108 protein-coding genes, 3 tRNA genes and 1 riboswitch (2 of these 112 only partly in view) are annotated in these 112,443 nt (G+C 57.7%); of the genes, 59 read left to right on the plus strand and 52 right to left on the minus strand.

Features of this window, described 5'->3' with window-relative positions:
• The 4 genes from rpoN to lptC form a co-directional block, all read right to left on the minus strand.
• Nucleotides 1-553, minus strand: partial view of an RNA polymerase factor sigma-54 gene (gene rpoN / locus ASD54_RS13825; protein WP_062555177.1) — the beginning only. The gene continues 1,001 nt to the left of window position 1, outside the view; 553 of the gene's 1,554 nt are visible here — the first part of the coding sequence; the start codon lies at nucleotides 551-553; its stop codon lies off the left edge, out of view.
• Between the two features lie 152 nt (nucleotides 554-705).
• A complete protein-coding gene (gene lptB / locus ASD54_RS13830) occupies nucleotides 706-1,497 on the minus strand; it encodes an LPS export ABC transporter ATP-binding protein (protein ID WP_062555178.1) in 792 nt (263 codons plus the stop codon).
• A gap of 16 nt (nucleotides 1,498-1,513) precedes the next feature.
• On the minus strand, nucleotides 1,514-2,092 hold the full coding sequence (locus ASD54_RS13835; RefSeq protein WP_062555179.1) for an LptA/OstA family protein: 579 nt from the start codon (nucleotides 2,090-2,092) through the stop codon (nucleotides 1,514-1,516).
• The gene (gene lptC / locus ASD54_RS13840) at nucleotides 2,089-2,772 is read right to left on the minus strand and encodes an LPS export ABC transporter periplasmic protein LptC (protein ID WP_062555180.1); all 684 of its coding nucleotides are present in this window, start codon (nucleotides 2,770-2,772) and stop codon (nucleotides 2,089-2,091) included. Before lptC ends, ASD54_RS13835 begins: the two co-directional genes overlap by 4 nt.
• 193 nt (nucleotides 2,773-2,965) lie before the next feature.
• Here lptC and sppA point away from each other — a divergent pair, with 193 nt between their 5' ends.
• From sppA to ASD54_RS13855, 3 genes are all read left to right on the plus strand, one after another.
• Nucleotides 2,966-3,910: a signal peptide peptidase SppA gene (sppA, locus tag ASD54_RS13845; protein ID WP_062555181.1), complete on the plus strand. Its 945-nt coding sequence runs from the start codon at nucleotides 2,966-2,968 to the stop codon at nucleotides 3,908-3,910.
• A 27-nt stretch (nucleotides 3,911-3,937) separates the two neighbouring features.
• On the plus strand, nucleotides 3,938-4,243 hold the full coding sequence (locus ASD54_RS13850) for an integration host factor subunit beta (protein ID WP_062555182.1): 306 nt from the start codon (nucleotides 3,938-3,940) through the stop codon (nucleotides 4,241-4,243).
• 167 nt (nucleotides 4,244-4,410) lie between these two features.
• Nucleotides 4,411-4,755, plus strand: coding sequence for a hypothetical protein (locus tag ASD54_RS13855; RefSeq protein ID WP_062555183.1), 345 nt, complete (start codon nucleotides 4,411-4,413; stop codon nucleotides 4,753-4,755).
• Between the two features lie 4 nt (nucleotides 4,756-4,759).
• Here ASD54_RS13855 and ASD54_RS13860 read toward each other — a convergent pair whose 3' ends face one another.
• The gene (locus tag ASD54_RS13860) at nucleotides 4,760-5,218 is read right to left on the minus strand and encodes a carbon monoxide dehydrogenase subunit G (RefSeq protein WP_062555184.1); all 459 of its coding nucleotides are present in this window, start codon (nucleotides 5,216-5,218) and stop codon (nucleotides 4,760-4,762) included.
• 218 nt (nucleotides 5,219-5,436) lie between these two features.
• On the opposite strand from ASD54_RS13860, the gene ASD54_RS13865 reads away from it, so the two are divergent.
• From ASD54_RS13865 to ASD54_RS13885, 5 genes are all read left to right on the plus strand, one after another.
• On the plus strand, nucleotides 5,437-6,486 hold the full coding sequence (locus tag ASD54_RS13865) for a class I SAM-dependent methyltransferase (protein WP_082547229.1): 1,050 nt from the start codon (nucleotides 5,437-5,439) through the stop codon (nucleotides 6,484-6,486).
• On the plus strand, nucleotides 6,483-7,340 hold the full coding sequence (locus tag ASD54_RS13870) for an RNA methyltransferase (RefSeq protein ID WP_062555186.1): 858 nt from the start codon (nucleotides 6,483-6,485) through the stop codon (nucleotides 7,338-7,340). The genes ASD54_RS13865 and ASD54_RS13870 overlap by 4 nt, the downstream gene beginning before the upstream one ends.
• The gene (gene lspA / locus ASD54_RS13875; protein WP_062555187.1) at nucleotides 7,337-7,837 is read left to right on the plus strand and encodes a signal peptidase II; all 501 of its coding nucleotides are present in this window, start codon (nucleotides 7,337-7,339) and stop codon (nucleotides 7,835-7,837) included. The genes ASD54_RS13870 and lspA overlap by 4 nt, the downstream gene beginning before the upstream one ends.
• 60 nt (nucleotides 7,838-7,897) lie before the next feature.
• The gene (locus tag ASD54_RS13880; RefSeq protein WP_062555188.1) at nucleotides 7,898-9,895 is read left to right on the plus strand and encodes an ATP-binding protein; all 1,998 of its coding nucleotides are present in this window, start codon (nucleotides 7,898-7,900) and stop codon (nucleotides 9,893-9,895) included.
• 177 nt (nucleotides 9,896-10,072) lie between these two features.
• The gene (locus ASD54_RS13885; RefSeq protein ID WP_244484763.1) at nucleotides 10,073-10,900 is read left to right on the plus strand and encodes a GNAT family N-acetyltransferase; all 828 of its coding nucleotides are present in this window, start codon (nucleotides 10,073-10,075) and stop codon (nucleotides 10,898-10,900) included.
• A gap of 57 nt (nucleotides 10,901-10,957) precedes the next feature.
• Here the strand turns inward: ASD54_RS13885 and ASD54_RS13890 are convergent, their stop codons facing one another.
• The gene (locus ASD54_RS13890) at nucleotides 10,958-13,258 is read right to left on the minus strand and encodes an NADP-dependent malic enzyme (protein WP_062555190.1); all 2,301 of its coding nucleotides are present in this window, start codon (nucleotides 13,256-13,258) and stop codon (nucleotides 10,958-10,960) included.
• A 112-nt stretch (nucleotides 13,259-13,370) separates the two neighbouring features.
• Here ASD54_RS13890 and mutS point away from each other — a divergent pair, with 112 nt between their 5' ends.
• The 4 genes from mutS to murJ all read left to right on the plus strand — a co-directional run bounded on the left by mutS (nucleotide 13,371) and on the right by murJ (nucleotide 21,790).
• Entirely contained in the window at nucleotides 13,371-16,097 is a 2,727-nt protein-coding gene (gene mutS, locus ASD54_RS13895) for a DNA mismatch repair protein MutS (protein WP_062555191.1), read from the plus strand.
• Nucleotides 16,098-16,171: 74 nt separating this feature from the next.
• The gene (locus ASD54_RS13900) at nucleotides 16,172-17,188 is read left to right on the plus strand and encodes an AraC family transcriptional regulator (RefSeq protein WP_082547210.1); all 1,017 of its coding nucleotides are present in this window, start codon (nucleotides 16,172-16,174) and stop codon (nucleotides 17,186-17,188) included.
• 169 nt (nucleotides 17,189-17,357) lie between these two features.
• Nucleotides 17,358-20,198, plus strand: coding sequence for a [protein-PII] uridylyltransferase (locus tag ASD54_RS13905; protein ID WP_062555193.1), 2,841 nt, complete (start codon nucleotides 17,358-17,360; stop codon nucleotides 20,196-20,198).
• Nucleotides 20,195-21,790: a murein biosynthesis integral membrane protein MurJ gene (murJ, locus tag ASD54_RS13910; RefSeq protein WP_062555194.1), complete on the plus strand. Its 1,596-nt coding sequence runs from the start codon at nucleotides 20,195-20,197 to the stop codon at nucleotides 21,788-21,790. Before ASD54_RS13905 ends, murJ begins: the two co-directional genes overlap by 4 nt.
• Here murJ and ASD54_RS13915 read toward each other — a convergent pair.
• The gene (locus ASD54_RS13915; protein WP_062555195.1) at nucleotides 21,781-22,215 is read right to left on the minus strand and encodes a DUF882 domain-containing protein; all 435 of its coding nucleotides are present in this window, start codon (nucleotides 22,213-22,215) and stop codon (nucleotides 21,781-21,783) included. The genes murJ and ASD54_RS13915 overlap by 10 nt on opposite strands.
• Before the next feature lie 372 nt (nucleotides 22,216-22,587).
• Here ASD54_RS13915 and trpS point away from each other — a divergent pair, with 372 nt between their 5' ends.
• The 15 genes from trpS (at nucleotide 22,588) to trmB (ending at nucleotide 36,028) form a co-directional block, all read left to right on the plus strand.
• A complete protein-coding gene (gene trpS, locus ASD54_RS13920) occupies nucleotides 22,588-23,652 on the plus strand; it encodes a tryptophan--tRNA ligase (protein ID WP_062555474.1) in 1,065 nt (354 codons plus the stop codon).
• Between the two features lie 118 nt (nucleotides 23,653-23,770).
• Nucleotides 23,771-24,262 carry a universal stress protein gene (locus ASD54_RS13925; protein ID WP_062555196.1) on the plus strand — a complete coding sequence of 164 codons (492 nt, stop codon included), beginning with the start codon at nucleotides 23,771-23,773 and terminating at the stop codon, nucleotides 24,260-24,262.
• Between the two features lie 112 nt (nucleotides 24,263-24,374).
• A complete protein-coding gene (locus ASD54_RS13930; RefSeq protein WP_062555197.1) occupies nucleotides 24,375-24,941 on the plus strand; it encodes a NifU family protein in 567 nt (188 codons plus the stop codon).
• Nucleotides 24,942-24,947: 6 nt separating this feature from the next.
• Nucleotides 24,948-25,607 (plus strand): tRNA (adenosine(37)-N6)-threonylcarbamoyltransferase complex dimerization subunit type 1 TsaB, encoded by a 660-nt coding sequence (tsaB, locus tag ASD54_RS13935; RefSeq protein WP_062555198.1) that lies wholly within the window; start codon nucleotides 24,948-24,950, stop codon nucleotides 25,605-25,607.
• 9 nt (nucleotides 25,608-25,616) lie between these two features.
• Nucleotides 25,617-26,111, plus strand: a complete 495-nt coding sequence (locus tag ASD54_RS13940) for an N-acetyltransferase (protein ID WP_062555199.1) — start codon at nucleotides 25,617-25,619, stop codon at nucleotides 26,109-26,111.
• Nucleotides 26,112-26,150: 39 nt separating this feature from the next.
• Complete coding sequence (locus ASD54_RS13945; protein WP_062555200.1) at nucleotides 26,151-26,579, plus strand: Fur family transcriptional regulator; 429 nt, start codon at nucleotides 26,151-26,153, stop codon at nucleotides 26,577-26,579.
• The gene (locus ASD54_RS13950; protein WP_062555201.1) at nucleotides 26,576-27,370 is read left to right on the plus strand and encodes a 1-acyl-sn-glycerol-3-phosphate acyltransferase; all 795 of its coding nucleotides are present in this window, start codon (nucleotides 26,576-26,578) and stop codon (nucleotides 27,368-27,370) included. Before ASD54_RS13945 ends, ASD54_RS13950 begins: the two co-directional genes overlap by 4 nt.
• Before the next feature lie 44 nt (nucleotides 27,371-27,414).
• A complete protein-coding gene (gene miaB / locus ASD54_RS13955; RefSeq protein ID WP_062555202.1) occupies nucleotides 27,415-28,818 on the plus strand; it encodes a tRNA (N6-isopentenyl adenosine(37)-C2)-methylthiotransferase MiaB in 1,404 nt (467 codons plus the stop codon).
• Nucleotides 28,819-28,853: 35 nt separating this feature from the next.
• Nucleotides 28,854-29,912, plus strand: a complete 1,059-nt coding sequence (locus ASD54_RS13960; protein WP_062555203.1) for a PhoH family protein — start codon at nucleotides 28,854-28,856, stop codon at nucleotides 29,910-29,912.
• Nucleotides 29,913-29,926: 14 nt separating this feature from the next.
• Nucleotides 29,927-30,436, plus strand: a complete 510-nt coding sequence (gene ybeY / locus ASD54_RS13965) for an rRNA maturation RNase YbeY (RefSeq protein WP_062555204.1) — start codon at nucleotides 29,927-29,929, stop codon at nucleotides 30,434-30,436.
• A gap of 10 nt (nucleotides 30,437-30,446) precedes the next feature.
• Complete coding sequence (locus ASD54_RS13970) at nucleotides 30,447-31,610, plus strand: hemolysin family protein (protein ID WP_062555205.1); 1,164 nt, start codon at nucleotides 30,447-30,449, stop codon at nucleotides 31,608-31,610.
• A 100-nt stretch (nucleotides 31,611-31,710) separates the two neighbouring features.
• A complete protein-coding gene (gene lnt, locus ASD54_RS13975; RefSeq protein WP_062555206.1) occupies nucleotides 31,711-33,312 on the plus strand; it encodes an apolipoprotein N-acyltransferase in 1,602 nt (533 codons plus the stop codon).
• Nucleotides 33,313-33,459: 147 nt separating this feature from the next.
• Entirely contained in the window at nucleotides 33,460-33,879 is a 420-nt protein-coding gene (locus tag ASD54_RS13980; protein WP_062555207.1) for a helix-turn-helix domain-containing protein, read from the plus strand.
• Between the two features lie 191 nt (nucleotides 33,880-34,070).
• A complete protein-coding gene (metK, locus tag ASD54_RS13985; RefSeq protein ID WP_062555208.1) occupies nucleotides 34,071-35,309 on the plus strand; it encodes a methionine adenosyltransferase in 1,239 nt (412 codons plus the stop codon).
• Between the two features lie 11 nt (nucleotides 35,310-35,320).
• Entirely contained in the window at nucleotides 35,321-36,028 is a 708-nt protein-coding gene (trmB, locus tag ASD54_RS13990) for a tRNA (guanosine(46)-N7)-methyltransferase TrmB (protein ID WP_062555209.1), read from the plus strand.
• A gap of 193 nt (nucleotides 36,029-36,221) precedes the next feature.
• On the opposite strand, the gene ASD54_RS13995 is transcribed toward trmB, so the two are convergent.
• From ASD54_RS13995 to rmuC, 4 genes are all read right to left on the minus strand, one after another.
• Entirely contained in the window at nucleotides 36,222-36,479 is a 258-nt protein-coding gene (locus ASD54_RS13995) for a DUF1150 family protein (protein WP_062555210.1), read from the minus strand.
• Between the two features lie 43 nt (nucleotides 36,480-36,522).
• A complete protein-coding gene (locus tag ASD54_RS14000; protein ID WP_062555211.1) occupies nucleotides 36,523-36,951 on the minus strand; it encodes an Hsp20 family protein in 429 nt (142 codons plus the stop codon).
• A gap of 156 nt (nucleotides 36,952-37,107) precedes the next feature.
• Nucleotides 37,108-38,007 (minus strand): ribokinase, encoded by a 900-nt coding sequence (locus tag ASD54_RS14005; RefSeq protein WP_062555212.1) that lies wholly within the window; start codon nucleotides 38,005-38,007, stop codon nucleotides 37,108-37,110.
• A gap of 49 nt (nucleotides 38,008-38,056) precedes the next feature.
• Entirely contained in the window at nucleotides 38,057-39,244 is a 1,188-nt protein-coding gene (gene rmuC, locus ASD54_RS14010) for a DNA recombination protein RmuC (RefSeq protein ID WP_082547211.1), read from the minus strand.
• Between the two features lie 123 nt (nucleotides 39,245-39,367).
• Between rmuC and def the strand changes: the two genes are divergently transcribed.
• The 3 genes from def to truA are packed head-to-tail and all read left to right on the plus strand — an operon-like array spanning nucleotide 39,368 to nucleotide 41,615.
• Nucleotides 39,368-39,880 (plus strand): peptide deformylase, encoded by a 513-nt coding sequence (def, locus tag ASD54_RS14015; protein ID WP_062555214.1) that lies wholly within the window; start codon nucleotides 39,368-39,370, stop codon nucleotides 39,878-39,880.
• Nucleotides 39,881-39,930: 50 nt separating this feature from the next.
• Entirely contained in the window at nucleotides 39,931-40,866 is a 936-nt protein-coding gene (fmt, locus tag ASD54_RS14020) for a methionyl-tRNA formyltransferase (protein ID WP_062555215.1), read from the plus strand.
• On the plus strand, nucleotides 40,866-41,615 hold the full coding sequence (gene truA, locus ASD54_RS14025; RefSeq protein ID WP_062555216.1) for a tRNA pseudouridine(38-40) synthase TruA: 750 nt from the start codon (nucleotides 40,866-40,868) through the stop codon (nucleotides 41,613-41,615). Before fmt ends, truA begins: the two co-directional genes overlap by 1 nt.
• Here truA and ASD54_RS14030 read toward each other — a convergent pair.
• From ASD54_RS14030 to dapD, 4 genes are read right to left on the minus strand one after another with little or no spacing between them, the layout of a single operon-like run.
• Nucleotides 41,612-42,208, minus strand: coding sequence for a hypothetical protein (locus ASD54_RS14030; protein WP_062555217.1), 597 nt, complete (start codon nucleotides 42,206-42,208; stop codon nucleotides 41,612-41,614). The two genes, truA and ASD54_RS14030, sit on opposite strands and share 4 nt — an antisense overlap.
• A 28-nt stretch (nucleotides 42,209-42,236) precedes the next feature.
• Nucleotides 42,237-42,854 carry a hypothetical protein gene (locus tag ASD54_RS14035; protein ID WP_062555218.1) on the minus strand — a complete coding sequence of 206 codons (618 nt, stop codon included), beginning with the start codon at nucleotides 42,852-42,854 and terminating at the stop codon, nucleotides 42,237-42,239.
• On the minus strand, nucleotides 42,841-44,034 hold the full coding sequence (dapE, locus tag ASD54_RS14040; RefSeq protein WP_062555475.1) for a succinyl-diaminopimelate desuccinylase: 1,194 nt from the start codon (nucleotides 44,032-44,034) through the stop codon (nucleotides 42,841-42,843). Before dapE ends, ASD54_RS14035 begins: the two co-directional genes overlap by 14 nt.
• Nucleotides 44,035-44,061: 27 nt before the next feature.
• Nucleotides 44,062-44,931 (minus strand): 2,3,4,5-tetrahydropyridine-2,6-dicarboxylate N-succinyltransferase, encoded by an 870-nt coding sequence (gene dapD, locus ASD54_RS14045; protein ID WP_062555219.1) that lies wholly within the window; start codon nucleotides 44,929-44,931, stop codon nucleotides 44,062-44,064.
• Nucleotides 44,932-45,081: 150 nt separating this feature from the next.
• Here dapD and ASD54_RS14050 point away from each other — a divergent pair, with 150 nt between their 5' ends.
• On the plus strand, nucleotides 45,082-45,960 hold the full coding sequence (locus tag ASD54_RS14050; RefSeq protein ID WP_062555220.1) for an LOG family protein: 879 nt from the start codon (nucleotides 45,082-45,084) through the stop codon (nucleotides 45,958-45,960).
• Nucleotides 45,961-46,042: 82 nt separating this feature from the next.
• On the opposite strand, the gene ASD54_RS14055 is transcribed toward ASD54_RS14050, so the two are convergent.
• Nucleotides 46,043-46,753, minus strand: coding sequence for a hypothetical protein (locus tag ASD54_RS14055; protein ID WP_062555221.1), 711 nt, complete (start codon nucleotides 46,751-46,753; stop codon nucleotides 46,043-46,045).
• 123 nt (nucleotides 46,754-46,876) lie between these two features.
• Nucleotides 46,877-47,587, minus strand: coding sequence for a pyrimidine 5'-nucleotidase (locus ASD54_RS14060; protein WP_062555222.1), 711 nt, complete (start codon nucleotides 47,585-47,587; stop codon nucleotides 46,877-46,879).
• Nucleotides 47,588-47,686: 99 nt separating this feature from the next.
• Here ASD54_RS14060 and ASD54_RS14065 point away from each other — a divergent pair, with 99 nt between their 5' ends.
• Complete coding sequence (locus ASD54_RS14065; RefSeq protein ID WP_062555476.1) at nucleotides 47,687-48,589, plus strand: DMT family transporter; 903 nt, start codon at nucleotides 47,687-47,689, stop codon at nucleotides 48,587-48,589.
• A gap of 6 nt (nucleotides 48,590-48,595) precedes the next feature.
• On the opposite strand, the gene argB is transcribed toward ASD54_RS14065, so the two are convergent.
• Complete coding sequence (gene argB, locus ASD54_RS14070) at nucleotides 48,596-49,483, minus strand: acetylglutamate kinase (RefSeq protein ID WP_062555223.1); 888 nt, start codon at nucleotides 49,481-49,483, stop codon at nucleotides 48,596-48,598.
• 125 nt (nucleotides 49,484-49,608) lie between these two features.
• Here argB and ASD54_RS14075 point away from each other — a divergent pair, with 125 nt between their 5' ends.
• From ASD54_RS14075 to ASD54_RS14085, 3 genes are all read left to right on the plus strand, one after another.
• Nucleotides 49,609-50,151 (plus strand): sigma-70 family RNA polymerase sigma factor, encoded by a 543-nt coding sequence (locus ASD54_RS14075; protein WP_062555224.1) that lies wholly within the window; start codon nucleotides 49,609-49,611, stop codon nucleotides 50,149-50,151.
• A complete protein-coding gene (locus ASD54_RS14080; RefSeq protein WP_082547212.1) occupies nucleotides 50,148-50,879 on the plus strand; it encodes an anti-sigma factor in 732 nt (243 codons plus the stop codon). The genes ASD54_RS14075 and ASD54_RS14080 overlap by 4 nt, the downstream gene beginning before the upstream one ends.
• A gap of 132 nt (nucleotides 50,880-51,011) precedes the next feature.
• Complete coding sequence (locus ASD54_RS14085; protein ID WP_062555226.1) at nucleotides 51,012-51,572, plus strand: fasciclin domain-containing protein; 561 nt, start codon at nucleotides 51,012-51,014, stop codon at nucleotides 51,570-51,572.
• Between the two features lie 36 nt (nucleotides 51,573-51,608).
• On the opposite strand, the gene yihA is transcribed toward ASD54_RS14085, so the two are convergent.
• The 5 genes from yihA to rpmH form a co-directional block, all read right to left on the minus strand.
• The gene (gene yihA / locus ASD54_RS14090) at nucleotides 51,609-52,265 is read right to left on the minus strand and encodes a ribosome biogenesis GTP-binding protein YihA/YsxC (protein WP_062555227.1); all 657 of its coding nucleotides are present in this window, start codon (nucleotides 52,263-52,265) and stop codon (nucleotides 51,609-51,611) included.
• Between the two features lie 51 nt (nucleotides 52,266-52,316).
• Nucleotides 52,317-53,237, minus strand: a complete 921-nt coding sequence (locus ASD54_RS14095; RefSeq protein WP_244484757.1) for a DMT family transporter — start codon at nucleotides 53,235-53,237, stop codon at nucleotides 52,317-52,319.
• A 62-nt stretch (nucleotides 53,238-53,299) separates the two neighbouring features.
• Nucleotides 53,300-55,102 (minus strand): membrane protein insertase YidC, encoded by a 1,803-nt coding sequence (yidC, locus tag ASD54_RS14100; RefSeq protein WP_062555228.1) that lies wholly within the window; start codon nucleotides 55,100-55,102, stop codon nucleotides 53,300-53,302.
• Nucleotides 55,102-55,494 (minus strand): ribonuclease P protein component, encoded by a 393-nt coding sequence (gene rnpA / locus ASD54_RS14105; RefSeq protein WP_062555229.1) that lies wholly within the window; start codon nucleotides 55,492-55,494, stop codon nucleotides 55,102-55,104. Before rnpA ends, yidC begins: the two co-directional genes overlap by 1 nt.
• A gap of 28 nt (nucleotides 55,495-55,522) precedes the next feature.
• On the minus strand, nucleotides 55,523-55,657 hold the full coding sequence (gene rpmH / locus ASD54_RS14110) for a 50S ribosomal protein L34 (RefSeq protein WP_062555230.1): 135 nt from the start codon (nucleotides 55,655-55,657) through the stop codon (nucleotides 55,523-55,525).
• 350 nt (nucleotides 55,658-56,007) lie between these two features.
• Here rpmH and ASD54_RS14115 point away from each other — a divergent pair, with 350 nt between their 5' ends.
• From ASD54_RS14115 to ASD54_RS14125, 3 genes are all read left to right on the plus strand, one after another.
• Nucleotides 56,008-58,068 (plus strand): methyl-accepting chemotaxis protein, encoded by a 2,061-nt coding sequence (locus ASD54_RS14115; RefSeq protein ID WP_062555231.1) that lies wholly within the window; start codon nucleotides 56,008-56,010, stop codon nucleotides 58,066-58,068.
• Between the two features lie 205 nt (nucleotides 58,069-58,273).
• Nucleotides 58,274-59,704: a HAMP domain-containing sensor histidine kinase gene (locus ASD54_RS14120; RefSeq protein WP_244484764.1), complete on the plus strand. Its 1,431-nt coding sequence runs from the start codon at nucleotides 58,274-58,276 to the stop codon at nucleotides 59,702-59,704.
• Nucleotides 59,705-59,836: 132 nt separating this feature from the next.
• Nucleotides 59,837-59,913 (plus strand) — tRNA-Arg (locus tag ASD54_RS14125).
• A gap of 36 nt (nucleotides 59,914-59,949) precedes the next feature.
• On the opposite strand, the gene ASD54_RS14130 is transcribed toward ASD54_RS14125, so the two are convergent.
• The 9 genes from ASD54_RS14130 to ASD54_RS14170 form a co-directional block, all read right to left on the minus strand.
• Entirely contained in the window at nucleotides 59,950-60,363 is a 414-nt protein-coding gene (locus ASD54_RS14130; protein WP_156379222.1) for a curlin, read from the minus strand.
• A gap of 201 nt (nucleotides 60,364-60,564) precedes the next feature.
• Nucleotides 60,565-60,957: a curli-like amyloid fiber formation chaperone CsgH gene (gene csgH, locus ASD54_RS14135; RefSeq protein WP_062555233.1), complete on the minus strand. Its 393-nt coding sequence runs from the start codon at nucleotides 60,955-60,957 to the stop codon at nucleotides 60,565-60,567.
• 51 nt (nucleotides 60,958-61,008) lie between these two features.
• Nucleotides 61,009-61,440: a curlin gene (locus tag ASD54_RS14140; RefSeq protein ID WP_062555234.1), complete on the minus strand. Its 432-nt coding sequence runs from the start codon at nucleotides 61,438-61,440 to the stop codon at nucleotides 61,009-61,011.
• 111 nt (nucleotides 61,441-61,551) lie between these two features.
• Complete coding sequence (locus ASD54_RS14145; protein WP_062555235.1) at nucleotides 61,552-62,061, minus strand: flavin reductase; 510 nt, start codon at nucleotides 62,059-62,061, stop codon at nucleotides 61,552-61,554.
• 93 nt (nucleotides 62,062-62,154) lie between these two features.
• Nucleotides 62,155-62,928 carry a pyrimidine utilization protein D gene (rutD, locus tag ASD54_RS14150; protein ID WP_062555236.1) on the minus strand — a complete coding sequence of 258 codons (774 nt, stop codon included), beginning with the start codon at nucleotides 62,926-62,928 and terminating at the stop codon, nucleotides 62,155-62,157.
• A gap of 68 nt (nucleotides 62,929-62,996) precedes the next feature.
• The gene (gene rutC, locus ASD54_RS14155) at nucleotides 62,997-63,386 is read right to left on the minus strand and encodes a pyrimidine utilization protein C (protein ID WP_062555237.1); all 390 of its coding nucleotides are present in this window, start codon (nucleotides 63,384-63,386) and stop codon (nucleotides 62,997-62,999) included.
• Nucleotides 63,387-63,410: 24 nt separating this feature from the next.
• A complete protein-coding gene (rutB, locus tag ASD54_RS14160) occupies nucleotides 63,411-64,157 on the minus strand; it encodes a pyrimidine utilization protein B (protein ID WP_062555238.1) in 747 nt (248 codons plus the stop codon).
• The gene (gene rutA / locus ASD54_RS14165) at nucleotides 64,154-65,245 is read right to left on the minus strand and encodes a pyrimidine utilization protein A (protein ID WP_062555239.1); all 1,092 of its coding nucleotides are present in this window, start codon (nucleotides 65,243-65,245) and stop codon (nucleotides 64,154-64,156) included. The genes rutB and rutA overlap by 4 nt, the downstream gene beginning before the upstream one ends.
• A gap of 245 nt (nucleotides 65,246-65,490) precedes the next feature.
• Nucleotides 65,491-66,213: a Crp/Fnr family transcriptional regulator gene (locus tag ASD54_RS14170; protein ID WP_062555479.1), complete on the minus strand. Its 723-nt coding sequence runs from the start codon at nucleotides 66,211-66,213 to the stop codon at nucleotides 65,491-65,493.
• 105 nt (nucleotides 66,214-66,318) lie between these two features.
• Between ASD54_RS14170 and hemN the strand changes: the two genes are divergently transcribed.
• The gene (gene hemN, locus ASD54_RS14175; RefSeq protein WP_062555480.1) at nucleotides 66,319-67,668 is read left to right on the plus strand and encodes an oxygen-independent coproporphyrinogen III oxidase; all 1,350 of its coding nucleotides are present in this window, start codon (nucleotides 66,319-66,321) and stop codon (nucleotides 67,666-67,668) included.
• Here hemN and cysQ read toward each other — a convergent pair.
• The gene (cysQ, locus tag ASD54_RS14180) at nucleotides 67,654-68,481 is read right to left on the minus strand and encodes a 3'(2'),5'-bisphosphate nucleotidase CysQ (RefSeq protein ID WP_062555240.1); all 828 of its coding nucleotides are present in this window, start codon (nucleotides 68,479-68,481) and stop codon (nucleotides 67,654-67,656) included. The two genes, hemN and cysQ, sit on opposite strands and share 15 nt — an antisense overlap.
• 154 nt (nucleotides 68,482-68,635) lie before the next feature.
• Here cysQ and ASD54_RS14185 point away from each other — a divergent pair, with 154 nt between their 5' ends.
• Complete coding sequence (locus ASD54_RS14185) at nucleotides 68,636-69,676, plus strand: proline racemase family protein (protein ID WP_062555241.1); 1,041 nt, start codon at nucleotides 68,636-68,638, stop codon at nucleotides 69,674-69,676.
• A 3-nt stretch (nucleotides 69,677-69,679) separates the two neighbouring features.
• On the opposite strand, the gene ASD54_RS14190 is transcribed toward ASD54_RS14185, so the two are convergent.
• Entirely contained in the window at nucleotides 69,680-70,609 is a 930-nt protein-coding gene (locus ASD54_RS14190) for a tetratricopeptide repeat protein (protein ID WP_062555242.1), read from the minus strand.
• A gap of 214 nt (nucleotides 70,610-70,823) precedes the next feature.
• On the opposite strand from ASD54_RS14190, the gene pyrC reads away from it, so the two are divergent.
• The 4 genes from pyrC (at nucleotide 70,824) to ASD54_RS14210 (ending at nucleotide 74,997) form a co-directional block, all read left to right on the plus strand.
• Nucleotides 70,824-71,873, plus strand: coding sequence for a dihydroorotase (pyrC, locus tag ASD54_RS14195; protein WP_062555243.1), 1,050 nt, complete (start codon nucleotides 70,824-70,826; stop codon nucleotides 71,871-71,873).
• Between the two features lie 94 nt (nucleotides 71,874-71,967).
• A complete protein-coding gene (locus ASD54_RS14200) occupies nucleotides 71,968-73,143 on the plus strand; it encodes a GGDEF domain-containing protein (RefSeq protein ID WP_062555481.1) in 1,176 nt (391 codons plus the stop codon).
• 116 nt (nucleotides 73,144-73,259) lie between these two features.
• Nucleotides 73,260-73,964, plus strand: coding sequence for an orotate phosphoribosyltransferase (locus ASD54_RS14205; RefSeq protein ID WP_062555244.1), 705 nt, complete (start codon nucleotides 73,260-73,262; stop codon nucleotides 73,962-73,964).
• Between the two features lie 106 nt (nucleotides 73,965-74,070).
• On the plus strand, nucleotides 74,071-74,997 hold the full coding sequence (locus tag ASD54_RS14210) for a carbohydrate kinase (RefSeq protein WP_062555245.1): 927 nt from the start codon (nucleotides 74,071-74,073) through the stop codon (nucleotides 74,995-74,997).
• A gap of 76 nt (nucleotides 74,998-75,073) precedes the next feature.
• Here the strand turns inward: ASD54_RS14210 and pgi are convergent, their stop codons facing one another.
• The 3 genes from pgi to ASD54_RS14225 form a co-directional block, all read right to left on the minus strand.
• The gene (gene pgi / locus ASD54_RS14215; protein WP_062555246.1) at nucleotides 75,074-76,690 is read right to left on the minus strand and encodes a glucose-6-phosphate isomerase; all 1,617 of its coding nucleotides are present in this window, start codon (nucleotides 76,688-76,690) and stop codon (nucleotides 75,074-75,076) included.
• Between the two features lie 84 nt (nucleotides 76,691-76,774).
• Nucleotides 76,775-77,923: an alpha/beta hydrolase gene (locus ASD54_RS14220; protein ID WP_244484765.1), complete on the minus strand. Its 1,149-nt coding sequence runs from the start codon at nucleotides 77,921-77,923 to the stop codon at nucleotides 76,775-76,777.
• A gap of 214 nt (nucleotides 77,924-78,137) precedes the next feature.
• Entirely contained in the window at nucleotides 78,138-79,832 is a 1,695-nt protein-coding gene (locus ASD54_RS14225) for a long-chain fatty acid--CoA ligase (RefSeq protein WP_062555482.1), read from the minus strand.
• A 230-nt stretch (nucleotides 79,833-80,062) separates the two neighbouring features.
• Here ASD54_RS14225 and ASD54_RS14230 point away from each other — a divergent pair, with 230 nt between their 5' ends.
• Nucleotides 80,063-80,455, plus strand: a complete 393-nt coding sequence (locus ASD54_RS14230) for a PRC-barrel domain-containing protein (protein WP_062555248.1) — start codon at nucleotides 80,063-80,065, stop codon at nucleotides 80,453-80,455.
• A 9-nt stretch (nucleotides 80,456-80,464) separates the two neighbouring features.
• Here ASD54_RS14230 and ASD54_RS14235 read toward each other — a convergent pair whose 3' ends face one another.
• From ASD54_RS14235 to ASD54_RS14265, 7 genes are all read right to left on the minus strand, one after another.
• On the minus strand, nucleotides 80,465-80,956 hold the full coding sequence (locus tag ASD54_RS14235) for a cyclic nucleotide-binding domain-containing protein (RefSeq protein ID WP_062555249.1): 492 nt from the start codon (nucleotides 80,954-80,956) through the stop codon (nucleotides 80,465-80,467).
• A gap of 36 nt (nucleotides 80,957-80,992) precedes the next feature.
• Nucleotides 80,993-83,707, minus strand: coding sequence for an ABC transporter transmembrane domain-containing protein (locus tag ASD54_RS14240; RefSeq protein WP_062555250.1), 2,715 nt, complete (start codon nucleotides 83,705-83,707; stop codon nucleotides 80,993-80,995).
• Nucleotides 83,708-83,852: 145 nt separating this feature from the next.
• Complete coding sequence (locus ASD54_RS14245) at nucleotides 83,853-85,199, minus strand: adenylate/guanylate cyclase domain-containing protein (protein ID WP_062555251.1); 1,347 nt, start codon at nucleotides 85,197-85,199, stop codon at nucleotides 83,853-83,855.
• 223 nt (nucleotides 85,200-85,422) lie between these two features.
• The gene (locus ASD54_RS14250; RefSeq protein WP_062555252.1) at nucleotides 85,423-86,586 is read right to left on the minus strand and encodes a DUF3095 domain-containing protein; all 1,164 of its coding nucleotides are present in this window, start codon (nucleotides 86,584-86,586) and stop codon (nucleotides 85,423-85,425) included.
• A gap of 52 nt (nucleotides 86,587-86,638) precedes the next feature.
• The gene (locus ASD54_RS14255; RefSeq protein ID WP_062555253.1) at nucleotides 86,639-88,360 is read right to left on the minus strand and encodes an adenylate/guanylate cyclase domain-containing protein; all 1,722 of its coding nucleotides are present in this window, start codon (nucleotides 88,358-88,360) and stop codon (nucleotides 86,639-86,641) included.
• A 131-nt stretch (nucleotides 88,361-88,491) separates the two neighbouring features.
• Nucleotides 88,492-89,322, minus strand: a complete 831-nt coding sequence (locus tag ASD54_RS14260) for an MBL fold metallo-hydrolase (protein WP_062555254.1) — start codon at nucleotides 89,320-89,322, stop codon at nucleotides 88,492-88,494.
• Nucleotides 89,323-89,545: 223 nt separating this feature from the next.
• Nucleotides 89,546-89,621, minus strand: a tRNA-Thr gene (locus ASD54_RS14265).
• A 217-nt stretch (nucleotides 89,622-89,838) separates the two neighbouring features.
• On the opposite strand from ASD54_RS14265, the gene ASD54_RS14270 reads away from it, so the two are divergent.
• The gene (locus ASD54_RS14270; RefSeq protein WP_062555255.1) at nucleotides 89,839-91,032 is read left to right on the plus strand and encodes a hypothetical protein; all 1,194 of its coding nucleotides are present in this window, start codon (nucleotides 89,839-89,841) and stop codon (nucleotides 91,030-91,032) included.
• 12 nt (nucleotides 91,033-91,044) lie between these two features.
• Here the strand turns inward: ASD54_RS14270 and ppk2 are convergent, their stop codons facing one another.
• Nucleotides 91,045-91,923 carry a polyphosphate kinase 2 gene (gene ppk2, locus ASD54_RS14275; protein WP_062555256.1) on the minus strand — a complete coding sequence of 293 codons (879 nt, stop codon included), beginning with the start codon at nucleotides 91,921-91,923 and terminating at the stop codon, nucleotides 91,045-91,047.
• A gap of 163 nt (nucleotides 91,924-92,086) precedes the next feature.
• Between ppk2 and phoR the strand changes: the two genes are divergently transcribed.
• The 7 genes from phoR to phoB all read left to right on the plus strand — a co-directional run bounded on the left by phoR (nucleotide 92,087) and on the right by phoB (nucleotide 99,889).
• Nucleotides 92,087-93,355 (plus strand): phosphate regulon sensor histidine kinase PhoR, encoded by a 1,269-nt coding sequence (phoR, locus tag ASD54_RS14280; RefSeq protein ID WP_244484758.1) that lies wholly within the window; start codon nucleotides 92,087-92,089, stop codon nucleotides 93,353-93,355.
• A gap of 205 nt (nucleotides 93,356-93,560) precedes the next feature.
• Entirely contained in the window at nucleotides 93,561-94,595 is a 1,035-nt protein-coding gene (locus ASD54_RS14285; protein ID WP_062555257.1) for a substrate-binding domain-containing protein, read from the plus strand.
• A gap of 196 nt (nucleotides 94,596-94,791) precedes the next feature.
• Entirely contained in the window at nucleotides 94,792-96,276 is a 1,485-nt protein-coding gene (pstC, locus tag ASD54_RS14290; RefSeq protein WP_062555258.1) for a phosphate ABC transporter permease subunit PstC, read from the plus strand.
• Entirely contained in the window at nucleotides 96,273-97,592 is a 1,320-nt protein-coding gene (pstA, locus tag ASD54_RS14295) for a phosphate ABC transporter permease PstA (RefSeq protein ID WP_062555259.1), read from the plus strand. Before pstC ends, pstA begins: the two co-directional genes overlap by 4 nt.
• A gap of 16 nt (nucleotides 97,593-97,608) precedes the next feature.
• Nucleotides 97,609-98,424, plus strand: a complete 816-nt coding sequence (pstB, locus tag ASD54_RS14300) for a phosphate ABC transporter ATP-binding protein PstB (protein ID WP_062555260.1) — start codon at nucleotides 97,609-97,611, stop codon at nucleotides 98,422-98,424.
• Nucleotides 98,425-98,474: 50 nt separating this feature from the next.
• Nucleotides 98,475-99,185 carry a phosphate signaling complex protein PhoU gene (gene phoU, locus ASD54_RS14305; protein ID WP_062555261.1) on the plus strand — a complete coding sequence of 237 codons (711 nt, stop codon included), beginning with the start codon at nucleotides 98,475-98,477 and terminating at the stop codon, nucleotides 99,183-99,185.
• A gap of 20 nt (nucleotides 99,186-99,205) precedes the next feature.
• Entirely contained in the window at nucleotides 99,206-99,889 is a 684-nt protein-coding gene (phoB, locus tag ASD54_RS14310; RefSeq protein WP_062555262.1) for a phosphate regulon transcriptional regulator PhoB, read from the plus strand.
• Between the two features lie 121 nt (nucleotides 99,890-100,010).
• On the opposite strand, the gene ASD54_RS14315 is transcribed toward phoB, so the two are convergent.
• Nucleotides 100,011-100,574 carry a GcrA family cell cycle regulator gene (locus ASD54_RS14315; RefSeq protein ID WP_062555263.1) on the minus strand — a complete coding sequence of 188 codons (564 nt, stop codon included), beginning with the start codon at nucleotides 100,572-100,574 and terminating at the stop codon, nucleotides 100,011-100,013.
• Between the two features lie 417 nt (nucleotides 100,575-100,991).
• Between ASD54_RS14315 and ASD54_RS14320 the strand changes: the two genes are divergently transcribed.
• From ASD54_RS14320 to ASD54_RS14330, 3 genes are all read left to right on the plus strand, one after another.
• Nucleotides 100,992-102,188 carry an aspartate aminotransferase family protein gene (locus ASD54_RS14320; RefSeq protein ID WP_062555264.1) on the plus strand — a complete coding sequence of 399 codons (1,197 nt, stop codon included), beginning with the start codon at nucleotides 100,992-100,994 and terminating at the stop codon, nucleotides 102,186-102,188.
• Between the two features lie 59 nt (nucleotides 102,189-102,247).
• Nucleotides 102,248-103,159 (plus strand): ornithine carbamoyltransferase, encoded by a 912-nt coding sequence (gene argF / locus ASD54_RS14325; RefSeq protein ID WP_062555484.1) that lies wholly within the window; start codon nucleotides 102,248-102,250, stop codon nucleotides 103,157-103,159.
• Nucleotides 103,160-103,378: 219 nt separating this feature from the next.
• Nucleotides 103,379-104,371: an Hsp33 family molecular chaperone gene (locus ASD54_RS14330; protein WP_062555265.1), complete on the plus strand. Its 993-nt coding sequence runs from the start codon at nucleotides 103,379-103,381 to the stop codon at nucleotides 104,369-104,371.
• Nucleotides 104,372-104,419: 48 nt separating this feature from the next.
• On the opposite strand, the gene apaG is transcribed toward ASD54_RS14330, so the two are convergent.
• The gene (apaG, locus tag ASD54_RS14335; protein ID WP_062555266.1) at nucleotides 104,420-104,812 is read right to left on the minus strand and encodes a Co2+/Mg2+ efflux protein ApaG; all 393 of its coding nucleotides are present in this window, start codon (nucleotides 104,810-104,812) and stop codon (nucleotides 104,420-104,422) included.
• 214 nt (nucleotides 104,813-105,026) lie between these two features.
• Entirely contained in the window at nucleotides 105,027-106,211 is a 1,185-nt protein-coding gene (locus ASD54_RS14340) for an O-succinylhomoserine sulfhydrylase (RefSeq protein ID WP_062555267.1), read from the minus strand.
• 42 nt (nucleotides 106,212-106,253) lie between these two features.
• Nucleotides 106,254-106,331: riboswitch (SAM riboswitch) on the minus strand.
• Nucleotides 106,332-106,404: 73 nt separating this feature from the next.
• Here ASD54_RS14340 and ASD54_RS14345 point away from each other — a divergent pair.
• Nucleotides 106,405-107,499, plus strand: a complete 1,095-nt coding sequence (locus tag ASD54_RS14345; RefSeq protein ID WP_062555268.1) for a 2'-deoxycytidine 5'-triphosphate deaminase — start codon at nucleotides 106,405-106,407, stop codon at nucleotides 107,497-107,499.
• Between the two features lie 87 nt (nucleotides 107,500-107,586).
• A tRNA-Gly gene (locus tag ASD54_RS14350) sits at nucleotides 107,587-107,660 on the plus strand.
• A 16-nt stretch (nucleotides 107,661-107,676) separates the two neighbouring features.
• Here the strand turns inward: ASD54_RS14350 and ASD54_RS14355 are convergent.
• Nucleotides 107,677-109,509: a glycosyltransferase family 2 protein gene (locus ASD54_RS14355; protein WP_062555269.1), complete on the minus strand. Its 1,833-nt coding sequence runs from the start codon at nucleotides 109,507-109,509 to the stop codon at nucleotides 107,677-107,679.
• A 156-nt stretch (nucleotides 109,510-109,665) separates the two neighbouring features.
• On the opposite strand from ASD54_RS14355, the gene ASD54_RS14360 reads away from it, so the two are divergent.
• A complete protein-coding gene (locus tag ASD54_RS14360; RefSeq protein WP_156379223.1) occupies nucleotides 109,666-110,544 on the plus strand; it encodes a transporter substrate-binding domain-containing protein in 879 nt (292 codons plus the stop codon).
• A 29-nt stretch (nucleotides 110,545-110,573) separates the two neighbouring features.
• Here ASD54_RS14360 and ASD54_RS14365 read toward each other — a convergent pair whose 3' ends face one another.
• From ASD54_RS14365 to ASD54_RS14375, 3 genes are all read right to left on the minus strand, one after another.
• Nucleotides 110,574-111,323 (minus strand): helix-turn-helix transcriptional regulator, encoded by a 750-nt coding sequence (locus ASD54_RS14365; RefSeq protein ID WP_082547214.1) that lies wholly within the window; start codon nucleotides 111,321-111,323, stop codon nucleotides 110,574-110,576.
• A gap of 287 nt (nucleotides 111,324-111,610) precedes the next feature.
• Complete coding sequence (locus ASD54_RS14370; RefSeq protein WP_062555486.1) at nucleotides 111,611-112,258, minus strand: response regulator transcription factor; 648 nt, start codon at nucleotides 112,256-112,258, stop codon at nucleotides 111,611-111,613.
• 113 nt (nucleotides 112,259-112,371) lie between these two features.
• Nucleotides 112,372-112,443, minus strand: partial view of a hypothetical protein gene (locus tag ASD54_RS14375; protein ID WP_062555271.1) — the 3' portion only. 333 nt of this gene lie beyond the right edge of the window; the window shows 72 of its 405 coding nt (coding positions 334-405); the start codon falls outside the window, past its right edge; it ends in the stop codon at nucleotides 112,372-112,374.

Consider the following 112,443-nt stretch of genomic DNA (forward strand, 5'->3'; position numbering starts at 1 on the left):
TCTCATCGAGAAGGTCTGTCAAGTGCTGCGCGATGAGCCGGTCTCTTTCCTGATGCAGCAGAAAGGGGATTTGCTGGGAGAGATGGTCTCGCAGGGAAACAGTGCCTGCAACAAAATCCTCCAGATCATATCCCTCGCCAGCCTCACCGCCGGGCATGGACTTCCATTGCCCCATCAGTTCAGGTGCATCCGGCCGACGCTCGGCTACATCATCAGGAAATACATTTTCGAAATTCGCGTCGAGGCGCTCGTTGAGCTGTCCATGATCGTTCGAACCGGAATCGAACCAGTCCGCATCTCCATCGCTGGAGGTGGAGTGCCCGCTATCTTCGTTGGCACTTGTCTCTGGTGCCTCGAAACTCTCGAAGCTGTCATTGCTTGCTTCTCCATCAGATGGAGAGAATTCGAGCAGGGGATTCTTTTCGACTTCCTGCGCAATGAAATGGTTGAGCTCAAGGTGTGTCATCTGAAGCAGCTGGATGGACTGCATCAGTTGCGGTGTCATGACCAGAGATTGAGCTTGGCGCAGCAACAGGCTGGTAGATAAAGCCATAACGGACGCTGAACTCCCTACAAAACCTCTCCGATCACCCAATTGCATGGAAATTGGGAGACGATGAGACCAACTGGCCCAAAAATTGCTTTTTTAGGAGGTTTGGTCAAGCATGGACGAGGCTTGAGGTAAAGATTCTCGTCAGCTTGCTGTCAGAGATGGAATTTGTCGCCAAGATAAAGGCGTCGAACATCCGCATTGTTGACGATATCGTCCGCCCGTCCATGCGTCAAAACTTCACCGGCATGGATAATGTAGGCCCGGTCGATGAGACCCAGCGTTTCACGGACATTGTGGTCCGTGATCAAAACGCCGATACCACGCGCCGTCAGGTGCCGCACAAGATTCTGGATATCGGACACGGAAATCGGATCAACGCCGGCAAACGGTTCGTCCAGCAGCATGAAAGCCGGGTCTGTTGCCAGTGCACGGGCAATTTCAAGGCGCCGTCTCTCGCCACCAGAGAGTGCCACAGCCGGAGCCTTCCGCAATCGGCTGATGTGGAATTCCTCCAGCAGTTCGTCGAGCTTGCGCTCGCGCTTCTGCCGGTCGCGCTCGTGCACTTCAAGCACGGCGCGGATGTTTTCCTCGACTGTCAATCCGCGAAAGATCGATGCTTCCTGCGGCAGGTAGCCAACGCCCAAGCGAGCCCGGCGATACATTGGCATGCGGGTGACATCATTGCCGTTGATGGCGATCATGCCCTCGTCGACGCCGACGAGCCCGGTGATCATGTAGAAGCAGGTCGTCTTGCCCGCGCCATTCGGACCAAGAAGCCCGACCGCCTCACCACGTCGTACAATCAGTGAAACGCCGTTCACGACACGTCGCGTGTCATAGGTCTTCGACAGGCTATGCGCGATCAGCGTGCCTTCGTAGCGAACCTTGTCCTTCGGGTCAAAACCCTCGGACGCAGGCGCCTTGGAGCGGGAAAAGAGAGACATGGAGTAGGGGTGCGCCTTACTGTTGCGGCTTGGATTTGGGATCGAGAAGGATCTGGATCCGCTTGCCACAGTTATCGAGCTTGGCCTCACCGGAATCGACGCGCACCACGAGCTTGCACCCGGTCAACACGTTCGGGCCGTCCGTTAGCACAACCTGCTTGCCCGTAAGGGTCAGCATTTGTGAAGCCATGTCGTACTCGCCCTGATCGCCGGTTGCCGTCTGCTGGCCGGAGTTCAGTACAACTTTTCCGTCGATAAAGATCTTGTCGATATCCTGCTTGCCGGATGCGGCGCCTGAGCCACCCGAAGAGCCGCCCGCAGGATCACCTTTGTACTGGACGACCATTTTCATGGCCTTCATCGTCGTCGTGCCCTGCACGACTTCGACATTGCCGGTGAAATAGGCCTTCTTCTCATTGTCCTTGATTTCAAGCTGATCACTCTGGATCTGGATCGGCTTGTCATTGGACAGCTTCATGCCGTCCATCTGCTTGGAGGTGGACTGCGCTGAAGCAGTGCCGGTCAGGCCCGCAAGCGCGATGCCAGCGATCAGCCAGGAGGTAAGACGAAGAGAAGATGAACGGCAAGGTGTCATTGGGCCGGGCTCTGGTTGTCTTGTTGCTTGAGAGCGGAGCCCGTCAGGTTAACCTGGACCTGCCCCGTGAACGTGATTGTCTTGCCGTTATCCGATATCTTCATCGACTTCGCAACAATGGCGGCGTCGTTTGTTTTGATATTGACCGGGTCGGTCGATTCCATGAAGCCGCCGGGAATATCGAGCCGCGCTGATTGGAAATTCGCAGTGATGCCGTTGCTGAGGTTCACCTCGAAGGGAGCCGTCATATTCATCCGATCGGCCGAGCGATCGAAGACGCCAGCGGTCGCAACAACGCGCGCGATAACGTCGCCGCTCATCGGCATTGCCGCCTTCACGTTCTCCAGTGACAACATGTTCGGGTCGGTCACATCCTGAAGCGCTCTGGTGGCGGTCAAGGAATAGCTGATGCCCCTTTCGTTACGACCGGCGATCGCGGGGCTTTCCATGACGATCTTGCCGTTTTCGATGCGCGCGCTCTGAACGGTGAGATTCTCCGGCAGGTAGGACCGGATGAACGTGATTCCAATGAAGAGGGCGGAAATCGCCAGCGCAGCAACCGGCAGCAGGACACGCAGCCGCTTCACGCGACGCGAATGGGCCAAGGCAGCCTGGTAGGCGCCAGTGGCTGCTCCGTCGTTACGGGGAGCTTCGGGATTTGATGCAAGCTTTTGCAGCATGGAAACCTTTTGATACCGTGTCAGTCGGAGGTCGTACTCTGACGTACCGTCGGACCCACCACATCGTCTCCCAATATGGCTTTTATCCATCAAGAAACAATAACGTTCGACACAAATTCGTGTATTGAAGAATCTTATTCCGGCGAGGATGGCAAATAAGTCATCTACAGACGCCTTAATGAAGGGAACTCTAATGGATCAGTCGGCGATCGCGGACCGTCGTCAACTTCGACGCAAGCTTACTTTCTGGCGGATCGCTGCGGCTTTGCTGCTGGTAGCTATCGGTTTCTCGCTCTACAGCGTTGTTGGCGGAGAGGGATCGGCACGGCCGCATGTGGCGCGGGTCGAGATCGACGGTATGATCACCGATGATGACGAACTGATCGAAAGGCTCGAAACGATCCGCAAGAACGCCCAGGTCAAGGCCCTGGTTGTGTCAATCTCTTCACCTGGCGGCACCACTTTCGGCGGTGAACGGATCTTCAAGGCCATTCGTGCCGTCGCGGCCGAAAAGCCGGTTGTTTCCGACGTTCGTACCCTGGCCGCCTCGGCGGGCTACATGATCGCGTCCGCAGGCGATACCATCGTCGCGGGCGAGAGCTCCATTACCGGTTCGATCGGTGTCATCTTCCAGTATCCGCAGATCCAGAATCTTCTCGAAAAGCTTGGTGTGTCTCTTGAAGAGATCAAGTCTGCTCCCATGAAGGCTGAGCCATCGCCATTCCACGCTCCGCCGGAGGAGGCAAAGGCGATGATCAGAAGCATGATCATGGATAGCTATGACTGGTTCGTGGATCTGGTGGCAGACCGACGCAAGCTTCCAAGGGAGGAAGTTCTCAAGCTCGCCAACGGTGCCATCTTCACAGGGCGGCAGGCCTTGAAAGTAAAGCTCGTCGATACGCTTGGCGGCACCCCGGAAATTCGTGCCTACCTCGCCACGCGTGGCGTCTCCAAGGATCTGCCGATCATCGAATGGAAAGAGCGCAAGGAGGCCGGTTATCTGGGGCTCGGTGCTTTTGTGCCCTATATCGCGGCAGCCCTGGGCTTCGACCCGGATCTATCAAAAGCCCACAGCCTTCTCGGATCCAAGTTGTTCCTTGACGGTCTTGTTTCCGTTTGGCAGGTTGGCAAGGATTGAAAATTCAGAATATTTCAGGGGGAAGTCGTGATTAAATCCGAACTGGTGCAGATTGTTGCGGCCCGCAATCCGCATCTCTACCACCGTGATGTCGAGAATATCGTCAATGCCGTTCTGGATGAAATCACCGACGCCCTTGCCGCCGGAAACCGCGTCGAGCTTCGCGGCTTTGGTGCATTCTCCGTCAAGAATCGTCCGGCTCGCTCCGGACGCAACCCCCGCACCGGCGATACGGTTTTCGTAGAAGAAAAATGGGTGCCGTTTTTCAAGACTGGCAAAGAGCTGCGCGAACGCCTGAATCCTGATCTGGTGGACGAAGAAGACGAAGACTGAGTTGCCCCTGTCAGGGTTGGCCTGTCTTGAAACCAACCTTTTGAACACTAATCTCTGGTCTTGAAGAGGCGGTAGAGTTCGAACCGTCTCAACCCTCCTCGAGCAGGGTGTGAATTCACGTCATCAGGCAACAGCCCTGAGTCCAGGCACGTTATCGGGAGCATGTCATGAACCGAGTCCGCAAGATCGTCAGCCTCGTGATTTTTGTGCCGCTGGCCATCATGCTGATCGTGCTCTGCGTCGCCAATCGCGAGCCGGTAAGGCTGGCGCTGAACCCATTTCAGCCTTCCGACACGGTTCTCTCCGTGACCGGTCCGCTCTTTCTCATGCTCTTTCTGGCTTTGCTGGTAGGCATGTTGATCGGCGCTGTCGGTACATGGTTTGCACAAGGCAAGTACCGCAAGCAGGCCCGGCTGGAGGCGCGCGCCGCCATCGCCAGGGAAAAGCAGACAGGTTCTGCACCTGCGAAACCTTCAACAAACGCTGTCGCTTTGCCGGGCTCCAGAATGTAAGCAGTTACAGACTGGTTTCCGCAGGTGTCGTCAACACCGCGTTGAAGTCTGCAAAGAATTGCTGCGCCAGTTTCTGGGATGTCGACCCGATCAGGCGCGATCCCAGTTGAGCAAGCTTGCCGCCGACCTGTGCATCTGCCTTGTAGCGAAGGATCGTATCCGCACCGTCCTCTTCCAGCACAACATCGGCATGGCCTTTGGCAAACCCGGCGATTCCACCTTTGCCTTCACCGGAAATACGATAGCTCTCGGGCGCGTTGATGTCGGATAGCGTGACCTCGCCGTTGAAGCTGGCGGAAACAGGGCCAATCTTCAGTTTCACCGTCGCCGCCAGTTCGGTTGGTGATTTTTGCTCCAGGGTTTGGCAGCCGGGAATACACTGGCGGAGAATATCCGGATTGTTGAGAGCAGCCCACACAACGTCACGCGGTGCGGCAATACGTTCTTCTCCACTGATCTCCATCCGACCCTCCCAAGCCAGCATTCGACAAACTCATACTAGCTTGCTTTGTCGCAGAAGGGAAAGCGCTTTGCCAAGAGCAATGCCGATGCTATTTGCTGCGGAAACAGTTTGATCACAGCGGAAGACCTCTCTTGAACAAGAAACCGCAGCGGCCGGATCGGTCCACGCAAAAAAATACACAAGATCGCGGGCAAAAGCGAAGCCCGGGCGGGAAGCCTGTGGCCGCAGGATCGCTGGCACCGAAGTCGGCGAGGGCTGATCATCCGCAACGAAAGCCTCCGCGGGACAATGTGAAACCAGAAGGTGTTGCCGCTCCGGTGGCCGAAACGCGTCCGCTCATCAAGCGCAAAGGCGAATTGCCGCGGGAGCGCGTGCCGGTCATTCTGGAATCGACCGGGGCAGGCGATTTTTACCTCATCGATAGTGGAGCGAGCCTCAAGCTGGAACAATATGGCCCTTACCGGATCGTTCGACCGGAAGCGCAGGCGCTTTGGCAGCCTGGCCTGTCCGAGAGCGTGTGGGAGAATGTCGACGCCATCTTTACCGGGGATACCGACGAAGACGGCATGGGACGCTGGCGATTTCCAAAGGCGGCCCTTGGTGAAACATGGCCTATGTCTCTCCTGGATGTCGATTTTCTCGGCCGCTTCACGTCCTTCCGTCACGTCGGGGTCTTTCCGGAACAGATCGTTCACTGGTCCTGGGTCAAGGAGCAGGCGGAGAAGGCCGATCGCCCCATCAAGGTCTTGAACCTTTTCGGTTATACGGGTGTCGCTTCTCTGGTTGCCGCCGCTGCTGGTGCCGAAGTCACGCATGTCGATGCCTCGAAGAAGGCCATCGGATGGGCGCGGGAAAACCAGTCGCTTGCCCGGCTGGAACGTGCGCCGATACGCTGGATCTGCGAGGATGCCATGAAGTTCATTCTTCGTGAGGAGCGTCGCGGTAATCAATATGACATCATCCTCGCCGACCCGCCGAAATTCGGCCGTGGTCCCAATGGCGAGGTCTTTCACCTGTTCGAGCAACTGCCGCTGATGCTGGATGTCTGCCGCGAAATCCTGTCGCCGAAGGCAATCGGACTTGTGCTGACGGCCTATTCGATTCGTGCCAGTTTCTATTCCATCCATGAATTGATGCGCGAAACGATGCGCGGCGCAGGCGGCGCGGTGGAATCAGGCGAGCTTGTCATTCGCGAGGCGGGTCTTAATGGACGAGAACCGGCCCGGGCCTTGTCTACGTCCTTGTTTAGCCGGTGGGTGCGTCAATGAGTGATGAATATCGTAAGCCCGGCGCGCGGCGTGTCGGTCAGGTCAAGGAAGTCACCAGCCTGACCAACCCGATTGTCAAGGATATCAAGGGACTGACCTCCAAAAAGGAGCGCGAAGAAAGCGGTACTTTCCTTGCTGAAGGCCTCAAGCTGATCATTGATGCGGTCGAGCTGGGATGGGAAATCCGCACCCTGGTTTATGCGAAGGCTGCGAAGGGAAAACCGCTAGTCGAACAGGTCGCAGCCAGAACAGTTGCGCGCGGCGGTCTGGTTCTGGAGGTCAGCGAGAAAGTTCTGTCCAGCATTACGCGACGCGACAATCCGCAAATGGTCGTTGGCGTCTTCGAACAGCAGTGGAAAAACCTTGGTCATCTTTCGCTTGAAAAAGGGCAGACCTTTGTTGCGCTTGATCGTGTCCGCGATCCTGGCAATCTGGGGACCATCATTCGCACCGCCGATGCGGCCGGTGCATCTGGCGTAATCCTCGTCGGTGACTGCACGGATCCCTTCTCGCTGGAAACGGTCCGTGCCACGATGGGGTCTGTCTTTGCAATGCCGGTCTATCGCGCAAGTGCGGACGAGTTCGTGGGCTGGGCGAAACAGTCAGGTGGTCAGATCGTGGCCACTCACCTGGCAGGCTCTGTCGACTACCGCACCATCGATTATGCGAAAAAGCCGACAATTCTGTTGATGGGGAACGAGCAGAGCGGTCTTCCGGAACAGTTGGCTAAGGCAGCAGACCGGCTGGCGCGGATACCGCAGGCTGGACGAGCCGACAGTCTCAATCTTGCCGTTGCGACAGCGGTCATGCTGTACGAAGCGCGCCGAAACTTTCTGAGCCTGGAGGCACGATGACCGTAGCGGACCTGAAGCCAACCCTTTTCTCGCGTCCGGCACCGATCTTTGCCTTCATCGTTCTTGCAGTCCTGACAGACCAGATCATAAAGGTGGCCGTTGAAGCCTATCTGCCCTTGCAGCAGGCCGTGCACGTCATTCCTTATCTGGCTCTCTATCGCACCTACAATCTGGGTGTGGCGTTCTCGATGCTGGATCATCTCGATGGGTGGTTCATCGTCACCATGCGGCTTTGCATCGTCGCTTTCGTGATCTGGCTTTGGCGGCGAACACCAAGTGATCGATTTTTCGCCCATACCGGCTTTGCCTTGATCATTGCCGGCGCAATCGGGAACATTCTGGATCGTTTCATTTACGGCCATGTCATCGACTATATTCTGTTCTATACCGAAACATGGTCATTTGCGGTCTTCAATCTCGCAGACAGCTTCATTACAGTAGGGGCCGGTTGCGTGATCCTGGACGAGCTTTTGCATAGTCGCAAAAAGGCGAATTGAGCGGTTCGAGCCTCGTAATCGTAAATCTATCGGAAGTAATCGCGTGATAAGGTGCCGCCAATGCGCAACCTCGCCGACCTTCATGAGAGACTGCGATCGACCTTCAGCCGGGCAAAGCCGGCCGGGGAGGATGGCCTGTTTCTGCAGGTTGGGCAACCGAGCGATCATGATTTCGTAGACGCCGGTCCGCGCGCCTTCTTGGAAAGCCAGGAGCTTCTGTCCTCGCTGGCTGTCGTCCGCAGTATCGACGGTGTGGTGCTTGCAACGAACAGGACGTTCCTGAAGATCCTCGGCACCGAAGCGCCGGAAGATCGTACGCTTGAAGATCTGGGTCTGCCACTGTCCAATCAGCCTCTGACCTCCCCGCGCGACATCGAGATATCCATACAGCACGAAGTGCGTGTTTTAAGCTGGCAGGATGTGCTTGTCCGCGATTCCGTCAGCGGGGAATATCTTGTGTTCGGAACTGCGCGGGATGTGACGGAAGACCGCCGCCTTGAACACGCCCGCGAAGAGGCGCGTCTTCATGCCGAAGAAGCGAGCCGTGCAAAAAATCGGCAACTGGCGACTGTTGTTCACGAATTGCGCACGCCCCTGAATGGCATTCTCGGTATGAGCCATCTGCTCCAGCAGACGGGGCTCACTCCGGAACAGAGAAACTATATCGCTGGCATTTCCCAGGCCGGTTCTGCCCTTGCGCAACTGGTGGACGATCTTCTCGACTTTTCCACGATAGAGGCCGGTCGGTTTCGTTTGAACAGCCGAGCTGAAAATATCCGGCAGCTTCTGGAAAGCGTTGTCGAGATGCTTGCCCCACGCGCGCATCAGAAAGGTATTGAGCTGGGCGCAACCGTCGCCTTCGATGTGCCGAATCTCATGGATTTTGATCCGGCGCGTCTGCGGCAGGTCCTGTTCAATGTCATCGGTAACGCGGTCAAGTTCACGAAGTTCGGCGGCGTTCTCGTCCGTGTCCGCCTGAATGGCCGTGCAATGGTCATCACTGTAGCAGACACTGGCCCCGGCATGTCTGCCGAAGCACGCGAGAGAATTTTTGAGGAATTCGAGCAGGTGGGAACCGCAGCCGAGCGAAGCGGCGGCACCGGTCTCGGCCTGTCCATCTCATCGCGAATTCTGCGCGAATTCGGCGGCCGGTTGTCGGTTGAGAGCGAAGAGGGCGTCGGCACCACGTTCACGATCGAGCTACCCGCCATTTCGGCGGACATGAATTCTGGTGGCAATGATCGTATGTTGCTGCTTCGGTCATCGCACGTGCTACTTCTGGCGCCGGACGGCCCAGCAGCTCAGGCAATCATTTCGACCATAGAGACGCTTGGTGGTCGGTGCCGACATGCGGCATCTGCTGAAGAGGCAGAATGGGCAATCGCCAATCTCACGCGCAAGAACCTCGCCTTTACCGATATGATCGTCGATCATCGCGTGCCGGGTGTTGATCTGCTCGGCCCCGTTGCCCAGAAAATCCGGCGTATCCTTCTCGTTAGTCCGGAGGAACGCAGTAGCCAGCGCTGGGATGCTTACGATGCCTGGCTTATCCGTCCGTTGCGCGAGCAGTCGCTGGTCGATGTCCTTCGCGGCCGCCTTGGCGGCATGGCCGGACGAATGACCGCTGAAGTGGTGCCATCTGCAGAAGGCAAGCGTTTGGAGACCGGACTTTCCGTGCTGCTGGCGGAGGATGACCCGGTGTCCGCGATGATGGTAGGGGCAATCCTGCGCAAGGCAGGCTGCACCGTTCACCATGTCACAGATCTGGAAGGTCTGCGGCAGGCCGCTCTTGCGGACAGGCATACCGACCTCATTATCTCCGATCTGCATATGCCGGGTGGGGATCTTGCCGATGTTCTGCCCCTCATCAGGAAACGAGCATTATCCAATGGCGAATACGCGCCTGTTCTCGTGCTTTCTGGCGAGACGGATCCACTGATCCGTGAGCGCGTGATCGCGAGTGGCGCAAGTTGTGTTTTGCAAAAGCCGATAGACCCGCGGCGACTGCTCGCGGAAATCGATACCGTACTGCGACGTACCGGACGCAAGCCGACCTGAAATTGCCAACAGTCAATGCCACTCTCTGGTGTAGATGCTTCATCATATCTACAATTAGTGATGTCACTTTCCTGTCGCAGAAGGGTGCTTTATGGAGTTCGGGATTTGCTCCAGCTGCTGGAACGGGGAAATATGAGTATCGATCTGCTCAATCGTGAAGTCGCACCTGCAACGGTTATGAAGCCTGCAGCATCGCTGTTGCCTGCCGATGTGTTTGGCCGCATTGGGAGCATGGAAACACGGCTTGCGCGGAATTCTCAGGAAATCCAGGCGGCACAATCTATCCGCTACAGGGTCTTCGTCGAGGAAATGGGCGCAACCCTTTCTCCGGAAGCAATGGATCTCAAGCGTGATTTCGATATCTACGACGATTTTTGCGACCATCTTCTCGTCGTCGATACGGCCCTGACCGGCGAGCCGGAGGAGCAGATCGTTGGCACGTACCGCCTTCTGCGGCAGGAGGTAGCCCTTGCCAATGGCGGGTTCTATTCCGCGAGCGAATATGAGATCGCCCCGCTTCTCGCACGTCACCCGAGCAAGCAATTCATGGAACTTGGTCGCTCTTGCGTTTTGCCGCATTACCGCACCAAGCGTACAGTGGAACTTCTTTGGCAGGGCAATTGGGCCTACGCTCTGCGACACGGCATCCATGCGATGTTCGGCTGCGCATCCTTCCCCGGCACCAGCCCGGAAAGCCATGCATTGGCCCTGTCATTTCTGCATCATTCTGTTGGCGCCAAAGGTGAGTGGGCAGTGTCTGCCCGTGAAGAACTGTTCAACACCATGGATTTGATGCCGCAGGAAGCGATCAACGCCAAGCATGCGCTGATGTCCATGCCGCCCTTGATCAAGGGCTATCTGAGATTGGGTGCCATGGTCGGCAATGGCGCTGTTGTCGATCAGGCCTTCAACACGACGGATGTGCTGATCGTACTGCCGATCGAATCGATCTCCGGCCGCTATATCAATTACTATGGCGCTGACGCTGGCCGCTTCGGCGGCTGAACCATCTCCATTTGAGGTAAAAAGCCCGGCGGGAGCAACTCCGCCGGGCTTATTCTATCAGCTTCCCGCGTTATAAGCCGCGATGGCTGCCATGTTGACGATGTCGGCATCCTTCGCCCCCATGGACGTAATCTGCACCGATTTATCGAGACCGACCAGCAACGGACCAATCAGCGTCGAGCCGCCCAGTTCCTCCAGCATGCGTGTGGATATGGATGCCGAATGAATGGCTGGCATGACCAGAACGTTAGCGGTGCCGGATAGCCGGTTGAACGGATATTGCTCCATGCGGGCCGCGTTCAGTGCAACATCCGCAGCCATCTCGCCATCATACTCGAAATTGACACGCCGCTGATCAAGGATCGCAACAGCTTCGCGCACACGCTCGGAGCGTTCTCCGCGTGGCTGTCCGAAGGTGGAATAGGCAAGCATGGCCACGCGTGGCTCGTAACCCATGCGCCGTGCCAGACGAGCGGCCTCGCAGGCAATATCCGCGAGATCCTGTGCGCTTGGCATGTCGTGAACAGCGGTGTCGGCCACGAACACTGTTCGTCCGCGCGAGACCACGATCGACACGCCAATCACCTTATGACCCGGCTTCGGATCGATGCAGCGCCGAACATCGGAAAGGGCCGTCGCGTAGTTTCGCGTCGTTCCCGTCACCATCGCATCCGCATCACCGAGCGCCACCATGCAGGCTGCGAAGTGGTTGCGGTCGTTGTGGATCAGGCGCTGAACATCACGCTGCAGATAGCCTTCGCGCTGAAGGCGGGCGTAGAGATAATCGATATAGGCTTCCACGCGGTTGGAGATACGAGCGTTGACGATTTCGATACCGGGGCGGTCAAGCTCAATGCCGGCCCGCTCCGCCGTCGACCGGATCACATCGTCGCGGCCCAGCAGAATTGCGGTGCCGAGGCCCTGATTGATGAAGGAGACGGCGGCACGCATGACCTGTTCTTCTTCCGCTTCCGCGAAGACAACCCGTTTGGGGCTGCGACGCACCTGCGCGTAGATGTTCTGGGTCGTCGCGGCAATCGGGTCGCGGCGGGCCGAAAGCTCGCGGCCATAGGCATCGAGATCCTCGATCACGCGCCGTGCGGCACCGCTCTCGATTGCTGCCTTGGCAACGGCCACCGGAATGGCCGAGATGAGGCGCGGATCGAAGGGAACCGGAATGATGTATTGCGGCCCGAAGCGCGGACGAATGCCCTGATAGGCGGCGGCAACGTCGTCCGGCACGTCTTCGCGGGCAAGGTTTGCAAGCGCTTCCGCCGCCGCGATCTTCATCGCATCATTGATCTGGCGGGCGCGAACATCCAGCGCACCGCGGAAGATGTAAGGGAAGCCGAGGACGTTGTTGACCTGGTTCGGATAATCGGAACGCCCCGTCGCCATAATGGCGTCGTCGCGAATACGCGCCACCTCTTCCGGCGTGATTTCCGGATCCGGGTTTGCCATGGCGAAAATGATGGGCCGCTCCGCCATGGAACGGATCATTTCTTCGGTGAAGGCACCCTTCTGGGACAGACCGAAGACGACGTCTGCGCCTTTCATGGCTTCTTCCAGCGTGCGCCGGTCGGTTTTCACCGCATGCGCACTCTTCCATTGGTTCATGCCCTCGGTGCGACCCTGATAGATCACCCCCTTGGTATCGCAGAGAATAATGTTCTCCGGATTAAAGCCCATGGATTTGATGAGTTCGATACAGGCGATTGCCGCTGCACCCGCGCCGTTGCAGACAAGCTTCGTGTTCTTCAGGTCGCGCCCTGTCAGTTCCAGCGCGTTGATCAGGCCAGCGGCGGCGATGATGGCCGTGCCGTGCTGATCGTCGTGGAAAACCGGAATATCCATGAGTTCGCGCAGTCGGCTCTCGATGATGAAGCATTCCGGCGCCTTGATATCCTCAAGATTGATGCCGCCGAACGAGGGGCCGAGATAGCGAACGCAGTTGATGAACTCATCGACATTTTCCGTGTCGACTTCCAGGTCGATGGAATCGACATCGGCGAAGCGCTTGAAGAGAACGGATTTGCCCTCCATCACCGGCTTCGAGGCCAATGCACCCAGATTGCCAAGGCCGAGGATTGCCGTGCCGTTGGAGATGACGGCCACCATGTTGCCGCGCGTGGTATAGTCGTAGGCCGCTGCCGGATCGGCAGCGATGGCCTTGACGGGAACCGCGACGCCCGGCGAGTAGGCCAGGGACAGATCCCGCTGCGTCGCCATCGGCTTTGTCGGAACGATCTCGAGCTTGCCAGGGCGCCCTTCCAAGTGAAAATCAAGCGCTTCCTTTTCGGTCACGCTCGGGCGAGAGCGTTTCCCACCATTCTTGGGATGATTTTCCTTGGGCGCCATGTTTCCTCCAGCATCCTGTGGGCATCCGTTCTGTTTCGGATGCGCGATATTGTGTTCCCGGGGTCATAATCGATAGAGTTACGGATTAGCCTGCGCAACAAAAAATGGCTGGATGATCTTGCTTAGCTTTACCTCAGACGTGTTGAACACAGCGGAACTGGCCTCGCCCGAGAGCCGTGCTTCGGCAACGCCGATGATGGAACAGTATATCGAGATCAAGGCGAACAACCCGGATTCGCTGCTGTTTTACCGCATGGGCGATTTCTACGAGCTGTTTTTCGAAGACGCGGTCGAGGCATCCCGCGCGCTTGGAATTACCCTGACGAAGCGCGGCCAGCATCTGGGGCAGGATATCCCAATGTGTGGCGTGCCCATCCATGCAGCAGACGATTACCTGCAGAAGCTGATCTCTCTTGGATTTCGTGTCGCTGTCTGCGAGCAGGTGGAAGACCCGGCAGAGGCAAAAAAGCGAGGCTCGAAGTCTGTCGTCAAGCGCGATGTCGTGCGTCTGGTCACTCCCGGTACTTTGACCGAGGACAAGCTGCTTTCGCCTTCTGAATCCAATTATCTGATGGCGCTCGCCCGCATCAAGGGTGGTTCTGAGCCGCAACTGGCGCTTGCCTGGATCGACATTTCCACCGGCGTCTTCCGGCTGGCGGAAACGACGCAACTCAGGCTTCTGGCAGACATTTTGCGCATTGAACCGCGCGAATTGATCGTTGCCGATAGCGTATTCCACGATGAGGAACTGAAGCCGACCTTCGACGTGTTGGGAAGGGTCGCCGTGCCTCAACCAGCTATTCTCTTCGATAGCGCCTCGGCGGAAGGGCGCATTACGCGCTATTTCGGTGTCGGCACGCTGGATGGTTTCGGCGCATTTTCGCGGGCTGAACTCGCTGCTGCTGCCGCCGCTGTGGCCTATGTGGAGAAAACGCAGATTGCGGAGCGTCCGCCGCTCAACCCGCCCGAGCGGGAAAGCGGCGCGTCCACGCTGTTCATCGATCCCGCCACGCGCGCCAATCTGGAGCTCACCCGCACCTTGGCGGGAGACCGCGACGGTTCGCTTCTGAAAGCCATAGACCGCACGGTAACCGGCGGCGGTGCACGGCTTCTGGCGGAGCGTTTGATGTCGCCGCTGACCGACCCGGACGAGATCAACCGGCGCCTCGATAGCGTTGCTTTTTTGATCGATGAGCCATCCCTCTGTGGCGATCTTCGCACCTCGCTCAAGCATGTTCCGGACATGCCCCGTGCTTTGTCCCGCCTTGCGCTGGATCGTGGCGGACCGCGAGATCTGGGTGCTATCCGGCAAGGGCTGGCAGCAGCCCGCCAAGTTGCGGATTTTCTCGGGCGAGCATTGTTGCCGGAGGAGCTGTCTGCTGCATTGAAGGATCTTTCAGCACTTCCTCGCTTCGTCGAGGACGAGATGGATCGTGTTCTTGGCGACGACCTGCCGCTTCTGAAGCGTGACGGTGGGTTTGTGCGCGACGGTGCGCATGGTGAGCTGGATGAGGTGAGGGCGCTGCGCGACCAGTCGCGTCGCGTCATTGCGGGGCTGCAACTGCATTACGCAGAAGAAACCGGCATCAAGTCGCTGAAGATCAAGCACAACAATGTGCTGGGCTATTTCATTGAAGTCACGGCGGGCAATGCTGGACCGATGACCGATACGCCGGAAGCCAAGGCTCGTTTCATTCATCGTCAGACCATGGCCAATGCCATGCGGTTTACCACGACGGAATTGGCCGATCTGGAAAGCCGCATCGCCAATGCGGCCGATCGGGCGCTGACCATAGAGCTGGAAGCCTTCGACCGCCTGACGAGTATGGTGCTTGCCCACGCCGAAGTCATCAAGGCAGGTGCCCGCGCACTCTCGGTGATCGATGTCGCGGCAGCTCTTGGGCTGTTGGCCGAGGAATGGAATTATTGCAGGCCGGAGGTCGATGCTTCCCGTCAGTTCTGCATCGAAGGCGGGCGTCATCCGGTTGTGGAACAGGCTTTGCGCCGTCAGTCGTCCGGATCGTTCATCGCCAATGATTGCAATCTTTCGCCGCAGAAGGCGGGCGGCTTCGGTGCGCTCTGGTTGCTCACCGGACCGAACATGGGCGGCAAATCGACCTTCCTGCGCCAGAACGCTGTCATCGCCATTCTCGCACAGATGGGTTCGTTCGTTCCCGCCACCAAGGCTCAGATCGGTGTCGTGGACAGGCTGTTCTCTCGCGTCGGCGCGTCTGACGATCTGGCTCGCGGACGCTCCACCTTCATGGTGGAAATGGTGGAAACGGCTGCCATCCTCAATCAGGCAACCGATCGTTCGCTGGTTATTCTCGATGAGATCGGGCGCGGCACGGCCACGTTCGATGGTCTCTCCATCGCCTGGGCAGCGGTGGAACATCTACATGAGGCAAACCGCTGCCGCGGCCTGTTTGCGACGCATTTCCATGAGTTGACGGTGCTCTCGGAAAAGCTGAACCGCCTGTCCAATGCCACCATGAAGGTGAAGGAGTGGGATGGCGATGTCATCTTCCTGCACGAGGTGGGCCCGGGGGCAGCTGATCGCTCCTACGGGATCCAGGTGGCGAAACTCGCAGGCTTGCCGGATGCCGTGGTTGCCCGTGCCCGAGATGTCTTGAACAAGCTTGAGGATGCCGATCGCAAGAACCCGGCAAGCCAGTTGATCGATGATCTGCCGCTGTTTCAGGTGGCGGTGCGCAAGGAGCAGGAAAAGCGCGGTCCCTCAAAGGTGGAAGAAGCGTTGAAGGCCATCAACCCGGATGAGATGACACCGCGCGAGGCGCTGGATGCGCTTTATGCGCTGCGAAAACAGCTGGGAGCATGAAGCAGGTGCCGTGACGGCGGTTCGCAATTCATGATAAGGCCACCCCGGTTCAAAGAGATTGCCGAGGCGTTGCCGTGCTTTCCATTCCACTGCCATTCATCGTTGGATTGGTCTTTGCGCTCACGCTCTATCGAAATCTGAAAGGCGTCGAGACACCGGGTTCAAAGCGATACTTCACGGTCTTCCTGATCGCCTACGCCTTGCAAGGCATCATTATCGGCCTTCGTTTTGGTTACGGAGTAGGGTGGCTGCATCTGGTTCAGCCAGCCACCGCGGCTGCGATGCCGCCTCTTGCCTACCTTGCATTTCGTTCGCTGGCGGCGATCCGCTCGGAAAAACCGTGGCTGCACGTTCTGCCCTTTCTCGCCGTCGCAATGGCGGTCGCCTTTTTCCCGTTCCTGACCGACCTGCTGCTGATGACGACATTCATCGCCTACGGCGTCCTGCTTTATCGCTTCACCTATGATCATCCGGATGCGGTCGCGGAAACGCCTTTGCCTCGAATGCTACCAGCGCTCCGCGCTGCGCGGCTCTGTGCTGTGCTGCTGCTATTCTTTGGCCTGACGGATGCAGGTCTTGCGGCCTTCACCTTTGTTTACGGAAACGAAGCGGTGCCTGCCGTTGTAACGGCCATGAACATTGCCGTGCTGGTTACGGTCGCCATTTACGGTCTTGCGCCCCAGATCTTTGGACGTGAACCGCCCGCAGCGGAACCCGAACAGACGGTGCCTTCCGCTGAAGATCAGGCTCTTCTGATCCGTATCCAGGAGGCGCTGGATACCAAGGATCTCTACCGGCAGGAGGACTTAAGTCTTGCCAAGCTGGCGCGCCGAGTGGGAGCACCTGCAAGGGATGTCTCTGCAGCAATCAATCGTGCAACGGGTCTCAACGTATCGCAATTCGTCAACAATCGCCGGATACGCGAAGTGTGCCGTTTGCTGGAAGAGACGGATCAGCCCTTGACGACGATCATGCTCGATGCCGGTTTCGCGACGAAGTCCAACTTCAATCGCGAGTTTCGTCGGGTAACGGGAATGAGCCCCAGCGAGTGGCGCTCGAAGCTTCGTGCTTCGTTAATCAGTAAGACATGAGAAACCAAGGATTGGAAAATCGGTCCGGATATGAAATCTATCCGCAGGACTGAAACGCTCTGGCAACACTGCGGCACCACTGTGCCGCAATGAGGCGTTACGTCTCAATGCGGTATCGACACGATGCGATTGAGGCTGTAGCGCAGGGTGCGGCACCCGGCGGGATAACATGGCAAGACACGAGATAGAATTTTCCGGACTTCTGGATGTGGCTCAACTGAGAAAGGACTGCGAGGCGGTTCTGGAACGAGGGGCCGACAAGATCCTGGAAATGCGAGCAGCCTTGCTGCCCATTTTTCGCAAGGCGAGCAATGAAAGCCGTGACCGGGCCAGAGAGCTTCTGGCTGAGGATGGCAGCGGCCTGAATTGCGCGGAGCGTATTTCCTACGTTCAGGATCAGTTGATCACCATTATCTTCGAAACGGTAACCGCCAAGCTTTACCCAACAGCTGCGGCACAGGTTTCAGTGACTGCCGTTGGGGGCTATGGCCGCGGCACGCTGGCGCCAGGGTCTGACATCGATCTGCTCTTTCTGTTGCCCGCCAAGAACACAGACGAAATGCGAAAGGCGATCGAGTTTCTTCTCTACGTTCTGTGGGATCTCGGTTTCAAGGTAGGCCACGCCACCCGCACCGTCGATGAATGCATCGCACTGTCCAAGCAGGACATGACGATCCGCACCGCAGTGCTGGAGATGCGGTTCATCTGCGGTCGCAAGCTTCTGTCGGATGAACTGCAGCACCGCTTCGATAGCGAAATCGTCAGTCACGGCGCAGAAGACTTCATCGCGGCAAAGCTTGGCGAGCGCGACCAGCGGCACCAGAAGGCTGGTGATACGCGCTATCTGGTCGAACCCAACGTCAAGGAAGGCAAGGGCGGACTTCGCGATATCCAGACCCTCTTCTGGATTACCAAGTATCATTACCGTGTTCGGGATACCGCCCAGCTTGTGAAGCTCGGTGTCCTGTCTCGCCGTGAATGGCGTCTCTTCCAGAAGGCGGAAGATTTTCTCTGGGCCGTACGCTGCCAGATGCATTTCGTAACGGGAAAGGCGGAGGAGCGGCTTTCCTTCGATATCCAGCGCGAGATCGCCGCTAATCTGGGCTATAACAATAGACCAAACCTCTCTGCCGTCGAACGCTTCATGAAGCACTACTTCCTTGTCACCAAGGATGTGGGGGATCTGACGCGCATCCTCTGTGCCGCACTTGAGGAGGAGCAGGCAAAACCTGCTCCCGGCATTACGGGCGTGATCGGGCGTTTCCGCCGTCGCGTGCGCAGGCTCCCCGGAAGCTCGGAGTTCGTTGAAGATCGTGGACGCATCGCCCTGGCAGATCCCGAGGTCTTCAAGCGGGATCCGGTCAGCATCATCCGTCTGTTTCATGTGGCCGATCTCCATGGCCTTGAATATCATCCGGACGCGCTTCAGGCGATTACACGCAGCCTGCATCTCATAGACGACAAATTGCGTGAGGATGCCGAAGCCAACCGGCTGTTCCTCTCGATCCTCACATCACGGCTTGAACCGGCCTTGACGCTCAGGCGAATGAACGAAGCTGGTGTTCTGGGGCGCTTCATCCCGGAATTCGGCAAGATCGTCGCGATGATGCAGTTCAGCATGTATCACCACTACACGGTGGACGAGCACCTGATCCGCGCTGTCGAAGCCCTTTCCGATATCGACAAGGGTCGCTTTGCGGATGAGCACCCGCTCGCCAACAAGCTGATGCCCTCGATCGAGGAACGCGAAGCGCTTTATGTGGCCGTGCTTCTGCATGACATCGCCAAGGGGCGGCAGGAAGATCATTCGATTGCCGGTGCACGCGTTGCCCGCAAACTGGGTCCACGTTTTGGCTTGAAGCCGAAGCAGGTCGAACTGGTTGCCTGGCTCATCGACCAGCATCTTCTGATGTCCATGGTAGCCCAGACCCGCGACCTCCATGATCGCAAGACCGTGACGGACTTTGCCGACAAGGTGCAATCGCTTGACCGGCTGAAGGCGCTGCTGGTCCTGACGATCTGTGACATCCGCGCGGTCGGTCCGGGTGTGTGGAACGGCTGGAAAGGCCAGTTGCTGCGCACGCTGTATTACGAAACGGAGCTCCTTCTGTCTGGCGGCTTCTCCGAGGTTTCCCGCAAGGAGCGCGCCAAGGCTGCCGAGGAAGCGCTGGCCAATGCACTGGATTCCTGGAGCCAGAAAGACCGCAAGACCTATTCCAAGCTCCATTACCAGCCCTACCTCCTGTCTGTTGCACTCGAAGACCAGTTGCGGCATGCGCAGTTCATCCGCGATGCGGACAAGGGCGGGCAGGCGCTGGCAACCATGGTGCGCACCGATAGCTTCCGGGCCATCACGGAAATCACGGTCCTGGCGCCTGACCATCCACGCCTCTTGTCGATCATCGCAGGCGCCTGCGCCGCGGCGGGGTCCAACATTGCGGATGCGCAGATCTACACGACAACCGATGGCCGCGCCCTGGATACCATTCTCATCAACCGCGAATTCCCGGATGATGAGGACGAACTTCGCCGCGCCAAGACCGTCTGCCGGATGATCGAGGACGTTTTGTCCGGCAAGAAGCGCCTGCCGGAAGTTATTGCAACACGGGCCAAGGCCAAGAAGAAGAACAAGACCTTCACGGTTCACCCCTCGGTGACAATTTCCAACACCCTGTCGAACAAGTTTACGGTGATCGAGGTGGAAGGGCTGGATCGCACGGGTCTCCTTGCCGATATCACCGTCGTGCTTGCGGATCTTTCGCTTGACATCCATTCGGCGCGCATCACCACGTTCGGCGAGAAGGTCATCGATACCTTCTATGTAACCGATCTCGTTGGGTCGAAAATCACCAATGAAAATCGGCAGGGCACCATCGTCCAGCGCCTGAAGACGGTTCTGAGCGAGCAGGAAGACGAGCTTCGCCGCGGAATGCCCTCCGGCATCATTGCACCGGATCCGGTCGCGGTGCGTGCAGGCAACCCGCCGCGCAAGACGCGGGCAGACGCATGAGCCTCGTCAAGAAGTTCGCGACGGTTGGCGGCGCAACGCTCGGCAGCCGCCTGTTCGGCTTTGCGCGTGAGACGCTGATGGCTGCGGCCCTCGGCACGGGCCCGATGGCGGACATCTTCTATGCGGCCTTCCGTTTTCCGAACCTGTTCCGTCGTCTGTTCGCGGAAGGCGCATTCAACGCCGCCTTCGTGCCGCTGTTCTCCAAGGAGATCGAGGCAAATGGCGTCGAGGGTGCCAAGCGCTTTTCGGAAGAAGTCTTCGGGGTTCTCTTCACGGCACTTCTCGTCATCACCATTGGCATGCAGCTTTCCATGCCGCTGCTGGTGCGCTGGATCATAGCACCCGGTTTTGCCGATGATCCCGAGAAGACGGCGATCACGGTGCGCATGGCGATCGTCATGTTCCCCTATCTCATGTGCATGTCGCTGACGGCCATGATGAGCGGCATGCTGAATTCGCTGCATCATTTCTTCGCGGCAGCCATTGCGCCGGTCTTCCTGAACGTCATCATGATCAGCGCGCTCTTGTATGCGCTGTGGACCGGTGCCGATCCGCTGACGACAGGCTGGTACCTGTCCTGGAGCGTTCTCGCGGCGGGGATCGTCCAGCTTGCCATAGTCTATTTCGGCGTGCGCCATGCGGGCATCCGCATCGGTTTCCGCCGACCGAAAATGACGCCGAACGTCAAGCGCTTGCTGGTCCTGGCCGTCCCGGCGGCGGTGACAGGCGGCATTACCCAGATCAACCAGATCATCGGGCAGGCCATTGCGTCCGGCAAGGAAGGCGCTATCGCGGCGCTCCAATATGCCGACCGCATCTACCAGCTGCCGCTGGGTGTAGTGGGCGTGGCTGTCGGTGTCGTGCTTCTGCCGGAACTCGCGCGTGCCCTGAAGGGTGGGCACATGAAGGAGGCATCGAACATCCAGAACCGCTCTCTGGAATTCGTGCTGTTTCTGACGCTCCCCGCCGCTGCAGGTATCTGGATCCTGTCCGAAGCCATCATTCGCGTTCTCTATGAACGTGGGGCCTTCAGCGCTGACAATACCGCTGTCGTTGCGTCTATCCTCGCCATTTACGGTGTTGGCCTGCCGGGCTTTGTGATGATCAAGGCGCTGCAGCCAGGCTTTTACGCACGCGAAGATACCAAGACGCCGATGCGTTTCACCATCGTCTCGGTCGTGGTCAACTCCGCGCTCGCCATAAGCCTGTTTCCGTTGATCGCGGAAAGGGGCATTGCGACGGCGGAAGCTGCTGCTGGCTGGATCAACACCTGCCTCTTGTTCTTCACGCTATGGAAACGTGGCGACCTGACCTGGGAATGGTCGTTTGCGCGACGAGTGCTGATGTTACTGATTGCGACCGCGTTCATGAGCGCGGGATTGATCTATGCCATGCCCTATGCTGCGCCTTGGCTGACACCGGGAAGCGGACTTCTGCATCAGCTCGGCGCACTGTTCGGTCTGATTGGATTGGCGATGGTGACCTATTTCGGCATCGCCTTCCTGATCGGCGGCGCTGATCTCGGCATGATCCGGCGAAATCTGAAGCGTGGAAAGCGGGCGCCTGCTCCCACAGCAGACGATCAGCAATAGACCCAGCGACGCTTCGGCCCGACATCGACGTGGATGATGCCATTGCAATAGCGCCCGATGCCGCCAATTCCGGGCGCAGTGCTGGCCGCAGCCACCACTTTGCGATCAGACACACCCGGAACCCGGATGTCGGCGGCGAGGCAATGGCTGTGCTGTGAGGCCCCGGCGCGGGGACGATGGCCTGACGTGACGACGGGTTTACGACCCGTCTGTTGCGCAATATGAGCGAGGATCGCCTCCAGCTTTTCGGGAAAACAGGCGGTGCGTACGCTGACACGCTGGACTGTATAGGCTGCACTATAATCGTGCTTGAACAAATTGGCGCGGCGCTTCTTGACACCATTGCTCTCTGTGGAGGCCTCTCCGGCAATGGCGGATGTAGCCGCGATGGCGAGGCTAAGCCCGACACATAGAAGTAAACGCATTTGAACTCCGTAACTGTGCGGCCCTCGGACAGCCGCAAAAGAATGTGCGGAGCATTTCGTTTCTCAAAGTGACGTCAATAAGGACAAATTTGCTCAAATTAGAGAAGTCGCTGCCTTAATTGCTAAGATCCATTAACCATTGCGGAATTTATGACGTGCAAAGTAGTTCGACTGTGGACCGCCTGTGGAAATGCGTTTTGAAGGATCTGATCCAGCACGCATCGTGATGCCCTCTTGATCGGTTGCGAGCGTCGTGCTTCAAGCGCGGCTTGAAAACCCTGGCCGTCAGGGGCGGGACGCGGAAAGACTTCACCCTTTCCGATGCCTCGTTTCCGAAAGCCTGTGGCCCTCCACCAGCCTATCGAGGACGATATGAACAGCTTCAAGCCGCTTGTCTTTTCCGGCGTACAACCGACCGGAAACCTGCATCTCGGGAATTATCTTGGCGCCATCCGCAAATTCGTGGCGCTTCAGGAGAACAACGACTGCATCTATTGCGTCGTTGACCTCCACGCGATCACGGCGCAACTCGTGCATGAGGATCTGAAAGGACAGATCCGCTCGATTGCTGCCGCCTTCATCGCGTCCGGTATCGATCCGGTCAAGCATATCGTCTTCAATCAGTCGGCTGTGCCGCAGCATGCGGAACTGGCCTGGATCTTCAACTGCGTTGCGCGCATCGGCTGGATGAACCGCATGACGCAGTTCAAGGACAAGGCCGGCAAGGATCGTGAAAACGCATCCCTCGGCCTTCTCGCTTATCCGAGCCTGATGGCTGCCGATATTCTTGTCTATCGCGCGACCCATGTGCCGGTCGGAGACGACCAGAAGCAGCATCTGGAACTGGCGCGTGATATTGCGCAGAAGTTCAACATCGATTTCCAGGAGCGCATCCGCACCACAGGTCAGGGCGTGGACATGGTGGTCGGCGAAGAGCCGATCCATGGCTATTTCCCGCTGGTCGAGCCTTTGATCGATGGTCCGGCACCCCGCGTCATGAGCTTGCGCGATGGCACCAAGAAGATGTCCAAGTCCGACCCATCCGATCTGTCTCGCATCAACTTGATGGATGATGCTGACGAAATTCTCAAGAAGATCCGCAAGGCAAAGACAGATCCCGACGGTCTGCCGTCGGAAGTCGAAGGGCTGGCCGGGCGTCCGGAAGCGGACAATCTGATCGGTATCTATGCCGCTCTTGCCGATAGGACGAAGGCCGATGTTCTGAAGGAATTCGGCGGTCAGCAATTCTCCGTTTTCAAACCCGCGCTGGCCGATCTGGCCGTTCAGGTTCTGGCACCGATCAGCGCCGAAATGCGCCGTCTGCTCGGGGATACCTCGCATATCGACGCAATCCTGAAGGATGGCGGTGAGCGCGCCCGCGCCCGAGCCGAAGCGGTGATGAACGACGTTTATGACATCGTCGGCTTCCTGCGCTGATAGAAACGATCAGTTTCATGTGAGCCCGCTGGTGTCATGACCGGCGGGTTTTCATTTGGCAGTTTTCGTATAGATTCCGCAATCTCGATAGGATTGGTCGAGGTGACGGAGGGGAAGCATGGTTTCAAAGCGACTGTCACGGCTGGAGGGGCACCGGCGCAAGTTCATGGCCGTGATCGACGGTACGCCGGAATGCGAGCGCGCCGTGCACTATGCAGGCCGCCGCGCCCAGAATACCAATGGCTCTCTGGTCATGCTCTATGTGATCCCCGAGGGGGATTTTCAGCAATGGCTGGGTGTTGAGCAGATCATGCGTGCGGAGGCGCGTGAGGAGGCCGAGGCAGTCATGGCAAAGGTGGCGCAGAAAGTGCGCGAGACCATTGGCATCGATCCGGAAATCGTGATTCGCGAAGGAAATGCTGCTGAAGAGATCAATGCCGCGATCGAAGAAGACCGGGACATTGCCATTCTGGTTCTGGCTGCCGGTTCCGCAAAGGAAGGGCCGGGCCCACTGGTCGCCTCGCTTGCCGGCCGCACCGCCGCTTTTCCCATTCCGGTCACCGTTCTGCCGGATACACTCAGCGACGACGAAATCGACGCACTCTGCTGATCGCTCTTGACCCTCGTTGAGCAAAGGCGCACTTGAACATAAAGCTGAATGCGACTATCTTCTTTTGAAGAATTCTAAACTGGCGCTGCGAGAGCCGCCAAGGAGATGCGACATGTTCATCCAGACCGAAGCCACCCCGAACCCTGCAACGCTAAAGTTTCTGCCGGGCAAGGTCGTGATGGAAAAGGGCACCGCCGATTTCCGCTCGTCCGATGAAGCCCAGGCGTCACCGCTTGCAGCACGTCTGTTCAATATTCCGGGCGTCACAGGCGTCTATTTCGGCTACGATTTCGTGACCGTCACGAAGGAAGCGCAGGAGTGGCAGCATCTGAAGCCAGCAATCCTCGGCTCCATCATGGAACACTTCATGTCCGGTCAGCCGGTTATGGGTGGTTCTGCAAGCTTTGCGGAAGCAACCGATGAGGAAGGCGAGTTCTTCGATGCGGGCGATGAAACCATTGTCGCGACCATCAAGGAATTGCTCGAAACGCGTGTCCGTCCGGCTGTTGCTCAGGATGGTGGCGACATCACGTTCAAGGGCTTCCGCGAAGGAACAGTCTACCTGAACATGAAGGGCGCTTGCTCGGGTTGCCCGTCCTCGACGGCAACGCTGAAGCACGGTGTACAGAACCTGCTGCGCCATTTCGTGCCTGAAGTACAAGCAGTCGAAGCGCTCTGATCCTCCATGAAGGTTCTGGCAATCGATACGGCGGGGGTGGATTGCTCCGCCGCGGTTCTTGACGCCGCGTCCGGCCAGATGTTGTCGGTCGTAAGCGAGCGGATCGGCAAAGGGCATGCAGAACGGCTGATGGCCATGGTTGAAGAAGCTGTGGGCACTGCCGGTATTTCGCTGGGTAGCATCGAGCGGATCGGCGTAACGATTGGCCCAGGCTCCTTCACCGGAATTCGTGTCGGTGTTGCCGCTGCCCGGGGTTTCGGTCTGGCTCTTGGCGTCGATACGGTCGGCGTGTCGACGCTGCACACGCTCGCGCGAATGCATCTCAATGCAGATTCATCACTTCCCGTCATAGCCGCCATGGATGCCAAACGCGACGAGATCTATGCACAGGTCTTTGCGGTGGATGGAAAGCCGCTTAATCCACCGCAAAGCATTGATGTTGAGCAACTCCGACTTTGGGTTGCACATTTCGGAGCTAAAGTGACCGGCACCGCTTGCGCCTTGCTCGACGATGCGGACAAGACAGTCGAACCCGATCGGTTCGACATCGCCGTGGTCGCCCGGCTTGCTGCCTTGGCGGACGTGACTGTGGATTTGCCAAAACCTCTTTACCTGCGCGGGCCGGATGCTAAACCGCAGGATGGTTTTGCCCTACTTCGTGCCTGACGAGACTTCATGTTTGAGGACTACCTGACCTGGAAGCCGTTTTTCGACATCGTACCGATGCGCGATGCGGACGCGGCTGCCGTTTCGGAGATGCACGGGCAGCGCTTTGCTCGCCAGTGGAGTGAGCAGGAGGTTTTGAACCTTCTCGAACAGTCGGGTGTCTTCGGCTTTTGCGCCATTCAAACGAATGCTTTCTTCAGCAGGCCGTTGGGTGGCTTCGTGCTTGCCCGTGAGGCGGGCGGCGAATCGGAAATTCTCACGATTGCTGTTGGCGAAAAAGTCGGTCGCTCCGGGCTCGGCTGGCGGCTGATGCAGGCAGCGCTTCGCGATGCGGTGGAGCGCGGCGCCGAAGAGATGTTCCTGGAAGTCGAGGAGACCAACGACCCGGCTGTCGGGCTTTATCGCAGGCTTGGCTTCAAGCAGGTTGCCCGCAGACCTGCCTATTATGCGAGCGCCGATGGAACGCGTTCCGCGGCGCTTGTCATGAAGCGTGATCTTCGCTAGTCCCTTGGCGATGACGGGAACGCGCAAGGCCGTGACACGATGACCGATTTGACCAAATCGCTGGAAGAGCTTTGTGCTCAAAAGGGCATGCGCATGACCGAGCAGCGCCGGGTGATTGCGCGGACCCTGCAGGAATCCGATGATCATCCGGACGTCGAGGAACTGTATCGGCGCTCCAGCAAGATCGATCCGCGCATTTCGATTTCGACTGTCTATCGCACGGTCAAGCTGTTCGAGGATGCCGGGATCATCGAAAAGCATGATTTTCGCGATGGCCGCTCGCGTTACGAAACGGTGCCGGAAGAACATCATGATCATATGATCGATGTGAAAACCGGCACGGTGATCGAGTTTCATTCCGCCGAAATCGAGGCGCTGCAGGAGCGCATTGCACGCGAGCATGGCTTCCGGCTCGTGGGCCATCGTCTGGAGCTTTATGGTATCCCGCTCGACAAGGACGACACGTGATCGCCTGGTTGCGAATCGTCGCGATTGTTTTCATCCTCGCAGTCGTCACACTCTGTCTGCTGCCCGTGCAACTGTTGGGGCTGAAGTTCGACTGGCGGTTGCGACGAACCTTGCCACGTTTGTGGCATCGGGTGGCCTGTCGGCTGCTGGGTCTCCATGTTCGCACTCACGGGAAACTGGAAGCTCGTCGCCCGCTGATGATTGCCGCAAACCATGCCTCATGGAAAGATATCCTCGTCCTCGGCTCCGTCGCAGACGTGGTCTACGTCGCCAAGGCGGAAGTCGCCAACTGGCCGGTCTTCGGCGTTCTGGCCAAGCTTCAGAAGACGATCTTCGTCGAGCGCGAACAGAAGCGCAAAGCCGGAGACCAAGTGAACGAGATTGCATCGCGGCTTGGCGGTGGCGAGATCGTCGTTCTCTTCCCTGAGGGGACGACATCGGATGGCAACCGTCTGCTTGATGTGAAGTCATCGCTTTTCGGCGCCGCCAGCGCCGCCGTGGCCTCCTCACCAGAGGGTGTGGTCTATGTGCAGCCGGTTTCCATTGCCTATACGGGCATCTACGGAATGCCGATGGGGCGATATCATCGACCAATCGCAGCCTGGCCCGGTGATATAGAGCTTACGCCCCACCTGATGGGCGTTCTGAAGGCCGAAGCGCTGGAAGTCGACGTGGATTTTGGTGAGGCTGTCGAGTTTCGCGCAGACACGAACCGCAAGGTTGCCGGCGCATCGGTGGTCTCGCGCCTGCGCACCATGCTCAATCAGCGCCTTTACCCGCGTTCTGGCTGAAAGAACCCTTCATTTCCGGGCGATCTTGCAGTAAAGAACCCGCCATGACCGACCAGACAGCTCTCATCCCGAACCCGGTGGCTCAGGCCGCTGACCGCACCAATGCACGTAAGGTGTTCATCAAGACCTACGGGTGTCAGATGAATGTCTACGATTCCGTGCGTATGGGCGACGCGCTTGCCAGCGAAGGCTATGTCACGACCGATACGGCTGAGGACGCTGACCTCGTACTGTTGAACACCTGTCATATCCGCGAAAAAGCGGCCGATAAGGTCTATTCCGCTCTGGGCCGTTTGCGCGATATGAAGAAAGAGCGCAATGCCGAGGGCAGGGAGTTGATGATTGGCGTCACGGGCTGCGTTGCGCAGGCGGAAGGCGAGGAAATTCTGCGCCGCTCCTCCGCTGTCGATGTCGTCATCGGTCCGCAGACCTATCACCGCCTGCCGCAAGCTCTGAAACGCGCGCGTCAGGGCGAACGTGTTGTCGATACAGACTACGCGGTCGAAGACAAGTTCGAACACCTGCCGGTGCCGGACAAAAAGGTGATCCGCTCGCGCGGTGTAACCTCCTTCCTGACGGTGCAGGAAGGATGCGACAAGTTCTGCACCTTCTGCGTCGTTCCCTACACCCGCGGTTCCGAGGTGTCCCGTCCACTGGCGCAGATACTCGATGAGGCAAACAAGCTCGTCGATGCGGGGGTCCGTGAGATCACGCTGCTGGGGCAGAACGTCAATGCGTGGCACGGAACCGGACTGGACGGTTCAAGCTGGGGGCTTGGCGATCTTCTCTATCGACTGGCAGAAATTCCGGGCCTTGCGCGACTTCGCTACACGACAAGCCATCCCCGTGACATGGATGATCGGCTGATCGAGGCGCATCGCGACCTGCGTGCCCTCATGCCCTATCTCCATCTTCCGGTTCAGGCGGGATCTGATCGGGTCCTCAAGGCAATGAATCGGCGTCATACGGCGGAAGAGTATGTTCGCCTGATTGAACGCATTCGCGCGGCACGCCCGGATATCGCTCTCTCCGGCGACTTCATCGTTGGCTTCCCCGGCGAGACGGATGCCGAATTCGAGGATACGCTGAAGCTGGTGGAAACAGTTCGTTATGCGCAATCCTTCTCGTTCAAATATTCGACACGACCGGGAACGCCGGGCGCGGAGCTTGGTTCTCAGGTAGCGGAAGAGGTCAAGGCGGAGCGCCTGGAAAGGCTGCAGGCATTGCTCTTGAAGCAGCAGCATGAATTCGCCGAATCATGCGTCGGCAAAGTCATCGATATCCTGCTTGAAAAGCCGGGTCGGATGCCTGAGCAGCTGATTGGTCGTTCCCCGTGGCTGCAATCTGTGAATGTTGATGCAAAATCATCGCAAATCGGTGACATTATTTCTGTACGAATCGTCGGCACCGGACCAAACAGCTTGTTTGCGGAGCGGATTGAGCGTTAAACTCTGACTATCGATCCTGTTGGGAGCATGCCTACTTGAACGGACGTGAACTGGTACAATCCTCATCATCGCGCAACACCCGCACCGCTGCGATAGACGCCAATCACTTCGTTTTGACGTTTGAGAATAACAGGCTGGCAAGCGAACTGTTCGGCCAGTTCGATCAGCATCTGAAGCTTCTCGAAGAACGTCTTCATATCGATGCCCGCGCCCGTGGCAATTCCGTCAGCATTACCGGTGAGCTTCAGGCGACCAATCAGGCGCGCCGCGCTCTCGATTTCCTGTATGAGCGTCTTCAAAAGGGCGGCTCCGTAGAAGTCTCGGACGTGGAAGGAGCCATTCGCATGGCAGTGGCAGCCGATGACCAGTTGACGCTCCCGACGCTCGAGCGGAAGGCGAAGCTTTCCATGGCGCAGATCTCCACGCGCAAGAAAACGATTTCGGCGCGCACTCCGACCCAGGACGCCTATATGCGCGCACTGGAACGCTCCGAACTCGTCTTCGGCGTCGGTCCGGCTGGCACTGGCAAAACCTATCTCGCTGTTGCACATGCCGCCCAACTTCTGGAACGCGGCGCAGTTGACAAGATCATCCTGTCGCGTCCGGCCGTGGAAGCGGGCGAACGCCTGGGCTTTTTGCCCGGTGATATGAAAGAGAAGGTCGATCCTTATCTTCGCCCGCTCTATGACGCGCTCTATGACATGATGCCCGGAGACAAGGTGGAGCGCGCCATTACTGCCGGCGTTATCGAGATCGCGCCGCTGGCCTTTATGCGCGGACGCACCCTTGCCAATGCGGCAGTCATTCTTGACGAAGCGCAGAACACGACATCCATGCAGATGAAGATGTTTCTGACCCGTCTTGGCGAAAATTCCCGCATGATCATCACCGGCGACCCGAGCCAGGTGGATCTGCCGCGCGGCGTGAAATCCGGCCTTGTGGAAGCATTGCAGATCCTGAAGGGCGTCGAGGGTATCTCCGTGATCCGCTTCAAGGATACCGATGTTGTCCGCCACCCATTGGTTGGCCGGATCGTTCAGGCCTATGATGCGCAATATGCCGTGCATGAGGAAAGCGAGGCTGCGGATTCGTAAGAATCCCATTTTCTATGCCTGAACTTGATATACAGATCAGCGTCGAAGACGAGCGCTGGGGTGACGAAGACGACTTGCTGGTAACGGCAGACAAGGTGCTGGCATTGGCTGCCGTGTATCTTGCAAGCCACGAAAAGCAGCCCTTTCCTCCTCACCCCGTGGAGCTTTCACTTGTCTTCACGGACGACGAAGCGATCCGCCAAATCAACGCCGAATGGCGGGGTAAGGACAAGCCGACCAATGTGCTCTCCTTTCCTGCATTCCCCATCACGCCGGGCAAGAAACCAGGTCCGATGCTGGGCGATATCGTTATCGCCCGAGAGACCGTCGAGCGGGAAGCGCTTGACCTCGAGAAGCCTTTCGAGGACCATTTGACCCATCTGATGGTGCATGGATTTTTGCATCTGTTCGGCTACGACCATCTGAATGATGACGAAGCGGAACAAATGGAAGCGCTGGAGACTCGCATTTTGGCGGAGCTCGGCCTATCTGATCCCTATGCGGGACAGGACCCGATAGTGTAAACTTGGAACCATGAACGAGATTTCTACCAGCGCCGCGCAGAGCGGCACCGAAGCGGATCAGTCATCTTCTGATGAAGGTGGCAGTCCGTTAAAACGTGAGCCGAGCAGTCGCAACGGCAATTCCTTCTGGGCGAGAGCCATACGGCTTCTGCGCCCGGCGCAAGGCGAGCGGCTCCGCGAAGATCTTGCCGATGCCCTTTTGACCGATACTGCGGTGGGTGCGGCATTCTCGCCTGAAGAGCGCGACATGTTGCACAATATCCTTCGTTTCCGGGAGGTTCGGATCGAGGATGTCATGGTGCCGCGTGCCGATATCGAAGCAATCGATATTACGATGACACTGGGCGAGTTGCTGATCCACTTCGAGGAAACAGGTCGCTCCCGAATGCCGGTTTACAGCGAAACACTGGATGATCCGCGTGGCTTTGTCCATATCCGTGATCTTCTATCCTATCTGGCCAAGCAGGCACGCAACAAGCGAAAGACCTCCACCGCCAAGACGGTGCAGGTGGATGTGGCGCCGGATGCGGTTTTGAAGGAAAAGCCTGCACGCGTGCCAAGACCGGCCTTCGATCTGGGACGCGTCGATCTCAGCAAGACCGTGGCGGAGGCAGGCCTCATTCGCAAAGTGTTGTTTGTTCCGCCATCCATGCTCGCGTCGGACCTGCTGCGAACCATGCAGGCAACCCGCACCCAGATGGCGCTGGTCATCGACGAATATGGCGGCACGGATGGACTGGTAAGCCACGAAGACATCGTCGAGATGGTCATTGGTGATGTCGATGATGAACATGACGATGAAGAAGTCATGTTCTCTCGCATTGGCGAGGATGTCTGGCTCGCCGATGCCCGTGTCGAACTGGAAGAGATCGCGGAAGCGATCGGGCCGGACTTCGACGTTGCCGAGCAATTGGAAGACGTTGACACACTGGGAGGATTGATCTTTTCGGCGCTCGGTCGCATTCCGGTGCGCGGAGAACTGGTTCAGGCGGTTCCCGGTTTCGAATTTCAGATTCTTGATGCCGATCCGCGGCGCATCAAGCGTGTCCGCATCGTTCGGCGCAAACAGATCGTCGCGCGCCGTCGCTCGCCCAAGGGAGAGCACGAAGCACCGATTTCCGAGCCTGAGGCAGTGGCCTCAACGCCACGCGCCGAAGAGCAGACATCCTCCTGATGATCTTTTGACCCTTTGAACCTTCCTGCTAAACAGTTGGCGGGAAGGCCGCACCTTATCGGCCGAATCGATTCGTTGAGCGGATCCGAAAGGGGTGGGAATGGAGCGTCTGGCGAGTAGGGTCATTCTGCTATGGGGCTTTCATCGGGCTCTGCTTGCTGTTTTCGCCGGAGCGATCGGAGCTTTGGCCCTTCCTCCGTTCTCGTTTGTCGCAGCCCTGTTCATCTCCTTTACGCTTCTTGTCTGGCTGATGGACGGATGTGCCAGTGCGCCTGGAACCGGCATTCTGGGACGGTGCCGAGCGAGCTTTGCCCTCGGCTGGCTTTTTGGCTTCGGTTACTTCGTCGCCGGGCTCTGGTGGCTGGGCAACGCGCTGCTGGTGGACGGGGATGAATTCGCCTGGGCGCTGCCGTTGGCCATATTCGGTCTGCCTGCATTCCTTGCGCTTTACTATGGCTTCGCGACAACGCTGGCAGGTCTCCTGTGGTCGGAGGGCTTTGGCCGTCTAGCAGCGCTTGCCGTCAGCTTTACGCTTGCGGAATGGCTGCGTGGAATTCTGCTGACCGGCTTTCCGTGGAACGCCATCGGCTATGGCGTCATGCCGATCCCGATCATGATGCAATCCGCGCACGCCATAGGTGTTCTGGGCGTGACTGCCTGCGCAGTCTTTGTTTTATCGACACCCGCACTTTTCGGAACGCGTCGCGGATTGATAACGGGTGTCGTTCTGTCGCTTCTGTTGACCTGCGCCCATTTTGGTTATGGCTATTACCGCTTGAACCAGCCTCTCCTCAACGACCCAAAGGCCTCGAATACGCCTTTCACCATAAGGATCGTTCAACCCTCCATCGATCAGGCAAGAAAGATGGACAGCAGGGAGCGGCAGGCCGTTTTTGAAGAGCATCTTTCACTGTCATCGCAATCCCCGAAGCCGGGCCAGAGAAGGCCGGATATCATTGTCTGGCCGGAAACTTCCGTGCCGTTCCTTCTGACGGAAAATCGCGATGCGCTTTCACGTATTGCAGATGTGTTGAGCGATGGACAGGTATTGATTGCAGGTGTGGTGCGAGCCGAAGGGGGAGCAGCGGGCCAGCCGACCCGCTACTACAATTCGATTTACGCCATTGACAGCCAGGGGCAAATCATCGGTGCTGCCGATAAGGTTCACCTCACACCTTTTGGCGAATATCTTCCCTATGAGGCGCTTTGGAACTCGGTCGGAATCGGCAATATCGTCAATATGCCCGGTGGCTTTACTGCTGGTTCAACCCGCTCGCCCATTACGCTACCAGACGGAAAGTCCCTCTATCCGCTGATCTGCTACGAGGCGATTTTCCCGGATGAAATCACGTCCGATATCGCCAAGGCCTCTTTCGTCCTCAACCTGACGAATGACGCCTGGTTTGGAGATACGCCAGGCCCCTACCAGCACTTCCTGCAATCCCGCCTGCGTGCCGTTGAAACCGGTCTTCCCCTGATTCGTGCCGCGAACAGCGGTATCTCTGCAATCATAAATCCTCATGGTGAAATCTTGCAGGGTCTTGATTTTGGTCAGAAAGGGTTTCTCGATTCCACCATGAGTGGACTTTATGTCTCTGATTGGAACAGCTTTGTACGCAATACCAATTTCTGGTTGATTTTCATATCACTGTTCATGATTGCAGTTATTTCGCGCTTAGGTTACAAAATAAAGCTCAATTGACCGCAAACCCCTAAAATTGCATAGTGCCCGCGCACGTCGTGCCGCCTTATTGCAATCAGCCGTGTGGGCAGCGGATATTAGCAATAACGTATATTTGCACGTTCTGCGGGCTGTGGGGACAATTGAGAAAAAATTAGGACGCGTGAAATGATGGAAAATAAGAAGAAGCCGAATCCGATTGATATACACGTCGGAAGCCGCATCCGACTTCGGCGCACGATGCTGGGGATGAGTCAGGAGAAGCTGGGAGAAAGTCTCGGCATCACCTTTCAGCAAATCCAGAAATACGAAAAGGGCACGAACCGCGTCGGGGCGAGCCGCTTGCAGAATATTTCGAGCATACTGAATGTACCTGTTTCATTCTTTTTCGAAGATGCGCCAGGTGAGCAATCTTCCGCTCCGGGCGGCATGGCAGAGGCATCGAGTTCAAATTACGTGGTCGATTTCCTTTCCTCGTCGGAAGGTCTTCAACTCAATCGCGCTTTCGTCAAGATTTCCGATCCCAAGGTCCGTCGCAAGGTTGTGGACCTTGTGAAGGCCCTGGCCGCCGACGGTGATGTGGACTGACGTTGACCACATTGTTCGGGAAGAAGCGGTCGAAAGGCCGCTTTTTTCATTTGAGGCAGAAAAAATAGGGAAAGCTACCCTTCTTAAACCAGACTGTGCCATATAAAGATATATTTATGTGGTTCTGTCCTTGTCATGACGATTGGAAGTGACTAGGACAGTTGCGGTTTGTTCTTGAGGGGAATCCCAGCATGCGCGCCAATTACCTGTTCACCAGCGAGTCTGTCGCAGAAGGCCATCCTGACAAGGTTTGCGATCGTATCTCTGACGAAATCGTGGATCTCGTTTATCGTGAGGCGGCCAAGACGGGGGTCGATCCCTGGAAGGTGCGCATCGCCTGCGAGACGCTTGCGACGACGAACCGTGTGGTCATCGCCGGTGAAGTTCGCCTGCCGCCGAGCCTGATGAAGCAGGACAAGAACGGCAACGAGGTCATCAATCCCTCAAAGTTCAAAGCTGCAGCGCGCCGCGCGATCAAGGACATCGGCTACGAGCAGGATGGCTTCAACTGGCGCACCGCCAAGATCGACGTCCTGCTGCATTCCCAGTCCGCCGATATTGCCCAGGGCGTGGATAACGCCGCCGACCATCAGGGCAATGAAGGGGCTGGCGACCAAGGCATCATGTTCGGTTACGCCTGCAATGAAACGCCGGACCTGATGCCGGCGCCGATCTACTATTCGCACCGCATTTTGCAGTTGCTCGCAACCGCACGCAAGAAGGGCGAAGGCGATGTGGGTAAACTGGGACCTGATGCCAAGAGCCAGGTTACTGTGCGCTATGTCGACGGTAAGCCCACGGAAGCCGTATCCATCGTTCTTTCCACGCAACATCTGGACGAAAGCTGGGACTCGGCCAAGGTCCGCAAGGTTGTCGAACCCTATATTCGCGAAGCCCTTGGTGATCTGAAGATTGCCGACGATTGCAAGTGGTACATCAATCCAACCGGAAAATTCGTCATCGGTGGACCGGACGGAGACGCAGGCCTGACAGGCCGCAAGATCATCGTAGATACCTATGGCGGTGCAGCGCCCCACGGCGGCGGTGCCTTCTCGGGCAAGGATACGACGAAGGTCGACCGGTCGGCTGCCTATGCAGCACGCTACATCGCGAAGAATGTCGTGGCAGCGGGATTGTCCGAAAAGTGCACGATCCAGCTGTCCTACGCGATCGGTATCGCCCAGCCGCTGTCGATCTATGTTGACCTGCACGGCACTGGCAAGGTAACCGAAGACCAGGTCGAGGCGGCTATCCGCCAGGTGATCGATTTGTCGCCAACCGGCATTCGCCGTCATCTCGACCTCAACAAGCCGATCTATGCAAAGACGGCTTCCTATGGACATTTCGGGCGCAAGGCCGGCCGCGACGGTTCGTTCTCCTGGGAGAAACTGGATCTCGTAAAGCCGCTCAAGGAAGCTCTGAAAAACTGAGGATAAAAGCGATGGACTCCGAACGTCGGTCGCGCGCCACCGAGGCGTTTTTCGGCCGGCGCAAGGGTAAACCATTGCGGGAGCGGCAGGCCGACATGATGGCCACCAGACTCCCGGAACTGAAGGTGGACTTGTCCCAGCCCGCACCCGCGGCACTGGGGCAACTTTTTCCAGAGCCTGTTGAGCGTATTCGTCTGGAAATCGGCTTTGGCGGTGGAGAGCATCTCATCCACCGTGCCAAGGAGAACCCGGCAACCGGTTTCATCGGTGTCGAGCCATTCATCAATTCCATGGCTAAATTGCTGGCCCATGTCGAAGAAGCGGGCGTGAACAACATCCGTCTTTACGACGATGATGCGACGGTACTCCTGGACTGGCTTCCCGACGCATCACTGGATCAGATTGATCTGCTCTATCCGGATCCATGGCCCAAGAAAAAGCACTGGAAGCGTCGCTTCGTGTCGCAGGTCAATCTCAACCGCTTCCATCGTGCCTTGAAGCCGGGCGGCCTGTTTTGCTTTGCCTCCGACATTGACACTTACGTCAACTGGACATTGCAACACACCCATTCGCATGGCGGTTTCGCCTGGACGGCGCAAGAGCCAAGAGATTGGCTGACGCCGTTTGCGAACTGGCCCAGCACGCGCTACGAGGCGAAGGCTCGCCGCGAAGGTCGTTCATCCGCTTACTTGACCTTCGAGCGCGTTTTGATCGTTTGAAGTGCCAATCGGTTTGGCTTGGGAAGATCGCAGCGATAAATAACTCTTGGGCAGCCCGTCATCTAAAGCATGTCGCGCAAAAGTGCGCCGCGTTTTCGCGATAACGACATGCGTGAAAACAAAGAGTTAAAGCGTCAGGAGCGAATCTGAAAGATCGCGACGCGCTTTAATACCATGACGGGCCGTTTGCCTCTCAGTGGAGGCTGACGGTCTTCAAGTCGTCTTCCGCTGCCTTGAAAAAGGTGCTGGAACGGTTATCCGTCAGAAGGATCGGTGTGCCATCGGCCCCGAAAAGCGCCCAGAGGTCAAGGCCGGGATCAATTTCCGGAGCTTCCGGAAAGCAGCGGCTGACATCTTCAAGGCGCATCTTACGAATGTAACCCACTTCGCCAGCGCCAAGATGCGCAAGTTCGTTGAGTGTCAACTGGGCTGAGGTGTTCTTCAGGAGCATGGACGCCTCCGTCTTACTGATTCTGGCAAAACTGCCACGAAGATCAGTCTGAGACGGAAATATTAATTTTTCGCACCATGCGCTCCGGTTCCGGCCGTACGAGATCGACCGAGAGCAACCCATTCTTCAACCCGGCGCCTGCGACCTGCATCCCATCTGCCAGAACAAACATTCGCTGGAACTGGCGCGCGGCAATACCACGATAGAGATATTCCCTCTCGCCCGGGTCAGCCTGGCGTCCGCGAATGATGAGCTGGTTTTCCTCCACGGTGACGTCCAGATCGTCTTCGGCGAAACCGGCAACAGCCAAGGTGATGCGCAGCTTTTCCGGTTCCCCTCCAATGCTCGGGCGCAGGCGCTCGATATTATAGGGAGGATATCCGTCATTGGCCTTGGTCAGGCGTTCGAGTGTCTTCTCCATTGTGTCGAAGCCCAGGAGAAGCGGGCTGGCAAACGGTGTCATCCGGCTCATCAAACAGTCCTTGAAACAAGCGACCTATCACGCACCCTTACGGCATGCGGCTGTGCGACAGCATATGGGAACTGGGATCGGCAAGTGCAAGCGCCTGTCTGGATCCTGTGATGCAGCAGCCTGCCGACCTTGCCTGCTACAGGAATCTCCCCGGTATCAGAGATGCCCTGCAACGCCGTCCGAAGCGGGAATCGATGGCTGTGCACCGGCTTCCAGGCATGCAAGGGAACCGGCGATGGCCGCGCGACGGAGTGCCGCGGCAAAGTCAAAACCCTGGTCAAGGCTTGCAGCAAGATAACCACAGAACGTATCTCCTGCTCCAACGGTATCGACGGGTGTTATCTTGAGGCCAGTTGCTCTCAGGATCTGCCCCTTGTGGATCGCTACCACGCCATCGGCACCGAGCGTTACCACCAGCGTCTGGCCGGTTCTTTCTGCCATCTGCTGCATCTCAGAAACGCGTTCATCAGCTGAGAGACCAGACCGACCAATGAGGAGTTCGAATTCGGTTTCGTTCGAAACGACGATATCCGCGAGGCCAGCCAGCCGGATTGCGTCATCCGTCAAAGGGGCCGTGTTGAAGATGGTGGTGGTTCCTTGCGTCTTGGCAAGACGAAACGCAGTTTCGATCGCGCCTGCGGGCACTTCCATCTGCATCATCAGGATGTCCCGTTCCGACAGCAGGCCAACACTTTTCTCTGCGTCCTCTGCAGAAACAGCCCCGTTGGCGCCGGGCACGACCGCGATCATGTTCTCGCCATCACCGCCCACGAGAATGATGGCTGTTCCCGTTGGGTCGGAAACCGGGCGCACCGTATCCAGTAGCACGCCTGCTTCCTTCAGCAAGGCGAGCGCGGGTTCCGCAAAGCCGTCCTCACCCACGGCACCCGCCATGCGAACAGTGCTGCCTGCACGCCGCGCCGCCAGTGCCTGGTTCGCGCCCTTGCCGCCAGCAGCTGTTGTGAAGCTTTGTCCCGCAACGGTCTCGCCCGGTTTCGGCAAACGGGTGGTGGTGGCGATGAGATCCATGTTGATGGAGCCGAAAACGGTAATCATGATATGTGCCTGTCGTGTCGAACTGTTTTGAAGACACTGCCCGACAGCATCAATCCTCGTCAACCACCCTCAGCTTCAGCATCCCCGTTCTGCTTTCAACGCTTTTCGGTTCCACCGTCGTTGCTTCGGCTGGAGTTGATTCGCGCGCCAGGTCGAGAGAGGCAATGCGATCTCCGCGGCGGACAAGCTTGTCGGAGGAGGTCAGGATCTGCTCCACGTCCTTCTGCGCCGCCGCGAAGTGTGATTGCAGTTTTCGCGTCCGCTCATCCAGACGACCGAGATCGTCCATCAGGCTTGCGACTTCGCCCTGGATGAGATGGGCCTGCTCGCGCATACGCTGATCCTTCAGCACAGCCTGAATGACCTGAATGGACAACATCAGCAAGGAAGGGGAGACTATGACGATGCGCGAACGTTGCGCCTTCGCGACGCACGCCTCGAAGTGCTCGTGAATTTCGGCAAAGATCGACTCGGAAGGCACGAAAAGAAAGGCCGTCTCCTGTGTTTCACCTTTGAGGAGATATTTTTCCGCGACATCGCTGATGTGCTTTTCCAGATCACGACGGAATTGTTGTGCTGCGACCTTGCGCAGGTCCGGCTGTGTGGCGTCCCGGAATGCATGCCAGGCTTCCAGCGGAAACTTGGCATCGATTACCAGCGGCGGAGTGTCGTTTGGCATGTCAATCAGACAGTCGGGCCGCATTCCATTCGAAAGGGTCGCCTGGAATTGATAGCTGCCCTTCGGCAAGGCATCGGCGATGATGGCTTCCATCCGGCCCTGCCCAAAGGCGCCGCGGGTCTGCTTGTTGGAAAGAATGGCCTGCAGGCCAACGACGTCCTTTGCCAATGTCTGGATATTGTTCTGCGCCGCGTCGATGACTGCCAGACGTTCCTGCAATTGCCGAAGGTTGTCGTGCGTAGACTTGGTCTGTTCGACGATGCTGCTGCCAAGCCGATGGGCCATGCCATCCAGACGCTGGTTGACGGCGCGATTGAGCTCCGCCTGCCGCAAGCCGATGGCTTCTGTCATCGCGGAAACGCGTCCCTGCATCTCCAACTGCGCCCGCATCAGTTCCGCAAAACGCTGATCCAATGCCTCTCCGCCTCCGGACCGACGGGCTTGTAAGAGCCAGAACAGCAGCGCGAGCACAGCCACTCCTAGCACGATGAGGAGAGTGCTGTTGCTTTCAACGAGCTGCATGAAACGGTCTGTATTCGAAAAGTCTTGGCTTTGCATGACCGGAAGCTAGCCCAACCGTGTCCAGATAGGAAGATCAAAACAAGAACAAATTGCATTTGCGTTCCTTTTGACGCGTGCAGGGATGTTCCATCTTGCAAAAAGATCGGCTATGGGAGGCGCATGACGATCAAGCCGCTTATCATTCTTCCCGATCCTCTTCTGCGTCAGGTTTCCCAGCCGATCGAGCAGGTGGATTCCGACGTTCTCAAGCTTGCTGATGACATGCTGGAGACCATGTATGACGCGCCGGGCATCGGCCTGGCCGGGATCCAGATTGGCGTTGCGCGCCGCATTCTCGTGGTCGACGTCTCGCGCGAGGATGAGGAAAAGAAGCCGATCGTCATCATCAATCCCGAGATCGTCAGAAGCTCGGACGAGCGCTCCGTTTACGAAGAAGGTTGCTTGTCGATCCCTGAATACTATGCGGAAGTCGAGCGTCCTGCGGCAGTGACGGTCAAGCATGTCGGTCGGGACGGCAAGGAGCACCTGCTTGAGGCTGATGGCCTGCTGGCAACGTGCCTTCAGCATGAGATCGACCATCTGAACGGTGTGCTCTTCATCGATCATATCTCGCGGTTGAAGCGTGAAATGGTCATCAAGAAGTTCACCAAGGCTGCCAAAGCCAAGGTTTGAGCGCGCACGGCGCTGATCTTCAATACGTACCGGTCAGGATGGAGGTCTGAATGGCTCTTCGCATCATCTTCATGGGGACGCCGGATTTTTCCGTGCCGACTTTGAAGGCTCTGGCCAAGGCGGGTCATGAGATCGTTGCCGTCTACAGCCAGCCGCCTCGTCCGGGTGGCCGGCGTGGCTTGGATCTTCGAAAATCCCCCGTCCATCAGGCTGCGGAAGAACTGGGCATACCGGTCTTCAACCCGGTCAACTTCAAGGATCCTGAAGATCGGCAGATATTCCGGGCCTTGAATGCCGATGTGGCTGTCGTTGTCGCCTACGGGCTTCTGCTGCCGGTCGAGATCCTCGAGGGTACGAGGCTTGGCGCCTATAATGGCCACGCGTCGCTTCTTCCGCGCTGGCGTGGTGCAGCGCCCATTCAGCGCGCAATCATGGCCGGGGACGCAAAGACCGGCATGATGGTGATGAAGATGGAAAAGGGGCTGGATACGGGCCCTGTCGCGCTGACGCGCGAGGTCGCAATTGGCGCGACCATGACCGCAGGCGAACTGCACGACATCCTTATGGAGCAAGGCGCAGAGGCCATGGTGGAAGCCATGGCTAAGCTGGAAGATGGGAATCTGCCGCTGGTTACCCAGTCGGAGGATGGCGTTCTCTACGCCTCCAAGATCGACAAGAGCGAAACCCGCATCGATTTCACGCGCCCAGCCATTGAGGTGCACAACCACATTCGTGGTCTTTCGCCGTTTCCTGGCGCATGGTTCGAGGTTGAACTGGGCGGCAGGCCGGAACGTATCAAAGTTCTGTCGAGTGAGTTGGCAGACGGAAATGGCCAGCCGGGTGAGGTTCTGGATGATCGCCTGTCCATTGCCTGCGGCTCTGGTGCGGTCCGATTGAAGCGACTGCAAAAAGCCGGTGGCAAGCCCCTCGACGCACAGGAATTTCTGCGCGGTACCCAGTTGCCGCCCGGTCTGAGGATTGGTTGATGCCACGCTACAAGATGGTCGTGGAGTATGATGGTACGCCCTATGTGGGCTGGCAGCGCCAGGAAAACGGCCATTCCGTTCAGGCTGCAGTCGAAGCGGCCATACAGTCACTGACCTCGGAAACCGTTGTCATTCGCGGAGCGGGCAGAACGGATTCCGGCGTTCATGCGCTGGGTCAGGTCATTCATGCCGATCTTTCACGCGAATGGGCGCCTTTCAAACTGCGCAATGCGCTGAATGCACACCTGATGATGGCGAGCGAAAAGGTGTCGATCATCGATATCAATCGGGTGTCTGATGATTTTGATGCCCGTTTCTCGGCGCTACGCCGCCACTATCTCTACCGCATCATCAGCCGTCGCGCGCCGCTGGCGATCGAAGCGAAGCGTGCCTGGTGGGTGTCCAAGGATCTCGATCACGAAGCCATGCATGCGGCCGCGCAGATGCTTGTCGGTCACCACGATTTCACCACGTTCCGTTCGGCGCACTGTCAGGCGGCAAGCCCGATCAGGACACTCGACAGGCTGGATGTGACGCGGCAGGGAGAGTTGATCGAGATCCGCGCTTCTGCCCAGAGCTTTCTGCACAACCAGATCCGCTCTTTCGCAGGAACGCTGAAGCTGGCGGGTGAGGGCAAGATGAGCCCGCAGGATGTTCGCGCCGCGCTGGAGGCCAGAAGTCGTGCGGCCTGCGGGCCGGTCGCTCCGCCGGAAGGACTTTACTTCATGCAGGTCGATTATCCGGATTAGCCGGGATAGACGCCGAGAAAGCGTTCCAGGACGTCGGACAGCAGCAGCGACGGCACGATCAGCACCATTGTCAGCGTCGCAATCGTCAATCCCTGCGGACCAATGATCATGCGAAAGATGCGCGACAGGCAGACGACCAGCGCCACGATCGCACCAAGCCAGATGAGAGCGATCAGGCCGGTCAGTCCGGGCATGAGCACCAGCAAGATGCTGAGCAATCCGTAGAGATAGGAAAATGGCACGGACAGCCAGTTAGCCGTGAAAACAATGGCCGGGAATTGTCGGGCAAGCCCCATTGTGAGAGCCATCAGACCGGCAAGAACGAGCGGCACCAGCCAGTTCGAGGCCTCCAGCAGGGCCATGCGGAAAAAGAATATCCCGCCAAGCCGGAAGCCGGGGGGCATGGTTTCCAGAAAGGCAAGCCGCCACCAGATCCAGGAAAAGCCGATGGCCGGAATGCACCAGACGATGGCCCAAAAGGAGCGCATCATTCCACGGTCGGTAAAATCGACCAGTGCCAATCCTGCCCGGTCGCCTTTGACCAGAAGCCAGAGACCAAGCACGTAAAGCTTCACTTCGGAGAAAGAGGGCAAGAATCACGCCTCGCGATGGAACAGGATTTCACGGATAGGGAATATTGAGTCCCAGAGATATTTCAAGTGTGCGGATGGCCCAGAGCGACGCAGCCAGAACCAGAAGCAGGAAACCGCCACGCTTCCACGCTGGGCCGCCCACGAGTGTCAGAAGAATACGCCAGATGAGATAGAGCGGGATTGCGATTGCTACAATCCAGAATGACATATTCAGCATCCAGGACAGGAGGCCGGTTCCGCGTGTCAAATGTAGGATCGGCTGAACTAGTCCGGCGATGGCGTAAAGCACGGGAACGCTGCCCCAGTTCGCCATGACCACCATCGGCCTCAGTAGTGGACGATAACCAAATGCCAGCCCGAACAGGATGGTGCAGATCAGGACGAAGGCCCAGCTCGCCAGTTGCAGCACCATGGCCTGAAACACAAAGATCACATGTCCGCGTGCAGGATCGGCGAGAACCTCGATATAGGCGGCACGAAGCAGGATTGCGTTGAGCAGGAAGATGGGCAGGCAGTAGGCGATGGCCCAGAAGGAGCGTGTCAGACCCTCATCGGAAATGTCGAATAGAGACAGTCCACGGGCATCTCCACGGGCAATCTGCCACAGTCCTCCCCAAAGGGAGCGGACCTCTTCAAGCCTTGGCATTCTCGAACCATTGCTCGATGAAGTGAGCGTAGATATCTGTCAGCTTTTCCAGATCTGCCACGGCCACCCGCTCATCCACCATGTGCATGGTCTGTCCCACGAGGCCGAACTCCACCACCGGGCAGTAGTCCTTGATGAACCGTGCGTCCGATGTGCCGCCTGTCGTGGAAAGGGCAGGGTGCCTGCCTGTCTTCGCCTCGATCGCCTTGGATAGCGACGAGATCAACGCGTCGTCACGGGTCAGGAACACGTGGCTTGGTCGCTCCGACCAGGTGATGTCATAGCGAATGGCGGGGCGGCCTGCGCGCAGTTCCTGATCAGTGGCAGCTTCGTTCAGCCGCCGGATCAGTTCGGCTTGAATGCTGTCAGCCGTCCATGTGTCGTTGAAGCGTACATTGAAGGCAAAGCTTGCCTTGGCGGCAATGACGTTGGTCGCGGAATTGCCTGTGTCGATCGATGTGACTTCGAGATTGGTTGGCGGGAATTCGGCCGTCCCCGCATCGAGTGGCGGGCTCATCAATGCCTTGGTCATGGCCGTGACGGCGCGAACGGGATTATCCGCCAGATGCGGATAGGCCACATGGCCTTGCACCCCATGCACGGTTACGAAACCTGAGATCGAACCGCGACGGCCGATCTTGATCATATCGCCCAGTTGATCCGGGTTTGTCGGCTCGCCGACAAGGCAGGCATCCCAACGCTCACCCTTCGCCGCCGCCCATTCCAGCAGCTTGACGGTGCCGTTGATGGCAGGGCCTTCCTCGTCACCGGTGATCAGGAACGAAATGGAGCCTTTCGGTGCGCCATGCGCTTCGATATGACGAGCGACAGCTGCGACGAAACAGGCAATACCGCCCTTCATGTCAACCGCGCCGCGCCCAAACATCTCACCATTGGCAATATCGGCAGAGAAGGGCGGATGCGTCCAAGAGGCTTCATCGCCAACCGGCACCACATCCGTATGACCGGCAAACATCAGATGCGGCCCGGAGGAACCCAGGCGCGCATAGAGGTTCTCGATGTCAGGCGTGCCCGGCTCGGTAGCCGTGACGCGCTCGACGGAAAAACCCAGTGGTTCGAGCATGGCCGTAAGAGCTGAAAGCGCCCCGCCTTCCTTCGGTGTGACCGAAGGGCAGCGGATCAGCGTCTGCAGGTTCTGGACAGGATCTGTAACAGCCATGATCTCGACAATGCTCACTATGCTCAATCAGTCGCGCAGCAACTCGTTGATGCCGGTCTTGGAGCGGGTCTTTTCGTCGACGCGCTTGACGATGACCGCGCAATAGAGATGCGGCGCAGGCTGGCCATTGCCCATGGTGGCGTTGCCGGAGGGCATGGAGCCCGCAACGACAACGGAATAGGGCGGAACTTCGCCATAGGTGACTTCGCCGGTTGCGCGGTCCACGATCTTGGTGGACTTGCCGATGTAGACGCCCATGCCGAGCACGGAGCCTTCGCGAATGATGCAGCCTTCCACCACTTCAGAACGTGCGCCGATGAAGCAGTTGTCTTCGATGATGGTCGGGCCTGCCTGCATGGGCTCCAGAACGCCGCCAATGCCGACACCGCCAGAGAGATGGACGTGCTTACCGATCTGAGCGCAGGAGCCGACGGTCGCCCATGTATCGACCATGGTGCCTTCGCCCACATAGGCGCCGAGGTTTACGAAGGAGGGCATCAGCACGACGCTTGGCGCGATATAGGCGGAGCGGCGAACGACGGCATTGGGCACCGCACGGAAGCCGGCCGAACGAAATTCCGTTTCGCCCCAGTTTTCGAACTTGGAAGGAACCTTGTCCCACCAGGTGGAAGCGCCGGGACCACCCTTCACGACTTCCATGTCGTTCAGGCGGAACGACAGAAGCACGGCCTTCTTCAGCCACTGGTGAACAGTCCAGTTACCGTCTTCGCCGCGTGTTGCGACGCGCAGCTTGCCGCTATCGAGCAGGTTCAGCGCCTCTTCCACGCTGTCGCGCACTTCGCCGCGCGTGCTGATTGAAATGCTGTCGCGCTCGTCGAAAGCCTTTTCGATCAGGGCTTCAAGGGAGGCGTAGTCCTGGCTTGCTGTGCTGGTCATCGGGAAATCCTGCGGCTGTCGCTCGTAACGTGATGGGGTAGGCTCTCTTGCCGACTGGCAAATTGGTGCCTTTTGCTCTAAGCGAGCGCCATCCGGGCGTCAATGCGAATTGGCGCCCTCCGTGATTCGTATCTTGAGGGATTGTGCGCAATGGCGAAAGCAGGCGATGAGAAGAAGATGCGGCGCAAGGATGGTGTATGGGATCCGTTGAAGGCGAGTTCCGTCGACAAGCTGCGCGCCCGTCAGGTTCCCAAGACGCCGCAGTCTGAGTCGCCGTCCTATCGCCTTGCCTATGTGGATGAGGATTTCCTGTGCCGCCCGGAGCTGCGCCCCGTCCGCCTGCAATTGGAACTGCTCAAGCCTGAAATGATGCTGACCGAGATGGGCATCAAATCCACGGTCGTACTGTTCGGCGGTGCGCGCATTCCCGCACCCGGCGCGGAACCCTGGGCTGCCAAGAACGATGTTCAGCGGGACAATCTTAAGAAGGCTTCCGTTTTCTACGAGGAGGCTGAGAAGTTTGCGGCACTGTGCGCCCGCCATTCGGCACTCTCGAATCACCAGGAATTCGTTGTCGTCACCGGGGGCGGCCCCGGGGTGATGGAAGCGGGTAACAAGGGCGCATCGGAAGCCGGTGCCCCCACCATCGGCTTGAACATTCTTCTGCCGCATGAACAGGCGCCAAACCAGTATGTGACGCCGGAGTTGAGCTTCAACTTCCACTATTTCGCCATCCGCAAGATGCACTTCTTGATGCGTGCACGCGCTGTCGTAGTGTTTCCGGGTGGTTTCGGAACTCTGGATGAGCTGTTCGAGGCGCTGACGCTGATCCAGACACGCCGCATGGAACGCGTTCCGTTGATCCTGTTTGCCCCGGAATTCTGGAACCGCATCATCGATTTCGAAGCGCTTGCCAATTTCGGCACCATCGCTCCGGACGATATGGATCTCATCAATTTCGTGGAGACAGCAGATCAGGCCTGGAAAGTCATCGCCGACTTCTACGACCTGAACGGCAAGAAAGAGTAGAGACTGAAAAGGTCCGCTCCCGGCGGCAGGAGCGGACCTCGCAATGCAGCGGCTGGATAGCGCGCTGCGCTACCGGTCGCGATTAAAGCGGCTGGCTCGGGATATCGTCGATGGAAATGACGCCATCCTTGTTGCGGTCCATGCGCTCAAACAGCTTCGTTGCGGCATTGGCAGCTTCATCCTTGCTGATCTGCCCATTTTCGTCCGTATCGACAAAGCGGATGAGGGCAGCTGCCGGCATCATGCCCGGTCCCTTGCGTGGACCATCCCAATCGTCTCTGCCCCCATGATCGCGGCCATGGTCGCGTCCGTGGCGACCTTCCGCCATGTCGTGATGGCCGCCATGCTTTGGTCCATGGCCTGGCTTGCCGTCGGGCTTGCCGTCGGGGCCTGGCGGAGGCGGCGGCGGAGCGTCGGCACCCTTGGCCTGCTCTTCCGGCTTTGCCTGGTCATTTGCAGCCCGTTCAGCCTTGCGCTGCTCCCGGAATTCTTCCATGCGCGCCTTGTGGTACTGGCGAATTTCACCGGGCGTCAGGTTGCCGTCCTTGTTGGCGTCAGCGGCATCGAACAGCTTGGTCTCCCAAGCGGCAACTTCTTCCTTGGTAATCTTGCCGTCCTTGTTCGTGTCGGCGTCTTTCAACAGCCGTACGAATACCAGTTCCTGCATCATCCCGCCACGGGGGCCATGCCCTTCTCTGTCCGGGCGACCGGGCGCGGCGAAGCTTGCAGGCGCCAGCGCGCCCACCAAAAACGTTGCGCCAAGCGCGGCGAGTGCAACTCTCTTGAGTGTCATGTGGGTTGCTTCCTTTCCCTTTGTCTTATGACAACGAAGGTAGGAGCAGAGCCGTTCCGACACCACTTAAAGAACCGTAAGGCTGGATGAAACTTTGGTAATCTTGGTTGTGGCGAGATCAGTTCAACCGCGGTTCAACGTTTGCAGAAATGTCGCAAGGTCGTCGGTAACGTAATCGATGTTCTCGTCGTCTTCGCGCACCTCTTCCCAGCGCTCGATAACGAATTCGCCCAGATTTCTGGGTGCAAGAAGAACCGTCTTCATGCCAAGCGCCCGTGGAGCAATGAGGTTGCGCGGCAGGTCTTCGAACATGGCCGCGTGGGCTGTGTCGATCCGCTTCAACTGGGTGAACTTGTCGTAGGTTTCGCCCGCAGGCTTCGGAACGTAATCCGCAGCGACAATATCGAAGATATCATCGAAATGATCGAGGATCCCGAGCGCCCGGGCCGCAGCCTCCGCATGCGATACGGTGCCATTGGTGAAGATGAACTTGCGCCCGGAGAGAGCCTTGATTGCTTCGCCCAGTTCCGGATGCGGCAGGAGCGCCGAGTAATCGATGGCATGAGCCTTTTCGAGAAAGGCATTCGGATCAATCTTGTGGTGAATCATCAAACCGCGCAGCGTCGTCCCATGCTCGTGATAGTACTGCTTCTGCAGTTTCCTTGCCTCTTCCGGCTCCAACTGCAGAAGGGTCGCGACGAAATCCGTCATGTTGCGATCGATCTGCGCAAACAGATTGATGTGATGCGGATAGAGCGTGTTGTCGAGGTCGAAGACCCAGTCACGGACATGCGAGAAATCGGCGGGGTCAGGTGTGTTCGTCATCTTTGCCATGCGCGCTTTATGCCTTGAGCCGATGAGAATTGAAAGGGGAGAACGCTTAAGCATCCGAGCGGACTTGGCGGCTCATGACCTGCATGTTAGCCCAGCATGATGGAACTCTGGATCCCCATCACCATTGCGGCTGCATTCCTGCAGAATCTGCGCTCTGCCCTGCAGCGTCATCTGCGTTCCAGCCTCGGCACCCGGGGCGCCAGTTTCGTGCGCTTCGGCTACGGTTTTCCGGTTGCCGTTCTTTACGTCGCGGCCCTCCATTTTCTTGGAGGCTATTTCCTGCCGCAGATGAACTGGCCCTTCGTTGGCTGGGCAATCCTCGGTGGTCTGGCACAGATCTACGCGACGATCATGCTGGTCTATCTGTTTTCCTTGCGGAACTTCGCGGTTGGAACTGCCTACTCGAAAACAGAGCCCGTGCAGGCGGCGCTGTTCGGTCTGGTGCTGCTCGGCGAAAGACTTCAGCCGGGAACCGTCCTTGCCATCATCATCGGCGTTATCGGTGTCATGCTGATCTCGGTTGCACGCACGCCACTCAATGCACGCAGTCTATTGGCCGCGCTTTTCAGCCGCACAGCCCTCATCGGCATTGCGTCGGGCGGTGTCTTCGGAATCTCGGCCGTCGCCTATCGCAGCGCGTCTCTGTCCCTGGACGGACCCAATGCCGTGGTGCAGGCAGCCTTCACGCTGGCCTTTGTCACCGGGTTCCAGACGCTCTACATGCTGGTCTGGATGGTGTTTACCGACCGTGCCGAAATCGGCAAGGTCATCCGGTCCTGGCGGTCGTCGGCGCTGGTCGGGCTGGCCGGTGTTCTGGGATCTGCGGGATGGTTTACGGCCATGACGCTGCAGCAGGTGGCCTATGTGAGGGCGCTGGGCCAGATCGAACTCGTCTTCACCTTCGCAGCCTCGGTCTTCCTGTTCAAGGAGCGCATCAACCGGCTGGAAGTCTTGGGATGCCTGCTCATTCTGACAGGCATCCTTGGTCTCATTTTCGTCTGAGCGATATCAGGGAACGATGAGTGTTCCTGCGCCACCTTCTGTGTAGATTTCCAGAAGAACCGAATGCGAGGTCTTCCCGTTGAGGATGACAACGCCCTGGACGCCCGCCTTGATGGCGTCGATGCAAGTCTCGACCTTCGGAATCATGCCGCCGGAAATCGTACCGTCCTTGATGAGCGCCTGCGCCTGCGCAACAGAAAGCTCCTTGATCAGGTTCTTGTCCTTGTCGAGCACGCCTGGCACATCGGTGAGGAACAGCAGACGGTCGGCGCGCAGCGCGCCCGCAATCGCGCCGGCAAACGTGTCGGCGTTGATGTTGTAGGTCGCGCCATCACGGCCCGGAGCAACAGGCGCGATGACGGGGATCATTTCCGACTTCGCCAGAAGGTCGAGCAGCGTACGGTCGACTTCCACCACTTCACCGACGAAGCCAAGGTCCAGAACGCGCTCGATATTCGATTCCGGATCGATCACGGTCTTCTTCGCCTTTTCGGCAAACACCATGTTGCCGTCCTTGCCGCAAAGCCCGATCGCCCATTCGCCCGTCTGGTTGATGAGCGCGACGATTTCCTTGTTGATCGAACCGGCCAGCACCATTTCGACGATCTCGACCGTCTTCTGGTCGGTCACGCGCAATCCGCCCTCGAACTTGGATTCGATCCCCATCTTGGAGAGCATTGCGCCGATTTGCGGACCGCCACCATGCACGACAATCGGATTGACGCCCGCCTGCTTGAGAAGTGCGATGTCTTCGGCGAAAGCGCGACCGAGCGCCGCGTCACCCATCGCATGGCCGCCATATTTCACGACGATGGTCTTGTTCTCGTAACGCTGCATGAAGGGCAGGGCCTGCGCCAGCAACTGGGCCTGCATCTCGCTTTCGGAAGGGGACATGAAAACACCTCTGGAACCTTGGTGCGGCCTTTTAACCCATGTTTTTGACGGAGGAAATAATCCGTTTGAAACAAATGACCGTAAGCGGCTTGAGACTGCCAAATGTGCCGTGGGAGATGAGTGCAATGGGTGAGACCGATCTCCCGGATCTGCTGGCCCGGGTAGCCTTGCAGGATCGTGCCGCTTTCCACGCACTTTATCTTGCCGCATCCCCGAAACTTTTCGGTATTTGTCTTCGTCTCCTCAAGGTGCGGTCGGATGCGGAAGATGCGTTACAGGAAATCTTCGTCAAGATCTGGTATCGCGCCGACCGTTTTGTCGGAGGACAGACCAGCGCAATGCCCTGGCTCTGCGCGATTGCGCGGAACCATTCGCTGGATGTGCTGCGAAGCCGCAAGCAAGAGACGGAAAATCTGGACGATGAAGCGGACAGCCTTGTTGATGATGCTCCGGATCCGGAGGCGCAAACTGTGATCAGTGGCGAAGGAAGGCGCATTGACAGGTGCATGCAAGAGTTGGATCCTGATCGGGCACAGGCGGTTCGCGCGGCTTATGTCGATGGCATGAGTTACCAGGAACTGGCGGAACGATACGATGTGCCGCTGAATACGATGCGGACGTGGCTGAGGCGCAGTCTTTTGAAACTGAGAGAGTGCATGGACCGATGACTAGGCCGGACCAGAGCGAAGGGGATCGCGCAAGAGACGAAGTTCTTGCTGGCGAGTATGTTCTGGGCGTGCTGCCCGCCGAAAAGCGTCAGCAGGTCGAACAGCGAATTCGGCGCGACCGCGCCTTTGCGGCTATGGTCGCACGCTGGCAGGAAAATCTGTCGTCCATGGATGATGAATACACTCCTCAACTGCCACCGGACTCTGTGTTTCCGCAAGTGCAACAGCGCCTGTTCACGAGGGGCTCGCAACAGGCGCAGCTTTCGGGACTTGGGCAGCGTCTGTGGTCATCGGCCCCTGTTTGGCGAACCTTGGCCCTTGCCTCGTTCCTGATGCTGATTGGTGTCGCCATCTTTGGTCTGCAGCCTCCGTCTTCCCTGAAGACAGGCGGACAGATGCAGGCGCAACTGAAAGGGCAGGAAGGGACCAATATGAGCCTGCTCGCAAGTTACGAGCCGCGCAGTGGAAGGCTCGTCATGACACCTGTCGCCAATACCCAGGCGGAGCCGAAGTCTCTGCAACTGTGGATGATTGACGGAAACGCCCCGCCGGTTTCACTCGGTCTGATGCCGGAGGGCGCAAACGGCGATGTCATTGTTCCAGACACGATGCGACGCCTTATTACAAATGGTGTCACGCTGGCCGTAAGCCTGGAACCGAAGGGTGGCTCGCCATCCGGCGGTCCTACCGGTCCCGTGCTGATGTCAGGCCAGATGGCTGCTCGCTGATCAGTTCATTTATTTTAGATTAGCTGAAACTTTCTCTTCGCAGGCTTCGTCCTTCTGGATGACCCGACTATTCCGGGCCACCCAACGGGCAAGAGTCCCGTCGGCGTTTGAACGAAGGAAGAGGAAATATCCATGTTCAAATTCGCGATGCACACATTGGCAGCTGTCGCCCTGGTAGCGGGTACCGCCGCTCCCGTCTTCGCTGCAAATCCGAAGGTCGGCGGCGCGCCGATGTATGAAACAAAGACCATCGTCGAGAATGCCGTCAACTCCAAGGATCACACGACGCTGGTTGCTGCTGTGAAGGCTGCCGGTCTTGTCGATACATTGTCCGGCAAGGGCCCCTTCACCGTGTTCGCGCCGACGAATGCCGCATTCAAAAAGCTGCCGAAGGGTGCGGTCGATAACCTCCTGAAGCCGGAAAACAAGGCGCAGTTGCAGAAGGTGCTGACCTGCCATGTTGTCGCGGCTGATGCCATGTCCGGCATGATCGCCAAGATGATCAAGGACGATGGCGGTACGCACGACGTGAAGACGGTTGGCGGATGCATCCTGAAAGCGAAGATGAACAAGGGCCGCATAACGCTGACCGATGAAAATGGAAGCGTTGCTCGTGTCACGATTGCCGATGTGAAGCAGTCGAACGGCGTGATCCACGTGATCGACCGCGTTATGCTGCCGAAGACCATGTAAGAGTCAGACCAAGGTCCGGCCTGGCTCACCGATGCGTCAGGCCGGACGCCCGATCGTCTTCAGGATTTCCGCGCGCAGAGCATCGAGACCTTCGGACTTTTCCGACGATGTCGCCAGAACCTCCGGATAGGCGGCGGGTCGCTTTCGGATCTTCTCCAGCGTTTCGTCGACCAGTTTCGGTACGGCAGGTGCCTTGATCTTGTCGGTCTTTGTCAGGACGATTTGGTAGGAGACGGCCGCCTTGTCGAGTAGCGACAGAACCTCATCATCGTTCTTCTTCAGGCCATGGCGACTGTCTATCAGAACATAGACACGCTTCAGTGTCGCGCGGCCGCGAAGATAATCGAAGACCAGTTTCGTCCAGGCATCCACCTGTTCCTTCGGGGCCTGCGCATAACCGTAACCGGGCATATCCACCAAGGCCATCGGCGGCAGATCGTCGCCTTCACCGGAATAGCCATCGGGGACGAAGTAGTTGAGTTCCTGGGTGCGGCCGGGCGTATTGGACGTGCGTGCCAGACCCTTCTGCCCCACAAGTGCATTGATCAGCGAAGACTTGCCCACATTCGAGCGTCCTGCAAAAGCAACCTCGAGCGGTCCTTCCGGTGGCAGGAATTTCATGGCGGGAACCCCGCGAATGAAAATCCAGGGGTGCCCGAAGATCGGCTTTGTGCTTTTGGTGTCGCTTGTCATGAATAGTGCCTTTGTTTCAGCTCCCGTGCATTCAGGGTTTCGATGCCCGAGTCAAGCAGAACGCGTCAGGTTTTGTGTTTCCTTTGGTCCCGGCCTGTTCAGCAGGTAGGTGAAGAGAGCCCCGAAGACAATCGCTCCGCCGATCAAGGTTCGCTGTGAGGGGATTTCGCCATGCAACAGAACCATCCACATCGGAGCAAGGATCATTTCCAGGGTGCCGAGCAGGGCAGCGAGCGCGGACGGGATCATGCGGGCGCCAGTCACATAAAGCGCCATGCCTAGGCCGAGGTTCAAGGCTCCGAACGCGAAGAGCAGCGCCATATCCTGAGCCGGCGCAAGGAATGAACCGGCCTGAGTTGCTGCGGCAAGCGTTGCAATCAGAGAGCCAAGACAGGCGGCAGGCGTCATCCTGATGCCTGGGTGGCGCCGCGTGATGACCGTCATGCCCGCAAAGATAAGGGCTATGGATGCCGCGAGCGTAAGCCCGATGACGGAAAGGCCTTCACCCAGCGAAGACGAGACCATAATCCCGACACCGCACATTACAGCAATGATGGCCAGCCATGTGACGGGTGTGATCTGCTCCTTGAGGAAGATGCGAGCAAACAGGGCTGCAAAAAGCGGGATGGAGGCCATGAAGAGCACAACGTTCGCAACAGGTGTCATGCTGACGGCCAGAACAAAACAAGTTGAAATGACAGCAAAGCCAGTGGCAATCACCAGCCCTGGCGTTCCCATGGATGAAAACAGCCGCGCTGTTCCTCGAGGCCCATCTCTCAGTATCATGAAGCCAAGCAGGAAGAGTGCAGCAAAGAAGCAGCGCCAGAACACAATCGTCCAGGTGTCATCGATCCGGATGAAGCGCTGGATTGCGCCGCCATAGCTCCAGACGAAAGCAGACGCTGCCACAAGGAGAATACCCATGAAGCGAGACGAAAAACGGTTGGGTATCGGTGTTTCGCCTTTCAGCAACGGGCAACCTCCTGAAACAAAAAAGCCCCGGCTCTGTTGAAGCCGGGGCTGGATGAACCGCGCTATTTCGTTCCTGCCGGCTTTCGCTGGAACATACTCTTGAGATTGCCGAACAGTTCGATCTTGGCACCATGACGCTTCATGATCAGAGCCTGCTGCGTGATGGAGAGGGTGTTGTTCCACGCCCAGTAGATGACGAGACCGGCTGGGAACGACGCCAGCATGAAGGTGAAGACCAGCGGCATCCACGTAAAGATCATGGCCTGCGTCGGATCTGGCGGGGTCGGGTTCATGCGCATCTGCAGGAACATCGTGACACCCATGATGATGGGCCAGATGCCGATCATCAATGCATGCGGCACGTCGTAGGGCAGCAGGCCGAAGAGGTTGAACAGCGATGTCGGATCGGGCGCAGACAGATCCTGGATCCAGCCGAAGAACGGTGCGTGGCGCATTTCGATCGTGACGTAGATGACCTTGTAGAGAGCGAAGAACACCGGGATCTGAAGCAGGACCGGCCAGCAGCCTGCAATCGGGTTGATCTTCTCTTCCTTGTAGAGCTGCATCATCGCCTGTTGCATGGCCATGCGGTCATCGCCATGCTTTGCCTTCAATTCCTCCATCTTTGGCTGAACGCGCTTCATCGCGGCCATGGAAGCGTATTGCTTGCTGGCAAGCGGGAAGAACAATGCCTTGACCACGATGGTGGTGCAGAGGATTGCAACGCCAAAGTTGCCAAAGAAGCGGAAGAAGAAATCCATCAGCTTGAACATCGGCTTGGTGATGAAATAGAACCAACCCCAATCGATGAGCAGATCGAACTTCGGAATTGAGTAGCTCGCTTCATAGCCGTCGACGAGCGGTACTTCCTTGGCGCCTGCAAAGACGAGATTTTTGATCTCGGTCGGCTGGCCCGGCTGGACGGTGAAGCTGTCGGACTTGAAGTCCGCCTGATAGCGCGTCTGACCGTCCGCGAGATAGCGGAACTGGGATTCGTAAGCGAGCGTCTGCGGCGGAATGAGTGTTGCGGCCCAATACTTGTCTGTTATGCCAAGCCAGCCGCCGGTCGCCTTGGGATTGACCGTGGCTTCCTTCTCGACATTGCTATAGCTGTGTTCGGAAAGACCAGCCTCGGAGCCGATGACGCCGAGAAAGCCTTCATGAATCACATAAACGGATGGATGGTTCGGCTTGTTATAGCGTGTGACGCGTCCATAGGTCGAAAGATTTACGGGTGCGCCGGTCGGGTTCTCGATCTTGTCGGTCACCGTCAGCATGTAATGCTCATCGATGGCGACCGTACGGTTGAACACAAGGCCTTTGTCGTTGGTGAACGTCAGCGTCACCGGTGTCTGCACGGTCAGCTTGGCACCTGCAGGAGCCGTCCATACGGTGGACGGACCGGGAACCGTTCCGGTTTCCTGGCTGCCGATGTAGCCAAGTTCGGTGAAATAGCCGTCCTTCGTGTCGGCCGGAGAGAAGAGCACGATGGTCGGGCTCTTCGGATCGACCGTCTCATGGTATTCGCGAAGGCTCAGATCGTCGAAGCGAGCGCCCGTGAGGTTGATCGAGCCGGAGAGAGCAGGCGTGTCGATCACGACGCGTGCGGACTTCGCAAGAGATTCTTCGCGCGTGACCTGGGCCTGAGCCTGTGCGCTGGCAGGCAGGGTGCCGTTCGGCTGTACGCCGGATTGAGCGCCAGGGCTCTCCGGCTGGATGATTTGGCTTTGCCCCTGGCTCGCGAGCCGGGCTTCCTCGGCGCGACGCTGGGCTTCCAACCTCGGATTCATATAGAGGAATTGCCAGGCAAGAACGATCACCACTGAAAGGGCGATCGCGATGAAGTAATTGCGATTCTTTTCCATCATGCTTTCCTGGAACGGGTCTCCTCGGACCGCTTGTGTTTCGGTCTGCTTCCGATCCGCTCGGAAAGCGCTTTCGTCACGTCGGCGAAAGGCGCGCTGAGTAATTCGCGCCGCGCGACAATGACGTAGTCATGACCGTCTTTCATTGCAAACTGGGCGCTTTGACGAACTGCTTCGCGCAGCCGTCGCTTCATCCGGTTTCGCTCAACAGCATTGCCCTGCTTCTTCGTGACCGTGAAGCCGACGCGGGGCTCGCTTGCGGGATCCTTGCGGTCGAGAACCTCCAGAAGGAAGAGGGGTCCACGCCGCTTCTCACCGTCCCTCACGGCAAGAAACTGCGGCCGACTTTTCAGCCGCCCGACAGTTCGCTGCATAATGTCTTTCGACTTCATTGCCCGGTCAATCTCGGGCTATCGACACTTAGGCCGACAGACGCTTGCGGCCACGTGCGCGACGGGCAGCAAGAACCTTGCGACCGCCAGGCGTAGCCATGCGGGCACGAAAGCCGTGACGACGCTTGCGAACAAGCTTGGATGGTTGGTAGGTACGCTTCATTTTTTTAACACCGCGGTGTGCGGCCCTTCTTGAAGTTGCTCCGTGAGGAGCAAGAGCGTTGTTTGAAAACGTTTCGGCCACAGGTGCGCTGTTGCGCTACAGCCTGATATGCCGGACGTGCGCGGCTTATAAGGGCATCAGCCGCGCAAAGTCAATCATTGCCGCCTTCACATCACGGTAACTCTGAATCCAAGTTTGGTTCGTTCACCTATGCGAGTGTACCATTTACGATACAAGCTCTGATTTATGTTCAGGTTTCCTTAATTACTAGATGGCAAAATTTTGGGCAATTGAAGCTGTCCGGGAGCGGGGGCTCAGTAACCGGCGACACGGAAGACAGGAAGGGCGCAATGAGAATTCGAGGCAAAATTAATTTACTTGTTGGTATACTGAGTCTGGTTGCATTGGTTGTCGGCGGACTGTCGCTGTTTGCAATTCTTGAGTACAGCAATCGTATGGCAGCATTTGATAACGCTGCCACGCGTGCCTACAAGGGCGAAACCCTGAACCGCGCGGTTACGGCCGTGGTCATGGAAGCACGTGGCATCTACGCTGCGAAGGACGCAGCAGACGCCGAGAAGTTTGGCCCCGGCCTCATGAAGAGCCTGGATCAGATTGATCTGGTCCTGGCTTCCTGGCAGCCGCTGGTTCCCAAGGAGCAGCGTGCTGTTTTCGACGCCATGGTCTCGCGCGCAAAGGAATTCCGTGCGTTCCGTTCTGAAACGGTGCGGCTGGCGAAGGAGGAAGGTCCTGTCGCGGCCAACAAGCAGGGTAACAACGAAGCGAACCGTAACAACCGAAAGGCATTTCAGGCCGAAATCGACGCTGTCGTTGCTGCCGACCTTGCCGAACTGGACAGCGTCCAGAAGAGCACGGAAAGCTTCGGTCAGACACTGTTCGTCATGATCGCCACGATTACTGCCATCGGCGTTATCGCAGGCGCTGCTGTCGGCATGTTCATTGGCACTCGTTCGCTGAGCAACCCGATCCTGGGCTTGACTGAAGCGATGAAGCGCCTTGCCAACGGCGACTATTCCACCGACATCCCGTCCATGGGTCGTCAGGATGAGATTGGCGACATGGCTGCTGCCGTCGAGGTATTCAAATCGAACGGTGTCGAAGTCAATCGCATGAACGCGCAGGAAAGCGCAAACCGTGCCAAGAGCGATGCACTCCAAAACCGCATGGCCAGCGTTCTGGCGGCGGCTGCGAGCGGTGATTTCTCATCGCGCATCAATAAGGAATTCGGTGATCCGGCACTCGATCGCTTTGCTCGCAACGTCGATGAACTGCTCGAAGCGGTTGACTCCGGCCTGACCCAGACTGGTGCAATCCTGAAGCGCCTCGCCGTTGGCGATCTGACGGAGACGATGCGCGGAGAATTCCGTGGCGCCTTTGCCGAACTGCAAACCAATGTCAACGAGGCCATCACTGGTCTGCGCAAGACTATGGAAGAGATCCGCAACGCCACGAGCTCGATCAACAGCAACTCTGAAGAGCTCCGTATCGCGGCAGACGATCTTTCCCGCCGGACAGAGCAGCAGGCCGCCGCGCTTGAACAGACTTCGGCAGCCCTTGATGAAATCACGGCCGTTGTGAAGACCTCTACGACTCGCGCACAGGAAGCCAGTGAAATGGTGACCGAAGCCAAGCAGAGCGCTGCCCAATCCGCAACTGTTGTTCGTGACGCCATCACAGCAATGGGCCGCATCGAGCAGGCTTCTCACGAAATTTCTCAGATCATCAATGTGATCGATGAAATCGCTTTCCAGACGAACCTGCTAGCTCTGAATGCAGGTGTCGAAGCGGCTCGTGCCGGTGAGGCAGGCAAAGGCTTTGCCGTCGTTGCCCAGGAGGTTCGTGAACTGGCTCAGCGGTCTGCGAACGCCGCCAAGGACATCAAGACGCTTATCACGAAGTCCGGCGATGAGGTTGCTGGCGGCGTGAAGCTTGTGCAGAAGACGGGCGCTTCGCTCCACGAAATCGAGACGCAGGTTCTCAGCATCAACGATCACATCCACTCGATCGCGGTTGCTGCCCGGGAACAGGCAACTGGCCTGCACGAGATCAATACCGCCATCAACCAGATGGACCAGGTCACGCAGAAGAACGCTGCCATGGTGGAAGAGACGTCCGCCGCGACACACAAGCTTTCCAGCGAAACGGCAACACTCTTCTCGCTGCTGTCACACTTCAAGATTGGTGATATGGTCGTCGCTGCGCCTTCGAATTACGCATCCGAAGCAACTGCGCGCCCGGTCGTCTCTCGTGTGCCCCGTGCTGCCGATACGGCATCTGCACCCAAGGCCTCGCCAGCCCGCAAAATGATGGGCAATCTCGCCCGTGCTCTTTCGGTACCAAGCGCTGCCGTGGCGGTTGCCGCCAGTGGCGAGAACTGGGAAGAGTTCTGAGAACTGCCGAATTAACGAACTGTAATGAAGGTTTGGCGTCCGAGGGCTGGAAAAACCCCTCGGGCGCCATTATCATTTCGTCTTGAGCTAGGTAGGCCCGAAGGCTTGCTGTCAAATGGGAACGGAGTTCCGCATGAGCAGAGTGGCGGATCTATCCGCCCGACAGACACTGGCAGGAGACGATGCGGACGCGGCGATACAGCGGATGCCGCGGCGCCTCCACGGCCTGTCAGGGCGCCTCCTTTGGCTGACAGTCGCCTTCGTCATGTTTGCCGAAGTTCTGATATTCATACCGTCCATCTCCGTGATGCGCACGACCTGGCTGCGCGACAGGCTCGATACGGCCGCTGCGGCTGGCATCGTCATCGACGGCCTGCAGCCAGCTGAATTGCCCCGCGAGGTCCAGGACGACACGCTGCTTGCGACCGGGACGAAGGTTCTAGCGCTGCGCAAGGATGGAACGTCTCGACTTCTGGCGGCCATTGATGTGCCTCCACAGGTTGATGACCAGTACGATCTCGCCAATGAAGGCGCTGTGAACGCCATGCAAAATGCGCTGGATACGCTGCTTCTGGGCGGCGGGAAGGTGATGCGCGTCTTCGGTCCGATCGGTGAGACCGACATGATCATTGAGCTCGTCATGACGGACGATGCCCTTCGCAAGGCGATGATCAGCTTTTCTAAGCTTATGTTCGGTATTTCACTTTTGATCTCAATGGTGACAGCCGGACTGATCTACGTATCGATCAACCGCATGATGATCAGTCCGATCCGCCGTTTGACGCATGGCATGCAGCGCTTTTCCGATCGTCCCGAAGATCCGGACCGAATTTTTCAGCCGGGCAGGGCCAAGGGTGAGCTTGAAGTGGCCGGTCAGCATCTGGCTGCCATGCAGATGGAATTGCAGCGCACACTCAAGCAACAAAAGAATCTTGCCGATCTTGGTCTCGCGGTTTCCAAGATCAATCACGACATGCGCAACATCCTCGCCTCGGCCCAGCTGATGTCCGACCGGCTCGTGGACGTGGAAGATCCCATGGTGCGAAGCTTTGCCCCCAAGCTTCTGCGCACGATTGATCGGGCAGTTGGCTACACCAACGAGGTTCTTGCCTACGGTCAGGCCTCGGAGGCGGCGCCGCGCCGCAGGCTGCTGAAGCTCGCCGACCTCTGTCAGGACGTTCGAGAGATGCTGGCCATTGATCCGGAAGGAACCATTGGATTCGTCGAGCAGATTGCGGAGGATCTGGAGGTTGACGCCGATGGTGAGCAGCTGTTCCGCGTGATCCACAATCTGTGTCGAAACGCCGTTCAGGCACTCAGCCAGGCTGAGCCGGGCGAAGACGGGCAGGCTCACCGTATTTCGCTCAGTGCGCAGCGTGTGGGATCGGTTGTCAGCATCATCATCGACGACAATGGACCCGGCATGCCGCAGAAGGCCCGTGAAAACCTCTTCACGGCGTTTCGGGGCGCTGCCCGCTCTGGTGGAACGGGCTTAGGCCTGGCCATAGCGCGTGAGCTCGTGCTCGCGCACGGGGGTACAATTGCGCTTGTTGAGAAGCCGGGACGGGGCACGCAATTTCGCATAGAGATTCCTGATCGACCAGTCTCACTGGAGAGCTATCGCGCGAGGGCATGAAAATAACCGATATTTATCAATGGCTTGACCATATATTTCAAGAAAATGACGTCTGATTTTTCAAAAGCGCTTGCAATCCTAAACGTAACGCTTTAGAGGATCGCCAACGCCGACGGACAGTCGGTGAGGCAAGCACCCGTAGCTCAGCTGGATAGAGCACCAGACTACGAATCTGGGGGTCAGGAGTTCGAATCTCTTCGGGTGCGCCATTCCTCTTCCAACGACATTGATAGAACGTGAGCGGATCACCGCCATCCGTAGCTGAACGTCAGGCCGCTTTCGTGGCCATGTTGCTCTACGTCGGTCGCCGCACCGCGACCGTACTGAAATATGCCGTAGGCATTGTCGTCGCCGTTCTGGCGCAGTGTCGCGGAGTGGTCGCTGCCGCGCTGCCGGATGAATCCCACATTGTCTCTCCCGTTCTGCGCGACGCCAGCTTCATTGTGTGAACCGTCCTGCCGGATCTCTCCTTGCTTCAATCCCCGATACATGGAGTAGAGCCTTATGCCGGTCGAAAGCAGGTCTCCACCCTGATCCCGCGAAGGGTTGAGCGTGAAGGAGACCGACCCTCCTGCATAAGCGGGCGTTTGCGTGCCAAGCGACAGGGAAAGGGCTGTCAAAGCAAGAGCGGCTACGGGTGTCTTCAGCAGGCGGTTCATCATCGGTCTCCTCTTGATCTGAGCCTAAAGAGACCTTGCCATGCCGTGGCTGAATGGCTGCGGAATCAGGTGTTTAACTCTCGTTTAACTTCTTTGGTCGGACATGCCATGCGGCATGGCGGGCCGCAGATCCGGCTTGATCTTCCAAAAGAAAATCCGGCTCGCTTGAGCCGGATGAAATTGCTTCGCTGGTGGCAGAGGTCAGATTTTCGCGCCGACCGTCTCGGTGCAGTTGGCGCTGGTCCCGCCGGCTTTCACCTCCAGCTTCGCGTCATAGCTCGATCCTGAACCCAGCGAGACCATTCCCAGCGAATTCGACTTGGCAGGATCCGCATTGAACGGTCCACCTTGCTGGATCACGCTGTTGCCGCCTTGTCCTGATCCATCGACCATAAGTCGGTAGGTGCCCTCTACGCTTTTCTCCGAGAACGCGAGAGCTTCCAGTGTGACGTTGCCGCCGGATTTCGTGACGCGAAGCTCGCAGCGTAGCGGACCCTTGCTTGAGCCCGCGATGGCAAGCCCTGCCGTTCCGCCCACTGCTGCGAGCAGGAGGGCGACGATGACGGTGCTCTTGGCATTGGTATTGATGAACATGGCCATTCTCCAAACAAACTGGCATGCGTGGGCGGATGTCGTGGCTTGAAATTAATCGCAGGACTGGACGAAGGCCGCGATATTACCGCTGCCGGCCTGCGCTACATTCGCGCTACAGCCACGGCCCACCTGAACACCGGCAGCGATATTGCCATTGCCGTCCTGGGTGAGGATCGTCTGATGATCGGAGCCGAACTGGCCGACACCTGCGCTGTTGCGGCTTCCGGTCTGATAGGTGCTGGCGGAATTGCGGTTGCCGTCCTGGCCCGTGACGGAGAGGTTGTCGTAACCGCGCTGATGAGAGGCCGCTGAGTTGCCGTAGCCGTTCTGGTAGGATCTTATGCGGTTCCAGGATCCATGCTGCGCGCCGCCAGCGGAATTGGACCATCCGTATTGATCGATCCGGACATCGTTGGCCAAGGCCGGCACAGCAGCAGTGAGGCTGGTCAGGGCTGCAAGAGCGATGAGAGTTTTGCGGATCATGAAAGCGTCTCCTTGTGCGGATCGTTCCGCCATTGAACGCTTTCTTTTTAAATTGCCGATGCGGAATGGCGTCTGAAGACGCCATTTAGCTGCCGTTCATGCCGTGATTGATCACACTGTTCTGTATTCGCGGTCGAAATAGATCAGGCCTTGGCCCTCGCTCCGGATATCGATCGTCTCGACAGAGCAGAAAAGGACGTCATGAGTTCCGCCATCGGCGACGGAGGAGATCGTGCAGTCGAAACTCGCAAGGGCTCCCTCCAGACGCAGGCAGCCGGTCTCCGTCCGGGACCAGGTCGCTGCCGCGAACCGTTCGTCTACCGGTGTCTTGCCGCCAAAAAGGCGGCTGAGGCTTTCATGTTCGCTGGCCAGAATGTTGACGCAGATTGCGCGATTGGCCGCAACCGCCGGATAAGCGGAAGAGCCCTTGTTGAGGCAGACGAGAAGCATCGGAGGAGAATCCGACACAGAACATACGGCGGTTGCCGCAAAGCCCGCCCGGCCACCATCCCCATCCGTGGTCACGATGGTGACCGCAGCAGCCAGACGCGCCATGGCATCTCGGAAAATCTGGCGCATGTCAGTCTCGGTGGCGGAGAGAAGTTGAGGCGAAGCGGGCATTTTAGATGTCTCCAGAGGGGCAATCGTCTTGGACGTTACGGAGGAAGCAGCGTTAAGGTTCAACGGCGTGGCTCTCAAACTGTCATAGCTTGTTTAAGATGAAAGAAATTCCTCAACCTCGGCGTTGAAGCGATCCGGCAGGGTAATGTTCATGGCGTGACCTCCCTGGTCCCAGACAGACAGGGTTGAATGGGTCAGTCCCTGGTCAAGCCGCACGGACCGGGTGAACGGTACCAGCAGGTCGTCTTTCGTCGCCATGAGCAAGGTCTTGCAGGAGATGCGATCAAGCGCTGCATCCACATCGAAGGCTCGAAGTGCAGCGATACGCCGCGTCACGTTTTCTTTGCCCTGAAAGTGCAGCATGCCATGCTCATCATCCCGGGCAAGCCGTTCGGCGTTTTCGCTCATCCACCATGAAGGGTATAGAAACAGAGGCTGTGCCTTCACGAAGGCAGGCACACCGGACTTCTCCAGCAATTCCAGGCGGATATCGAAGCAGCGGCCGGAATGCGGGTCGGCCTTGCTCCAGGCGTTGATCAGAATGAGTTTGTCGATAAGGCCAGGCTTGCGAAGAGCGATGTCGAGGCCAATCAACCCACCCAGCGCATGACCCATGAAATGAAAGCTCTTGAGGCCGACAACCTCGACGATTTCCAGCACATCGTCGGCCATGGCCGCAATGCCGCCTGTCACTGGAACTTCGCCGCCTGTTTGTCCGCACCCACGATGATCATAGGTAATGACACGGAAATGCTTCGAGAGCGCCGGGATCTGTGGTGCCCAATAGGCACCTGAGCCGCCGAGTCCGGATGAAAGAAGAATGGTTGGCGCATCTGGTTCGGACAGGCCGTGGATCTCGTAATGCATGGTCTGCTCTTGGCTGAAGTGGGCAGGGAGCCTCCCCGACGCCAAGGCGCGAGGGGGAGGCCATCGGTTTATTTCGTTCCGATATGTGCGACGGTGGCAATTTCCACCAGAGCGTCCGGCTTCACCAGCCCGCACTGCACGCAGTAACGAGCCGGCTTGTCGCCGGGAAAATATTCGGCATAGACCTTGTTGATGGCCTGATAGTTCGACCAATCGGTGAGGAAGATGTGGTTCATGGTGACATCTTCCATCGTGCCGCCCGCCGTCTCGATAACCGACTTGATGGTCTCCAGCACATGGCGGGTCTGCGCCGCCGCGTCGCCCACGTGCACGACGTCGTTGTTCTTGTCGAAGGGAAGTGTGCCCGAAACGTAAACCACGCCATCGGCGAGCGTGCCGGGGGAGTAGGGCGCGATCGGCTTCTGCGTGCCTTCGGGAACGATGATGGTCTTCGGCATGATCTCTCTCCTGATATGAAAATGTTATTCGGCCGCTTCGGCGGGTGCTGCCTGACCGATCGCGCCGCAGAAATCATTGACGGTGGAAACCCAGCCGAAGAATTTCTCGACATTGTAGACCGTCGCCTGCTGGATGAAGTCCGGTCCCAGATGATGGGTCGCGTCTTCCAGCATCACGCCGAAATATTCGAGATGAAAGGCGTCGCGCAGCGAGCTTTCCACGCAGACATTGGTGGCAATGCCAACAAAGACGAGATTGCGTATGCCGCGTGCGCGCAGCACGCTGTCCATGTTGGTGTTGAAGAAACCGGAATAGCGGGTCTTCGGCACCAGGATATCGCCCGGTTGCGGCTGAAGCTCGTCCACGATGGCGTAATCCCAACCACCCTTGGACAACAGCTGGCCATGCAATTCCGGGCGTTTGCGCATGGTCTTCAGCGCGTTGGATTTGTGCCAGTTGGGTGAGCCGGGGCCGCCAGCCTCCACGTAGTCCTTGTCCCAGCCGTTCTGGAAATACACAACCAGAACGCCTGCCGCGCGTGCCGCATCCAGCGTTTTCTTGATGTTGGAAATCGTCCCCTTGGCGCCTGAGATATCGAAGCCCGCGAGATCCACATAACCGCCTTCGGTGGAATAGGCGTTTTGCATGTCCACCACTACGACGGCAGTTTCAGACGGCTTCAGTGAAATCGGTTCGGGTCGAGCCGGAAGCGTCACGCTCTTTGCCAGTTCCGGGCGAGGCTGATAGCCTGCAACAACGGTCTCGCTCATTCTGCGGCCTCCAGCATGGGCTGGATGTGGGCGCGGCTCTTCATCAGCGGCTGTACGAACCGGCCGAACTTTTCGATGCCCTCCAGGAAGTCGTCGAAGGTCAGCATCACGCCGCCGGTGCCGGGCACTTCGCTCATCTCATCCAGCATGGCTGCCACTTCCGCATAGGAGCCGATCAAGGTGCCCATGTTAATGTTGACGGCGGAAACCGGATTGGACATGTGGCGCACGTTGGTATCGGAGCCGGATTTGGTGTCGGCGGCACTCTGCAGGCCAAGCCACTTTATGGCTTCTTCATCCGCACCTGCCTTGTAGTGTTCCCACTTGGCGAAGGCGGCTTCTGTCGTTTCTTCCGCGATCACCATGGTCAGTACGAAGGAGCGTACTTCACGACCGGTCTTTTCCGTGGCGGCCAGAAGCCGCTCATTGGTCGGCGCAAAGGCCTTGGGCGTGTTGACGCCCACGCCGAAGCAGAAGCTGTAGTCGGCAAACTGTGCCGAGAACGCCATGCCTGAATTCGAAGAACCGGCGCAGATGAGCTTCACATCGCCCTGCGGCACCGGCTTCATGCGGCAATCATCCATCTGGAAATACTTGCCCTTCAGGTCGGACTGGCCGGTGGTAAGCAGGTCCTTCAGAACGGTCGTGTATTCGCTCAGATACTCGTACCGGTCTGAGAAATAGTCATCTCCCGGCCACAGGCCCATCTGGCTGTATTCGGGTCGCTGCCAACCGGTCACAAGATTGACGCCAAAGCGTCCGCCCGAAATCGAATCGATGGTTGTGGCCATGCGTGCGACGATGGCCGGTGGCATGATGAGCGTAGCGGCAGTGCCGAAGAGCTTGATCCTGGAGGTAACGGCGGCAAGACCCGCCATGAGCGTAAAGCTTTCCAGATTATAGTCCCAGAACTCCGTCTTTCCTCCAAAGCCACGCAGCTTGATCATTGAGAGCGCAAAGTCGAAGCCGTACTTCTCCGCCCGGAGCGTTATCTCCTTGTTCAGCTCGAAGCTCGGCTTGTACTGCGGCGCATTTTCCGAAAGCAGCCAACCATTGTTGCCGATTGGAATGAAGACACCGATTTCCATGAAATTGCTCCTTTCAGTCGTTTTCGGTCCAGAGACCTGCTGAGACAGAGGTAGCAAACGGCGTGCCAAGCTGATTAATGCAACAAAATCAGAGGTTTGATTTTTGGAGACTGGGAAAATTTATCAAATGGTCAAAAAATGCCTATCCGTTAGACAGGCAGCCGTCCTCCCGAGCAGCTGATGAGCAGTGCGCTGCTTATATTTTGATCTAGATCAATTGGTAGGCAAAGTGTCGGCGCCGTATTTTATCCGGCGCGGATGCGCAGTTTGGTAAAATTAAGAACCTCGATATGCCGGTTTGCGGTAATCGAGATGACCTTTTCGCCCTTGAGCTTTGAAAGCTGGCGGGAGACAGTTTCGATTGTAAGGCCGAGATAATCTGCGATATCCAGCCGGGAGACGGGGAGGTCAAACACGCGTCTCTCGCCTTCTGCGTCCGGATCCAGATGCGTGGCAATCAGCAGAAGCAGGCTGGCTACCTTTTCAGCAGCGGTCTTGCGGCCAAGTGTAACCATCCAGTCTCGTGCCTCATCCAGTTCCCGCAGGGACTGATCCATCAGTCTTTTGCGCAGTTCCGGGTTTCCGTCGATCAGCCTTTCCAGAATGCGACGCGGTACTCGGCAGACATCCACATCCGATGCGGCTTCGGCAGTCATCGGGCTTTCGCTGGCATAGAGCCTGCCGACAAGATCCGGGGCAAACTGTAGTCCCACGATCTGCTGCCGGCCATCCTCAAGCGTCTTCGAGAGCTTCACCACGCCCCGCATGATGTTGTCATAGGCATCGATATCGGTACTTTCACCGACGAGTTCCTCACCGGCGGGCTGGCTGACTTGCCTCGTATGCTTCGAGAGCAATGTCAGTTCCATGCCGTTCAAGGCGCCACACATGCCCTTGTGGCGAACCTCGCAGCTCTTGCAGAGTTCGGGGGTGTCTGAGTTGTGAATGTCGAGGCGTGAAATATCCATGGCGCGCCTGTTATAGCGGCTTCTTGACGAGGCTTCCATTCCACTTGATCTTGATCAAGGAATGGTGGCTGCGAGCTTCTAATGTCGCTGCAAAAGGAACATCCCATGCAGCCAGAACTCATCCGCCGTTACGCCATCGCGGTTCCCCGTTACACCAGCTATCCGACTGCGCCCCATTTCCATGCGGGCGTGAACGGCGAGACCTATGCTGATTGGCTTGCACGCGAAGACGGGGAAACAGGCCTTTCGCTCTACCTGCATATCCCGTTTTGTGATCGGCTCTGTTGGTATTGCGGCTGCCATACCAAGCAGACCAAGCGCTACGAGCCGGTGGCCGGATATATGGATGCTCTGCTGGCAGAGATCGAACTGGTCGCTTGCCATCTGCCAAAGCGCCGTAAGGTTGGCAGCATTCATTTCGGCGGCGGCTCGCCGACGATCCTCTCGATCCCGGATCTCATGCGGATCAGGGGAGCGTTGGACCGGAATTTCGACGTAGAGGAGGGGGCCGAGATCAGCGTCGAGATCGATCCGGGTTTCGTAGATCGCGAGAAGCTGGAGGGCTGGCGAGCCTTTGGTGTGACGCGCGCGAGTGTTGGAGTGCAGGACTTCGATCCGAAGGTTCAGGCCGCCATCAACCGTCCTCAGTCTTTCGAGCAGACGCATAGGATTGTTTCGCTTCTGAGAGAGTTGGAGATCGGAGGCATCAATCTCGATGTCGTCTACGGCCTGCCGCATCAGACACGCTCCAGTCTGGAGAAAACGCTCGCGATGGCACTGTCCATGCAGCCGGAACGGTTTGCGATCTTTGGCTATGCCCATGTGCCGTGGATGAAGAAGCACCAGACCTTGATCGACGAGAAAGCGCTGGCGGGGGTCGAGGAGCGTTTCGCCATGCAGCAACTTATCAGCGACATGGTAACGGCTGAAGGGTATGTTGCTGTCGGAATCGATCATTTCGCCAAGCCAGGTGACAGTCTCGCTGTCGCGCTCGACGCAGGCGAAGTAAAGCGCAATTTTCAGGGTTACACCACAGATAGCGCTCCGAGCCTGATTGGTCTGGGTGCCTCAGCCATCGGCAAGGTGCAGGCGGGTTACGCACAGAACATCGTGGCGACTGGCGAATACATGCGCGCCGTGAATGAAGGCAGGCTTCCCATTGGAAAAGGCATCGAACTGACGGTGACTGATCGTGTCGTCGGAAGCGCCATCGAGCAGTTGATGTGCACTTACGGCTTCTCCATGCGCGGTCTTCGCCGTGAATATGGGGCGGCTGCCGATATTCTGTTGGCCGATGCCGCCCGTCTTCAACAGCAGGATCAGGATGGGTTCATCAGCTTTGATGGAGACCGGTTCGAGGTGAAAGAGGCGGGCCGGGTGTTCGTTCGCACGATTGCGGCCGGCTTTGATCAGTATTTCGGCCGAAACGCCGCGCGCCACTCAGTTGCTGTTTGAAGGGGTGCTGTATAACGAGGGCTGGCCCCAGGCGAAAAAGCCCGGATTGGCAAAATCGGCATCGCCACTCTGGCCCGTCTTTCCGTATTTCAGGGGGGTGCCGTCGGCGGTCAGGGTCATGCCGCCGGCGGCACGTAAAACTGCATCCCCTGCCGCAGTGTCCCACTCCATGGTTCGATTGTATCGCGCGTAAAGATCTGCCGCGCCTTCCGCCAGAACACCGAATTTCAGGGATGAGCCGACAATACGGCAATCTTTCACGCCAAGCGAATCCAGATAGGGACCAATAAAGGCGTCGCGATGTGAGCGACTGGTCAGTGCAACCGGCGGCGTCTGCCGAGGCCGGACGCGGATTTGCGTCCGCTCGACAACCTCATCGTTCTCGCCAATCGCAAGCTTCCAGGCGGCTGATGCTCCACCGAGATAGGCTGTTGCCAGAACTGGAGCGTAAACGATACCCGCCACCGGCACCCCATGTTCAATCAGGGCAATGTTGACGGTAAATTCTCCATTGCGGCTGATGAATTCCCGCGTCCCATCCAGCGGATCGATCAGCAGGAACCGCCCGCCACTGATGTCCGGCTGAATGCCTTGCGACATCTGCTCTTCCGCGATCACAGGAATATCGACAAGAGCAGGCGCAAGAACCGCCAGGATTTCCGCTTCCGCGGCTATATCCGCCTCCGTGACAGGCGAGGAATCCGCTTTCGTGTCCACGCTGCAACCGCATTCATAAATGTCGAGGATGATCCGTCCGGCTCGCAAAGCGGCGGTCTCGAACAGGGCGAGAAGTTGCGTTTCGAAATCAGTCATCCGTCTGGAATGCGGCACCTTGGTACGGAATGCAATGCCGAAATTGTTGCGTGGGATGGGATCAGAAAATTGCAGAAAGGTATCAGTCTGCGATTTCGCTCGCTTCGACTTCGGATTAATGTCGTCCCGTCAGATATATCAGGAGTGAGCGTCTATGCGCTGGAAACGAACAATGCAGCTTCTCGACGTTCATGCCGAGGGGGAAATCGGCAAGGTCGCGATCGGGGGTGTGCCGAAGATTCCGGGCGCGACAATCGCCGACAAGCTGGCATGGTTGAATTCCGATCCCAAGGGGCAAGAGCTCAGGCGGTTCCTGTGTCTCGAGCCGCGGGGAAATCCGATCGGCTCCGTCAACCTGCTGTTGCCGCCCATCCATCCGGACGCCGATGCGGCATTCATCATCCTCCAGCCGGACCAGGCGCATGCCAGTTCCGGGTCAAATTCCATATGCGTCACGACAGCGCTGCTAGAGGCTGGCATCGTGGAGATGCATGAGCCGGAAACCATTGTCGTTCTGGAAACGGCGGCTGGCCTCGTTCGGGCAAAGGCCACCTGCCATGATGGACGATGTGAGCGCGTGGAACTCACCATGGTGCCTTCCTTCGTTCACGAACTCGATGTCAGTCTCGATACGAAGTGGGGACGAATTTCGCTCGACATCTCCTATGGCGGCGTTTTCTACGCGCTTGTCGATGTGCAACAGCTTGGGCTGACTATTGAGAAGAAAAACGCAGCCGCCCTCGTGTCTGCGGGCATGGAGCTCAAGGCTCTCGTGAACGCTGCCTTCCCAGTGGCGCATCCGGAAATTCCGGCCGTTTCCGGTATTGCCTATGTTATGTTCCGCGACAACGATCCTGATGGAGTTATTCGTACCTGCACGACGATGTGGCCAGGCAGGGCGGACCGCTCGCCGTGCGGTACGGGCAATTCCGCCAATCTTGCAACGCTCCATGCGCGCGGAAAGATCAAGGTAGGGGATGCGCTGACCTCGCGTTCCATCATCAATTCGGAATTCCGTGTTGGGTTGATGGCCGAGACGACGGTGGCCGGAAGACAGGCAATCATCCCGACGATCAGCGGGCGAGGCTTTACATTCGGTCAGCAGACTGTGGCCCTCGACCCATTCGATCCACTGGCTCGCGGATTTGCGATGACAGATGTCTGGGGTCCGTCGGCTGGCGATATTCCGGATTGATAACTAAATGTCGACCAGCGAGGACGGTACGGTCACATCGCCGGGGCCGAGCACCAGCATGTCAAAGCCGGTGCCAGTTGAGGCAACGTCCGGGGATGGCTGTGAAGCCACTCCGGCCGCCTGCATGTCTGCAAGCTTCTGTGCTCCGAACTTATCGCCAAGCGATGCGGCCTGAGCGTAAAGTTCGGCGGCCTTCTGCGGATTGGCAGCAATGCCTTCGCCAGATTCAAACATGATGCCAAGGTTGATCATGGCATCCTTGTTGCCTCGCTTTGCAGCGAGGTCGTACCAGGCGATGGCCATCTGGTTACCTTCCGGCACCATCTGTCCTTCGTCGTAGATGGCGCCAAGATTAAACGCTGCAGTGTCGTCACCGTTTGCAGCGGCAAATTCGAACCAGTGGATTGCCTTTGCGGCATCCGCTTCCGTTCCGAGACCATCGCGATAGGCGACACCGAGATTGTAGGCTGCAAGCACATTGCCTGCTTCGGCGGCCTGCGAGTACATGCGGAATTCAGAGGCCTGATCACCGATTCGGCCCAGAAGCATGCCAAGATTGACCTTCGCGGCAGAATAGTCGGCCTTTACAGCGGATTCGTAGGCCGCCATCGCCGCATCTGCCTGCTCAGTCTTGTTAAGAGCACGACCAAGCTGGAATGCAAAACGGGGATTGCCGGTCTCTTTGAAGGCTACCGAGCAGGCATTGACTGCATTGGTGTCAATCTGCTCAATGCTAACAGGCTGATACGCCTGGTTCCGGCTGCGATCGTAAGGGCTGCCCGCCATCTGGTCGCATTGTTCCTGCATGGCGAGCGAAACAGCGCCCGAAGCCTGCTGCTCCGCATTCAGGTTCGCTGTCAGTCCGCCCAAAGCGATGGCACTGCTTGCAAAAGCGAGGCTTAATTTTTTGATACTGGAAGAACGCATTGTCATTCTTCTCTCCGGCCGTTGATCTTGTCTCTTGACTTGGTTGATTAACGAACGCTGTACTTGCGTAACGGTTCCTTAAGATCGATCTGGATCACGTGTTGCTGATCGCCCTTGATCCATCATGTCGCAGGCGTACCAAAAAGCGCAAAGAGGCAGTTGTCGGATTTTGCTGGTCGGTGCTATTGCGATGGCAACTCAGAACAGCGGAACAGCACCCATGAAAACCATCAGCATTCGTCGCCCGGATGATTGGCACCTTCACCTGCGCGATGGCGCCGTGCTTGCAGGCGTAATCGGTGATACATCGCGGCATTTCGCCCGTGCCATCATCATGCCGAACCTGGTGCCGCCGGTGGTGACGACGACAGACGCAAAGGCCTATCAGGAGCGCATTCTTGCTGCTGTTCCGGCAGGCCACCGCTTTGATCCGCTGATGACGCTTTATCTGACGGAGCATACTGATGCGAACGACGTCGAAGAGGGCAAGAAAAGCGGTCTCATCACGGCCGTAAAGCTTTATCCTGCCGGGGCAACGACGAATTCACATGGCGGCGTGCACAACATCGACAAGGTCATGCCGGTGCTTGAACGCATGGCAAAGGTCGGGCTGAACCTGTGCGTTCATGGAGAAGTCACAACGCCGGAAGTCGATATTTTCGATCGCGAAGCGGTCTTCATCGAAGAGAAGCTCGATGTCATCCGTCGGCGTATTCCGGAGTTGAAGGTCACGATGGAGCATGTGACGAGCAAGGTCGGTGTGGATTACATTATCGCAAGCGACCGAAACCTTGCCGGATCCATCACCACGCATCACCTCATTATCAACCGAAACACGATCCTGGTTGGCGGCATTCGTCCCCATTACTATTGCCTGCCCATTGCCAAGCGCGAAACGGACCGGCAGGCCCTGCGGAAGGCCGCAACATCCGGCGACCCCCGTTTCTTCCTAGGCACTGATTCTGCACCCCATGTGGATGGCATGAAAGAATGTGCCTGTGGCTGCGCCGGTATCTACACGTCCATCAACACCATGAGCTGCCTGGCCCATGTATTCGAGGATGAGGGCGCTCTGGATAAGCTCGAAGCTTTCACCTCACTGCACGGACCGGCATGGTACGGCCTTGCACCCAATGAAGAGATCATGGTGCTGGAAAAGCGCGACGAGCCGCAGACCTATCCTGCAAAGATAGAGACTGATGCGGGTCCGATTACGGTGTTCGATCCGCAATTCCCACTGCATTGGGCTGTCCGTGATGCAACCGCATAAGGTTGCAAATAATCTAAAATAGTAACTTTTCCGATAGAATTGCGCCCTAACCTGCGCAGCGAAGAAACGTATGATGACGTTGTTCGGAGCGGGCATGATGCTGGATTATCAAACACTTCTGATCTCGTTGGGGGTTTCGACCGTGTGTCTGCTCCTGACGTTTCTCGGAACGTGGATGGCGCGTCGGCAGGATGGTTTCCTGCTGACCTGCGTTACTGGTCTTGCATTTCTGGTGCCTGGCATTTTTTCCTATAGTTACTACACCGAGGTGCCGCTTCAACCCGTCGCGATCCTGTGTTGTTCGTTGATGTTGATGGGGTTTGCCACTATTTACGGCGCTTCCCGACAGTTTCGACTTGGGTGTTCACCGGTGCGCGATGCAGTGCGTTGTTCCGTTCTTGCAGGCGCCGTAACAGTCACGCCCATTCTCTTTGGGCTGGACGGGCTTGGTTTTGTCGGCCTGAATGTGGCTGCTGCGATCATTCTGTTTGCCACGGCCTACGAGTATTGGCTTGCGCGCGCGGAAGCGCCGGGGCCGCTTTTGGGCATGACATTCCTCTATGCTGCCACAGCGATTTCCTTCGTGCTTTGTGCGTCGGCAATCGCGTTCCAGGGTCAATGGGTTTTGGGTCAAGCGCCAGACAATTGGGCGGAGAATCTGAATATCGGCGTCTGCATTGCGGGCATGACCGGGATCGGCGCGATGTCGCTGATGGTGCATCAGGCGCGACTGACGGAATTTCATCGTAAGGAGTCCCTGACCGATGCGTTGACCGGTCTTCCGAACCGACGTGCTCTTTTCGAAGCCTATGAGAAGAAGAGCTTCACGCATGAAATGGCGGTCGTCGTTTTTGACATCGACCGCTTCAAAGGCATCAACGATCAATTCGGGCATGCGGCGGGTGACGCGATTATCCGCCTTATGGCGGATGAATTGCGGGACTGTGTTGGCTTGACCATGGTCTCGCGCCTGGGCGGCGAGGAGTTTGCTGCGGTCATTCGCACAGCCGCACCGGGCTATGCCGAATGGTTGGCAGAACGTGTCAGGCGCCATTTTGCCGATCGGGAGATTCGGGTCCTGAACGATACGATACGGGCAACAGTCAGCGCGGGCATCGCTTACGGACGCAGCGAGGGCAGTGACTTCGATACGATATTGAGGCTTGCCGATCTGGCACTCTATCAGGCCAAACGGAGTGGGCGTAACCGTATCGAACTGGCGAAACCGGATCTGATGGCGCAAGTGGCAGACAACCGTTCGCTGGCGTGACGAGGTCCGTGGAAAACTCGTATTGCCCGAGCTTTCAACATCTGAGTCCGGATGTCCCGCTGGTTTCCACGCCCTGTTGCTGCTATGGCGCATAAAACCGGGCAAGGAGATCGCAGATGATACAGATTACCTATCCAGACCGCGCCGTTATGGCTGAATTGATGGCGCGGATGCTCTGGGAAATTGGTGCCGTTCACTTCCGTCCGGAACAGCCCTACAAACTGGCTTCCGGCATGGCGAGCCCGGTCTATATCGATTGCCGAAAGCTGCTGTCCTTCCCGCGCATTCGCTCCACGATCATGGATTTTGCTGCCTCTGTCGTCACCCGCGGAGCCGGCTTCGAGCAGTTCGACTGTGTCGCCGGTGGCGAGACAGCTGGCATTCCGTTTGCGGCACTGCTGGCCGAACGTCTGGCCCTGCCGATGATCTACGTGCGCAAACAGCCCAAAGGACACGGGCGCAATGCGCAGATCGAGGGAAATATGCCGGAAGGCGCACGGGTTCTGGTGATTGAGGACCTGACCACCGTCGGCGGCAGCATGTTCCAGTTTATCGATGCCATTCGTGCTGCGGGTGGCGTTGTCGATCACGCGATCGCATTGTTCTACTACGGCTTCTTCCCGGAGGCCGAAGCGCGGTTTGCAGCAGGCAAGGTTCAGTTGCACCATATTGCCACCTGGCGCGAGGTTCTTGCCGTCGCAAAGCAGCAGCAGCTTTTCAGTGAAGCAACGCTTGGAGAGGTTGAAAGCTTCCTTGACCAACCGCTCGCCTGGTCTGCGCGCAATGGCGGCGTGGCTGAGCTTGGCTTGCCCAAGAAATAACGAATAAAAGCTCAAATCCAGGGCAATTGTCTAATTGTTCTGGATTTTACCGATAGATTGATTTAATCGATTGAATGGGTCCTGCCGACCCGATGGGAGGGTTACGATGATCTTGTGCTGTGGTGAGGCGCTTATCGACATGCTGCCGCGGGAAACGACGCGAGGAGAAAACGGCTTCGCACCATATGCCGGCGGTGCGATTTTCAATACGGCCATCGCGCTTGGTCGTCTCGGCCAGCCAGCCGCCTTTTTCACCGGGCTTTCCGACGACATGATGGGGGACATCCTGCGAGATACCCTGAAGCAGAGCCATGTGGACTATCGCCTTTGTGCAACCTCTTCGCGCCCCACCACGATTGCCTTCGTGAAGCTGGTCAACGGGCATGCAACTTATGCCTTCTACGATGAAGGTACCGCAGGCCGGATGCTATCGCGCGATGATCTGCCTGAGTTGAGCGATGAGATTGAGGCCATGCATTTCGGTGCAATCAGCCTCATCCCGGAGCCTTGCGGAGAAACCTATGAGACCCTGATGGCGCGCGAATATCAGAAGCGCGTCATTTCATTTGATCCCAACATTCGGCCAGGCTTCATCAAGGACCGTGAAAAGCATCACGGTCGTGTGGCGCGCATGGCGGCCATGTCCGACATCATCAAATTCTCCGACGAGGATCTGGAATGGTTCGGCATGGAAGGCGATCACGATGAGCTTGCGAAGTACTGGCTCGACCAGGGTGCCAAGCTGATTGTCATCACGCGTGGTGCAGAAGGTGCAGTGGGTTACACGGCCTCCTTCAAGGTTGCTGTCCCGGCAGTGCGCGTTACCGTTGTCGATACCGTTGGTGCGGGCGATACCTTCGATGCGGGCATTCTTGCCTCGCTGAAGCGGCAGAATTTGCTGACCAAGAAGAAGGTTGCCAATCTTTCGGAACAGGCGGTTCGAGATGCGCTGGCGCTCGGCGCCAAGGCCGCGGCCGTAACCGTATCGCGCGCCGGCGCCAACCCGCCCTACGCGCACGAAATCGGTCTCTGATTTCAGCATTGGTCAAAACAAATAGGGGCGGTGACCAGTGGTCGCCGCCCCTTTTTGTTGGTTCTTACACGTGCTTTTAGCCGAGCAGCGCCTTCACGAGGCCCGCCGTGGACGCATCCTGTCCATCCGTGCCCTGTTTGCCCTGAACGACTGGCAGGAGGCCGGTTGCCAGTTCCTTGCCGAGTTCAACGCCCCACTGGTCGAAGGAGTTGATCCGGAAGAGAACGCCCTCGACGAAGACGCGATGTTCGTAGAGCGCGATCAGGCGACCGAGCGCGAACGGCGTCAGCTGATCATAGACGAAGGTGATCGAAGGCCGATTGCCGGTAAAGACGCGATGCGGCGCAATGTGATCGGCTTTCGCTTCGTCCATTCCGGATTTCATAAGCTGCGCCTTGGCTTCCCCAAGCGTGCGCCCTTTCATCAGTGCCGCTGATTGCGCCAGGCAATTGGCGATCAGGAGCTCGTGCTGGTGGCGCAGATTGGGCTCGAAACCCTTTGCCGCCACCATGAATTCTGCCGGGATCACGCTCGTTCCCTGATGGATGAGCTGATAGAATGCATGTTGCCCATTGGTGCCGGGTTCTCCCCAAACCACCGGACCGGACTGCCCTTCGACCGGTGTACCATCGATGGTGACACCCTTGCCGTTCGATTCCATATCCAGTTGCTGCAGATAGGCTGGAAAGCGGGAAAGCCGCTGATCATAGGGAAGAATGGCGCGGGACGGATAGTCCAGCACATTGCGATGGTAGAAGCCGATGAGACCCAGCAGAGCCGGAAGGTTCTCGCGCACAGGCGCCTCCCGGAAATGCTTGTCCATGGCATGGGCGCCATCCAGGAAGCGACCGAAATTCAGCGGACCAATGGCCAGCATCAACGGCAGGCCGATGGCGGACCAGATCGAATAGCGCCCGCCCACCCAATCCCAGAAACCGAATATGCGGTCGCTTTCGATACCGAAGGCTGCGACCTTTTCCAGTGCTGTCGAGACAGCGGCAAAATGGTACTTCACAGCCTCTTCGCCGAGTCTGTCTGCAATGAAGGCGCGCGCTGTCGCCGCATTGGTCATCGTTTCGATGGTCGTGAAGGTCTTCGATGCGACGATGAAGAGCGTCGTCTCGGCATCGAGCAGCTTCAGGGTGTCGGCAATATGCGCGCCATCCACGTTTGAAACGAAATGTGCGCGAGGCCCATCGTGGAACGGGGCAAGCGCAAGCGTCGCCATCACCGGTCCGAGATCCGAGCCGCCAATGCCGATGTTCACGACATCCGTGATCTTCTTGCCGGTCGCGCCCTTCAGGGTGCCCGAGCGGACGCCATCGGCGAACTTGCCCATGGCATCCAGAACCGCATTCACGTCCGGCATCACATCCTTGCCGTCCACAAGCACCGGCGTGTTGGAGCGATTGCGAAGCGCAGTATGGAGTACGGCGCGGTTCTCGGTGAAATTGATGGCCTTTCCGGCAAACATCTCTTCCCGCTTTTTGGCAACCGCGCCCTCTGTGAAAAGCTTTTCAAGCAGCGCCATGATCTCGTCATTCACCGCGCACTTTGAAAAATCCATCAGCAGATCATCAAAGCGGGCGCTGAAGGAACTGAAACGCCCTGCATCTGCCGCGAAAGAAGCACGCAGGTCCGTGGCATTCGTGCGGGTTACGGTCGCTTTCAGCGCATCGACAATCGCTTGCATGGTACTTCCTCATGCTCGTCTGGAGATGAGTGGGAACCTATTCGCTTTGCGGCGCAAATCAAGTCGCTTTCAATCGATTTAGTTCTATTGGCCGACAGCCGATTGAACGGTGCCGCCCAAAGATTCGCCCAGCCTTCCGACCTGATCCCCATAGCTTCTCCGGGTGTTCGGATCGAAAATGGCGATCGGGGTGCTGACGGCAACACTGGCTGCGTTTCCGACTGTTTGAGCCGTTCCGATGGCGATGGCGCCAAGCCCTTCGCCAAGGCCTACCTTCGAATCGGTCACCGTCTGGCCTGCGATCAGGCGGTTACCAAGCAGTTTGACCACTTCCGGGCTTTCGGCAAATTTCCCATGATTGAGCCTGTCGCCGACCTGCAGCGCCGTCAGATCAAGAACGGTGATACCGGCCTCCTCCAACCGGGAGCGATAGGGCTCCTGACGAGGATCGATCTGGCCGAGACGATCGACATTGCCGGAGATCCGCTTCGACAGCGCAAGGGCTCGGTCGTCCTGAGAGACGAATAGCGTAAACTTCGGTCGCTTTGGCCCGATTTCATCCATCTGCCTGCCAAATACATCCACATCGAGGTCAGGGGAGGCGAGGATCACGTTCTGGATTTTCGAATTGACGCGCCCGTCTCGAATGGCCATCTGCCGAAGCGCTTCCACGGTCAACCAGGAGCCCATCGAATGAGCCATAATGGTGACTTCTCCAACCTTGGGATCTTCCGATACCCGGCGCAACATGGATTCGAGCGCATCGCGCGAGAAGTTCGTGCTTTCCTTGTCGTAGTTATAGGCAAAAATGCTGCCGCGTGATGGCCAGGTGAACAGGATGGGCGCGACATCTGCGCGACTGTCATGCACAATCTGCGCAAAGCGATAGACCGCATCTTCGTATCGATTGTTGAAGCCGTGGACGAAGATCAGCACGCGACGGCTTTTCGGCAAGTGCTCCCGCACCCAGCCTCGTGCCTTGTCGGGCGTCAGTTCATTGACGGAAAGTGTTGCGAAATCCTTCGATGGATCGGCGGGCAGGCGTGTCGGCCATTGAACCTGACCTATGCTGCGCTTCGAATCCGGCGGAATGGAAATCTCGATTTCCGTCAATTGCGGTTCTCTTCCCCGTTCGCCGGAAAAAAGAACGCCGGGTGCTGGTGATGCCTTGCGGGTCGTTGCCACCAGGACATCCACTTTCGATGCGTTCGCGGAAGTTTCTTTCACCGGCACGAGAACGCCTTCCGGGCGGCCTGCGCAGGAACCCAGGAGAAGGCCGATGAACAGGGTGACGGCGAGCCGCTTCGAACTAGGAATTTGGACGATCACGATCCACACCATCAGAAATACGAAAGGCCGCCCGTCATGAGCGGCCTTTTAAGGGTTTAACCAAGGGTTTGATTTGCGTCCAGATGACATCTGGCGCAAGTGCCGCCCGTGCTGATCTTTACTTCGGACGAAGCTCACGCCGGAGGATCTTTCCAACCGGCGTCTTCGGCAATTCCGTCCGGAATTCAATGAACTTGGGACGCTTGTAATTGGTAAGGCCACTTGCGCAATGTGCCTTCAGGTCTGCTTCCGTTAGGCTCGGATCGCGCTTTACCACGAAGAGTTTCACCGCCTCGCCGGAGTTTTCGTCAGGCACACCAACGGCTGCGCATTCAAGAACGCCCGGATGGCTGGCCGCAACCTCTTCGACCTCATTCGGATAGACGTTGAAGCCGGACACCAGGATCATGTCCTTCTTGCGATCCACGATCTTTGTGTAGCCGCGTTCATCCATGTAACCCATGTCGCCGGTCCGGAAGAACCCGTCGGGCGTCATCACCTTTTCCGTCTCGTCCGGACGGTTCCAGTAGCCTGCCATGACCTGTGGTCCGCGAATGCAGATTTCGCCAACCTCACCAAAGACGAGGGGGTTACCATCCTCGTCACGGATGCTGACCTCGGTCGAAGAGACGGGCAAGCCGATGGTTCCGGTAAATTCGGGAATATCGATGCGGTTGACGGTCGCGACCGGGGAGGTTTCGGAAAGGCCATAGCCTTCCGTGATCGGGCAGCCCGTCATCTTGTGCCAACGTTCCGCAACAGGGCGTTGAACGGCCATGCCGCCGCCGAAGACCATCAATAGGGATGAATGGTCCAGCTTCTGGAATTCAGCATTGTTCAGCAGGGCGTTGAAGAGCGTGTTGAGACCCGGGAAGATGTGGATCTTGTGTTTCTGAATATCCTTCACCAGGCTCGGCAGGTCGCGCGGGTTGGCAATGAGAACATTGTGCGCACCGATTGCGACACCCATCAGGGAATTCACCGTCAGTGCAAAGATATGATAGAGCGGCAGGGCGCACAGGAAGGTCATCACGGCAGGTCTGTCACTGCGAACGAAAGCTGTTTCCAACCAGTAGGCCATCTGGTCCTTGTTCGACAAGAGATTGCGATGCGTGAGCATGGCACCCTTGGAGACGCCCGTTGTCCCCCCGGTATATTGCAGAAATGCAAGATCATCCAGGTTCGCGTCGGCGGGGGTCAGCGTGGCTTTCGCGCCGTCGCCAAGAACAGTCTTGAACGAAATGGCAGTCGGGATGCTCCACGCTGGAACCAGCTTCTTGACCTTGCGCACGACGAAGTTGACGATGTGCCCTTTCAGTCCCAGCATGTCGCCCATCTTTGTGACGACAACATGCTTGACCGAGGTCTTTGACAAAACCTGCTGAACCGTATGCGCAAAGTTCTCCAGCACGAAGATCGCCTTCGCTCCGGCATCGTTCAGCTGATGCTCCAGCTCGCGTGGCGTATAGAGCGGATTGACGTTGACGACCACGAACCCGGCACGAAGAATACCGAAGACGACGACCGGATTTTGCAGAATGTTCGGCATCATCACGGCAACGCGGTCGCCTTTTGCAAGGCCGCGTGCCTGTAGCCAGGCACCCACTTTCCGGCTTTCCTGCTCAAGCTCGCGAAACGTAAGCGCCTTGTCCATGCTGGAATAGGCCGTCCGATCGGCAAAGCGTGCGCAGCTTTCGTCGAACAACTGTCCGATCGAGCGATGGGCCAGCGGCGGCAGTTCGGCGGGCACTGTCGGCGGGTAAGAAGCAAGCCAGATCTTCTTGGCCGCCGGGTGCAGGGCTGTTTGAGACATTTCGTTCATTGGCGGCGTTCTCCTCCTCAAGCCGAGAGACGGGCGAGCCTCCACTCCCATCCTGCCTCTCCGATGCTGTTGTATACGGATCTTACACCCGATTTATTCCAACGCTAAATAACTTTGACGTAAGCGTCAATTATTCAACGAGGGTCTTGAACGGATTTTTGCGGAACCTGTCTCTTCGTGAAGGGTTAGATCATCAGAACTTCAGCAAGAGGAGGTGCAAAATGTTGCATCAGGAAACGACCCGCGGCCAGGATCCATATGCGAAGGATACACGTGCTCTCATCGCCAGCGACAAAGTGGAAGGCACGAGCGTTTACGGGGCTGACGGCAAGAAGATCGGTTCCATTCAGCGCATCATGCTGGAAAAGCGCGGCGGACGCGTTGCCTATGCCGTACTCAGCTTTGGCGGTTTCCTTGGCATCGGCGATGACTATTACCCGCTGCCTTGGGAAAAGCTTCGCTATGACGAACAGCTTGACGGATACCGCATCGATCTGACGAAGGACCAGATTACGGGTGCGCCCAAATATAGCGATCTGGATGATGATACCTGGTATCGTGAAAAAGATCGGACGATCTACGATTACTACGGCGTACCGCCATACTGGATGTGACCATCCCGATCAGGACCCGAAAGGGTCCTGATTTGTATCAGGTTGTCGCGCGCTGTTCCGGGCGCGCGCAGCAGTCAATTCGGAGGTCGTGTGGTTCAGGCGGTCTGCAAGCACGCGCATGATCTCAACCGCCATATCCGGAAAATCATTCATCAGCCCTAGAAAATTTTCCTTGCTGATCTTCAGGACCTCAAGGCGCGAGGTTGCCCGGACGGTCGCTGTGCGCGAAACATCGCACAGGATCGCGATCTCGCCCACGATCGAGTTTTGCTCGACATCAGCAACTTTTACTTCATCGCCATTCGAATTAACCAGAACGTCCGCCGTGCCCGAAAGCACCACATAGGCGGCATCGCCGGGATCGCCCTGACGAAACAGGTTTTGTCCCTCCCGACAATTGAGGCGTTCGGAAGCAAAAGCCAGGAGCTTAAGTTTCGCCGGAGCGATCTTCGAAAACAGCGGCACACGCCGCAGCATTTCGACTTCATCTTTCAGCAGCATCCGCACACCTACCCCTGTTCCTCCAGCAATACGATATTATGAGACCAATTGCTTGAACATACCGTTCTTCTCGAAAATTTCATCATAGGCGCCGTTTTCGACAAGGTTTCCGCCCTTGAAAACCAGAATACGATCGAAAAGTTGCGCAACATCGGCGGTGGGCAGAACCCAGATGATTGCCGGTCGATACCCATCCCTGTGCAGGTCGCGCATGACATTTGTCACAATCTGATCCTGCGCCCTCTGGTCCAGCGCTGGCAGTGGCCGGTTGAAGATGAAGTAGTCTGATCGTTTCAGCAGTGCCCGCGCAAGATTGAGCTTCTGTCGCTGCACATTGGTCAGGCGGCGACCTTGCGTGCCCACATCGAAATCCAGCCCGATCGACAGGACGTTATGCTCGAGATCCATCTCGGCAAAAATATCGCGGGCGATGCGCTTGATGCGGTCCGAAGCATCCGCCTCGCTGTAGGCGATGCGGCCGAAAAGCACATTGTCGATGAGAGAGGCAGACTCCGAAAACCTGGAGGGATCGTGCCGCTCGATCATGGTTGCCAGGTCTTCCGGCAGATCGGCATAAAAGCTTTGGCGCGCCTGGACGATCTTGTCACGCAACTCGGGTGTCAGGAGGCCGAAGCGGTGACGGGGCTCGATATAGGCAAAGCTCAGGCGGATGATGTTGATGCGGTCCTTTGAGGATGCCTCTTCAGCCGTCGTTCCTTTGAGCGATTGCAGAAGCTCCTCATAAGCCGGAATGTCTTCGGCGGACATGAAGGTAAGCTGCTGGAAGAACGGATTGTCTGGCGGCAGATCGCGGAACAGCTCGACAGCAGTCTCGGCAATCTCGAGACCCATGGCGTAGAGATCGTTGCTCAGCCCCGTTTCCCGCATGATCTGCTTGAAATAGGGATGTGCAGCGAGCGCGGCAGGCGTCAGCATGGACTGCTTCATGGTTCCAAACAGCAGGTTCTCGCCAACGGTCGCCTGATCGTTGTAGCTATCCGGCCGGAACGGCACCACGATTCCCTCCAGATCCTCCTCCGCGAGGCGCCGTTGCAGCGCCGCTCGAACATCGACAATCACCTCGCTCATGGCCGGATGAGCCGCAAGATCGACCTTGGAGCGCAGTGCCAGATCGAAGATATCCTGCGAAATCATCACCGCATCGAGAACGGGGCGAATGACCTTGAGGAGGTCGTCAGGGCCTGTGGCGCCAGCCGCGTCATAATCGATCCAGTCGCTGTTGAGGTCGAACGATGGATTTCCCGATCGCTGCGCTTCCAAAAGGTTCCGCTTGAATTCTCTCGCCTCGCTGCCCTTGTAGGTCGTTTCCGTCAGGGGCGCATGCTTCAGGCCGTAGAACAGGTTGTCGCGCAAGCTGCCGTGAAAGAAATGCGCGTCGGAAGAGACAAAGCTGATGCGGCGACCGGTGACCGATTCCGGCATCTCCAGAATATCCTGCCCACCAATCGTGATCTTGCCGCTATCCGGCCAGACGACGCGACCGAAGGCTTCCGCTATGGCCTCGCCGCCAGCGCCATTCTGGCCGAGAACCGCAATCGTCTCGTTTGGCTGGATTTCCAGCGATACCCTGTTGAGAATCGGTGCACCGCTATCATCGGTCACAAGAAGGTGCGATGCGACCAGCGGAGCAGCCAGCCTCTCGACAGGCTCCCGCATCACGGTTTGTACATTGGCGGGAACGAGATGTTCGACGTCGAACTGCTCGACCACCTGAGCGTATTTTACCTGAACATCCTGTCGTGCCTGATCCCAGTCGATCAATTCCTTCAAGGGACCGGGAAGATCCTTGTAGGCCGCGATGACCGCGACAAGCTGGCCGATATCCAGACGACCCTGCAGGGCAAGATAGCCGCCGATGACGTAGAACAGGAAGGGTGTGACCTGCGCCAGGAAGTTATTGATGAACTTGACGAGAAACTTCCACTGGTAAAGATCATAGCGAATGTTGAAGATCAGGCCCAGTCGCTGGGCAATGTCTGCGCGCTCGAGGTTCGAAGTATCATGTGCGTGGATGGAGTGAATTCCATCGACGATTTCGCTGACGCGCCCGGATAGTTGTCGTGCCGTCAACTGGCGCTGGCGACCCAGTTCGAGCAGGCGCCGCCTCATGCGTGGAATGATGATGGCCTGCACGCAAACGATGCCCGCCGCAATCATGCCCAGCCAGAAATTCTGGATGATGATGAAGGCGAGCGCGGTAATGGCTTGGCCGCCGAGAAGTGCTGGCTGGACGAACGCATCGCCTGTGAAGCCGCCAAGAGGCTCGACCTCGTCCTTGATCATGGTGGCGATCTCGGCGGATTTTACCTTTTTGAACTGGTTTGGCGGGAAGCGCAGGACACGGTCGATCAGATCAAAGCGGATGCGCCTTAGCATCCGTTCGCCAAGTCGTCCCTTGTAGGTATTGATGTAGAATTTGAAGAGGCCGTTGAGAACGACGAGGCCAAGGAACACGAAGCTGAGTGCGAGGAGAGTCTGTAGCCGGTCAAGCTCGAAACCGCCGAACAGGTGAACTTCTCCGATCAGCGGAAGCGTCGGAGACAGTTCCATGAACGTACGGGTGGCATCGACATCCTCGAAACCCTGGCCCTGGATCGGTCCGTTGACGATCTGCTTTGGCAGGTCGAAAGACAGGAAGTAAGGGATCATCGACAGGGCAACGATCGCAAGAATCCACAATTGCTGCCGGGAGGTGTTGCGCCAGATGTACCGCGCCAGTCCCTTTTCCATCCTCATCGACAGGTGACCTGCTTCATCGTCGCTCCATCACATCGGCCTTGCGCGGATATAAGCCAGCCGTCTGGAGAAACTAGCAGTTTTGTGGCGCCTTCCAAGGGCAGACCATCAAGCAGATGTTCAAAACGTGACCGCAGGCCTATTGCAGAAACTTGTCGAGGAGGCGCAGGGCTCGCTTGTCCGGCTTGCCCGCCGCCGCGTCGCGGTGCAGCAGGATAAGCCGTTCGGCTTCGGAAAGTGCCTGATGCCGAAGGTCGGCGACCACATCATCCCGTCTCAAGGCCTCTGTTGCAGGCGCTGGCTTCATGATCGTCACTTTCTGGCGCACGCCGCGCAGCTTGCGGTCTCCAAGATTGATCCACTCACCCTCGCAGTAATCCGCAAAGGCTTCGCTGGCGATCACATCGCACTCATGCTTCTTCGTCAGTTCCTGAAGGCGGACGACTTCGTTGACGGCAGAGCCGAAGGCGGAAAACGTCAAGCGGTCGCGAAGACCCACATTGCCGAACATGACATTGCCGATGTGAAGGCCAAGGCCGAATGAAATCGGGTGGAGGCCTGTCTTTCGACGCTCGGCATTGAGATCCTCCATCCGGATCTGCGCCTGCCTGACCGCGGACATGGCCGCCTGCGCTGCCTCGCGGGATGGTTCGCGATGTCTGTCACAGGGATAGACCGCAAGGAAACCATCGCCAAGGAAGCTCAGGATCTGGCCGCCATTGCGATTGAAGGGTGCTGCCAGAGCATCAAAAAAGGCGTTCAGCGTGTCGATGTAATCCTGACGGCTTTCCTTGTCCGCAAGCGATGTCGATTCTCGCATGTCGCCCATCACAAGCGCGGCCCGGATCGTTTCACCATCGCCGCGGCGAACCTGCCCTTTCAGAACCCGCTGCCCGGCATCCATGCCCAGATAGGTGGTCAGCATGTTGCTGGCGAGCTTGTCCAACACTGCCATCTTGGCGGCAACCGCCAGGTGGTTTTGAAGCCGCATAAGGGCGCCGACCATTTCCTCGGTGAACCCCCCGGGCGCGTCTGTCGACCAGGAGCCCATCATGCCCTGCACCGAATCATCACCGAAAGGCTGCATGAAGGCGATATAGTCCGTGACATTTTCACGCCGCAGGTCCTCGAAGACCGGAAATTCCACCGGACCGTCAGCCGGGATCTTGCGGCGCAGATAGTCCAGTCCATTGCTCAGGAGCTGGAAGTACGGGCTTTTCAGGAAAACGTCGTTGTTGCCATTGTCGTGGCGGTATCCCTCGATTTCCAAACCGCTTTGCTGTCGCCAGGTAAAGCCGAGCGCATCGTAAAGGGGATGCAGCATCGCAAACGAAAGATGTACGCGAATGACGGGCAGCCCCGCCGCAGCAATGCGCTCGCAGAAGCCGCGGACAATCTGCTCGAGAGAGGCCCCGGAAAGAGCCGTTCGAGTCAACCAGTCGGCAACCTTGTCCATGAAGATCGAGGAAACAGGAGCTGTCGTCATAGCAATGCCTTGAAGAGATCTGTGCCCGCTTTTGAGGCACTGCCGCGTCGGTGATGCAACCCCGAAGGTCCGGGACCACATTGGCTCGGAGTAGCTTAATATGAGTACAGCCGAATACGTTCTTCAGATTGGTATGGACCATTCCTCAAACAAGCCCGCTCTCCGGAAATTTTACGATGGCCGTTTCACTTTCCGTCGGTCGAGCGACAAACGTGATCGATATTTACGGGCTCGTCGGTTTGGGCCTGTTCACCAATTGGCTGGCTGCCAGGGCATATCCGCCGCTTGCGCCGTCGATAAAATGCACATGATTGTGGGAAAGCGGATTGAACACGAGGCAGGTCATCAGCGCGCTGTCCTGACTGTGCAGCCCGTAGTCACAGATGCCATTACCCTTCCCGGTCTCCAGCATGGACCGAATCTGCGCAAGCTGATCGGCATCCACGTCGAGCGTCATCTTGAGGCCGTCGTCAAACTTGCGGAAGTCCGAATTCTGGGCAACCTCTCGAGCATACTGACGCGCATTAAAGCGCCCCAGTGACAGGTTGAAGCGATAGAGCAGGATCGTCAGCCAGATCTGCATTCGGATCGCCCATTTTCGCGCGCCTCTCTTGTCCGGTGTTGCCGTCGCGTGGGCTTCCCGCTCAATGCTTTGCTCATTGTAGCGCAGGGGCGGGCCCTTTTCTGGCACGGGATGGCTGTCCCGGGAGGATTGGCTGGTGATCGCTATCAGTCTGACCATCAGATCCCGAAACTCATTCATCGTCGACAGCGACATCGGGCTGACGATGAGTGAGACGATCTGACCCCGCTGGCTCGGGATCGAGTCCCAGCGGCAGGAAAGGCCTGTAAGATCCGGTTGAGCGGCGTTCTCTTCCTCAATGAGAAAGTGCCCTGCCTTCATTTGCTGTTCGGCCCAGCTGGCGCCGCCGCCATTGAACATGGCGTAAGATACCGAGGAACTTGCCGCAAACCGCGCAACGCCCACATCGCGTCCGGCCTTGCGCACGTCTGTCATTGGAACGAGAGCAACGCGCATATCAAGGCGCAATTCTTCCTTGACCCAGCGGCAAACCGAAGAAAGCGCCTGACGTGCATCCAATCGCTTTGTGGGCGGAATGGCGACAAGGGCGCCGTCTCCGCCGAAGACAAACGGGTAATCCGTCTCGTCCAACACGTTGAGGATTGCGGATATGACGCTGGCGCCCGCCATGTTCACGTCCTTGTATCGTCCCTCGGCAATCGCACCTGTCGAACCGACGATATCGGCAAGCGCCAGGAACCAGTCTCCCGGAAGAGGGGTATAATTTTCCGCATCCGTCACACCTTCGAACCGCGTCAGAACGGGAAGGGCGGAATAGAAAAAAGCGTTGCTCTCGGATTGCATGGCAAGAGGCTAACATGAACCCTTGGTGGGCGCACGCGCATTCTCTTGTTCATTACGCTGAGCCCGGATCCAGATCGAGGCCCTCAAGCGCCTTCCGGACGCCCTTTTCAAACACATAGACCTTGAGCGGTTCGGTTCTTCCGCGAACGCTGATCTCGCGACTGGGGATGGAGGAGAAGTCGAGACCCGCCAGATCCGCTACGGGAGCGGACATTACGAGCTTCGTGTCCAGATCCTTGGCAACGGCTTCCAGACGGCTCGCAACATTCACCGTATCACCGATGGCTGTCAGCGTACGTGCATTGCCGTAACCCAGTGTTCCGACCACAGCCGGACCCGTATGAATGCCGATCGCGATACGAAGCGGGTCAGGAAGCTCTCCTGAAAGCTGCTCGTTCAGGTTTTCGATCCCTTCGATGATGCGGCGCGCGGCGTCCAGCGCCTGTCGACAGGCAAGCTCTTCGGAACCGGTTATGCCGAACAGCGCCATGGCCCCATCGCCGATGAACTTGTCCATGCGGCCGCCCGCCTGTTCCACGGCCTGCCCGACAACGTTGAAATAGCGGTTCAGGAGAAAAACGATATCGAACGGCAGCCGGCTTTCGGTCAGGGTCGTGAAGTTGCGGATATCGCAAAAGAGAACCGCGATTTCACGCTCGCGTCCGGGAATGGCCTCGTAACTGTCCGGCGCTTCATCCGATGGCGTCTTGGCCATGAGCAAGGGGGTTACGGTAACGGGTCCGGTCGGGCGCAGTTGACAGGCAAGGCGTACGCCCTTGCCGGCCTTGATGCGCGAAAGGGTCCGTTCCTCCTGTGCATCGCAGGCTGGAAGATTATCCTCTCCTTCGATGACCTGAACGCGACATGTCGAACAGCGACCCTTACCCCCGCACACTGCATAGTGAGGACGGCCTGCCATTCGGCTTGCCTCCAGAACGGTGTATCCTCGAGGGACACTGATGGCCTCGCCGCCCGGATACCGGATGGTAATAAGGTGAGCCCGCTCTCTCAGCCAGCGCACGGCACGGAGCGCAAAAACGCTCAGCACCGCGGCCAGAAAGGTTCCATGCATCGTGATACGGATCCGCATCAGGGTGGCATTGGCATCCGCCGAGAGTGAGGTCGGATCGTAGTATCCGCCGGGATAGCCGCTGAGCAGATAGACAGGCGTTGCCATGGTCCGTCCCATCTGCACGAAGCCCAGCAAGGAGAGCGTCGGCAGAAGAATGCCGATCGTCAGCACGCCCGGCCAGATGGCGGAATACCAGGGACGATATCTCAGCCAGAAATGGATGCCGATACAGCCATGCAGCCAGATGACGACCAGAGCGAGAGATTGCTTTGCACCATTGAACGGCGACTTGCTCCACAGGGTATGGACGACCGTCTCATAGCTGTCGCGCAAATAGAACAGGGAGGACGAGAGGCGGGTTGCAACAATATGATCGATCAGGAGAACCGGCACCAGAAGACCAAGCGTGATCTGCGCGGCTTCCGACCATGGCATGGCAAGGCTGCGGCGCATGTAAAGCGAGCCGAGTACGAGAATGATGTGGACGATGAAGGAACCGTAGAGCAGGGTCGAGCCGATCTTGTTGCGCCAGATCGGCAAGAACCAGCGTCGGGCGTAGTCTGCCATCTCAACCGAGATGAGGCCGAACACATGGTTGGTCATATGCATTGCGAGGAAGGTGAAGATGATCAGGCCTGACAGGAGCCGTGCGCGCCGCAACTGCTGCTCCGTCACTATTGATCGTATCGCCCCAGCGGCCATGCATCCTCGACTCGTTGGTCCATACTTGATGCAGAAATGGCAGCTTTGCGGTCCGGTGTAAACGTCCGGGCCTGCGACCACATCAATGGGTTTTGCTTGTCTTCGGCGATTCGGTCGAAAGGGTGGCAGGATTAAAGCGAGACGACCATTCCATCGCGGGCAGCGAAGGTGTCGGCGAAGTGTTCCTGCGCCAGGCGTTCCATCAGCGCCATTTCATTGTCCGTGCGTGATGGTGCATGGTGGAAAAGAGCGAGTTTTTTCGTCTTGGCCATATCCGCCAGCTTGACCGCCTGCTCCCAGCTGGAATGGCCAAAGCCGCAATAACGCTGCATTTCCGCATCGGTAAATGCCGAATCATAGATTGCGAGGTCAGCCCCTTGCATCATTTCGAGAGCAACGGGATCCAGCTTGCCCGGAACATGCTCCAGATCGAACACCAGAGCAACGGAGCGGCCTTCCCATTCCACGCGATAGCCGACGCAACCGCCGGGGTGGTTCAGGGAGAAGGTCTTCAGCGTGATGCCTGGGCGAGGCGTCAGGATGTCTCCAGGTTTGAAATCCCTGAATGATAAGGAAGCCTTGCAGATATCCAGCTTGATCGGGAAGAAAGGAGGGCTGATGAATTGCTCGATCATCTCCTCCGTCGTCATCACGCCATGCAGATGTCCGGACCACATGTTGACGACAGTGCTTGGTACGTACATCGGCTTGAAGAACGGCAGCCCGATAATGTGGTCATAGTGAACATGCGTAAAAAACAGATCGACCTCTGGCGTGCTCTCGGCGAGCATATCGAGGCCCGCCTCGCGGATACCCGAGCCCGCATCGAAGAGCAGCCTGTGTGTCCCGCAGCGGACCTCCACGCAGGCTGTATTTCCCCCATAATGGATGAAGTCTGGTCCTGAGACCGGAACGCTACCGCGCGTTCCCCAGAACTTTACCTGAAACACGTCGTCCTTCATGAACCCTGTCGATTTCCACCATCACAAAAACACGATGAAGGAAAAGAATGAACTTTCAGCTAGCCAAGGCTCTTTTGACTTGGAATGCAAGCCCTTGCTGTGCATTGTTTGTATTCATAACGGGTAATTTAGGGCTTCTCAGCCTGAAATTGTAAGAACCGTGGTGCGATCAACGCCGATCACATTTCCGTGCAGGAGTATGGTTCTTGAAAGGAAGAGTGAATGGTGCCGCTTACGTGACTCGAACACGTGACCCCGTCATTACGAATGACGTGCTCTACCGACTGAGCTAAAGCGGCCCGGCGAACTGTCCGTTCGCTGTGTGAGGGGGCTGATACAGCGAATGAAAACAGATTTCAAGCATCATCTGGCATCTTTTTCGCCGTGGCGTCATCATCTGGCAGGAGCTCTCGCCCTCTGTCACCATCCGAATGGTGGGCAACGCTTGCAGTTCCCGCGGCAAGAGGTTACCGAAAGGTAAAGCAAAGCCAGTGCGATACATAAGAAGGAAATTTCGTGAGCGGTTTGGAAACGGCAATCCGGAATGCGCTCTCGCGCTCAGATCGCAACGATCCCAGTACTCGTGCACGCATTTATCAATCTGCCCGGCAGGCGCTTGATGCTGGCCTCAAGAAGCAGGATATCACCGATCCCGAAGTTATCATTGCTCAGCAGGCGCGGCTTGAGGAACTGATCCTCCAGATCGAAAGCGAGGAAGAGGCACGGAGTGCGCAAGCAATTCCCGATCTCTTGGCCGAGCCTGATCTCGATATCGTGCCGGGCGCCCCGATGCCTTCGTCCAATGCGGCGGAAGCGACCACTCTTGGCGGTCAGACACGAGAGCAGGCGCCCTCGGCCTCGGTTCCGGATACGACCACAGCAGATCTCTCCGCAATGCGCGCGGAACCGAGCCAGGACAGGCTCGCGCCCAACCCGTCTATTGCCGCGCCCCAGCAACAGAAGCGGGGCTTGTTCAAGCGTAAACGCCGACCCGCTGCGTCGGCGGCGCCTGTCTCAGACACTGCGCCCCTCATTCCGGGAGAAAAGCGCAAGCGCCGCAAGCGGGGGCTGATCTCTCGCCTTTTCATCTATCTCATCTTCTTTACATTCCTCGGGATGGGGATCTGGTGGGCCTATACGGCGGGGCTGTTCATGACGGCGGCCGAGCGCGACACAAGCGTACCCAATCCTCCAGCATCCGTCCGGGAGGAAGACTTCTCTGGCGCACCATCCAACGCCATGGATCCGAAGCAGGGGTTTTCCGCAGATTGGCTTGAAATCTACGGCAGTGCGCGAAAGGGCAAGGTGACACCCGGGGCGCAGGCCAAGGCAGAAACCATCGCGATGGCCGATGGACCGGCTTTGCGCATAACGTCGGCATCGCCGGATGCCGCAGGAGATGTCGGGATCGAAGTGCCGGTCGAAGTTCTGCGCGAACTGGCAGGCAAGACATCGACAATCGCGCTGACCCTGCAGGCAGGGGCCGACCAATCGGTGCAGCTCGCTGTACGGTGTGATTTCTCAAGTCTGGGGAATTGCAGCCGCCATCGGGTGATGGCGACGCAGGAACGTTCCGACACACTGTTCCGTGTGACCTTTGACAGGACACTCGTCCCGACCCAGCCGGGCCGCATCCTGATCAACAGCGATATTCTGGGCTCTCGCCAGCCGATCGTCGTCTATTCGATCCGGGTGCTTCCAGGCCAGTAATCAACGTGACACCTATAGGTCATCGGCCCCGAAGCTGAGGATCTTGTTGTCGATTTCGCCAATCGCCTTCTTGTCTTTGCCGTCATAATCAATCGTCAACAGAATATGCCGGATGATGTTGAGGCGCGCGCGGCGCTTGTCGTTGGCCCGGACCACGGTCCAGGGTGCGAATTTGGTATGCGTTTTCTCGATCATCAGATCGCGCATCTGTGTATAGTCTTTCCACTTGGTCAGGGCCGCGATATCCATCGGGGAAAGCTTCCAAGTTTTCAGCGGATCATGTCTGCGGTCGTGGAAGCGCTTCAGCTGCATCTCCCGTCCGATGTTCAGCCAGAATTTGAAGAAGTGGATCTTGTCGTCCACGATCAGCTGCTCGAAACTCGGAACAACTCTCAAAAAATGCTTGTGCTCTTCCGGAGAGCAGAAACCCATGACCGGCTCGACGCCAGCCCGGTTATACCAGGATCGGTCGAATAGAACCATTTCGCCCTTTGTCGGGAAATGCGTGACGTAGCGCTGGAAATACCACTGACCGGCCTCCGTCTCCGTAGGCTTGGTCAGAGCAACGACACGCGCATAGCGAGGGTTGAGCGCACTGTGGATTGAAAAGATCGAGCCACCTTTGCCGGCCGCATCGCGCCCTTCGAAGAGCGCCATGATCCTCTGCCCGGTCTGCCGCATGGATATCTGCGCCTTCACGAGCTCGATCTGCAACGCCGTCAACTCATCGTCGTAATCTTCGCTTTTCAGCTTCTTCTTGTAGGGGAAGTTGCCGGATGTCAGCGCAGCTTCATCGATCCAGTCGGGCAGTTTTGGATCATCGATATCGAAAACACGCAGCTTCCCCCCGATATCCAGTTCTACTGCGCGACTTCCCTCAGAATCGACCATGCCTGTCCTCCAGATTGCTGATACCAACATTGAACGGAAGTCTTGTCTCTTTGATCCGCTTTGCAAGTCCCGCAACCATTTTTTCCTTATCGTGTGAACCCGCAATGTATATCTGTCATACGGATCGGCTATCTCCAGCAATCGCGTTGCGGGGAGGTGACTGATGGTAGAGATGGGATCGAGCGGGGAGGCGCAGAGCTGGATGGAAGGAATCGGCAAGCGCCTGCGACAGGGCTGGATCGTCATCGCCTTGGCAACGCTTCTGGCGACTGTCGCTCTGCTCGCGCACGTGCCTACCGGACTTGTCCTGGCAAGCTGGATCCTTCTCTTCTTTGCGGTCTTGACGCTTCCGGGTGCAGACAGCAGACCGATCGAATTACCGACTGTCGCGCTTCCTGCAACGCCTGCGCCACCGTCGCCAATCGAGCTTGGAAGCATGTTCGAGGCCATCGACATGCCGGTGATCCTGCTCGGTGCCGATGGCAACATCCTGCACATCAACAATGCTGCGTCGAAAGCCTTTGGCGATCTTGCGCGTGGTCAGCACCTCTCGGCACGTCTGCGCTCTCCGGGCATTCTGGACATGGTTCGCGAGACGATGCGCACGAATCTGCCGAACCAGATAGAGCATTCGGAGCGTCTTCCCTCCGAGCGTGTTTATATCGCGCGGATCGCGCCGATCCCTGCAATCGAAGCTTTGCCAGGACGGCTTTACGCCTTGTCCTTCCGGGATGTCTCCGACCTCAGAAGCCTTGATCGGATGCGGTCGGATTTCGTAGCAAACGCGAGCCACGAACTGCGCACGCCTCTGGCTTCCTTGCGCGGCTTTATTGAAACCCTGCAAGGACCAGCTAAAGGCGATGCGGCAGCGCATGAGCGCTTTCTTGCCATCATGCTGGATCAGGCGACGCGGATGAGCCGGTTGGTCGATGATCTGTTGTCGCTTTCTCGGCTCGAAGTGAAATCCCACATCGCTCCGGACAAGCGTTTGGATCTGGTGCCCCTTGTTCGGCATGTCTGCGATACGCTGGCGCCACTTGCGGAAGATCTCGGCGTCGAAATGCGCCTCAAGATCCCCGATGGAGCCGTTGAGGTGACAGGCGATCGCGACGAACTCGTACAGGTCATCGAGAACCTCGTCGAAAATGCCTGCAAATACGGTCAGGACGGAAAGATCATCGATGTCTATCTGCGGCGAGACGAGAATGAACGCGTCGAATTCGGTGTTATCGACCGCGGGCCCGGTATCCCTGCGGAGCATGTTCCGCGCTTGACGGAGCGTTTCTACCGCGTGAGCGTCGCCGACAGCCGGTCCAAAAAAGGCACGGGCCTTGGTCTTGCAATCGTCAAGCACATCCTTACCCGACATCGTGCCCGTCTGATCGTCAGGTCGGAACTGGGTAAGGGGACTGAGTTTACCGTCCGATTTTGACGATACTTTCGTAATGCCCTTGGTCTTCGAATAAAAAGAATAGGAGATTCATATATTTAGCCTGTCATAAATGTTTCATTGAACTGACATAAAAGGGTTGTGCTCCGGCAGCTATGAGAGGCAAGCCGAAGTGCTGGCCAAGCAAGAGCCAGCAGAAGGCAGCGTCCATTCAAACCCCCTATCGGGCCCCAATCGGGAGATGATTATGACCGTTCTGAAACTTACCGCAGCTGCTTTGGTTGCTTCCGTTGCATTCGCCGGTGCAGCCTCCGCGCGCGACCAGATCCAGATCGCTGGCTCCTCGACTGTCCTTCCTTACGCCAAGATTGTTGCCGAGACCTTTGGTGAAACCTTCACCAACTTCAAGACGCCTGTCGTCGAGTCTGGCGGATCGGGCGCTGGCCTCAAGGAATTCTGCAAGGGCGTTGGCGAGGCGACCATCGACATCGCGAACTCTTCGCGTCCGATCAACAAGAGCGAAGTTGAAGCCTGCAAGGCCGCTGGCGTTACCGAAATCCAGGAAGTTCGCATCGGTTACGATGGCATCGTATTCGCAGCCGACTCCGGCAATGGCGACATGAAGATCGAGCCGAAGGACCTCTACAAGGCTCTCGCAGCGGAAGTCGTGGTCGATGGCAAGCTCGTCGCCAATCCTTACAAGAACTGGTCCGACATCAACCCGACCCTGCCGAAGGGTCCGATCGCCGCTTACATCCCGGGCTCCAAGCATGGCACGCGCGAAGTCTTCGAAGAGAAGATCATGGCTGAAGGCTGCAAGAAGGCTGGCGCTGCCGATGTCATCAAGGCTGCAATTACCGATGCCAAGCAGGCAGCTGCCAAGTGCGTAGCGATCCGCAAGGACGGCGTGGCTGTCGATATCGACGGCGACTACACTGAAACGCTGGCCCGTATCTCGGCCAACAAGACCGGCCTCGGCGTATTCGGTCTCGCCTTCTACGAAAACAACATGGACAAGCTGAAGGTTGCAACGGTCGAGGGCATCGTTCCGTCGACTGAAACTATCTCCTCCGGCAAGTATCCGGTATCCCGTCCGCTGTTCTTCTACGTCAAGAAGGCGCATCTCGGCGTGATCCCGGGCCTGAAGGAATATGTTGAGTTCTTCACCTCCGACGCCATGGTCGGCCCTGACTCCCCGCTGGCAGAATACGGCCTCGTTGCTGCTCCTGATGCGCAGCGCGAGCAGGTTCGCAAGGACTTCGCTGCCGGCAAGACCATGTAATCAGGTCACGGGGGCTGGCGGATCAACCGCCAGCCCTCCGTCAGCCAGCTTTCATGGCGGGACTGGCTCCATTTCTTCGGACGGGCTTTTCTGAAGGCTCAGTATCCTGTTAACCGGAATTCTGTACGGCCTCTCAACGTGAGGCGCGCGGCGCTCGACTGAGCTGAAACCGCTGGGGCGCAAGCCGGGGGATCTTATGACAACTTCCACGCTTCTGTTGATCACAGCGGCAATTGCAATGATCGGCTATCTGGCCGGAAGCCGCCGCGCGCTCGCGCTTGCAGGCGGACGTTCCGCCAGCATGCACTCGCGGCCCGGCTACTATGGCAGCTTCGTTGCCATCTGGTCCGCCCTTCCGGCGGCTCTGCTGCTTGGCGTCTGGCTTGTTGCCGCGCCAGCCATCATCAATTCCAGTATTCGCAGTGAGTTCCCGGCTGAGGTCAAGGCCCAGTCGCAGGCAAGCCAGGGCCTATCCTTCGGCATGATTGAAGGCATTGCGCGGGGAATGCGCGCGCTGTCTGCCGAAGAAGCGGCCCAGGCCGAACGCAATCCGGCAGATCTGCGCAATCTCATGGGTGCGCGCGGTGTTGCCATTGCAGGCGACCCGGAAGCGTATATGATCAAGGCCGCGAACGATCTGAACAGCTTGAATGCGCGAAGCAATCTGCTGCGCAATATCGCCGTCCTGCTTGTCGCTGTCGGCGGTGCCGCACTTGCCTATCGGCTGATTGCGCCAAGGTTCCGCGCCCGTAACCGTGTCGAATCCGTCATCCTGGCCAGCCTCGTTGTGGCCTCATCCATCGCGATCCTGACAACGGTCGGCATCATTGCATCGATGCTGACGGAGGCCACACACTTTTTTGCCCGCGTTCCGGCTCATGAGTTCTTTTTCGGAACGGTCTGGGATCCCCGCTTCGCAGCAGCGGGAGCGACGGCATCGGAAGGTCAGTTCGGCCTGATCCCGCTTCTGCTCGGTACGCTCTATATCGGTTTCGTCGCCATGTTGTTTGCGGTGCCGATCGGCCTGTTCGCGGCAATCTACATGTCGGAATATGCCTCGCAGCGGGTGCGCTCCATTACCAAGCCGCTCCTGGAAGTGCTGGCGGGTATCCCGACCATCGTCTACGGCTTTTTTGCTCTGACGACTGTCGGCCCCTTCCTGCGTGATATCTCCTCGCAGATCCACGGGCTTGCAACCGGCGATTACTCGAACTTCATCCAGGCGCAAAGTGTCCTAACAGCCGGTTTCGTCATGGGCATCATGTTGATCCCCTACGTTTCTTCCCTGTCGGATGACATCATCACCGCTGTGCCGCGGGCGCTGCGAGACGGTTCGCTCGGTCTGGGTGCAACACGGTCTGAAACGATCAAGCGTGTCGTGCTGCCCGCAGCACTGCCCGGTATCGTCGGCGCCATCCTGATGACGGCATCGCGTGCCATCGGTGAAACCATGATCGTGGTCCTCGCCGCCGGTGTTGCTGCCCGCATCCAGTTGAACCCGTTCGAGCCGATGACGACCGTGACCGTCAAGATCGTCAGCCAGTTGACAGGCGACCTGGAATTCACCTCGCCGCAAACGCTCGTCGCCTTCGCGCTCGGCATCACGCTGTTTATCATCACGCTATGCCTCAACATCTACGCGCTCTACATCGTGCGCAAATATCGGGAGCAGTATGAATGAGCCAGGTCGTCACACCCACGGCCACTGCTCCAGTGGCACGCACACCGCGTCGCGATATTGGACTGAAGAAGCGGTATGCAGCTGAGCGTCGGTTCCGCGCCTATGGCATTGCCGCGCTGTCCTTCGGCCTGATCTTCCTGTTCGTCCTGTTGTGGTCGGTCGTTTCCAAGGGCTACACCGCATTTCAACAGACAGGTGTCACGCTTGCAGTCGAGTTTTCCGAGAAGATCATCGATCCTCAGAACCAGCGCGCCAGCAATCCGCAGGTCCTGCTGACCGCCAATTATCCCGTTCTGGCCCGCAATGCTCTGGCCAACGCTCTTGGTGTCGCCCAGAACGACAGAGCCAAGCAGAAAGAACTGGGCCAGATGCTGTCGGACGGCGTGCGCAGCCAGTTGCGTGACATGGTCGTTGCGGATCCATCGATCATCGGCAAGACGAAGACTGTCACGCTGCTTGCGGCCGGGGACATCGACTCTGCCTTCAAAGGCCAGATCAACCTGTCGGTCCCGCAGGAAAATCGCAAAGTATCGGACCAGCAGGTCGGCTGGATGAACAAGCTCGCGGAAGCAGGGGCTCTGGCGAAGCACTTCAACACCGGCATCTTCTTCAACGGTGCATCGAGCCGTCCGGAGGCAGCCGGTGTAGGTGTGGCGCTCATCGGTTCGTTCTACATGATGCTGATCGTGCTGGTGCTCTCGCTGCCCATCGGCGTTGCAGCGTCCATCTATCTTGAAGAGTTCGCGCCCAAGAACCGCTTCACGGATCTGATCGAGGTCAACATCAACAATCTCGCAGCGGTGCCATCCATCGTCTACGGTCTGCTGGGTCTTGCGGTATTCATCAACTTCATGGGCCTGCCGCGTTCGGCCTCGCTGGTTGGTGGTTTCGTTCTGACATTGATGACGCTTCCGACCATCATCATTGCGACCCGTGCTGCGCTGAAGGCGGTTCCGCCCTCGATCCGTGCAGCGGCACTCGGCCTTGGCGCTTCCAAGATGCAGACCATTTTCCACCATGTTCTGCCGCTTGCCATGCCGGGCATCCTGACCGGCACGATCATCGGCCTGGCGCACGCTTTGGGTGAGACTGCGCCTCTGCTTCTGATCGGTATGGTCGCCTTCGTGGCCAATTTCCCGACGACCCCGATGGACCCGTCGACGGCGCTGCCGGTGCAGATCTACATGTGGGCGAACGAGGCGGAACGCGCCTTCGTCGAACGCACATCCGGAGCAATCATCATTCTGCTCCTCTTCCTCATTGTCATGAATGTCGGCGCGATCCTCTTGCGGCGCCGGTTCGAGCGGCGCTGGTAGCCAAGGAGACGGTTCTATGAACATGATGACCGAAGCAGCAGTTGAAAAGGCGCTGGATCAGAGAATGAATGACCTTTCCTACAAGATGATCGGCAAGGACGTCTCCGTCTATTACGGGGAGAAGCGTGCCTTGTTCGACGTGAATCTTAATGTGCGGCAGAACACGGTAACGGCGCTGATCGGACCGTCGGGATGTGGCAAGTCGACTTTCCTGCGGACACTGAACCGCATGAATGACACGATCGACAACTGCCGGGTGACGGGCCGGATTACGCTGGATGGCGATGACATCTATGACCCCGCCATCGATGTCGTGGAATTGCGCGCACGCGTCGGCATGGTCTTCCAGAAGCCGAACCCGTTCCCGAAGTCGATCTACGAGAACATTTCCTACGGCCCACGGATCCACGGCCTTGCCCGCTCGAAAGCCGATATGGACCAGATCGTTGAGGCGAGCCTCCAGCGCGCCGGCTTGTGGAACGAAGTGAAGGATCGCCTGCAGGAGTCCGGAACCGGTCTTTCCGGCGGCCAGCAGCAGCGCCTCTGCATTGCCCGTGCCATCGCCGTATCGCCTGAAGTGATCCTGATGGACGAGCCATGCTCGGCACTCGATCCGATTGCCACGGCCAAGGTGGAAGAACTGATCCATGAGTTGCGCAGCAATTATACGATCGTCATCGTGACGCATTCGATGCAGCAGGCGGCGCGCGTATCACAGCGTACCGCCATGTTCCACCTGGGTCAGTTGGTGGAAGAAAACGATACCGACAAGATGTTCACCAACCCGGATGACCAGCGCACGCAGGACTACATCATGGGCCGCTTCGGCTGAGCCCGACTGATCCTGACCGTCCCTGACACTCCAGATCCGAGGAAAACTCCATGTCATCGCATATCATGTCAGCCTTTGATGAAGAGCTGAAGTATCTCAATCGACGCATTTCGGAAATGGGCGGGTTGGCCGAACAAATGTGCGCCGATGCCGTGCACGCCTTGGTGAACGGCGATAGCGCTCTCGCTCAGAAGGTCATTTCCGACGACGTCATCCTGGACAATGCCGAGCGCGAAATTCAGGAAAAGGCCATCGTTACGATTGCCAAGCGCCAGCCGATGGCGGCGGACCTGCGTGAAATCATCGGTACGCTTCGGATCGCGGCTGATCTTGAGCGCGTCGGCGACCTTGGCAAGAACAACGCCAAGCGTGTGATTGCCGTTCAGGGCACTGGCGTTCCACGCAAGCTGGCGCGCGGACTGGAGCATCTTTCCGAACTGGCGCTGGTTCAGCTCAAGGAAGTTCTGGACGTGTTTGCCAACCGTTCCGCCCAAAAGGCTGAAGCGATCCGTCAGCGCGACGAAGAGATCGATGCCATGTACACCTCGCTGTTTCGCGAGCTTCTGACCTACATGATGGAAGATCCCCGCAACATCACAACCTGCACGCATCTTCTGTTCTGCGCGAAGAACATTGAGCGCATTGGCGACCATGCGACCAACATCGCCGAGACAATCTATTACATCGCGACCGGTGCACAGCCACAGGGAGAACGTCCCAAGGACGATAGCTCCAACACATTGGGCGCTGTCGTCGAGTAAGCCGGAACGGAGTGATTGCCATGCAGCCGAAAGTTGCGGTTGTCGAAGATGAGGAGGCGCTCAGCGTTCTCCTGCGCTACAATCTTGAGTCTGAGGGCTACGAAGTCGAAACCATTCTGCGGGGTGACGAAGCCGAAATCCGGTTACAGGAACGTGTTCCGGACCTTTTGATCCTGGATTGGATGCTTCCTGGCGTATCCGGTATCGAACTCTGCCGCCGGCTGCGAATGCGGGCGGAAACCGAACGCCTGCCGATCATCATGCTGACGGCGCGGGGCGAGGAAAACGAGCGCGTTCGTGGCCTCGCAACCGGCGCCGATGATTACGTCGTGAAGCCCTTTTCGACGCCGGAACTCATGGCCCGCGTCAAAGCCATGCTGCGCCGCGCAAAGCCTGAAGTCTTGTCCAGCGTCCTGAAGTGCGGTGATATCGAACTGGATCGGGAAACGCATCGCGTTCACCGCAAGAGCCGAGAAGTGCGGTTGGGTCCGACGGAGTTTCGCCTGCTGGAGTTCCTGATGGCCTCGCCGGGACGTGTGTTTTCACGATCGCAGTTGCTCGACGGCGTCTGGGGTCACGATATCTACGTGGATGAGCGAACAGTGGATGTGCATGTCGGGCGCCTGCGCAAGGCCCTGAATTTCTCGAACATGCAGGATGTCATCCGCACGGTTCGCGGTGCCGGCTACTCTATGGAATCCTGAGAGGCTCTCCAGCATCGAGACGAACAGGCCCGGCGAAGGCCGGGTTTTTTGTTGCCCAAGGACAAGGTACAAAAAAACGGGCGCGCGGCCCGTTTTTCGAAAACCTGGATGTGTCTAACGATCAGCCGCGGGAAACGGCATTTGCCGCTCTCCGGCGCTCCGTCACAGGCTGGTAGGCCATGCGGGCGTGGTACTTGCAGTAGGGCGAGCCATCACAGGCTTCTGCGCCGCAGAAGTGAAAGTCTTCCTTCAAAGGATCGCCTACCGGCCACTTGCAGGTGCGCTCCGTCAACTCGGTCAGGACCAGGCGACGCGCCTCGGGCATTGCACGATCATTGACCGGCACCAGCTCCGTCGGCTCAAGGACAGTGATGTCCATGTTGTCTGTCGAGGAAATGATGTTGGCCGGACGAGGAACCGAACGGTTTGCCGGCGCAGGCGCGGACGTTGGCCGTGCAGCGAAGGTTGCTGGCCGTGCCGCGGGCGGTGCCGCAGGACGCTTTGGAGCGCGGGTCGGGGTGGCCGGACCGCCTGCCTTCACGCGACCAGGGAGGTTGAGACGGTGCACCTTGCCAATCACGGCATTGCGGCTGACGCCACCCAGCTGTGCAGCAATCTGGCTCGCGCTCAGGCCTTCGGCCCATAGCCGTTTCAACTTCTCGACGCGTTCGTCTGTCCAGTTCATGCAGTCTCTCCGCCTTGAGCACGCATTAGAAGACAGAATCTCTCACCGTTACGGCGAAAGTAATTCGCCGCGCATACTATATCTATACTTTTGGTGACTAGTTCCGCCGCATGCAGTCTAGTAATTGATGATTAACCTAATGGGCGCCGGACTCGCTGACAAGAGTCGGCGGAATCGCTGCGAATCGATTTCCGGGTTTTCCCCAACTTGCTTGAAAGGCGAGTCATTTTTGCCACAGAGAGTTGAGTGGCAGTCAAGCCGCCTTTGTCGCCGTTTTCCGCTGTGAATCAACGCTTTTGTTGACAGGGAGTAGCTAAATGCGGATAGTGCCGACGCCGTCCTTTGGGGCGGCATTTTGATTTCTGGTGGCGCATGCCACCGCCGGTTGGATTTTTTGCCTCAAGGAGTGATGTCGCCATGGCTGAAGCCGCGCTTTTCGACACGTTTGCAAGGGCTCCATTGCGCTTCGTGCGCGGTGAGGGCGTCTGGCTCGTGACGGAAACGGGAGAGCGATATCTCGATTTTGGTGCGGGCGTTGCCGTCACCTCGTGCGGTCATTCCAACCCGCATCTGGTTGAGACGCTGAAATCGCAGGCTGAGAAGGTCTGGCATCTGTCGAACCTGTATGAGATTCCGGATCAGGAGCGTCTCGCGCGCCGTCTGGTCGATGCGACCTTTGCCGACAAGGTGTTCTTCACCAACTCGGGTGCTGAAGCGCTCGAATGCGCCATCAAGACCGCGCGTCGCTATCACTATTCAAAGGGCCATGCGGAGAAATTCCACATCATCACCTTCGAGGGCGCGTTCCACGGTCGTACGATTGCGACCATCGCCGCAGGTGGCCAGGAAAAATATCTGGAAGGCTTCGGACCAAAGGCGCCGGGCTTCGACCAGGTTCCCTTCGGCAATCTGGACGCACTGAAGGCTGCGATTACCGAGAACACTGCCGCTATCCTGATCGAGCCGATCCAGGGTGAGGGCGGTATTCGTGTGGTCGAAAAGGAGTTTCTGAAGACTCTGCGCGATCTGTGTGACGAGCATGGCCTCTTGCTCATGTTCGATGAGGTCCAGACCGGCGTTGGACGTACCGGCAAGTTCTTCGCCTATGAGTGGTCTGGTGTGACGCCAGACATCATGGCAGTCGCCAAGGGCATTGGCGGCGGTTTTCCTTTCGGCGCCTGCCTTTCAACGGCTGAAGCGGCGTCCGGCATGAAGCCTGGCGTGCATGGAACGACCTATGGCGGCAATCCGCTCGCCATGGCCGTGGGGAATGCCGTGCTTGATGTCGTCCTGGAGGAAGGCTTCCTGCAGAATGTTCGCGATGTCGCCCTCGTTTTCCGGCAAGGTCTGGCTGCGCTGAAAGATCGCTTTCCGGGTGTGATCGAAGAGATCCGCGGCGAAGGCCTGATGCTGGGCATCAAGGCCGTCGTTCCAGCTGGGGAACTTGCGACTGCCATGCGTGACGAGCACCTGCTGGGAGTACCGGCAGGCGACAACGTCATTCGCCTTCTGCCGCCGCTCGTTGTAACAGCCGAAGAGGCGCGGGAGGGTATTGCCCGTATCGAGCGCGCCGCTGAGAAGTTGCAACGGGACCAGTTGAAGAAGTCAGCTTGAACCTGGGTTTTTGAAACGAAAAGGGCCGCCGGATGGCGCCCCGATGGATTGATCGCATCATGGCAAAGCATTTTCTCGATTTCTCGGCCGTTTCCTCCAACGAACTGCGTTCTATCCTGGATGATGCACGCACGCGCAAACAGGCAACGAAGGCAGGAACTGCGGACAAGCCGCTTGCGGGCAAGATGCTCGCCATGATCTTTGAAAAGCCGTCCACGCGCACACGCGTCTCCTTTGATGTCGGAATGCGCCAGCTTGGCGGCGAAACGCTTTTCCTGTCCGGTACCGAAATGCAGCTGGGGCGCGCGGAAACCATCGGCGACACCGCAAAGGTTCTTTCGCGCTACGTCGATGCGATCATGATCCGCACGACAGATCACAAGCGGTTGCTGGAATTGGCAGAGCATGCCACTGTTCCGGTCATCAACGGCCTGACGGATGAAACGCATCCCTGCCAGATCATGGCCGATCTCCTGACCTTTGAAGAGCATCGTGGGCCTGTCACCGGCAAGACATTTGCCTGGACTGGCGATGGTAACAACGTGCTGCATTCCTTCGTCGAGGGAGCTGCCCGCTTTGGATATCGCATGAATATGGCGGTTCCATTGGGCTCTGAGCCGCTGGACAAATACTTGAACTGGTCGCGCAATAATGGCGGCGAGATCATGCTCTGCCATGAGGCAGAGCGAGCGGTAAGCGGCGCAGACATGGTCGTGACCGACACCTGGGTGTCCATGAACCAGGAACACAAGGCCCGTGGTCACAACATTTTCCAGCCTTTCCAGGTCAACGAACAGTTGATGTCGAAGGCGAAAAGCGACGCCCTCTTCATGCATTGCCTTCCGGCCCACCGCGGCGAGGAGGTGACGGACGAGGTTATCGACGGTCCGCAGTCCGTTGTTTTCGACGAAGCGGAAAACCGCCTCCATGCGCAGAAGTCCATTCTAGCCTGGTGCCTGGGTGCTCTCTGAGCGACCTTCGGTCTGGACGGGATTACGACGGTTCAACCCGGCTCTCCTGGTCGGCTTGACTTGAAGGGACGTCATCCCCATCTCTCGGCTTTCCAATGGGCATCTGCCGCATGAGCAGGTGTATCAACACAACATCGTCGGCCTGTTTCCCCCGGTTCAGCGGTTCCGCTTGACCGGGTTATGTGCGAAATGGATGGCTCCGGCGTGAAGGAGTGACTTATGGCTGAAGCCACCGTCGATTTGAATGAACTGCATTTCGCAGGAGACGACAAGGTCGTGCCCTTTCAGGTTGAAGGGCTGGATGTGCGCGGACGCGCTGTCCAGTTGGGCCCGATCCTCAACCAGATTCTTGGGCGCCATGACTATCCGGCTCCCGTTGCAAGATTGCTGGCGGAAGCCATCGTCCTGACGGCACTGATCGGCACCTCGCTGAAGTTCGAAGGCCGCTTCACGGTCCAGACAAAGGGCAATGGTCCGGTCGATCTGCTGGTCGCGGATTTCACGAGCCCCCAGAATATGCGCGCCTATGCACGTTTCGATGAGGATGCGCTGGCGGTGTCGGTCAAGGCAGGGCGGATATCTCCGCCTGAGTTGTTGGGTGCGGGCGTGCTGGCTTTCACGATCGACCAGGGCCGCGGAATGCAGCCTTACCAGGGCATCGTGCCGCTCGATGGTTCTTCGCTCGAAGAGATTGCGGGCGTCTATTTCCGTCAGTCCGAGCAGATACCGACAAAAGTGCGGCTGGGCGTAGCTGAGCTCTTTGATCGGGACGAAAGCGGTAAACCCCGCCATAACTGGCGTGCTGGCGGCGTGCTGGCGCAGTTTCTGCCAGATGCTCCAGAGCGGATGCGTCAGCCGGATCTGCATGGCGGTGATGGGGATGAGCGTGAGTACGACCTGGCAGAGGATGATGCCTGGTCTGAAGCCAGCATGCTGGTTTCGACCGTTGATACCGATGAACTGACGGATCCACAGGTCGGGATAGAGCGCCTGTTGTACCGGTTGTTTCACGAACGGGGCGTGAGGATCTATGAGCCGCAGTCGGTTCTGGATCGTTGCAGCTGTTCGCGTGACAAGATCAAGGATGTCTTGGCGGGATTTTCTGCAGAGGAAGTCGAGGCAAGTCAGGATAATGGCGAGATCGCCGTTACCTGCGAGTTCTGCTCTACAACGTATCGCTATCCGATAACAGAGATCCAGCCCGCCGAGTGATGCGCGTGAGGAAGACGGTGTCCATGCCGTCTTCCAGTCCACTGGCAGTCAGTTCAGTATGCGCAGCAGGCCCGGCGAATCCAGCGAGAAGGCTGGAATGTCCACGATGAAGGTGCGGCCGTCATCCGTCTGCATCTGATAATGGCCGAACATGATGCCGGATGGCGTATCGAGTGGGCAGCCGGAAGAATATTCGTAGGTATCCCCTGGTTCCAGGCGCGGCTGTTCGCCGACCACCCCCGGTCCCTCGACCTCATCCACCAGCCCGTTTTCATCCGTGATGTGCCAGTAGCGATGGATCAACTGGACTGTCGTATCCGAATGATTGGCAATAACGATACGGTATCCCCAGACGTAGCGGCCATCTTCCGGATCGGATTGCTCCTCCAGATAATAGGGCTCCACTTCGACTTCGATATCCTTCGTCCGTGCGCGATACATAGGCGACACCTCACTGCCTTGATGTACGGATATCGTACAGCTTGCGGGCAGGGTCAAGAAAGACGCGGAAATCCTCCAGCAAAAACATGGAGTTTCAGCGGTTAATGCTAACCGTCAAGGTAAACATCGATTTAAGGCCCTTTGATGGACCGGCCAAACACCGCGGATCTGCATGAAACAGCATTGCAGTCCGCTGTGTCTGTCGAGTAGTTGGTCAGCCGCCGATCTTGGCAATCGCCTGAGACAGATCGTCGATCAGATCCTCGGCATCCTCGATACCGCAGGAAAGCCGCAAGGTGCCGCCGGTGATACCCGCCTCCGCACGGCCTTCTTCAGAAAGGTTTTTGTGCGTCGTTGTTGCGGGATGGGTGATCAGACTTTTCGCGTCGCCGAGATTGTTGGAGATGCGCACGACCTTCAAGGCGTCCTGAAGTGCGAATGCCGCCTCCTTGCCGCCCTTCAGTTCGAAGCAGACCAGCGTTGAGCCACCCGTCATCTGCTTGGCGATGATATCCGCCTGCGGATGGTCCTTGCGTCCTGGATAGATGACCTTGGCAACCTTGGTCTGGTCCGCCAGGAAGTCGGCAATCTTGGCGGCATTTTCCGTCTGTTGCTTCACGCGCAGCGGCAGGGTTTCGAGGCCCTTCAACAATGTCCACGCGTTGAAGGGTGACATGGCCGGACCGGTATGGCGGAAATAGTCGTGCAGGTTTTCGTCGATCCACTGCTTGTCGGACAGCACGATACCGCCGAGGCATCGGCCCTGACCATCAATGTGTTTGGTTGCCGAATAGACGACGATATGAGCGCCAAGTTCCAGCGGCTTCTGAAAGAGGGGAGTCGCGAATACGTTGTCGACGACAACCTTGACGCCGATCTGGTTGGCGAGTGCGGCAACCGCGGCAATGTCTACCACTTCAAGCGTCGGGTTCGTCGGGCTCTCGAGGAAGAACACCTTGGTGTTCGGGCGGACTGCCGCCTCCCAGTTCGTGATGTCACGGCCATCGACCAGCGTGCACTCCACACCGTATTTTGGTGCCAGTGTTTCGACGATGTAGCGGCAGGATCCGAAAAGTGCGCGTGCCGCGACGATATGATCGCCAGCCTTCACCTGACAAAGAATGGCGGCGGCCACGGCAGCCATGCCGGATGCGGTGGCGCGAGCATCTTCAGCGCCTTCCAACGCAATCATGCGCTTTTCGAACATATCGTTTGTCGGGCTGCCGTAGCGCGCGTAGATGAAGCCGTCGGTCTCGCCTTTGAACCGGGCTTCGGCGGAGGCGGAGCTCTCGTATACAAAGCCTTGAGTCAGGAAAATCGCTTCGGAAGTTTCGCCGTAAGGGGAGCGCAACGTGCCTTCATGGACGAGCTTCGTTGCGGGGCGCCAGGTCTTGCTCATGTCGTGTTACCACTTCAAAACAAAAAAACCGGTCGCAATGGGACCGGTTCGCACCCGGTCCTTTAGCCACTTGTTTAACGTGGCTGCAAGCCGACCGGCCAAATCACCACGGGATAAGCATGCCTTACGCCCAAGCAGAGCTTGCGTCAATTCCCTGCTTTTGCTTTTGTCGCGCGATTGAAGGATAGGGTTTATGGAACGTACAGCGGGTATTCTGGCAGATCGTGCGATCAAGGCACTCTTCGCCGAGGGTCAATTGAAATCCGAGGCGCCACTGGATGGTGACCAGATCCAGCCGGCAAGCCTCGATCTTCGACTGGGCTCCAAGGCCCTGCGGGTGCGCGCCAGCTTCATGCCGGGCCGCAGCAGCACGGTTGCAAGCAAGCTCGACCGGCTGACGCTGCATGAGATCGATCTGGAACATGGCGCTGTGCTTGAGACAGGCTGCGTCTACATCGTGCCGCTGATGGAAAGCCTTGATCTGCCTGCGGAACTCTCTGCGTCCACCAATCCGAAAAGCTCGACGGGAAGGCTCGATATCTTCACGCGCGTGATGGTTGACCACGCCCAGGAATTCGACAAGATTCCCGCCGGTTACAGTGGCCCTCTCTATCTGGAGATCTCGCCGCGCACTTTCCCTGTCATCGTTCGCCGCGGCTCCCGGCTTTCGCAGATCCGCTTCAGAGTGGGCAATGCGCTGTTGAGCGAGGCGGATCTTGTGGAACTGCACGCGGCTGAAACGCTGGTCGCAAGCGAAACGCCCAATGTTTCAGGCGGTGGCATTGCGCTCTCCATCGATTTGAAGGGAACCGGTCCCGAAGGCTTGATTGGCTACAGAGGCAAACATCATACCTCGGTCATCGATGTCGACAGGAAAGCTCAGCACGAGGTTCTGGATTTCTGGGAGCCGATCTACAGCCGTGGACGCAATGAACTGATCCTCGATCCGGATGAGTTCTACATTCTGGTCTCGCGCGAAGCAGTCCATGTGCCGCCCTCCTATGCCGCCGAGATGACCCCTTACGATCCACTCGTCGGAGAGTTTCGCGTGCACTATGCCGGTTTCTTCGATCCGGGGTTTGGCCATGCTGCTGCAGGTGGCTCAGGCAGTCGTGCAGTCCTGGAAGTTCGCAGTCACGAGGTTCCGTTCATTCTGGAGCATGGGCAGATTGTCGGACGGCTGGTTTACGAGCACATGCTCGAACGGCCGCAAGGCCTTTATGGCACCGGTCTCGGTTCCAACTATCAGGCGCAGGGTCTCAAGCTCTCCAAGCATTTCAAGCTATAGGCTTCACGGCCCGCGATGCGGACACGCGGAAAGACGCATTTTTGCTTGATGGTGCATGACGCCGATGCTAGTTCTCGAATGTCGAGCGCGGGTGTAGCTCAATGGTAGAGCAGCAGCTTCCCAAGCTGAATACGAGGGTTCGATTCCCTTCACCCGCTCCAAATCCAGCCGACGCAATCATCCATCCGGCATTGCGGCCTCATCACGTGGCCTGTGAGGCGTCTTGTGCCAGAAGAATGGGCGTGTCCGCAGTTCATTCGCAGCGCGCCAGGCGGCCCTCGACACCATCATCCAATAATAGGGAAGAGCCATCCACCGCCATCCCACCCTCCGCTTTTCTTCTGCAACCATGCACTTCAGGCCGAGCAGGAGAAACACGGCGTAGCTGCCAAACACATTGAAGAGATCCAGCACGACCAGAGCGCGAGTCGTGAGGCTCGAACTGCCGTCAATGTCGATAAAGACCCGGTAGAGAATCGATATGAGAAGAACGGGCGTGAGCGGGTGCATCAGGGCTGAGAGCAGCATGCCGCCAATCATGAGCTGGAATGTCAGCATGGCTGGAAAACCCAACTCGTGTGTCGCCTTGCCCGGGTTGCGCATGATCACGAGCCAGGTTTGGAACCATCCCTTGAACCAGCGAACACGTTGGCCGAGCCAGATATTGTAATTCACGGGCGCATCCTCGACAGTCTGATAACGCAGGGTCTCAGCCCGGTATCCGTGGCGAAACAGCCGCATTCCGAGATCCGCATCTTCTGTCACGTTGAATGGGTCCCAGGCTCCAACCTCGCGTAGGACATCGGTTTTGAAATGATTGGATGTCCCGCCAAGTGGTAGCGGCAATCTGAACCGGGCCAGCATGGGCAGGAGACCGCGGAAGAGGGCGGCATATTCGAGTGCAAACAAGGCACTGACCGAGCTCTTCTCTGGATTGCCGATAACGAGAGGCGATTGGAGGCAGGCGACGTCGGGAGGTGCCGCAACAAACCGGGTATATGCCTCAAGCAATTGCTTGGGGTGCGGTCTGTCTTCCGCATCGTAGATGGTCAGGTATTCACCGCGAACTCCAGCCAAGGCATAACTCAGCGCTTTCGGCTTTGTTCGGGGAGCACAGGGTGGCACTTCAACGACCTCGAAATTCGGCGGCAGCCGGACCTGCTTGAGGGCGGTCAGTGTGTCGAGGTCGTCGGCCTCACAAACGAGCTTGATATCCAGCCGGGCGCTTGGCCATTCGAGACGCTCCAAACTACGAATAAGTTGTGCTGCGACTTCCGCCTCTTTGTAAAGGGCGACCATGACGCAATAGCGCGGAAGGGCAGGGGGAAGGTCGATAAGGCGTGGTGGCGGCGACTGTTTCCTTAAAAGGACCAAGGCAACAATGCGTAGAATGATTGCAAATAGATAGGAAACAGAAAGAATGACGTGGATCAGCGGCAGCATGAGTGCGGGGGCATGCAACAGGATCAACAGCAAGGCTGCAAGGATCCCGCCACCGAGAAAGCCCTGCTTGCCGGAAGCGACAATGCGGGCTGATGCATCAGGCGCAGTTTCGAAAAGATGGAAAACAACAGAGCGCACGCGCCGTTCTGCTCCGCATGTCCACACTGCCTTTCGAATGGCGGACGGCGTGGTGACGACCAAAGTCTGACGAAGATCCGGAAGTTTTCTGAGGAGTTCCGCTGTGGCGCCGAGCCTCGCAGCCTGCGGAACGATAGCAACCTTAGGGGCGCGATGCCGTTCGATAACCCGCACTTGAGTGGGGTATTGAAGCTGACTGTCCAGCCGCGGGAGATCCTGAACATTGTCTCCGTTGATCTTCGCCGTAAACGGCAGTCCGAGCATTTCAGCCATGGCTTCGAAATGCCGTTCTTCGTCAATATGCCGGTTCGCCAGCAATTCCTCCTCAAGCGAGGATTGATTTATGGCCGCCTGCCGTGACAGCCTGCTGACGAGCGTACGAGAAACACCCAGCAGGCGAAGAGCCCCTGCCTCATCGAGGTCCGGCAAAAGTTCTCTTTTGCGTGCAGGCGAGGGCTCATGTTGCGAGCCCTCTGATATCTTGGAGTCAAGAATGTCCTCTTGATATTCCCCCGAAACGGTCAAGCTGGTACACCGTGATAGGCCGTTGCCGATACTTCGATATGGATGACAGGATTGCAACTAATGAGTTTTATTCGAGAAATAAAGCCTGGATTTAGAGTTGCATTTCTTCTTATTTTATCAATTATTTCAATAATTTATGTTCAAGTATCTCAGGCTGCGGAGAACCCCGGGGGCGTACCTGTCCTATCGGACCCGAATGAACGTTTAACCAAGCCTGATTTGTCAAACCTTGCTCGCTTTCGCATATTGACGGCGTCTGATTTTCCTCCGTTCAATTTCGTCGATCAGACCGGACGACTGGCTGGTTATCACGTAGATGTGATCAGAGAGGTGTGTAGAGAGCTGAACATCGAGGCCAAATGTCAGGTCCAGGCTATGCCGTACGCAGATCTGGAGGGGGCTCTCGAGGCTGGAAACGGTGAAGCCGTGATGTCTGGAATTGCGATAACGTCCAGCTTGCGGCAGAAGTTTTCTTTCTCCAGACCCTATTTGTTTCTGCCAGCCCGGTTCGCTGTACAAGGCAAACTCGGTTTGTCTGGCCGGGCAGGAGACGCTTTGGCAGGACGGAAAGTTGGTGTAATCGCCAATACCGCGCACGAGAAAATGCTTGGAGCATTCTTCCCAAAACTCGTGGCCGTTCCTGTGAGCGGGCAGGAAGAATTGTTCTCTTCACTCAAGGAAGGCAAAGTCGATGCAATTCTCGCAGATGGCGTGAGAGTACCCTTCTGGGTCGCCAGTCCTGCTGCAGAAAAGTGCTGCGTTCTGCTGGATGGCCCCTACCTGTCTCAGCATTATCTGGGTGAAGGGTTCGCGGTCATGCTTCGCAAGGGAAATGCGGTTCAACTGACGGCGGCCGTCGACTATGCTCTGGCTCAACTGGCTGCAAAAGGGCGACTACAGGACATCTATCTTCGCTACTTCCCCAACGGCTTCTACTGAAGCAGCTTGACCTCTCTACCAGCCTTGCCTCATTGGCTGGCCCAGATGATACGGGCGATCCAATCGATGTCTTCAACTGCAAAATTGCGGTTCGGATGGTCGGGATTAAGCGAGGAAAGCTCAATTGAGCGCGCACTCTGCCGTGCAAGAACCTTCGCCATCACCTCTCCTTCGCGTGTCTTGACAACAACGCGGTCTCCCTTTCGAACCTGCGCGCCGGGCTCCACGATCAGTCGATCACCGTCTCGATAGAGTGGCAGCATGGAATCGCCCTGAACTTCGAGAGCATAGACATTGTTGTGCTTCGAAACGGCGGCGGGAAACTCCACCACATCCCACCCTTGACCGGCAGGAAAGCCCCCATCGTCAAAGAAACCTCCGGCTCCAGCCTGGGCAAAGCCGAGCAGGGGGATGGAACTCATTTGCGGCAGAAAAACTCCGTCAGGCATACGTGGAGTACCAGTCGGCGCCAGATAGCCCAGGAATTCATCCAGAGATGCGCCTGTGGCTTCCAAAACCTTGGAAATGGATTCCGTGGATGGCCAGCGCTCCCGTCCATCCGGCCCCAGGCGCTTCGACTTGTTGAAAGATGTGGGATCCAGGCCCGCCCGACGGGCAAGGCCCGATGCCGAAAGTTTGTGCTTCTCGGCAAGTGTATCGATTGCCTGCCATATCCCGCTATGTGACAGGGCGGATCGGGACAGAGCGCTTGCCTTGCCAACCTGCTCAGTCTGGACGGCCTGCAAGAGGGAAATGGCTTCGCGACTTGTCTCACTCATATCCGCCTCTTTCGTGCGATCCGGTCGAATGCCCCATGGCAGTTCGCCTGTATTCCAACAACTGGATGAAACAGTTCCGATCAATGCTACGGATCCCGAAACCGCGTACATTCGGTGACGCAGCATAGGGCTGAAGCTCCGCGCAATCTGGAGGTGTTCTCGTCTCAGGGGGTCACCGCCCCACACACGATCAAACACTTCCACGCCCGGAAGTTTCATGGAGCTTTAGCCAAAATTTCGTCGGACGTAAAGAAAAAAAGGAATAAAATCCTTTTCTTAAAAAGCAGTCAAGCAACCATGGCCATGTTGACCTTGCCAAGCTTGATGACCGCCTGGGTTCGGCTATCGACGTTGAGCTTCAACAGGATCGCTGAAACATGCGCCTTGATCGTTGCTTCGGAAACGCCGAGTTCGTAGGCGATCTGCTTGTTGAGCAGACCTTCGGCGAGCATGGATAGAACGCGCGTCTGCTGTGGTGTCAGGGTCTTCAATCGCTCGATCAGTTCCACGACGGCCGGATCTTCTTCGGCATCCCGCTCACCCTGTGATGGGAACCAGACGTCGCCGGCCAGAACGGCTTCGATGGCGCTGCGAATATCGTCCAGTCCTGAAGATTTGGAAATGAAGCCCGACGCGCCGAGTTCCATGGCACGCCGCACCGTCGCGCCGTCATCTGTCGCTGAGACAATCATGATAGGCAGGCTGCTGAACTCTGCCCGCATGGACATCAGCCCTGAAAAGCCGCTCACACCCGGCATGGCAAGATCCAGCAACATAAGATCCGCTTCCGGCTGGCTTCGCACTGCCTTTCGAGCGTCCTCGAAAGTTCCTGCCTCAATGATGTGAGGCTGCTCGGCCACCGTATTGAGTGCCTGGCGAAGCGCGCCGCGAAACAGCGGGTGATCATCCGCAATGATGATGGTGAGTTCTTGCATATCCATACCCCCTCCCAAGAGCATGCCAGCCTTCCAAGTTACGAATCTTAGCGTTCTGAAAAGCATCAAACAAGCCCAAGTTTAAGGGGGGCAGGTCTTGGGGTCCAGCGGTTTCAGGTCCGGTTGGGATCGTAATCCTGCTCGTCGCGCCGTTCGCCGATAATATCCATGAACCTCTGGAAGAA

The sequence above is a fragment of the Rhizobium sp. Root149 genome, assembly GCF_001427345.1.
GTDB classification, from domain to species: Bacteria; Pseudomonadota; Alphaproteobacteria; order Rhizobiales; family Rhizobiaceae; genus Neorhizobium; species Neorhizobium rhizoryzae.

What these genes read in the sequence shown, in the direction of transcription:
- lptB (WP_062555178.1), bottom strand. Translation starts at nt 1,497, where the DNA reads ATGTCTCTCTTTTCCCGCTCCAAGGCGCCTGCGTCCGAGGGTTTTGAC.
- ASD54_RS13835 (WP_062555179.1), bottom strand. Translation starts at nt 2,092, where the DNA reads ATGACACCTTGCCGTTCATCTTCTCTTCGTCTTACCTCCTGGCTGATC.
- lptC (WP_062555180.1), bottom strand. Translation starts at nt 2,772, where the DNA reads ATGCTGCAAAAGCTTGCATCAAATCCCGAAGCTCCCCGTAACGACGGA.
- sppA (WP_062555181.1), top strand. Translation starts at nt 2,966, where the DNA reads ATGGATCAGTCGGCGATCGCGGACCGTCGTCAACTTCGACGCAAGCTT.
- ASD54_RS13855 (WP_062555183.1), top strand. Translation starts at nt 4,411, where the DNA reads ATGAACCGAGTCCGCAAGATCGTCAGCCTCGTGATTTTTGTGCCGCTG.
- ASD54_RS13860 (WP_062555184.1), bottom strand. Translation starts at nt 5,218, where the DNA reads ATGGAGATCAGTGGAGAAGAACGTATTGCCGCACCGCGTGACGTTGTG.
- ASD54_RS13870 (WP_062555186.1), top strand. Translation starts at nt 6,483, where the DNA reads ATGAGTGATGAATATCGTAAGCCCGGCGCGCGGCGTGTCGGTCAGGTC.
- lspA (WP_062555187.1), top strand. Translation starts at nt 7,337, where the DNA reads ATGACCGTAGCGGACCTGAAGCCAACCCTTTTCTCGCGTCCGGCACCG.
- ASD54_RS13880 (WP_062555188.1), top strand. Translation starts at nt 7,898, where the DNA reads ATGCGCAACCTCGCCGACCTTCATGAGAGACTGCGATCGACCTTCAGC.
- ASD54_RS13885 (WP_244484763.1), top strand. Translation starts at nt 10,073, where the DNA reads ATGAAGCCTGCAGCATCGCTGTTGCCTGCCGATGTGTTTGGCCGCATT.
- ASD54_RS13890 (WP_062555190.1), bottom strand. Translation starts at nt 13,258, where the DNA reads ATGGCGCCCAAGGAAAATCATCCCAAGAATGGTGGGAAACGCTCTCGC.
- mutS (WP_062555191.1), top strand. Translation starts at nt 13,371, where the DNA reads ATGATCTTGCTTAGCTTTACCTCAGACGTGTTGAACACAGCGGAACTG.
- ASD54_RS13905 (WP_062555193.1), top strand. Translation starts at nt 17,358, where the DNA reads ATGGCAAGACACGAGATAGAATTTTCCGGACTTCTGGATGTGGCTCAA.
- murJ (WP_062555194.1), top strand. Translation starts at nt 20,195, where the DNA reads ATGAGCCTCGTCAAGAAGTTCGCGACGGTTGGCGGCGCAACGCTCGGC.
- ASD54_RS13915 (WP_062555195.1), bottom strand. Translation starts at nt 22,215, where the DNA reads ATGCGTTTACTTCTATGTGTCGGGCTTAGCCTCGCCATCGCGGCTACA.
- trpS (WP_062555474.1), top strand. Translation starts at nt 22,588, where the DNA reads ATGAACAGCTTCAAGCCGCTTGTCTTTTCCGGCGTACAACCGACCGGA.
- ASD54_RS13925 (WP_062555196.1), top strand. Translation starts at nt 23,771, where the DNA reads ATGGTTTCAAAGCGACTGTCACGGCTGGAGGGGCACCGGCGCAAGTTC.
- ASD54_RS13930 (WP_062555197.1), top strand. Translation starts at nt 24,375, where the DNA reads ATGTTCATCCAGACCGAAGCCACCCCGAACCCTGCAACGCTAAAGTTT.
- tsaB (WP_062555198.1), top strand. Translation starts at nt 24,948, where the DNA reads ATGAAGGTTCTGGCAATCGATACGGCGGGGGTGGATTGCTCCGCCGCG.
- ASD54_RS13940 (WP_062555199.1), top strand. Translation starts at nt 25,617, where the DNA reads ATGTTTGAGGACTACCTGACCTGGAAGCCGTTTTTCGACATCGTACCG.
- ASD54_RS13945 (WP_062555200.1), top strand. Translation starts at nt 26,151, where the DNA reads ATGACCGATTTGACCAAATCGCTGGAAGAGCTTTGTGCTCAAAAGGGC.
- miaB (WP_062555202.1), top strand. Translation starts at nt 27,415, where the DNA reads ATGACCGACCAGACAGCTCTCATCCCGAACCCGGTGGCTCAGGCCGCT.
- ybeY (WP_062555204.1), top strand. Translation starts at nt 29,927, where the DNA reads ATGCCTGAACTTGATATACAGATCAGCGTCGAAGACGAGCGCTGGGGT.
- ASD54_RS13970 (WP_062555205.1), top strand. Translation starts at nt 30,447, where the DNA reads ATGAACGAGATTTCTACCAGCGCCGCGCAGAGCGGCACCGAAGCGGAT.
- lnt (WP_062555206.1), top strand. Translation starts at nt 31,711, where the DNA reads ATGGAGCGTCTGGCGAGTAGGGTCATTCTGCTATGGGGCTTTCATCGG.
- ASD54_RS13980 (WP_062555207.1), top strand. Translation starts at nt 33,460, where the DNA reads ATGATGGAAAATAAGAAGAAGCCGAATCCGATTGATATACACGTCGGA.
- metK (WP_062555208.1), top strand. Translation starts at nt 34,071, where the DNA reads ATGCGCGCCAATTACCTGTTCACCAGCGAGTCTGTCGCAGAAGGCCAT.
- trmB (WP_062555209.1), top strand. Translation starts at nt 35,321, where the DNA reads ATGGACTCCGAACGTCGGTCGCGCGCCACCGAGGCGTTTTTCGGCCGG.
- ASD54_RS13995 (WP_062555210.1), bottom strand. Translation starts at nt 36,479, where the DNA reads ATGCTCCTGAAGAACACCTCAGCCCAGTTGACACTCAACGAACTTGCG.
- ASD54_RS14000 (WP_062555211.1), bottom strand. Translation starts at nt 36,951, where the DNA reads ATGAGCCGGATGACACCGTTTGCCAGCCCGCTTCTCCTGGGCTTCGAC.
- ASD54_RS14005 (WP_062555212.1), bottom strand. Translation starts at nt 38,007, where the DNA reads ATGATTACCGTTTTCGGCTCCATCAACATGGATCTCATCGCCACCACC.
- rmuC (WP_082547211.1), bottom strand. Translation starts at nt 39,244, where the DNA reads ATGCAAAGCCAAGACTTTTCGAATACAGACCGTTTCATGCAGCTCGTT.
- def (WP_062555214.1), top strand. Translation starts at nt 39,368, where the DNA reads ATGACGATCAAGCCGCTTATCATTCTTCCCGATCCTCTTCTGCGTCAG.
- fmt (WP_062555215.1), top strand. Translation starts at nt 39,931, where the DNA reads ATGGCTCTTCGCATCATCTTCATGGGGACGCCGGATTTTTCCGTGCCG.
- truA (WP_062555216.1), top strand. Translation starts at nt 40,866, where the DNA reads ATGCCACGCTACAAGATGGTCGTGGAGTATGATGGTACGCCCTATGTG.
- ASD54_RS14035 (WP_062555218.1), bottom strand. Translation starts at nt 42,854, where the DNA reads ATGCCAAGGCTTGAAGAGGTCCGCTCCCTTTGGGGAGGACTGTGGCAG.
- dapE (WP_062555475.1), bottom strand. Translation starts at nt 44,034, where the DNA reads ATGGCTGTTACAGATCCTGTCCAGAACCTGCAGACGCTGATCCGCTGC.
- dapD (WP_062555219.1), bottom strand. Translation starts at nt 44,931, where the DNA reads ATGACCAGCACAGCAAGCCAGGACTACGCCTCCCTTGAAGCCCTGATC.
- ASD54_RS14050 (WP_062555220.1), top strand. Translation starts at nt 45,082, where the DNA reads ATGGCGAAAGCAGGCGATGAGAAGAAGATGCGGCGCAAGGATGGTGTA.
- ASD54_RS14055 (WP_062555221.1), bottom strand. Translation starts at nt 46,753, where the DNA reads ATGACACTCAAGAGAGTTGCACTCGCCGCGCTTGGCGCAACGTTTTTG.
- ASD54_RS14060 (WP_062555222.1), bottom strand. Translation starts at nt 47,587, where the DNA reads ATGGCAAAGATGACGAACACACCTGACCCCGCCGATTTCTCGCATGTC.
- ASD54_RS14065 (WP_062555476.1), top strand. Translation starts at nt 47,687, where the DNA reads ATGGAACTCTGGATCCCCATCACCATTGCGGCTGCATTCCTGCAGAAT.
- argB (WP_062555223.1), bottom strand. Translation starts at nt 49,483, where the DNA reads ATGTCCCCTTCCGAAAGCGAGATGCAGGCCCAGTTGCTGGCGCAGGCC.
- ASD54_RS14075 (WP_062555224.1), top strand. Translation starts at nt 49,609, where the DNA reads ATGGGTGAGACCGATCTCCCGGATCTGCTGGCCCGGGTAGCCTTGCAG.
- ASD54_RS14080 (WP_082547212.1), top strand. Translation starts at nt 50,148, where the DNA reads ATGACTAGGCCGGACCAGAGCGAAGGGGATCGCGCAAGAGACGAAGTT.
- ASD54_RS14085 (WP_062555226.1), top strand. Translation starts at nt 51,012, where the DNA reads ATGTTCAAATTCGCGATGCACACATTGGCAGCTGTCGCCCTGGTAGCG.
- yihA (WP_062555227.1), bottom strand. Translation starts at nt 52,265, where the DNA reads ATGACAAGCGACACCAAAAGCACAAAGCCGATCTTCGGGCACCCCTGG.
- yidC (WP_062555228.1), bottom strand. Translation starts at nt 55,102, where the DNA reads ATGGAAAAGAATCGCAATTACTTCATCGCGATCGCCCTTTCAGTGGTG.
- rnpA (WP_062555229.1), bottom strand. Translation starts at nt 55,494, where the DNA reads ATGAAGTCGAAAGACATTATGCAGCGAACTGTCGGGCGGCTGAAAAGT.
- rpmH (WP_062555230.1), bottom strand. Translation starts at nt 55,657, where the DNA reads ATGAAGCGTACCTACCAACCATCCAAGCTTGTTCGCAAGCGTCGTCAC.
- ASD54_RS14115 (WP_062555231.1), top strand. Translation starts at nt 56,008, where the DNA reads ATGAGAATTCGAGGCAAAATTAATTTACTTGTTGGTATACTGAGTCTG.
- ASD54_RS14120 (WP_244484764.1), top strand. Translation starts at nt 58,274, where the DNA reads ATGCCGCGGCGCCTCCACGGCCTGTCAGGGCGCCTCCTTTGGCTGACA.
- ASD54_RS14130 (WP_156379222.1), bottom strand. Translation starts at nt 60,363, where the DNA reads ATGAACCGCCTGCTGAAGACACCCGTAGCCGCTCTTGCTTTGACAGCC.
- csgH (WP_062555233.1), bottom strand. Translation starts at nt 60,957, where the DNA reads ATGTTCATCAATACCAATGCCAAGAGCACCGTCATCGTCGCCCTCCTG.
- ASD54_RS14140 (WP_062555234.1), bottom strand. Translation starts at nt 61,440, where the DNA reads ATGATCCGCAAAACTCTCATCGCTCTTGCAGCCCTGACCAGCCTCACT.
- ASD54_RS14145 (WP_062555235.1), bottom strand. Translation starts at nt 62,061, where the DNA reads ATGCCCGCTTCGCCTCAACTTCTCTCCGCCACCGAGACTGACATGCGC.
- rutD (WP_062555236.1), bottom strand. Translation starts at nt 62,928, where the DNA reads ATGCATTACGAGATCCACGGCCTGTCCGAACCAGATGCGCCAACCATT.
- rutC (WP_062555237.1), bottom strand. Translation starts at nt 63,386, where the DNA reads ATGCCGAAGACCATCATCGTTCCCGAAGGCACGCAGAAGCCGATCGCG.
- rutB (WP_062555238.1), bottom strand. Translation starts at nt 64,157, where the DNA reads ATGAGCGAGACCGTTGTTGCAGGCTATCAGCCTCGCCCGGAACTGGCA.
- rutA (WP_062555239.1), bottom strand. Translation starts at nt 65,245, where the DNA reads ATGGAAATCGGTGTCTTCATTCCAATCGGCAACAATGGTTGGCTGCTT.
- ASD54_RS14170 (WP_062555479.1), bottom strand. Translation starts at nt 66,213, where the DNA reads ATGGATATTTCACGCCTCGACATTCACAACTCAGACACCCCCGAACTC.
- hemN (WP_062555480.1), top strand. Translation starts at nt 66,319, where the DNA reads ATGCAGCCAGAACTCATCCGCCGTTACGCCATCGCGGTTCCCCGTTAC.
- cysQ (WP_062555240.1), bottom strand. Translation starts at nt 68,481, where the DNA reads ATGACTGATTTCGAAACGCAACTTCTCGCCCTGTTCGAGACCGCCGCT.
- ASD54_RS14185 (WP_062555241.1), top strand. Translation starts at nt 68,636, where the DNA reads ATGCGCTGGAAACGAACAATGCAGCTTCTCGACGTTCATGCCGAGGGG.
- ASD54_RS14190 (WP_062555242.1), bottom strand. Translation starts at nt 70,609, where the DNA reads ATGACAATGCGTTCTTCCAGTATCAAAAAATTAAGCCTCGCTTTTGCA.
- pyrC (WP_062555243.1), top strand. Translation starts at nt 70,824, where the DNA reads ATGAAAACCATCAGCATTCGTCGCCCGGATGATTGGCACCTTCACCTG.
- ASD54_RS14200 (WP_062555481.1), top strand. Translation starts at nt 71,968, where the DNA reads ATGATGCTGGATTATCAAACACTTCTGATCTCGTTGGGGGTTTCGACC.
- ASD54_RS14205 (WP_062555244.1), top strand. Translation starts at nt 73,260, where the DNA reads ATGATACAGATTACCTATCCAGACCGCGCCGTTATGGCTGAATTGATG.
- ASD54_RS14210 (WP_062555245.1), top strand. Translation starts at nt 74,071, where the DNA reads ATGATCTTGTGCTGTGGTGAGGCGCTTATCGACATGCTGCCGCGGGAA.
- pgi (WP_062555246.1), bottom strand. Translation starts at nt 76,690, where the DNA reads ATGCAAGCGATTGTCGATGCGCTGAAAGCGACCGTAACCCGCACGAAT.
- ASD54_RS14225 (WP_062555482.1), bottom strand. Translation starts at nt 79,832, where the DNA reads ATGTCTCAAACAGCCCTGCACCCGGCGGCCAAGAAGATCTGGCTTGCT.
- ASD54_RS14230 (WP_062555248.1), top strand. Translation starts at nt 80,063, where the DNA reads ATGTTGCATCAGGAAACGACCCGCGGCCAGGATCCATATGCGAAGGAT.
- ASD54_RS14235 (WP_062555249.1), bottom strand. Translation starts at nt 80,956, where the DNA reads ATGCTGCTGAAAGATGAAGTCGAAATGCTGCGGCGTGTGCCGCTGTTT.
- ASD54_RS14240 (WP_062555250.1), bottom strand. Translation starts at nt 83,707, where the DNA reads ATGGAAAAGGGACTGGCGCGGTACATCTGGCGCAACACCTCCCGGCAG.
- ASD54_RS14245 (WP_062555251.1), bottom strand. Translation starts at nt 85,199, where the DNA reads ATGACGACAGCTCCTGTTTCCTCGATCTTCATGGACAAGGTTGCCGAC.
- ASD54_RS14250 (WP_062555252.1), bottom strand. Translation starts at nt 86,586, where the DNA reads ATGCAATCCGAGAGCAACGCTTTTTTCTATTCCGCCCTTCCCGTTCTG.
- ASD54_RS14255 (WP_062555253.1), bottom strand. Translation starts at nt 88,360, where the DNA reads ATGGCCGCTGGGGCGATACGATCAATAGTGACGGAGCAGCAGTTGCGG.
- ASD54_RS14260 (WP_062555254.1), bottom strand. Translation starts at nt 89,322, where the DNA reads ATGAAGGACGACGTGTTTCAGGTAAAGTTCTGGGGAACGCGCGGTAGC.
- ppk2 (WP_062555256.1), bottom strand. Translation starts at nt 91,923, where the DNA reads ATGGTCGATTCTGAGGGAAGTCGCGCAGTAGAACTGGATATCGGGGGG.
- phoR (WP_244484758.1), top strand. Translation starts at nt 92,087, where the DNA reads ATGGTAGAGATGGGATCGAGCGGGGAGGCGCAGAGCTGGATGGAAGGA.
- ASD54_RS14285 (WP_062555257.1), top strand. Translation starts at nt 93,561, where the DNA reads ATGACCGTTCTGAAACTTACCGCAGCTGCTTTGGTTGCTTCCGTTGCA.
- pstC (WP_062555258.1), top strand. Translation starts at nt 94,792, where the DNA reads ATGACAACTTCCACGCTTCTGTTGATCACAGCGGCAATTGCAATGATC.
- pstA (WP_062555259.1), top strand. Translation starts at nt 96,273, where the DNA reads ATGAGCCAGGTCGTCACACCCACGGCCACTGCTCCAGTGGCACGCACA.
- pstB (WP_062555260.1), top strand. Translation starts at nt 97,609, where the DNA reads ATGAACATGATGACCGAAGCAGCAGTTGAAAAGGCGCTGGATCAGAGA.
- phoU (WP_062555261.1), top strand. Translation starts at nt 98,475, where the DNA reads ATGTCATCGCATATCATGTCAGCCTTTGATGAAGAGCTGAAGTATCTC.
- phoB (WP_062555262.1), top strand. Translation starts at nt 99,206, where the DNA reads ATGCAGCCGAAAGTTGCGGTTGTCGAAGATGAGGAGGCGCTCAGCGTT.
- ASD54_RS14315 (WP_062555263.1), bottom strand. Translation starts at nt 100,574, where the DNA reads ATGAACTGGACAGACGAACGCGTCGAGAAGTTGAAACGGCTATGGGCC.
- ASD54_RS14320 (WP_062555264.1), top strand. Translation starts at nt 100,992, where the DNA reads ATGGCTGAAGCCGCGCTTTTCGACACGTTTGCAAGGGCTCCATTGCGC.
- argF (WP_062555484.1), top strand. Translation starts at nt 102,248, where the DNA reads ATGGCAAAGCATTTTCTCGATTTCTCGGCCGTTTCCTCCAACGAACTG.
- ASD54_RS14330 (WP_062555265.1), top strand. Translation starts at nt 103,379, where the DNA reads ATGGCTGAAGCCACCGTCGATTTGAATGAACTGCATTTCGCAGGAGAC.
- apaG (WP_062555266.1), bottom strand. Translation starts at nt 104,812, where the DNA reads ATGTATCGCGCACGGACGAAGGATATCGAAGTCGAAGTGGAGCCCTAT.
- ASD54_RS14340 (WP_062555267.1), bottom strand. Translation starts at nt 106,211, where the DNA reads ATGAGCAAGACCTGGCGCCCCGCAACGAAGCTCGTCCATGAAGGCACG.
- ASD54_RS14345 (WP_062555268.1), top strand. Translation starts at nt 106,405, where the DNA reads ATGGAACGTACAGCGGGTATTCTGGCAGATCGTGCGATCAAGGCACTC.
- ASD54_RS14360 (WP_156379223.1), top strand. Translation starts at nt 109,666, where the DNA reads ATGAGTTTTATTCGAGAAATAAAGCCTGGATTTAGAGTTGCATTTCTT.
- ASD54_RS14365 (WP_082547214.1), bottom strand. Translation starts at nt 111,323, where the DNA reads ATGAGTGAGACAAGTCGCGAAGCCATTTCCCTCTTGCAGGCCGTCCAG.
- ASD54_RS14370 (WP_062555486.1), bottom strand. Translation starts at nt 112,258, where the DNA reads ATGCAAGAACTCACCATCATCATTGCGGATGATCACCCGCTGTTTCGC.